The 114,309-nt window shown below is 73.2% G+C and carries 99 protein-coding genes (1 of these 99 cut by a window edge); 49 read left to right on the forward strand and 50 right to left on the reverse strand.

Going from position 1 to position 114,309, the window contains the following annotated elements; translation table 11 throughout:
* Positions 1-70: 70 nt before the first annotated feature.
* The 7 genes from BLW57_RS09495 to BLW57_RS09525 form a co-directional block, all read right to left on the reverse strand.
* A complete protein-coding gene (locus tag BLW57_RS09495) occupies positions 71-985 on the reverse strand; it encodes a HipA family kinase (protein ID WP_093480621.1) in 915 nt (304 codons plus the stop codon).
* Between the two features lie 147 nt (positions 986-1,132).
* Complete coding sequence (locus BLW57_RS09500) at positions 1,133-2,116, reverse strand: carbohydrate kinase family protein (protein ID WP_093473656.1); 984 nt, start codon at positions 2,114-2,116, stop codon at positions 1,133-1,135.
* Between the two features lie 129 nt (positions 2,117-2,245).
* Positions 2,246-3,469 carry a methionine adenosyltransferase gene (gene metK / locus BLW57_RS09505; protein ID WP_093473658.1) on the reverse strand — a complete coding sequence of 408 codons (1,224 nt, stop codon included), beginning with the start codon at positions 3,467-3,469 and terminating at the stop codon, positions 2,246-2,248.
* Between the two features lie 234 nt (positions 3,470-3,703).
* A complete protein-coding gene (locus tag BLW57_RS09510; protein WP_093473660.1) occupies positions 3,704-4,351 on the reverse strand; it encodes a class I SAM-dependent DNA methyltransferase in 648 nt (215 codons plus the stop codon).
* 45 nt (positions 4,352-4,396) lie between these two features.
* Positions 4,397-5,395, reverse strand: coding sequence for a DMT family transporter (locus BLW57_RS09515; protein ID WP_093473662.1), 999 nt, complete (start codon positions 5,393-5,395; stop codon positions 4,397-4,399).
* On the reverse strand, positions 5,395-6,393 hold the full coding sequence (locus BLW57_RS09520; RefSeq protein WP_093473664.1) for a PLP-dependent cysteine synthase family protein: 999 nt from the start codon (positions 6,391-6,393) through the stop codon (positions 5,395-5,397). Before BLW57_RS09520 ends, BLW57_RS09515 begins: the two co-directional genes overlap by 1 nt.
* A gap of 280 nt (positions 6,394-6,673) precedes the next feature.
* Complete coding sequence (locus BLW57_RS09525; RefSeq protein ID WP_093473666.1) at positions 6,674-7,660, reverse strand: class I SAM-dependent methyltransferase; 987 nt, start codon at positions 7,658-7,660, stop codon at positions 6,674-6,676.
* A gap of 785 nt (positions 7,661-8,445) precedes the next feature.
* Between BLW57_RS09525 and BLW57_RS09530 the strand changes: the two genes are divergently transcribed.
* From BLW57_RS09530 to BLW57_RS09540, 3 genes are all read left to right on the forward strand, one after another.
* Entirely contained in the window at positions 8,446-9,105 is a 660-nt protein-coding gene (locus tag BLW57_RS09530; protein WP_176985524.1) for a class II aldolase/adducin family protein, read from the forward strand.
* Positions 9,102-9,701, forward strand: coding sequence for a cupin (locus BLW57_RS09535; protein WP_143051593.1), 600 nt, complete (start codon positions 9,102-9,104; stop codon positions 9,699-9,701). Before BLW57_RS09530 ends, BLW57_RS09535 begins: the two co-directional genes overlap by 4 nt.
* Positions 9,702-10,072: 371 nt before the next feature.
* A complete protein-coding gene (locus tag BLW57_RS09540; protein ID WP_093473672.1) occupies positions 10,073-11,449 on the forward strand; it encodes a helix-turn-helix domain-containing protein in 1,377 nt (458 codons plus the stop codon).
* 43 nt (positions 11,450-11,492) lie between these two features.
* On the opposite strand, the gene BLW57_RS09545 is transcribed toward BLW57_RS09540, so the two are convergent.
* A complete protein-coding gene (locus BLW57_RS09545; protein WP_256339448.1) occupies positions 11,493-12,125 on the reverse strand; it encodes a TetR/AcrR family transcriptional regulator in 633 nt (210 codons plus the stop codon).
* 227 nt (positions 12,126-12,352) lie between these two features.
* Here BLW57_RS09545 and BLW57_RS09550 point away from each other — a divergent pair, with 227 nt between their 5' ends.
* Positions 12,353-13,057: a haloacid dehalogenase type II gene (locus tag BLW57_RS09550; RefSeq protein ID WP_093473676.1), complete on the forward strand. Its 705-nt coding sequence runs from the start codon at positions 12,353-12,355 to the stop codon at positions 13,055-13,057.
* Positions 13,058-13,106: 49 nt separating this feature from the next.
* Here BLW57_RS09550 and BLW57_RS09555 read toward each other — a convergent pair whose 3' ends face one another.
* Positions 13,107-14,606 carry an IucA/IucC family protein gene (locus BLW57_RS09555; protein WP_093473678.1) on the reverse strand — a complete coding sequence of 500 codons (1,500 nt, stop codon included), beginning with the start codon at positions 14,604-14,606 and terminating at the stop codon, positions 13,107-13,109.
* Positions 14,607-14,779: 173 nt separating this feature from the next.
* Here BLW57_RS09555 and BLW57_RS09560 point away from each other — a divergent pair, with 173 nt between their 5' ends.
* The 3 genes from BLW57_RS09560 to BLW57_RS09570 are packed head-to-tail and all read left to right on the forward strand — an operon-like array spanning position 14,780 to position 18,393.
* Positions 14,780-16,321, forward strand: coding sequence for an IucA/IucC family protein (locus BLW57_RS09560; protein WP_093473680.1), 1,542 nt, complete (start codon positions 14,780-14,782; stop codon positions 16,319-16,321).
* Positions 16,322-16,330: 9 nt separating this feature from the next.
* A complete protein-coding gene (locus BLW57_RS09565; RefSeq protein WP_093473681.1) occupies positions 16,331-17,593 on the forward strand; it encodes a VWA domain-containing protein in 1,263 nt (420 codons plus the stop codon).
* Positions 17,593-18,393 (forward strand): hypothetical protein, encoded by an 801-nt coding sequence (locus BLW57_RS09570; protein ID WP_093480622.1) that lies wholly within the window; start codon positions 17,593-17,595, stop codon positions 18,391-18,393. The genes BLW57_RS09565 and BLW57_RS09570 overlap by 1 nt, the downstream gene beginning before the upstream one ends.
* A gap of 59 nt (positions 18,394-18,452) precedes the next feature.
* On the opposite strand, the gene BLW57_RS09575 is transcribed toward BLW57_RS09570, so the two are convergent.
* Complete coding sequence (locus BLW57_RS09575) at positions 18,453-19,079, reverse strand: winged helix-turn-helix transcriptional regulator (RefSeq protein WP_093473682.1); 627 nt, start codon at positions 19,077-19,079, stop codon at positions 18,453-18,455.
* Between the two features lie 87 nt (positions 19,080-19,166).
* Here BLW57_RS09575 and BLW57_RS09580 point away from each other — a divergent pair, with 87 nt between their 5' ends.
* The 5 genes from BLW57_RS09580 (at position 19,167) to BLW57_RS09600 (ending at position 24,300) form a co-directional block, all read left to right on the forward strand.
* On the forward strand, positions 19,167-20,375 hold the full coding sequence (locus tag BLW57_RS09580) for a pyridoxal phosphate-dependent aminotransferase (RefSeq protein ID WP_093473683.1): 1,209 nt from the start codon (positions 19,167-19,169) through the stop codon (positions 20,373-20,375).
* Positions 20,376-20,585: 210 nt separating this feature from the next.
* Positions 20,586-22,391, forward strand: coding sequence for a trypsin-like serine peptidase (locus BLW57_RS09585; protein ID WP_256339449.1), 1,806 nt, complete (start codon positions 20,586-20,588; stop codon positions 22,389-22,391).
* A gap of 113 nt (positions 22,392-22,504) precedes the next feature.
* Positions 22,505-23,104 (forward strand): histidine phosphatase family protein, encoded by a 600-nt coding sequence (locus tag BLW57_RS09590; RefSeq protein ID WP_093473684.1) that lies wholly within the window; start codon positions 22,505-22,507, stop codon positions 23,102-23,104.
* An 87-nt stretch (positions 23,105-23,191) separates the two neighbouring features.
* Positions 23,192-23,824, forward strand: a complete 633-nt coding sequence (locus tag BLW57_RS09595) for a hypothetical protein (RefSeq protein WP_093473686.1) — start codon at positions 23,192-23,194, stop codon at positions 23,822-23,824.
* 53 nt (positions 23,825-23,877) lie between these two features.
* Complete coding sequence (locus tag BLW57_RS09600) at positions 23,878-24,300, forward strand: acyl-CoA thioesterase (RefSeq protein ID WP_093473688.1); 423 nt, start codon at positions 23,878-23,880, stop codon at positions 24,298-24,300.
* Positions 24,301-24,356: 56 nt separating this feature from the next.
* Here the strand turns inward: BLW57_RS09600 and BLW57_RS09605 are convergent, their stop codons facing one another.
* Positions 24,357-25,211, reverse strand: coding sequence for an SDR family oxidoreductase (locus BLW57_RS09605; protein ID WP_371127781.1), 855 nt, complete (start codon positions 25,209-25,211; stop codon positions 24,357-24,359).
* A gap of 95 nt (positions 25,212-25,306) precedes the next feature.
* Between BLW57_RS09605 and BLW57_RS09610 the strand changes: the two genes are divergently transcribed.
* Complete coding sequence (locus BLW57_RS09610; protein WP_371127782.1) at positions 25,307-26,104, forward strand: AraC family transcriptional regulator; 798 nt, start codon at positions 25,307-25,309, stop codon at positions 26,102-26,104.
* A 73-nt stretch (positions 26,105-26,177) separates the two neighbouring features.
* Here the strand turns inward: BLW57_RS09610 and BLW57_RS09615 are convergent, their stop codons facing one another.
* The 8 genes from BLW57_RS09615 to BLW57_RS09650 all read right to left on the reverse strand — a co-directional run bounded on the left by BLW57_RS09615 (position 26,178) and on the right by BLW57_RS09650 (position 33,342).
* The gene (locus BLW57_RS09615) at positions 26,178-27,545 is read right to left on the reverse strand and encodes a nucleobase:cation symporter-2 family protein (protein ID WP_093473692.1); all 1,368 of its coding nucleotides are present in this window, start codon (positions 27,543-27,545) and stop codon (positions 26,178-26,180) included.
* Between the two features lie 270 nt (positions 27,546-27,815).
* Positions 27,816-29,201, reverse strand: coding sequence for an 8-oxoguanine deaminase (locus BLW57_RS09620; protein ID WP_093473694.1), 1,386 nt, complete (start codon positions 29,199-29,201; stop codon positions 27,816-27,818).
* A 74-nt stretch (positions 29,202-29,275) separates the two neighbouring features.
* Positions 29,276-30,688, reverse strand: coding sequence for a nucleobase:cation symporter-2 family protein (locus BLW57_RS09625; protein WP_093473696.1), 1,413 nt, complete (start codon positions 30,686-30,688; stop codon positions 29,276-29,278).
* A gap of 63 nt (positions 30,689-30,751) precedes the next feature.
* Positions 30,752-31,675 carry a factor-independent urate hydroxylase gene (pucL, locus tag BLW57_RS09630; protein ID WP_093473698.1) on the reverse strand — a complete coding sequence of 308 codons (924 nt, stop codon included), beginning with the start codon at positions 31,673-31,675 and terminating at the stop codon, positions 30,752-30,754.
* A gap of 4 nt (positions 31,676-31,679) precedes the next feature.
* Positions 31,680-32,075 (reverse strand): hydroxyisourate hydrolase, encoded by a 396-nt coding sequence (gene uraH, locus BLW57_RS09635; RefSeq protein ID WP_093473700.1) that lies wholly within the window; start codon positions 32,073-32,075, stop codon positions 31,680-31,682.
* A 4-nt stretch (positions 32,076-32,079) separates the two neighbouring features.
* Entirely contained in the window at positions 32,080-32,592 is a 513-nt protein-coding gene (gene uraD / locus BLW57_RS09640; protein ID WP_093473701.1) for a 2-oxo-4-hydroxy-4-carboxy-5-ureidoimidazoline decarboxylase, read from the reverse strand.
* Between the two features lie 127 nt (positions 32,593-32,719).
* Positions 32,720-33,031 (reverse strand): helix-turn-helix domain-containing protein, encoded by a 312-nt coding sequence (locus tag BLW57_RS09645; protein WP_371127852.1) that lies wholly within the window; start codon positions 33,029-33,031, stop codon positions 32,720-32,722.
* Positions 33,032-33,078: 47 nt separating this feature from the next.
* Positions 33,079-33,342, reverse strand: a complete 264-nt coding sequence (locus BLW57_RS09650; protein ID WP_093473705.1) for a YkoF family thiamine-binding protein — start codon at positions 33,340-33,342, stop codon at positions 33,079-33,081.
* A 160-nt stretch (positions 33,343-33,502) separates the two neighbouring features.
* Here BLW57_RS09650 and BLW57_RS09655 point away from each other — a divergent pair, with 160 nt between their 5' ends.
* The 5 genes from BLW57_RS09655 to BLW57_RS09675 all read left to right on the forward strand — a co-directional run bounded on the left by BLW57_RS09655 (position 33,503) and on the right by BLW57_RS09675 (position 38,463).
* A complete protein-coding gene (locus BLW57_RS09655; RefSeq protein WP_093473707.1) occupies positions 33,503-34,333 on the forward strand; it encodes a TIM barrel protein in 831 nt (276 codons plus the stop codon).
* A 41-nt stretch (positions 34,334-34,374) separates the two neighbouring features.
* Positions 34,375-35,265 (forward strand): 2-hydroxy-3-oxopropionate reductase, encoded by an 891-nt coding sequence (locus BLW57_RS09660; protein ID WP_093473708.1) that lies wholly within the window; start codon positions 34,375-34,377, stop codon positions 35,263-35,265.
* 223 nt (positions 35,266-35,488) lie between these two features.
* Positions 35,489-36,952, forward strand: coding sequence for a catalase (locus BLW57_RS09665; RefSeq protein WP_093473710.1), 1,464 nt, complete (start codon positions 35,489-35,491; stop codon positions 36,950-36,952).
* Between the two features lie 403 nt (positions 36,953-37,355).
* A complete protein-coding gene (locus BLW57_RS09670) occupies positions 37,356-37,589 on the forward strand; it encodes a hypothetical protein (RefSeq protein ID WP_073897192.1) in 234 nt (77 codons plus the stop codon).
* 160 nt (positions 37,590-37,749) lie between these two features.
* Positions 37,750-38,463 (forward strand): TIGR04222 domain-containing membrane protein, encoded by a 714-nt coding sequence (locus tag BLW57_RS09675; RefSeq protein WP_093473712.1) that lies wholly within the window; start codon positions 37,750-37,752, stop codon positions 38,461-38,463.
* A 194-nt stretch (positions 38,464-38,657) separates the two neighbouring features.
* Here the strand turns inward: BLW57_RS09675 and gcl are convergent, their stop codons facing one another.
* Positions 38,658-40,445, reverse strand: a complete 1,788-nt coding sequence (gene gcl / locus BLW57_RS09680; protein WP_093473714.1) for a glyoxylate carboligase — start codon at positions 40,443-40,445, stop codon at positions 38,658-38,660.
* A 249-nt stretch (positions 40,446-40,694) separates the two neighbouring features.
* On the opposite strand from gcl, the gene BLW57_RS09685 reads away from it, so the two are divergent.
* The gene (locus BLW57_RS09685) at positions 40,695-41,477 is read left to right on the forward strand and encodes a hypothetical protein (RefSeq protein ID WP_093480625.1); all 783 of its coding nucleotides are present in this window, start codon (positions 40,695-40,697) and stop codon (positions 41,475-41,477) included.
* A 150-nt stretch (positions 41,478-41,627) separates the two neighbouring features.
* Here the strand turns inward: BLW57_RS09685 and BLW57_RS09690 are convergent, their stop codons facing one another.
* Complete coding sequence (locus BLW57_RS09690) at positions 41,628-43,238, reverse strand: AMP-binding protein (RefSeq protein ID WP_093473716.1); 1,611 nt, start codon at positions 43,236-43,238, stop codon at positions 41,628-41,630.
* Complete coding sequence (locus tag BLW57_RS09695; protein ID WP_093473718.1) at positions 43,235-44,908, reverse strand: AMP-binding protein; 1,674 nt, start codon at positions 44,906-44,908, stop codon at positions 43,235-43,237. The genes BLW57_RS09690 and BLW57_RS09695 overlap by 4 nt, the downstream gene beginning before the upstream one ends.
* A 110-nt stretch (positions 44,909-45,018) precedes the next feature.
* On the opposite strand from BLW57_RS09695, the gene BLW57_RS09700 reads away from it, so the two are divergent.
* The 3 genes from BLW57_RS09700 to BLW57_RS09710 all read left to right on the forward strand — a co-directional run bounded on the left by BLW57_RS09700 (position 45,019) and on the right by BLW57_RS09710 (position 49,879).
* Positions 45,019-45,903 (forward strand): response regulator transcription factor, encoded by an 885-nt coding sequence (locus BLW57_RS09700; RefSeq protein ID WP_371127853.1) that lies wholly within the window; start codon positions 45,019-45,021, stop codon positions 45,901-45,903.
* Between the two features lie 160 nt (positions 45,904-46,063).
* Positions 46,064-48,883 carry an ATP-binding protein gene (locus BLW57_RS09705; protein ID WP_176985525.1) on the forward strand — a complete coding sequence of 940 codons (2,820 nt, stop codon included), beginning with the start codon at positions 46,064-46,066 and terminating at the stop codon, positions 48,881-48,883.
* A gap of 204 nt (positions 48,884-49,087) precedes the next feature.
* Complete coding sequence (locus BLW57_RS09710) at positions 49,088-49,879, forward strand: S1 family peptidase (protein WP_093473722.1); 792 nt, start codon at positions 49,088-49,090, stop codon at positions 49,877-49,879.
* A 119-nt stretch (positions 49,880-49,998) separates the two neighbouring features.
* Here the strand turns inward: BLW57_RS09710 and BLW57_RS09715 are convergent, their stop codons facing one another.
* Positions 49,999-51,165: a winged helix DNA-binding domain-containing protein gene (locus tag BLW57_RS09715; RefSeq protein WP_093473723.1), complete on the reverse strand. Its 1,167-nt coding sequence runs from the start codon at positions 51,163-51,165 to the stop codon at positions 49,999-50,001.
* A 157-nt stretch (positions 51,166-51,322) separates the two neighbouring features.
* Between BLW57_RS09715 and BLW57_RS09720 the strand changes: the two genes are divergently transcribed.
* Positions 51,323-52,462 (forward strand): magnesium and cobalt transport protein CorA, encoded by a 1,140-nt coding sequence (locus BLW57_RS09720; RefSeq protein WP_093473725.1) that lies wholly within the window; start codon positions 51,323-51,325, stop codon positions 52,460-52,462.
* Here the strand turns inward: BLW57_RS09720 and BLW57_RS09725 are convergent.
* Complete coding sequence (locus BLW57_RS09725) at positions 52,440-53,825, reverse strand: diacylglycerol/lipid kinase family protein (protein WP_093473727.1); 1,386 nt, start codon at positions 53,823-53,825, stop codon at positions 52,440-52,442. The genes BLW57_RS09720 and BLW57_RS09725 overlap by 23 nt on opposite strands.
* A gap of 197 nt (positions 53,826-54,022) precedes the next feature.
* On the opposite strand from BLW57_RS09725, the gene BLW57_RS09730 reads away from it, so the two are divergent.
* Positions 54,023-54,865, forward strand: coding sequence for a patatin-like phospholipase family protein (locus BLW57_RS09730; protein ID WP_093473729.1), 843 nt, complete (start codon positions 54,023-54,025; stop codon positions 54,863-54,865).
* 145 nt (positions 54,866-55,010) lie between these two features.
* Here BLW57_RS09730 and BLW57_RS09735 read toward each other — a convergent pair whose 3' ends face one another.
* A complete protein-coding gene (locus BLW57_RS09735; protein WP_093473731.1) occupies positions 55,011-55,652 on the reverse strand; it encodes a phosphoribosyltransferase in 642 nt (213 codons plus the stop codon).
* 189 nt (positions 55,653-55,841) lie between these two features.
* Between BLW57_RS09735 and BLW57_RS09740 the strand changes: the two genes are divergently transcribed.
* On the forward strand, positions 55,842-56,609 hold the full coding sequence (locus BLW57_RS09740; protein WP_256339809.1) for a polysaccharide deacetylase family protein: 768 nt from the start codon (positions 55,842-55,844) through the stop codon (positions 56,607-56,609).
* A gap of 912 nt (positions 56,610-57,521) precedes the next feature.
* Positions 57,522-57,962, forward strand: coding sequence for an SRPBCC family protein (locus tag BLW57_RS09745; RefSeq protein ID WP_093473734.1), 441 nt, complete (start codon positions 57,522-57,524; stop codon positions 57,960-57,962).
* Between the two features lie 10 nt (positions 57,963-57,972).
* Here the strand turns inward: BLW57_RS09745 and BLW57_RS09750 are convergent, their stop codons facing one another.
* The 5 genes from BLW57_RS09750 to BLW57_RS09770 all read right to left on the reverse strand — a co-directional run bounded on the left by BLW57_RS09750 (position 57,973) and on the right by BLW57_RS09770 (position 64,706).
* Complete coding sequence (locus BLW57_RS09750) at positions 57,973-59,124, reverse strand: XdhC family protein (protein WP_093473736.1); 1,152 nt, start codon at positions 59,122-59,124, stop codon at positions 57,973-57,975.
* Between the two features lie 48 nt (positions 59,125-59,172).
* Complete coding sequence (locus BLW57_RS09755) at positions 59,173-60,630, reverse strand: NCS2 family permease (RefSeq protein ID WP_093473737.1); 1,458 nt, start codon at positions 60,628-60,630, stop codon at positions 59,173-59,175.
* A 208-nt stretch (positions 60,631-60,838) separates the two neighbouring features.
* Positions 60,839-63,223: a xanthine dehydrogenase family protein molybdopterin-binding subunit gene (locus BLW57_RS09760; RefSeq protein WP_093473739.1), complete on the reverse strand. Its 2,385-nt coding sequence runs from the start codon at positions 63,221-63,223 to the stop codon at positions 60,839-60,841.
* Positions 63,224-63,228: 5 nt separating this feature from the next.
* Positions 63,229-63,813, reverse strand: coding sequence for a (2Fe-2S)-binding protein (locus tag BLW57_RS09765; protein WP_093473740.1), 585 nt, complete (start codon positions 63,811-63,813; stop codon positions 63,229-63,231).
* Positions 63,813-64,706, reverse strand: coding sequence for an FAD binding domain-containing protein (locus BLW57_RS09770; RefSeq protein ID WP_093473742.1), 894 nt, complete (start codon positions 64,704-64,706; stop codon positions 63,813-63,815). The genes BLW57_RS09765 and BLW57_RS09770 overlap by 1 nt, the downstream gene beginning before the upstream one ends.
* Positions 64,707-65,049: 343 nt before the next feature.
* Here BLW57_RS09770 and BLW57_RS09775 point away from each other — a divergent pair, with 343 nt between their 5' ends.
* Both BLW57_RS09775 and BLW57_RS09780 read left to right on the forward strand, forming a co-directional pair.
* Entirely contained in the window at positions 65,050-66,723 is a 1,674-nt protein-coding gene (locus tag BLW57_RS09775) for a PucR family transcriptional regulator (RefSeq protein WP_093473743.1), read from the forward strand.
* A gap of 166 nt (positions 66,724-66,889) precedes the next feature.
* Complete coding sequence (locus BLW57_RS09780) at positions 66,890-67,657, forward strand: hypothetical protein (protein ID WP_176985526.1); 768 nt, start codon at positions 66,890-66,892, stop codon at positions 67,655-67,657.
* A gap of 228 nt (positions 67,658-67,885) precedes the next feature.
* Here BLW57_RS09780 and BLW57_RS09785 read toward each other — a convergent pair whose 3' ends face one another.
* Positions 67,886-68,677, reverse strand: a complete 792-nt coding sequence (locus BLW57_RS09785; RefSeq protein WP_256339450.1) for a GntR family transcriptional regulator — start codon at positions 68,675-68,677, stop codon at positions 67,886-67,888.
* Between the two features lie 168 nt (positions 68,678-68,845).
* Between BLW57_RS09785 and BLW57_RS09790 the strand changes: the two genes are divergently transcribed.
* Positions 68,846-69,688 carry a (2Fe-2S)-binding protein gene (locus BLW57_RS09790; protein ID WP_093473746.1) on the forward strand — a complete coding sequence of 281 codons (843 nt, stop codon included), beginning with the start codon at positions 68,846-68,848 and terminating at the stop codon, positions 69,686-69,688.
* 316 nt (positions 69,689-70,004) lie between these two features.
* Positions 70,005-71,045, forward strand: a complete 1,041-nt coding sequence (locus tag BLW57_RS09795) for a DUF2637 domain-containing protein (protein WP_093473748.1) — start codon at positions 70,005-70,007, stop codon at positions 71,043-71,045.
* Positions 71,046-71,161: 116 nt separating this feature from the next.
* Here the strand turns inward: BLW57_RS09795 and BLW57_RS09800 are convergent, their stop codons facing one another.
* The 3 genes from BLW57_RS09800 to BLW57_RS09810 all read right to left on the reverse strand — a co-directional run bounded on the left by BLW57_RS09800 (position 71,162) and on the right by BLW57_RS09810 (position 75,387).
* A complete protein-coding gene (locus tag BLW57_RS09800; protein WP_093473749.1) occupies positions 71,162-71,605 on the reverse strand; it encodes an ATP-binding protein in 444 nt (147 codons plus the stop codon).
* Between the two features lie 378 nt (positions 71,606-71,983).
* Positions 71,984-73,726 carry a pyruvate dehydrogenase gene (locus tag BLW57_RS09805; RefSeq protein WP_093473751.1) on the reverse strand — a complete coding sequence of 581 codons (1,743 nt, stop codon included), beginning with the start codon at positions 73,724-73,726 and terminating at the stop codon, positions 71,984-71,986.
* Between the two features lie 74 nt (positions 73,727-73,800).
* Positions 73,801-75,387 (reverse strand): protein phosphatase 2C domain-containing protein, encoded by a 1,587-nt coding sequence (locus tag BLW57_RS09810; RefSeq protein WP_093473752.1) that lies wholly within the window; start codon positions 75,385-75,387, stop codon positions 73,801-73,803.
* Positions 75,388-75,872: 485 nt separating this feature from the next.
* Between BLW57_RS09810 and BLW57_RS09815 the strand changes: the two genes are divergently transcribed.
* Together BLW57_RS09815 and BLW57_RS09820 are read left to right on the forward strand one after the other, a co-directional pair.
* Positions 75,873-76,856, forward strand: coding sequence for a TrmB family transcriptional regulator (locus BLW57_RS09815; RefSeq protein WP_093473754.1), 984 nt, complete (start codon positions 75,873-75,875; stop codon positions 76,854-76,856).
* Positions 76,857-76,901: 45 nt separating this feature from the next.
* The gene (locus tag BLW57_RS09820) at positions 76,902-77,384 is read left to right on the forward strand and encodes a DUF456 domain-containing protein (protein WP_093473755.1); all 483 of its coding nucleotides are present in this window, start codon (positions 76,902-76,904) and stop codon (positions 77,382-77,384) included.
* Here BLW57_RS09820 and BLW57_RS09825 read toward each other — a convergent pair.
* The 8 genes from BLW57_RS09825 to BLW57_RS09860 form a co-directional block, all read right to left on the reverse strand.
* Entirely contained in the window at positions 77,365-78,648 is a 1,284-nt protein-coding gene (locus BLW57_RS09825) for a GDSL-type esterase/lipase family protein (RefSeq protein ID WP_093473757.1), read from the reverse strand. The two genes, BLW57_RS09820 and BLW57_RS09825, sit on opposite strands and share 20 nt — an antisense overlap.
* A gap of 216 nt (positions 78,649-78,864) precedes the next feature.
* On the reverse strand, positions 78,865-79,359 hold the full coding sequence (locus tag BLW57_RS09830) for a methylated-DNA--[protein]-cysteine S-methyltransferase (RefSeq protein WP_093473758.1): 495 nt from the start codon (positions 79,357-79,359) through the stop codon (positions 78,865-78,867).
* Entirely contained in the window at positions 79,356-80,750 is a 1,395-nt protein-coding gene (locus tag BLW57_RS09835) for a DNA-3-methyladenine glycosylase 2 family protein (protein ID WP_093473760.1), read from the reverse strand. Before BLW57_RS09835 ends, BLW57_RS09830 begins: the two co-directional genes overlap by 4 nt.
* A 124-nt stretch (positions 80,751-80,874) precedes the next feature.
* The gene (gene rsgA, locus BLW57_RS09840; RefSeq protein WP_093473761.1) at positions 80,875-81,969 is read right to left on the reverse strand and encodes a ribosome small subunit-dependent GTPase A; all 1,095 of its coding nucleotides are present in this window, start codon (positions 81,967-81,969) and stop codon (positions 80,875-80,877) included.
* Between the two features lie 230 nt (positions 81,970-82,199).
* Complete coding sequence (locus BLW57_RS09845; protein WP_093473762.1) at positions 82,200-83,684, reverse strand: cellulose-binding domain-containing protein; 1,485 nt, start codon at positions 83,682-83,684, stop codon at positions 82,200-82,202.
* 235 nt (positions 83,685-83,919) lie between these two features.
* Complete coding sequence (locus tag BLW57_RS09850; protein ID WP_093473764.1) at positions 83,920-85,251, reverse strand: radical SAM protein; 1,332 nt, start codon at positions 85,249-85,251, stop codon at positions 83,920-83,922.
* 58 nt (positions 85,252-85,309) lie between these two features.
* Positions 85,310-85,984 carry a pyridoxamine 5'-phosphate oxidase family protein gene (locus tag BLW57_RS09855; RefSeq protein WP_093473765.1) on the reverse strand — a complete coding sequence of 225 codons (675 nt, stop codon included), beginning with the start codon at positions 85,982-85,984 and terminating at the stop codon, positions 85,310-85,312.
* Positions 85,985-86,090: 106 nt separating this feature from the next.
* On the reverse strand, positions 86,091-87,098 hold the full coding sequence (locus tag BLW57_RS09860; RefSeq protein WP_093473767.1) for a hydroxyacid dehydrogenase: 1,008 nt from the start codon (positions 87,096-87,098) through the stop codon (positions 86,091-86,093).
* A gap of 108 nt (positions 87,099-87,206) precedes the next feature.
* Here BLW57_RS09860 and BLW57_RS09865 point away from each other — a divergent pair, with 108 nt between their 5' ends.
* The 5 genes from BLW57_RS09865 to BLW57_RS09885 all read left to right on the forward strand — a co-directional run bounded on the left by BLW57_RS09865 (position 87,207) and on the right by BLW57_RS09885 (position 94,257).
* Positions 87,207-88,451, forward strand: a complete 1,245-nt coding sequence (locus BLW57_RS09865) for an FAD-binding protein (RefSeq protein WP_093473768.1) — start codon at positions 87,207-87,209, stop codon at positions 88,449-88,451.
* Between the two features lie 156 nt (positions 88,452-88,607).
* Positions 88,608-89,858, forward strand: coding sequence for an ROK family transcriptional regulator (locus BLW57_RS09870; RefSeq protein WP_093473770.1), 1,251 nt, complete (start codon positions 88,608-88,610; stop codon positions 89,856-89,858).
* A gap of 71 nt (positions 89,859-89,929) precedes the next feature.
* Positions 89,930-92,806: a glycoside hydrolase family 2 TIM barrel-domain containing protein gene (locus tag BLW57_RS09875; RefSeq protein WP_093473772.1), complete on the forward strand. Its 2,877-nt coding sequence runs from the start codon at positions 89,930-89,932 to the stop codon at positions 92,804-92,806.
* A gap of 129 nt (positions 92,807-92,935) precedes the next feature.
* On the forward strand, positions 92,936-93,538 hold the full coding sequence (locus tag BLW57_RS09880) for a TetR/AcrR family transcriptional regulator (RefSeq protein WP_093473774.1): 603 nt from the start codon (positions 92,936-92,938) through the stop codon (positions 93,536-93,538).
* Positions 93,535-94,257, forward strand: coding sequence for an alpha/beta fold hydrolase (locus BLW57_RS09885; RefSeq protein ID WP_093473775.1), 723 nt, complete (start codon positions 93,535-93,537; stop codon positions 94,255-94,257). Before BLW57_RS09880 ends, BLW57_RS09885 begins: the two co-directional genes overlap by 4 nt.
* Here the strand turns inward: BLW57_RS09885 and BLW57_RS09890 are convergent.
* Together BLW57_RS09890 and BLW57_RS09895 are read right to left on the reverse strand one after the other, a co-directional pair.
* Positions 94,191-95,000 carry an isocitrate lyase/PEP mutase family protein gene (locus BLW57_RS09890; RefSeq protein WP_093473777.1) on the reverse strand — a complete coding sequence of 270 codons (810 nt, stop codon included), beginning with the start codon at positions 94,998-95,000 and terminating at the stop codon, positions 94,191-94,193. The two genes, BLW57_RS09885 and BLW57_RS09890, sit on opposite strands and share 67 nt — an antisense overlap.
* Positions 95,001-95,149: 149 nt before the next feature.
* A complete protein-coding gene (locus BLW57_RS09895) occupies positions 95,150-96,841 on the reverse strand; it encodes a DUF2264 domain-containing protein (RefSeq protein ID WP_176985920.1) in 1,692 nt (563 codons plus the stop codon).
* A 144-nt stretch (positions 96,842-96,985) separates the two neighbouring features.
* On the opposite strand from BLW57_RS09895, the gene mmuM reads away from it, so the two are divergent.
* Positions 96,986-97,915, forward strand: coding sequence for a homocysteine S-methyltransferase (gene mmuM / locus BLW57_RS09900; RefSeq protein ID WP_093473781.1), 930 nt, complete (start codon positions 96,986-96,988; stop codon positions 97,913-97,915).
* A gap of 96 nt (positions 97,916-98,011) precedes the next feature.
* Here mmuM and BLW57_RS09905 read toward each other — a convergent pair whose 3' ends face one another.
* Positions 98,012-99,619: a carboxylesterase/lipase family protein gene (locus tag BLW57_RS09905; RefSeq protein ID WP_176985528.1), complete on the reverse strand. Its 1,608-nt coding sequence runs from the start codon at positions 99,617-99,619 to the stop codon at positions 98,012-98,014.
* 197 nt (positions 99,620-99,816) lie between these two features.
* Between BLW57_RS09905 and BLW57_RS09910 the strand changes: the two genes are divergently transcribed.
* Positions 99,817-100,011 carry a hypothetical protein gene (locus BLW57_RS09910; RefSeq protein ID WP_093473783.1) on the forward strand — a complete coding sequence of 65 codons (195 nt, stop codon included), beginning with the start codon at positions 99,817-99,819 and terminating at the stop codon, positions 100,009-100,011.
* Between the two features lie 87 nt (positions 100,012-100,098).
* On the opposite strand, the gene BLW57_RS09915 is transcribed toward BLW57_RS09910, so the two are convergent.
* Together BLW57_RS09915 and BLW57_RS09920 are read right to left on the reverse strand one after the other, a co-directional pair.
* The gene (locus BLW57_RS09915; protein WP_176985529.1) at positions 100,099-100,377 is read right to left on the reverse strand and encodes a hypothetical protein; all 279 of its coding nucleotides are present in this window, start codon (positions 100,375-100,377) and stop codon (positions 100,099-100,101) included.
* The gene (locus tag BLW57_RS09920) at positions 100,374-101,237 is read right to left on the reverse strand and encodes an isocitrate lyase/PEP mutase family protein (RefSeq protein WP_093473785.1); all 864 of its coding nucleotides are present in this window, start codon (positions 101,235-101,237) and stop codon (positions 100,374-100,376) included. The genes BLW57_RS09915 and BLW57_RS09920 overlap by 4 nt, the downstream gene beginning before the upstream one ends.
* Before the next feature lie 380 nt (positions 101,238-101,617).
* Between BLW57_RS09920 and BLW57_RS09925 the strand changes: the two genes are divergently transcribed.
* Positions 101,618-102,448 (forward strand): DUF817 domain-containing protein, encoded by an 831-nt coding sequence (locus tag BLW57_RS09925; protein WP_256339451.1) that lies wholly within the window; start codon positions 101,618-101,620, stop codon positions 102,446-102,448.
* 24 nt (positions 102,449-102,472) lie between these two features.
* Entirely contained in the window at positions 102,473-102,877 is a 405-nt protein-coding gene (locus BLW57_RS09930) for a VOC family protein (RefSeq protein ID WP_093473787.1), read from the forward strand.
* Here the strand turns inward: BLW57_RS09930 and BLW57_RS09935 are convergent.
* From BLW57_RS09935 to BLW57_RS09945, 3 genes are all read right to left on the reverse strand, one after another.
* A complete protein-coding gene (locus BLW57_RS09935) occupies positions 102,857-103,546 on the reverse strand; it encodes a helix-turn-helix domain-containing protein (protein ID WP_093473789.1) in 690 nt (229 codons plus the stop codon). The genes BLW57_RS09930 and BLW57_RS09935 overlap by 21 nt on opposite strands.
* A 318-nt stretch (positions 103,547-103,864) precedes the next feature.
* Positions 103,865-104,818, reverse strand: coding sequence for an AraC family transcriptional regulator (locus tag BLW57_RS09940; protein WP_093473790.1), 954 nt, complete (start codon positions 104,816-104,818; stop codon positions 103,865-103,867).
* 363 nt (positions 104,819-105,181) lie between these two features.
* Complete coding sequence (locus BLW57_RS09945; protein ID WP_176985530.1) at positions 105,182-106,345, reverse strand: YihY/virulence factor BrkB family protein; 1,164 nt, start codon at positions 106,343-106,345, stop codon at positions 105,182-105,184.
* Positions 106,346-106,475: 130 nt separating this feature from the next.
* Here BLW57_RS09945 and BLW57_RS09950 point away from each other — a divergent pair, with 130 nt between their 5' ends.
* The 8 genes from BLW57_RS09950 to BLW57_RS09980 all read left to right on the forward strand — a co-directional run.
* Positions 106,476-108,113: an acyl-CoA dehydrogenase family protein gene (locus BLW57_RS09950; RefSeq protein WP_093473792.1), complete on the forward strand. Its 1,638-nt coding sequence runs from the start codon at positions 106,476-106,478 to the stop codon at positions 108,111-108,113.
* Between the two features lie 316 nt (positions 108,114-108,429).
* Positions 108,430-109,719, forward strand: a complete 1,290-nt coding sequence (locus BLW57_RS09955; RefSeq protein ID WP_176985531.1) for a GAF domain-containing protein — start codon at positions 108,430-108,432, stop codon at positions 109,717-109,719.
* 160 nt (positions 109,720-109,879) lie between these two features.
* Positions 109,880-111,214 carry a hypothetical protein gene (locus tag BLW57_RS09960; protein WP_093473795.1) on the forward strand — a complete coding sequence of 445 codons (1,335 nt, stop codon included), beginning with the start codon at positions 109,880-109,882 and terminating at the stop codon, positions 111,212-111,214.
* A gap of 135 nt (positions 111,215-111,349) precedes the next feature.
* Entirely contained in the window at positions 111,350-111,922 is a 573-nt protein-coding gene (locus BLW57_RS09965; RefSeq protein WP_093473796.1) for a GNAT family N-acetyltransferase, read from the forward strand.
* Between the two features lie 127 nt (positions 111,923-112,049).
* Positions 112,050-112,133: a putative leader peptide gene (locus tag BLW57_RS43070; RefSeq protein ID WP_310739661.1), complete on the forward strand. Its 84-nt coding sequence runs from the start codon at positions 112,050-112,052 to the stop codon at positions 112,131-112,133.
* 129 nt (positions 112,134-112,262) lie between these two features.
* Positions 112,263-113,960, forward strand: a complete 1,698-nt coding sequence (locus BLW57_RS09970) for a nitrite/sulfite reductase (protein ID WP_093473798.1) — start codon at positions 112,263-112,265, stop codon at positions 113,958-113,960.
* On the forward strand, positions 113,957-114,139 hold the full coding sequence (locus BLW57_RS09975; protein WP_093473799.1) for a hypothetical protein: 183 nt from the start codon (positions 113,957-113,959) through the stop codon (positions 114,137-114,139). Before BLW57_RS09970 ends, BLW57_RS09975 begins: the two co-directional genes overlap by 4 nt.
* On the forward strand, positions 114,136-114,309 hold the beginning of the coding sequence (locus BLW57_RS09980; RefSeq protein WP_093473800.1) for a phosphoadenylyl-sulfate reductase. The gene runs 537 nt beyond the window's last position; 174 of the gene's 711 nt are visible here — the first part of the coding sequence; the start codon lies at positions 114,136-114,138; its stop codon lies off the right edge, out of view. Before BLW57_RS09975 ends, BLW57_RS09980 begins: the two co-directional genes overlap by 4 nt.

Here is a 114,309-nt window from a genome sequence, read left to right on the forward strand (position 1 = left end):
GGCCCTGGGGCTCCTCCGGGGCCACTCGGTCGCCCAGGAGTACCCGATCCGGACGCGAGAGTGCCGCGGGTCAGCCGAGGTGCGCCGACCAGTCCTGTTCCGCCGCCGGCTTGCCGTGCAGATCGGGCACCCGCTTCAGCCAGTCCGGGCGGCCCGCCTGCGTCTTCGCCGCGCGGGCGGCCTCCTCGGCCGCGAGCTCCTCGCGGCTCGGGAAGTCGGTGGGCAGCCACTGGGGCGAGAGCCGGACGCGGGCCAGCAGGTAATCGACGTAGGCGTCCCGGACGTCGTCGGCGGTGGCGAACCCGGCGTCCTCGGCCAGCCAGGCGTCCGGCACCTCGGCGGCGATCGCGCGCAGCAGCTCCTCCGTCACGCGTGGCGCCAGCTCCGCGTCGGCGGCGCGGACGTCGGGGCCGTAATGGCCGAGGGCGTGGTGGCGGAAGTCGTACTTCCGGCCGGGGGTCGTGGTGTCCCAGCGGTGGTGGAAGACCAGCGCGGCGCCGTGGTCGATGAGCCACAGGCGCGGGGGCACGGTGCCGAACGTGGGCCAGACCATCAGGTTGGAGCTGTGCACCGTGCGGTCCACGTTGGCCGTCAGCGCGTCCAGCCAGACGATCCGGCCCGCCTCCAGCGGATCCACCGGGAAGACCTTCGCGATGTCCGGGGTGAAGTCCCGGGCGCCCGGCAGATAGTCCATGCCGAGGTTGACCCCGGCGCTCGCGCTGTGCAGGTCCCGCACCTCCTGGTGCGGCTCGCCGGCGGCGATCGCCGGGTCGAAGTGCACCAGGACCAGCTCGGGGAAGCGCAGCCCGAGCGCGCGGGCGAGTTCACCGACGATCACCTCGGCGACCAGCGCCTTGTGGCCCTGTGCGGAGCCGGTGAACTTCACGACGTACGTGCCGAGGTCGTCGGCCTCAACGACACCGGGGACGGAGCCACCGGAGCGCAGAGGTTCGACGTAGCGGGTCGCGGTTACCGCTCGCATCATCTTCCAGGGCCCCACCGGTCGATTACCTTCTATTTCACGGCCAGCTTCGACGCGGTGCAATCCGGGGAGGCCTCCCGGAAGTGAGCATAGTGACCGGTGACCGGGCCCCGCTCCTCGGCGCCGCCCCGGGCCCGGCGGTCCCGGCGGTCATGACACGCGAACCAGCTGCGGTTCGGTGGCGCGGGCGGCGTGCGTGCCGTACGTCCGGTCGATGCGGGCGAGCAGGTCCGGGGCGGTCGGCTCGTACTCCTGGGTGCCGACCGATTCGAGGGCCGTGGTGGCCAGTGCGCAGCCCAGGCGGGCGGCCTGCTCCGACGGCCAGCCCCAGGCCACGCCGGCGAGGAATCCGGCGCGGAAGGCGTCCCCGGCGCCGGTGGGGTCGGCGATCCTGTCGGTGGGCACGGCGGGGATCCGCAGCGTCGCGCCGTCAGCTCCCCGCAGGCAGACTCCCGCCTCGCCCCGCGTGGTGATCCAGGTGCCGATACGGCCGAGGAGCTCCCGCTCCGTCCAGCCGGTGCGCTCGTGCAGCAACGCGGCCTCGTACTCGTTGGTGAACAACCAGCGTGCGCCGTCGACGAGTTCGCGGGCCTGCTCGCCGGTGAGACGGGCGAGCTGCTGGGACGGGTCGGCGGCGACCGGGACGCCGAGCCGGTGGGCCGTGGCGGTATGGCGCAGCATGGCGGTGGGGTCGTCGGCGCCGACCAGGACGAACGCGGGCGCGCCGTGCCGGCGGACCACGCCGGCCAGGTCGATCCGGGCCGCCTCGGCCATGGCACCGGCGTAGAAGGTGGCGATCTGGTTCTGGTCGTCGTCGGTGGTGCACACGAAGCGGGCGGTGTGCAGACGGCCGCTGACCCGGACCTCGGACGTGTCGACGCCGTTCGCCGCGAGCCGGGCGCCGTACTCGGCGAAGTCGACGCCCGCCGAACCGATCAGGAGGGGGGCGAGGCCGAGCCGTCCGAGTCCGAAGGCGATGTTCGCGCCGACTCCCCCTCTGCGCACTTCCAGCCGGTCGGCGAGGAACGACAGGGAGACCCGTTCCAGCTGCTCCGCGAGGAGCTGTTCCGCGAAGCGGCCGGGGAACACCATCAGGTGGTCGGTCGCGATCGAACCGGTCACGGCGATACGCATGGAGAGCACTCCTTGAAGCGGGGACCAGGGTGGTGACGGGACGGCTTCGGTGGCCGGCGCGTTCCGGGGGCGCGGTGCGCGGCCCGGGGAGAGGGACCGCGCACCGCGAGGTGCCGCCCGCGCCGGGTGTCAGGCGGCCTTCGCGGCCTTGCGCAGGGCGTCGGCGCGGTCGGTGCTCTCCCAGGTGAACTCCGCGAGTTCGCGGCCGAAGTGACCGTAGGCGGCCGTCAGGGAGTAGATGGGGCGGAGCAGGTCGAGGTCGCGGATGATCGCGGCCGGGCGGAGGTCGAAGACCTCGGTGACGGCCTGCTCGATCTTCTCGACGGCGATCGAGTGGGTACCGAAGGTCTCGACGAGCAGCCCGACCGGCTCGGCCTTCCCGATCGCGTACGCGACCTGCACCTCGCAGCGCTCCGCCAGCCCGGCGGCGACGACGTTCTTGGCGACCCACCGCATGGCGTAGGCGGCCGAACGGTCCACCTTGGACGGGTCCTTGCCGGAGAAGGCGCCGCCGCCGTGCCGGGCGTAGCCGCCGTACGTGTCGATGATGATCTTCCGGCCGGTCAGCCCCGCGTCGCCCATCGGCCCGCCCACCTCGAAGCGGCCGGTCGGGTTGACCAGCAGGCGGTGGTCGTCGGTGGCCAGCTCGATGCCGTCGTCCGCGAGCCGCGCGAGGACGTGTTCGACGACGTGGGTGCGGATGTCGGGGACGAGGAGGCCGTCCAGGTCGATGTCACCCGCGTGCTGCGAGGAGACGACGACGGTGTCCAGGCGGACCGGCCTGCTGCCCAGGTACTCGACGGTGACCTGGGTCTTGCCGTCCGGGCGCAGGTAGGGGACGGTGCCGTCCTTGCGGACCTCGGCCAGGCGGCGCGAGAGCCGGTGGGCCAGATCGATCGGCAGCGGCATCAGGGTGGGCGTCTCGGCCGTCGCGTAGCCGAACATCAGGCCCTGGTCCCCGGCGCCCTGCCGGTCCAGTTCGTCCGCGTCCTCTCGGGAGGCGCCCCGGACGCGCTGCTCGTACGCGGTGTCGACGCCCTGCGCGATGTCGGGAGACTGCGCGCCGATCGACACCGACACCCCGCAGGACGCCCCGTCGAAGCCCTTGGCGGAGGAGTCGTAGCCGATGTCGAGGATCTTCTGCCGCACCAGGGTCGCGATGTCGGCGTAGGCGGAGGTCGACACCTCGCCCGCGACATGGACCTGGCCGGTGGTGATCAGGGTCTCGACCGCGACGCGCGACGCGGGGTCCTGACGGAGCAGTTCGTCGAGGATGCTGTCGCTGATCTGGTCCGCCATCTTGTCGGGGTGTCCTTCGGTGACGGACTCGGAGGTGAACAGGCTGCGGGACATGACACTCCAGGACGGTGAGGGGTGGGCACGTGACGGCACGTCGCGTCGCGTGCGGGGTGCGGCCTTCGGGCCGGCGTCCCGTGAGCTGCCGGGCGCGCCGGGGCGGGCGGAGCGGACGGTCCGTGGCCCCGCCCCGCCGGTGGCGTCCGTCCGCCGTCGCGGGCGGGCGTCACCGGCCGGTGCAGTCCGTGACCGGCGGCGGCGCCGTTCTTTCGGGCGCCTTCCCGCCTCGCGTCACCGCGTGGCCGCGGCCTTGCGGAACACCCAGTAGTCGGCGCCCTCCTCCGCGATGTAGTTGGCGTTCCTGAGGGTCAGCTCCAGCGTTGCCCGGCCGGTCACCTCGGGCGACCGGGCGAAGTCCTCGAAGCCGGTCTCCGTGGCGTAGCTGCCGCGGGTGGACACCACGATCAGGGCGCCGGGGCGGGCGTACTCGAAGAGCGTGAGCAGTGCCGTCGGACGGACGTGGCCCAAGGTGAAGACGCCGCTGCTGACCACGATGTCGTACACGTCCAGGCGCTCGTCGCGGCGGCCGGAGGACAGGTCCACCCCGCCGTAGACCTTCCGGTAGGCGTGGGTCCTGGCGGCCTCGGCGGCCATCTGCTCGGAGAGGTCGACGCCGTCGACGACGTAGTCGCCGAGGGTGCGCAGGAAGCCGCCGACGAGGCCGGTGCCGCAGCCGGCGTCGAAGACGGTGGTCCGCGGCGATCCGTAGGCGGAGGCGAGCAGGTGGACGAGGTTCGCCGCGACGCGGGGGGCCACCCACTGCTGGTCGGCGAGGTCCTGGTCGTACCGGGTCGCCCAGTCCTCGTAGTAGTTCTTCAGTCCGGTGGCGTCGTCGAAGAACACATGCGAATTGGCTATGTTCGCGAAGGAGTTGCTCATGATTTTCCTCCCTTGAGGGTCAACTGGAGATGCGTGGCGCTCTTTTCACCGGCTCGCGCGCGTGGCCGCGGGAACGGCCTCCGCGTCGGATTCGTCGGGGGCGGAAAGTGCCTCTTTCGAGCGGACGTTCCTCACGTCGAAGACCATGTAGACGGAGATTCCGGCGAGAATGCAGAGGGCACCGGCGATTTCGGTCCAGGTGGGGGTCCGCTGTTCCACCGGAAGGCTGAGGATCGCCCCGAAGATGGTCTCCGTGGCGAGGAGCGGGCCGACCAGCGGCACCGGAATTCCCTGCGCCGCCTTGACCCAGATGTAGGTCCCCCACCAGGAGCCGATGACGCCCAGGAAGACGCACCACGTGATGATCTTGAAGAGCGGGTACGGGCTGAACGTCTCCTCCGGGGTGGAGGCGATCGCGTACGGCAGCAGCACCATCGACGCGCCGCCGGCCCCCATCGCCACGAGGGCGGCCCAGATCGTGGGGTCGGGCCTGGTCTCCCAGGTGCGCTGCGACTGGGCGTTGCGCACCACGAAGTACGACCACGTCAGCATCGCGCCGAGGGCGAGGGCGATCCCGAGGATGGAGTTCCCGGCACCGTCGCCCCCGCCCTGGACGAAGTCGGTGACGCTGAGCAGGTTGATGCCGGCGAGAATGAGGACGACCGGGGCGATCAGCTGGCTCCAGGACATCCGCTTCTCGGCGAAGTTCCCCGCGACCGCGATGGTGATGGGTGACGCCCCGACCACCACGGCGGTGATGAAGCCGCTGCCCGCGGTCGCCGAGTAGGACACGCAGATGTAGAAGACGAAGTAGCCGACGAATCCGATGTACAGCCCGAAGAGGATCCTGCGCAGCGGCATCAGCTTGAGCTGCTTTCGGCTCCTGATCAGCACGTAGAGACCGCACAGGCCGAACAGGGAGTACCGGCCGGTCACCAGCAGGAGCTCGCTCGCGGGTTTGACCGCGGCCGGGGCGACGAAGGCCGTGGCCCACAGCAGGGCCGCCGTCAGCGCGGCCATCACGTTCTTCTGTGTACTACCCATTACAGAGTCGGCTCCAGTGCACGGACCTCGCCGGTCTCGAACCCGTTCCGGGCGAGCCAGTCCGCGTTGTAGATCTTGGACAGGTACTTGGTGCCGCTGTCCGGGAGCACGGTGACGACCGCCGCCGGGCCGGACAGCGACCGGGCCACCTGCACGGCGCCCCACACGTTCGCGCCGGCGGTGCCGCCGCAGACGAGTCCTTCGCGGTGGGCCAGGTGCCGGCAGGTGGCGAAGGCGTCGGCGTCGCTGAACCGGAGCACCTCGTCGACCGTGGAGAAGTCCATGCACCGGGCGAGGTGGTCCTCGCCGGCGCCCTCGACGAAGTAGGGCGCGATCTGCCCCGGGTCGACGACGCCGTCGTGGAAGTAGCGGTGGTAGATGGAGCCGACGGGGTCCAGCAGGACCGACCTGACGTCCGGTTTCCGCTGCTTGAGGAAGCGCGAGGTGCCGGAGATGGTGCCGCCGGTGCTCCCCGACGCGACGAACGCCGTCACCGTGTCGCCGAGGGCGTCCCAGATCTCGGGGCCCGTGGAACGGAAGTGGGCCTCCGCGTTGAGGGGGTTGTCGTACTGGTTGAGCATGAAGGAGCCCGGCGTGGCGGCGTGGATGGCCCTCGCGCGCGTCACGTAGTGGTCCGGCGCGTCCGGGAGCGCGGACGTGGGGCAGACGATCACCTCCGCCCCCATGGCGCGCAGGGCGTCCCGCTTCTCCTTGCTCACCTTGTCGGGCATCGTCAGGACCGCGCGGTAGCCACGCGTGGCCGCGAGCATCGCGATGGCCGCCCCGGTGTTGCCGGACGTGTTCTCGACGATGGTCGCGCCCGGTGCGATCAGCCCGCGGCGCTCGGCGTCGTCGACGATGTACCGGACGATCCGGTCCTTGATGCTGCCGCCCGGATTCATGAACTCGGCCTTGGCGAAGATCCGCACGTCGGCCGGAACGTCGAAGGTCTTCAGCTCGACGAGGGGTGTCTCGCCGATGAACGACTGGATATCCATCCCGAATCCTTAGTGGTCACTTCCGAAGAGGGCGGCCCGGCGGAGAGGGCGGCGACCCGGCGCGAAGGCGGCGCCCGACTGGAACGGGTCTACGGAGCCCGCCCCCCATGGACCGGGCCCCAGGGGGGGCGGGCTCCGGCCGGGGACCCTGCTTGGTGGGGGGGCGGTGGTGCGGCCCCTGACTGGGGGGTGGGTGCGGGGGCGCGGCACGGTCCCGTTCGTGTCCGCCCGTGACGCGCACGCCGTCGCCCCGCCGCGCCGGTGGTTCGCCCGGTGCGGCTCAGAGGGCGGAGCCGGGGATCTTGACGGAGTCGAGGATCGCCACGGTGTGCCCGACCTTCTCCCCCTGTTCGACCAGGCGCAGGGCGTCCGCGGCCGTGATGGCGTGCGGCGCGAGCTCCTGTTCGATCCCCAGAGCTCGGGCACCGGCGCCGGCCGGGGACAGTCCTTCGAAGGCGTCCCGCAGCACGGGCACCGGATAGAAGTGGAACGGGCCGAGGCCCTCCCGCTCCCAGCGGGCGAAGCCGCCGACGACCTCGTCCGGTTCGGACTGGACCTTCCAGGTGTACGTCAGGATGCTGCCGTTGTAGCCGGCGGCACCGGAGAGGGCGAGGATCTCGGACAGCGGGATGCGGGCGCCGATCGACGACAGCACCCGGCCGCCGACCCGCAGTGCCGGGTGGGCCTGCTGGAGCGCCAGGTAGTGCAGGGTGACGAGGTTCTTCTCGGCGAAACCGGGGATCTCCTCGTCGCGCTCGGCGATGAACGTCGAGCTGGTCTGGCCGTCGTCGAGGTCGGCGCTGCGTGCCATCGGGATGTTGGGCAGGTTCTCGTAGACCACGTCGAGCTGCGACAGCTTCCCGGCCAGCGGGGCGAGCAGATCGCCGGCGCCCGCGACCAGTTCGACGTCGCGCGCCAGGAGGTTGGCCTCGATGTTGGCCCGCGCGTAGGCGACGACGTCCTCGTGGAGGTCGGTGAATCCGACGTGGCGCGCCTTCAGGATCTCCACGGCGGCCAGGACGTCCAGGCCCGCGCCCGTACCGATCGTGCAGAAGCGCGGGGCGAGGAAACCCATCTCGGCCAGGGTCTTGAAGGCGGGGACCGCGACGCTCGCGACCCAGTCGGCCCGCGGCTCGTCCGCCTTCGGAAGGTAGGAATGGTCCGAGAGCCTGAGCCCTATGGAAGACCTGATGCGCGCGGGATCCTCGATCTCGAAGAACTCACCCGGCGACAGCACCAGTTCGGCATGGGCGATCTGCGTACTCATCTGGTTCTCCTTCGGTGTGACGGCAGCGCGAATTCTGCGAGAACTTCCGGGCTCGACCCGGACGGAAGGGGGCCGACGGCCGTACGAACCGGCCCGCACCGAGGAATGGGCGGCAACCGCGCCCTCCTGCCGAACCGTTCTTCCGGAACGGCATTCCCTCGATGGAAGTGAATTCACTATCGCCAGCCGTCACCGACGCTGTACAGGGTTGCCCTGTTGCCTCTCGACAGGCAACTCCGGTGCACCGGGCACGCATCCGGCCTGTTCCGTTTCCTCCGCCACCCGTGCGATGCCGCGGATTCGAGCCACACCGCCGCCCTTTCGGCCGTGACACCGCGCGGTACGAGTCATGCGGAGCGAGAGGCGGGCGCCCGTTCCGCGATCGCCCGCGCGGGCCCGGACCCCCCGGCCCCGCGCGCCTCCGGCCTCCCCGCACGGCGCTGCGGAGGGCGGGCACACGACACCGGAGGGGGTCGTTCCGTAGCAGTGCCGGCGACGTGCCGCAACCGAAGGAACCATTCAAGTCAGCTTCTCCGGGGCGTCGTTGACACCGCGAAGATCGAATCCATAGCATGTAGCTATACCGGTTGGTATACGCCTCACCTCCCCCCACCCGAAGGAGATGGGAACGTGTCGCTCCACAGGTCAGCCACGGCGACCACCGGGGCAGCGGAACCCCCCGCACCACGCGGCCGCGCACGCGCCGCCGATCCACCTCGGCACCCGCGGGAGGCGGGACGTCACACGACGGCCCTCCGGCCCGTATGCGCGGAGGGAGTTCACCCGTGAAGCCCCTCTACCTTCGCGAGGACACCGAGCGGCAGCGGGAACGGCTCGCCGCCACGGCCAGGCACCTGCACCGGAGCGGCTGGATGCCGGGAACGTCCGGCAGTGTGTCCCTGCGCTCCGGCGACGCGGTCCTCATCACGGCACACGACCTCGACAAGGGCCGGATGGACGCCCGGGACACGGTCCTGATCGACCCGTCCGAAGGGCTGCCGCTCCTCGGGGAGACCGAGTGGCCCTGCGCCGAGACACCGGTCCACCTCGCGCTCCACGGCTACCTGCCCGACTGCGAGACGGTGGTGCACGTGCGGGCGGCGGGCGTCACGACGCCGGCCGCGCTCGCCCGCGGCGCGGGCCACGCCGGCCCTCCCGCGGCTGAGCGCAACCTCCGCTCCGGCCCGGCCGGATCCACGCCGACGATGCTGCCGGCCCTCCCGGCACGGCCCGACCCCGGCCGCACGGCCGACGAGGTGCGGGCCGCCCTCGACGGCACGGCCGCAGGCGCACCGGCCGCTCTCCTCGTGGCGGACACGTGCGTGTTCACCTGGGGGCGCGACCTCGGCGAGGCGCTCGCCGCGCTGGACGGGATCGAGGAACGGAGCCGCTCGCCGCTGCGGCCGGGCGCCGACGCCCCGGACCCGGCCGGGTGGACCAGGTGACGCTGCTTCAGGTCATGCCCGCGGAAGCGCCGGGGGACGTGCGGCTGCGCTCCGACGACCAGGAGGTCATCCGCAGGGAACTGCTCTGGATCGGCGTGCGTTTCGGCAGATGGCACGCCGCGCACAGACTTCCCGCCGACGCCGACGACGCCGCCATCACCCGCGCGTACCGCTGCCACATCGACCATGTCCGCGCCGAGAGCGGCTACCGGGCCGTCGAGATCGCCCGTCTGCCGCAGGGACCGGACGGCCCGGCCCCGGCAGGGCACGTTCCCTCCCCGGCGGGTCCGGATCAGCCGTTCTGCGAGGACTGCTCCGGTGAGCACCTCCACGAGGAGGACCTGGTGCGGTTCGTCGTGGCGGGCTCGGCCTGCTTCTTCCTCCATGTCTCCGGTGCGGTGCACGCGGTGCTCTGCACGGCGGGAGACCTGCTGTCCGTACCCGGGCGTACGGCCCACTGGTTCGACGCCGGTGCGGATCCGCGGTACACGGCCGTCCGTTTCCGCCAGGACGCGGGCGGCGGCGGCACGCGGTCCCTGCCGAACGGCCTCGCCGCCCGGTTCCCCGGCTTCGACGCGCTGGCGGCATCACGATGACGGACGCCCGTGCCCGGTCCCGGACCGGCCGATGTCGCGCCTTCGGCAGATCGGGCGACGCCGTCACCGGCGCACGCTGACCTCGACGGCGTTCCGCCGCGGCGGCGCCAGGTCGCGGCAGCGACCTCGCGGGCCGACCTCGCGGGCCGACCTCGCGGACGGACTCCGCGCATGGACCCCGTAGCAAGGAACCGCGGACGGGCAGCCGCTTCGCGTTCCGGCGGTGGGCGGCCCCACCTGCCCGCGGACGGTCAGCCGTCCGGGAACCCGCCGACCCGGCCAACTCCCCTCCGGGACTGGCCACTCGCAACCGTCTTCACGATTCAGGGGGCTCGAAAGTGGTACGGGAACCGGTACAGGGCACCACACCGATGCGGGCGTCGCGCCAGGAGACCGGATGCCCACCGAGTGCCGGCGAGCCGGCGTCCTTCGGGCAGCTGCTCCGCTCCCTCCGTCAGCGACGCGGCCTCTCCCTGGCCCAGTTGGCGACCCGCGCGCACTTCAACCGGGGTCATGTCAGCAAGATCGAGAACGGCAAGCGGCCCCCGTCGGTGAGCTTCGCGAAGGCCTGCGACCGCGCGCTCGACGCGGGCACCACCTTCGCCGACATCGCCCTGGCCCTGGAGTCCGCATCCCGGCCGCAGCGGGGCTGGGTACGTCCCGGTCAACTACCGTCGGCCAAGCGCAACTTCGTCGGGCGGCAGGAGGAGATGCGCCATCTCGACGGACTGCTGCGAGGGGCCGAGCAGGCCCTCGCCGTGCCGGTCGCGGTCATCAGCGGGCTGCCGGGCGTCGGCAAGACCGCCGTCGCGGTCCAGTGGGCGCATCACGCCGTCAACAACGGTCACTTCCGCGACGGCCAGCTCTTCGTCAATCTGCAGGGTCCGGGACCGGGAACGGCGGCCACCCCGTCCGACGTCCTGGCGGACCTGCTCCGCACGCTGGGGGTCCCCGCCGACCGGATCCCGGCCGATCTGGACCAGCGGGCCGCGACGTTCCGCTCGTACCTGCACGGCCGCGAGATGCTGCTGGTGCTGGACAACGCCGCGGACGCCCAGCAGATCTACCCGCTGCTGCCCGGCTCCCCCGGGTGTGCGGTGGTCGTGACCAGCCGTTCACGCCTGCCGGGTCTGATGTCCGTGGCCGAGGCGGCCACGCTGCGGCTCACCGAGTTGTGCCAGCCGGAGGCCGCCCTGCTGATCCGGGCGATCATCGGGGACCCGCGGGCCGACGCCGACCCAGCGGCCGTCGACGTGCTGGCGGAACGCTGCGGCCGGCTCCCGCTGGCCCTGGTGCTGGCCGGCGAGCACATCGTGAGCCGTCAGCAGCGCAGCGCCGACGCCCTGGCCCGCGAACTCAAGCCCGAACGCGCCCGGCTGAATCTGGCCGAGGGTGATGTCGTGCTGCGCGACGCCTTCGCCACGTCGTACCGGGCACTGGACGAGCAGAGTGCCCGTCTGTTCCGCCTGCTGGGTCTGCTGCCCAGCCGTCTCATCGACGCCGACGCCACCGCGGCCACCGCGGGGGTCAGTCAGGACGAGGCGTCGCGCATGCTGCGCTGCCTCGACAGCGTGCACCTGATCCACCGCCAGGACGAACGCCACTACCTCATGCACCAGTTGCTGCGGACCTACGCGGCGGACCTGGCACGCCAGATGGACCAGGAGGCCGGGCACATCCAGGCGCTGCGCTCCACCCCGGACGGGGTCACCACGGGTTCGGCACCCCTGTCCTCGCTCGTCGCCTAGGAGGACGCGGGGCGGGGACTCCCCTGCCGGGCGCCGGCGTCCCTCACGAACGGGCGAGCGCCCCGGCGAGGGACTTCTCGACCAGGACGGCGGCCATGTGCGCCGCACGGTCGACGGCCTGGTCCACGGAGTGCATGGAGTCGGCGATGCAGGCACCCTCGTGGAGGATCAGCACCTGGGCGGCCAGTGCGGCCGGGTCGGCGGCGCGCGCCTGCCCCGCGAGGTCCTCCAGGTAGGTGAGGAGCCAGGTCTTCTGCTCGCGGGCCACCTTGCGCCCGGGGTGGTCCTCCGGCAGTTCCACGGCGGCGTTGATGAAGGCGCACCCGCGCGAGTTGCGCTCCCGCATCCAGGAGCGCAGGGCGTCGAAGGTGGCGAGGATCTTCTGCTCGGGCGGTCCGTCGTGTCCGTTGACGTGCTTCACCAGCGTGGAGCGCCACAGCCCGTCACGGGCGCGCAGATACGCCACGATGAGCTGTTCCTTCGAGCCGAAACGGTCGTAGATGGTCTTCTTGGTGACGCCCGCCTCCTCGGCGATCGCCTCCACGCCGACGGCACGGATCCCCTGCTCGTAGAAGAGCCGAGACGCGGTCTCGAGGATCTTCATGCCCGCAGGGGTCAGATGCTGCGTCCCGCGCCTCTTGCCGCCTCGGCCTGCGGTGCCGTTGCCAACAGTCACGGCCACACGGTACACCGGTCGGTATAGTTCCGACAGCCACCGAGCGCCCCGGGAACGCGGAGGCTTGCCGCGGCGCGCCGTCAACGCGCGCCAGCGGCAGGTCGCTTCCGGATCCCTCCCCGACATGCCGCCGATGGCGCAATCGGCATCCGCGGCACCGCGCCGAGGCACGCTGGGCCGCGCACACGCACCCGTGCCGCGTCCATACGCAGACCAGGGGGGAACGGATGCCACCCGACTCCGGCGTCGAGGCGGTCGTCCTCGACGTCCTCGGCACGATGGTCGACGAGCCCGGCGGGCTGCGCACGGCCCTGCGCGAGGCGGTGCCGGACGCCGGCGAGGAGGCGGTCGAGCGGCTGCGCACCCTGTGGCAGGAGCACGTCGAGAGCCAGCAGCGGCGGATCGCCGACGGCAGCCGCCCGTATGCCGACAGCGAGGTGATCGACCGCGAGGCGGCGGAACGCGTCGCCGACCACGCGGGGCTCACCGACCCCGGCGCCGTCGACCGGCTGGCCACCGCCGGTCAGCGGCTGGAGCCCTGGACCGACTCCGTCGCGGGGCTGGCGCGTCTCGCGGAGCGCTTTCCCCTGCTCGGACTCAGCAACGCGAGCCGGGCTGCGCTGCTCCGGCTGAACTGCCACGCGGGACTGCGGTGGCACCAGGCGCTGTCCGCGGAGGAGGCCCGCGCCTACAAACCGGCGCCGCAGGTCTACCGGCTCGCTCTCGACGTCGTGGGACGTCCGCCCGCGCACGTCCTGATGGTCGCCGCCCACGCCTGGGATCTGCGCGGGGCGCAGCGGCTGGGCATGCGCACCGCCTACGTGCGGCGCCCGGTCGGCGATCCCCCGCTGCCCTCCGACGACTTCGACTGGCGCGCCGGGAGCCTCGACGAACTGGCCGCCGTGCTGACGTCGGACCGCGGGAACGGCTGACCGGTCCGGCCGGGGCCGGCTTCCCTCCCCCTGAGGGGCGGCCGTCCCGTCAGCCGGCTCTCAGCGGGTTCGGCAGGGGCAGATAGCGGGCGTCGGCGCCGTCCGCTCCCGTCCAGCGCAGCAGCAGGTTGGTCTTGCCGGGCAGGGTGGGGGCGGTGAGCAGGGCGGGGATCTCGGGCAGGTCGTGCCGGGCCAGTTCACGGCGGGCGGCGGGCCAGGGGTCCAGGCCCGGGTGGTGTTCGGCTAGGGCGGCGGCGATCTCGCTGAGGTGGTTGACGACCAGGCAGTACACCAGGCGCTCCCAGCCGGCGGCGCGGGAGACGTCCGGCAGCAGCTTGGCGCCCTCGGCGTCCCGGAACAGTGCCTGTACGGGTGTACCGGCCGCGTCCACGGCGACGAGGGTGTTCTGCAGGTGGGCCTCCAGCACCACGCCGTGGTCGTGGAAGGCGGTGAGGGCGGGCGGGACGACCTGCCGCAGGTAGGCCTCCCACCAGGCCGCCGGGTCCGCGGCGGCCGCGGCGGGGCTGCCGTCGAAGCCCTCGGCGAGGCCCGCGGCGAGCAGCGGGGTGGCGCCGGACAGCAGATGGCCGCGCAGGCCGTCGCGGACGAGTACGGCGAGTTCCTCGAAGGCGAACGCGGCGGTGCGGTAGCCGCGATCGCTCAGCCAGGCCGCGGGCGGGCCGATCGCCGCGAAGGCGTGCCGTGCGGCGGTGTCCGTGCGGCGCAGCCGCCGCAGGTCGTGGCGCCACAGCCGGCGGATGTCGTTGGTGATGCGCACGTCCAGGCTGAACTTCAGGAACAGGTCGCGCAGGGGTGCGTACACCGTGCGGACCGCGGCCGTCGGCCAGGCGTCGAAGGCGGTCGTACCGAGGCGGAGCAGGCGGCCGTCGGCGAGCGCCGGTGCGAGTTCGCGGGCGACGAGGGCGAGCTGCCAGGGGTGGGCGGGCAGCAGCCGGTAGCCGGGCGGGGCGGTGCCGAGGGCGTCCAGGGCACGGGTGTCGCCCTCCTCGGCCACCTGGTCCTCGCGGACCCCGAGCAGCACCAGCGGGAAGCGCGCGTGGGCCTCGGGGGCGTACGGCAGCCAGGAGGCGACCGGGCCGCCGCCGCGCGCCTTGGGGGCGGGGTGGTGGGGGTGGCCGGTGAGCAGGGACTGCTCGGAGCGCAGGTACGGGTCGCCGGGTGGGGTAGCCCGCTCGCGGGCGGCGAGCAGCGCGGCGACCGCGTCCCGGCTGTCGATCATCTCGGCGGGCAGGTCGCCGCCGGTCAGGCCGGTGTGCCGGCGCAGTTCCTCGGCGACCAGCTTGACCAGTTCGGTGTGGCCGACCGGGTGCCAGGCACCGGCACGGTGGACCTCGGGGTCGGCGGGGCGCCGGCCGGCGCGCACGCGCAGCAGCCGCCCGCTGGGCAGCCGGTGGACACGGCGTGTCCCGGCGTCCGGGAGGTTCTCGGCCACCTCGCGCAGCAGGCAGTTGAGCAGCGGCGCGGCGGCGTAGGCGTCGGCGCGGGGGCCGACGGCGCCGGTGGGGGGTGTGTGGTCCACGCGATCCATTCGTTCTTCGTCCAGGTGCCGATCGCGGCGTTGCGTGTGTGGTGTCGTACGGCGCGGGACGGGTCCGTCGCACACCGCGTACGTCTCGCCCGTCGTCCGGGAGCCGGTGGTGATCAGTATGTCTGTCTTCCCTGACAATCGTGCCCGTTGCCCGTGTATCCGAGGAGCCGACCGTGCACCGACCCCCCACCCGTGAGGCCGAGGTCGCCGAGGAGCTGGCCGACGTACGGCCGGACCTGCTGTCCCGCTACGCGGCGGAGCTGCCGGGCGCCCGCGCCGCCGTGCTAACCAGGCTGTGGCGAGCGCTCGCGCACGAGCCGCTGCCGTGGTGCACGGGCCGGGTGCGGGGCGCCCACGGCCTCGCCCTGCGGCTCGCCGACGGCCGGACCCTGTACGGGCCGCACGCGGACCCGTACGCCACGAGCGCGTACGTCACCGGCGTCCGCCTCGGCCTGGAGCGGTACGAGGATCCGGCGGGTCTGATGACGGCGCTCGGGGTGCCGCACGGGTCCGCGTTCGCGGCGGAGCTGGCGGACAGCGTGGCGTCGCTGGCGCTGTCGCGGGCGGGCGCGGATCACCCGAAGGGGTGGCCGGTGGAGATCGCCCCGGCCGGCGGCCGGAGGAGGGACTGGGAGTGGGAGCAGCGGGTGGTCGACGGGCATCCCTTCCATCCCAGCTGCCGTTCCCGGCCGGGTTTCTCGGTGGCGGACCAGTTGGCGTACGGTCCGGAGCACCGGCCGGTGGTGCGGTTGTCGGCGGTGGCGGTGCCGGCCGCCGAGTGCCTGGCGACGGGTGAGTGGCCGGAGGAACTCCGGGAGGCTGAGCGGCTGTTGGTGCCGGTGCATCCGTGGCAGGCGGAGCACGTCCTGGGGCGGCCGTGCGCCCCGTGGCGGCCCGCCCATCCGCTGATGTCCCTGCGGACGCTCGCGGTGCCCGGCGGCCCGCACGTGAAGACCGCGCTGAGCGCCCGGCTGACCTCCTCGGTGCGGGACATCTCCACGTACTCGGTGCGGGCCGCGGCGCCCCTGTCCGACCTGGGCGAGGAGCTGGCCGCGCACACCGGCGGGCTGCTGCACGTCACCCGCACCCTGGGAGCGGTCACCGCCCACTCCGCCGACCTGGCCGCACTGCTGCGGGAGTCGCCCGAGGAGTACGCGGCACCGGACGAGCACGTCCTTCCGGTGGCCGCCCTCGCCACCACCTCGCTGCCCGAATCCCCGGACTGGCTGGCCGGGTTCGCGTGGCTGGCGCTCACGGTGGGCCTGCTCCTGCTGGAACTCGGCGTGGCCCTGGAGGCACACGGCCAGAACCTCCTGGTCGTCCTGTCGGCCGACGGCACCCCGCGGCGGCTGGTCTACCGCGATCTGGCCGACATCCGGATCAGCCCCGCCCGCCTGGCCGGCCACGGCATCACCCCGCCACCGCTCACCGGCCGGCTGGTCACGGACGACGAAACCGCCCTGCGGCGCAAGCTGTTCGGCTCGCTGGTGGCGGGCGCCCTGGCGGGTACGGCGGGCTCCGGCCCGGCACTCGGCGCGGCCCTCGCCGCCGCGCTGCCCGGTCTCCCGGACACCGCCGGTCTGCGGGCCCTGCGCGAAGGACCGGTACCGGCCAAGGCGCTGAGCCTGATGCGGCTGTCCCCCGGGACACCGGGCGACCAGTGGACGTCGCTGCCGAACCCGCTCGTTTTGGAGCACGGACCGTCTGATCAATAGGATCCGCCGATGATCAGAAGACAACGGCTGGCGGCGGGCGTCTGCGCTCTGCTCGCCGCCCTGACGGCCGGGCTCGCCTTCCCCGCCGGTGCGGTCGCCGACGAGACCGAGCAGGCCGCCCCCAAGGTCGAACTCGTCCTGGACGTCAGCGGTTCCATGCGCACCCGGGACATCGACGGCGGCACCCGGATGGCCGCGGCGAAGCAGGCGTTCAACGAGGTGCTGGACGCGACGCCGGAGGAGGTGCGGCTGGGCATCCGCACGCTCGGCGCCAACTACCGCGGCAACGACCGCAAGGAGGGCTGCAAGGACACCGAACAGCTCTACCCGGTCGGCCCGCTGGACCGGACCGACGCGAAGACGGCCGTGGCCACGCTGTCGCCGACCGGCTGGACGCCGATCGGGCCCGCGCTGCTGAAGGCGGCGGGCGACCTGAACGGCGGTGACGGCACCCGCCGTATCGTCCTGATCAGCGACGGCGAGGACACCTGCCAGCCCCTCGACCCGTGCGAGGTGGCCCGCGAGATAGCCGCCAAGGGCATCGGGCTGACCATCGACACCCTCGGCCTGGTGCCCGACGCGAAGACCCGTGATCAGCTCAGCTGCATCGCGGACGCGACCGGCGGCACCTACACCTCCGTGCAGCACAAGGAGGAACTGAGCGACCGGGTCGGCCAGTTGGTCGACCGTGCGGCCGATCCGGTGGTGACGCCGGTGGCGACGCAGGGCGCGGACCGGTGCGAGAAGGCACCGGCGCTGAAGTCCGGGCTGTACACCGACCGTGAGGAGTTCGGGCAGCAGCGCTGGTACAAGGTGGACGTCGAGCCCGGCCAGGAGCTGCGCGCCTCGGTGAGCGTGGCGGACGACCGGGCCGTGAACCCCCACTACGGGGTGCTGCTGCGGGCGGTGACCCTGCACGGGCGGGAGATCGTGCGCGGTGAGGCGGCGGGCACCGGCCGCACCGACGTGATCTCCACGGGTCTGCGCTACCCGAAGGCGGAGAGCGACGACGACACGGCGCCCGCCGAGACCGTGTGCCTCCAGGTCACCCAGTCGTTCTCGGCCGCGGCGGGCGTCAAGACGACGCCCGGTCTGCCGCTGGAGCTGACCGTCGACGTCGTGGACGGGCCCTCGGGTCACCGGGACGTTGCCGCCTTCGGGCTCGGGCGCGGCTGGTGGCTGCTGGGCGTGCTGGTGCTGATCGGCTTCCTCGCCGGTCTGCTGTGGGGCTGGCTGTCGCGCTGGCGGCTCGCGGTCTGGAGGACGAACTGATGCGTATCACACGGGTACTGGGCACCGCGCTGCTGGCGCTGGGGCTGGCCGCCGGGCCGGCCGCCGCCGACTCCTCGCCCTCGCCGAGCGCCTCCGGCGACGACAAGGCCCCCACCCAGGCGGGCACCTCCTTCCGTACGGCCACGGAGATCGAGCAGGGGCAGCGGGCCACCGCGTCCGGCTCCACCGGTGACTACCTGTACTGGTCGTTCCCGGCGGACACCGGGCAGCGGCCCACCGTCGAGGCGACGGTGAAGCTGCCCGACACGCACGGCTCGCAGACCTGGCAGCTGGACGTGTACGACGGACTGCGGCGCCGTCAGGCATGTCAGTACGGCGCACAGTCCCGCACCGCCGCACCGGGCACCTCCACGGTGGAGCTCGCCTGTGTGCTGCGCACGGTGCGCGGCTGGTCGGAGCCCTGGGCGAACGACCCGCTGCCGGGCACCTACTACGTCCGGCTGACCGTGCTGGACCTCGGCTCCTCCGACCTCGGCCTTCCGGTGGGCACCGAAGTCCGCGTGGACTCAAAGGACATCGGCGGCGCGGCGGCGGTCGACGGCTCGCTGGGCAAGCCGCTCGTGCCCGGTATCGCCGTCAAGTCCGGCGAGGAGAAGGACGGTTCGAAGGCGGCGGTGCTGTCCAGCTTCGGCTCGGACGACGGCTGGTCCTCCGGCTGGTGGTCCGACCGCTGGGTGTGGACCGGGATCGGCGCGGTGCTCGCCGCGCTGGCGGGCATCGGCGGCTACGCCCTGACCCGGGGCTCGGGCCGCCCCTCCCGGGTGCCCCCGGGCGCCTGACCGCACACCGCGCCCCGGAGAAGGCCCGCCCACCCGGCGGGCCTTCTGCCGTTCCCCCCTCATGCCTCCCGGAGCGCCTTGGCGAGGGTGCCGTCGCCCGTCACGGTCACCCGGCCGTCCCGTACCGCGTCCGGCAGCCGCGCTTCCCCCCGGGCGATGGCCTCAGCGGTGGCCGCGTCCAGGGCGAGCCGTGCGTCGGGCCCGGCCGGGGCGGCCCCGTCGCCGTACACCGGCCCCTCCTCGGCGCCCACGAACAGGTGGAAGTCACCTTCTTCCAGGTGCACTTCGACGACCCCCTCGCCCTCCAGCGCGCGCAGCAGCGGCAGGGCGAACCAGTGGGCACGTACCGCGTCCGTCGGGCGCCGCTCCCCCAGTTCGGCCTCGCCCCAGCTCCCCAGCGCCTGTAGTACCGGCAGCAACTCACGTCCTCGCGTGGTGAGTTCGTACACGTACGCCGCTCCGGGCGGGGGCAGCCTGCGGCGCGTGGTGAGGCCGTCGCGTTCCATGTCCTTCAGCCGGGAGGCGAGTACGTCCGTGCTCACGCCCGGCAGGTCCGCGTGCAGATCCGTGTAGCGGCGCGGGCCGGCGAGCAGCTCCCGGACGATCAGCAGCGTCCAGCGGTCGCCGACGAGGTCGAGGGCACGGGCTGCGGAACAGTACTGGTCGTAGCTTCGGCGAGGTGACATGCGGCGCAGTCTAGACGGGTTGTTGGACTTTCCAAGCTCACACTTGGTAAAACCAAGTAACACCAGATACCGGAGGGGAAGCGGCGCATGGAGTTCCGGCAGTCGAACAAGCTCAGCGAGGTCTGCTACGAGATCCGCGGCCCGGTGATCGAGCACGCCAACGCCCTGGAGGAGGCGGGGCACAGCGTGCTGCGCCTGAACACCGGCAACCCCGCGGCCTTCGGTTTCGAGGCGCCGGAGGAGATCCTCCAGGACATGATCCGGATGCTGCCCCGGGCCCACGGCTACACGGACTCGCGCGGTGTCCTCTCCGCCCGGCGCGCGGTCGCCCAGCGCTACCAGAACCTGGGCCTCGAAGTGGACGTGGACGACGTCTTCCTGGGCAACGGCGTCTCGGAGCTGGTCTCCATGGCCGTACAGGCGCTGGTCGAGGACGGCGACGAAATCCTCATCCCCGCACCGGACTTCCCCCTCTGGACCGCCGTCACGACCCTCGCGGGCGGCAAGGCGGTGCACTACCTGTGCGACGAACAGGCCGACTGGAACCCGGACCTGGCCGACATGGCGTCGAAGATCACGGACCGGACCAAGGCCGTGGTCATCATCAACCCGAACAACCCCACCGGTGCCGTGTACCCGAAGGAGGTCGTCGAGGGCATCCTGGACCTCGCCCGCCGGCACGGCCTGATGGTGTTCGCCGACGAGATCTACGACCAGATCCTGTACGACGACGCGGTCCACCACTCCGCCGCCGCGCTCGCCCCCGACCTGGTGGTCCTCACCTTCTGCGGCCTGTCGAAGACGTACCGCGTGGCCGGTTTCCGCTCCGGCTGGCTGGCCGTCACCGGGCCCAGGCAGCACGCCAAGGACTACCTGGAGGGCCTGACCATGCTGGCCTCCATGCGCCTGTGCGCCAACGCGCCCGCCCAGTACGCGATCCAGGCCGCGCTCGGCGGACGCCAGTCGATCAGCGAACTCACCGCGCCCGGCGGCCGGTTGCACGAACAGCGGAACGTGGCCTGGGAGCGGCTCAACGAGATCCCCGGCGTGTCCTGCGTGAAGCCGAAGGGCGCCCTGTACGCCTTCCCGCGCATCGACCCCAAGGTGCACGCGATCCACGACGACGAGAAGTTCGTCCTCGACCTGCTGCTGCGGGAGAAGATCCAGGTGGTGCAGGGCACGGGCTTCAACTGGCCCTCCCCCGACCACTTCCGCATCCTCACGCTGCCGCACGCGGACGACCTGGAGGCGGCGATCGGCCGGATCGGCCGGTTCCTCGGCGGATACCGGCAGTAGGGCGACCGGTACCGCGGGAGCCGTCACCTCGGTGGCACCTTTTCGCGCACGTGTGCGAAGATCGCTCCTCATGACCGGGGGAGCGCCTCCGCCCCGGGCGCCACGCGCCGCGGAGGACAGGTCACACGGACCGCCGGTGCGCGCCTGACCAGCGCCGCACCGCCGTTCCCCCTGGTCCGGTTCCAACGACCACGGGGAGCAGCCTTGTTCATGTATCACCGACGCCGCACGGCCCTCGCCGCCCTGTGCGCGGCGGCCCTCGGACTCGCGGCCCCGGCCGCCCAGGCCGCGCCGTCCTCACCGCCCCGGCCCGCGGACGGGCAGGAGGCCGAGGACGCCGCCCGGTACTGGACCGCCGAGCGCATGGCCGACGCGGCACCGCTGGACGCCGTACGCCAGGCGCCGCCGGGGCAGACGCGGCCCGGGAGCGCGGCGGCGCACCGGCCCCAGGGAACCCTCTACAAGGGGACCCGGCTCGTCGGGACGTTCTTCGGTTCCGACGGACCGCGCGGCACCACCTGGCACTGCACCGGCAGCGTGATCGACACGCCGGCGCGCAACATCGTGCTCACCGCGGCCCACTGCGCGATGAACATGAAGGGCGACTACATCTTCGTCCCCAAGTTCGTGAAGGGCGCCGGACCCGACCAGCAGCCCTACGGCATCTTCCCCGTCAAGCGCGTCTTCATCGACCCGCGGTACCAGCCCGACAAGGGCGGCACGACCACCAAGAAGGCCTCCTCCGACCTGGACACCGCGTTCGCCCGGGTCTCCGCCAACCAGCACGGCACCTCGCTGCAGGACGCCGTGGGCGGCGGGCTGACCTTCACCCGGGCCGGCGGGTACGACCACCGCGGCGTGACCGTCGTGGGCTACCCCTCGTACCGGCACAACGGCGCGGGGCGCGCGGTGAAGTGCACCGTGCCCACCAAGCAGCTGCGCGGCTACCGGCAGATGTCGATGACCTGCGGCGGCTACTACGGCGGGGTGTCCGGCAGCCCGTGGATCACCGACTACAAGGACGGCGCGCGCTCCGGGCACGTGATCGGCAACCTCGGCGGCTACAACGGCGGCGGCAACGACGCGAACGCCGACTACATCAGCTACGCGCCCGCGTTCGGCGCCGACGCCGAGAAGCTCCTCGACGCCGCCGTGGCCGACCGGACCCCGCCCGCCGACCAGCCGCCGTACCAGGGCCTGGGCGAGAAGCTGGCGGGAGGCGCCACGCGCTGGCGCAAGGCCGCGCTCATGGCCTCCGGCGACTACACCGGCGACCGGCAGGGCGACCTGGTCGTGGTCTGGTCCGACGGCGCAGTCACCCTGCATCCCGGCGACGGCGACGGCGGGTTCCGCACCGAACTGCGACTGCGGAAGGCCAACTCCACCTGGACGCACGCCCGGTCCCTCACCGGCGGGACCTTCGCCGGCGCCGGCCACGACGGCCTGCTGGTGCGCTGGTCCGACGGCGAGGCGACCCTGTACCCGGACCTCGGCGCGTCCGGCACGGGCCGCGAGATACGCATGGCCGCCCCCGGCTCCGGCTGGAAGAACGCCGCGCAGCTGACGGCCGGGCAGTTCCACGGCGGGGCGGGCGCGACCGACCTGCTGGTCCGCTGGTCGGACGGCCGGGTGAGCGTCTACACCGGGATCACGGCGGGCTCGTTCGGCACCGGCAGACAGCTCGTCGCCGTGAACGGCACCTGGACCAAGGCGGCCCTGCTCACCGGGGGGAACTTCGGCCGCACCGCCGACTGGGACCTGCTCGTGCGCCGGACGGACGGCACGCTCGACACCTACGCGGGCACCTCGGCCGCGGGGCTCGGCACGAGGTCCCGGCTGCGCGGCCCGAACGGCCTGTGGAAGCACGCCCAGGTCATGACGGCCGGCGACCTCACCGGCGACCACACGGCGAACGACCTGGTCGTCCGCTGGTCCGACGGCGAGACCACCCTGTACGCCGACACGCGCCCCAGGACGCTCGGCACCGAGCGGACGCTGGTCCACCCCGGCACCTGAGCGCGCGGCCGTCTGGCGCAGTCCGCCCTGCGTGCCGCGGCCGCCTTGTGGCACCGTGCTGGGAGTGCTGACAGTGCTGGGAGCGCTGGCAGGCGAGCGGGAAGGGCGCTGACGTGGGTGACCTGTTTCTCGTCCGGCACGGTGAGACCGAGTGGTCGCGCTCCGGACGGCACACCGGCTGGACCGACGTACCCCTCACCGAGCACGGGCGGCAGGAGGCGCGCCGGCTGGTGCCGCTGATCCGCTCGCACCGGATCGGGGCGGCGTTCGTCAGCCCCTCGCAGCGGGCCCGGGAGACCGCCGAGCTCATCGGCATCCATGACGCGCGGGTCGACGCCGACCTGCGCGAATGGGACTACGGCGGGTACGAGGGCGTGACCACCGTGGAGATCCAGCGGACCCGGCCCGACTGGTTCCTGTTCGACGACGGGGTCGCGCCCGGCCCGCCGGACCATCCGGGCGAGAGCCCGGAGCAGGTCGGGGAACGCGCCGACCGCATGCTGAGCAAGGTCGACGCCGCCCTCGCCAACACCGAGGGGGTCGTCGTGCTGGTCGCCCACGGTCACTTCCTGCGTGTCCTCACCGCCCGCCGCCTGGGCCTCCCCCCGCGGCACGGCGCCCTGTTCCAGCTGGCGACGGGGACACTGTGCCGCCTCGGCACGGAGCACGGCCGCCCGGTGGTGGCGGGGTGGAACATCCGGCCGCCGGAGTAGGGCGGGGCTGTCGGACCCGGGTCGTACGCTGCGAAGGGGCCGTCCACCGGGGCGGTCCGCGCGGGACGACATCGCAAGGAGCGCGCCGTGACACGACCGCCGACCGCCGCCCAGCGGCGGGTGATCGAGGCCGCCGACGCGGTCACCGGCCGGCTGCGCGGCACGGAGGCACAGCTCGCCGCGCTGGTGAAGCGGGGCCTCGCCTTCCGGCACTCGCGGCCGCCGCACGACCACTTCCTGACCCCGGCCGGGCACCGGATACGGGAGGCGGTGCCGGACGCGGCGCCCGAGGCGCCGCGGGAGGAGCGGCCGGCGGCGGGGGTGTTCGCGGCGCGGGTCGGCGGCGAGGAGGAGGCCCCGCCGTCCGGTCCGGCCCGGCGGCGCGAGGTGCACGGCGCCTGGCAGGGGCTGCTGGAACTGCGCCGGATGACCCATCCCGACGGTGCGACGGACCGGCCCTGCGGCTGGGAGCGCGCGCATCTGGTGCGGGCGGCCGCCCTGGCCCTGGAGGCGGCGGGCCACCACCCGGCGGGCGGGGACACGGACGGCTACCGGGTGCGGGCGACCCCGCAGCCGGAGGCGGTGGCCGTGTACGCGCCGGACGCGGAGACGCTGGCGGCCTGCGCGGCCACGCTGGAGGGGGCCGGCTGGCAGACCGGCGAGTACACCGAGCCGCGGAGCCGGGCGCGCTATCTGCTGGCCTCGCCGCGCCGGGCGTGACCCCCGTGCCATGATCGGTGCACCGGAGATCCTGACGTGAGAAGGGCAAGCAGGTGTCCGAACCGTTTTCCGTCCGTGTGACCGTCCGCGGGTACGAGACCGACGTACAGGGGCACCTCAACCAGGCGGTGTACCTCAACTACGCGGAGCACGCCCGCTGGTCGCTGCTCCAGGCGGCCGGGATCAGCCAGGCCCGGCTGGTCGGCCGGGGCGTGGGCCCGGTGGCGCTGGAGACGACGATCCGTTACCGGCGCGAGCTGCTCGCGGGCGACGAGGTCGACGTGTCCTGCGCGTTCGAGTGGGGCGGCGGCAAGACCTTCCGCATCCGTCAGGAGATCCGCAAGGCCGACGGCACTCTCGCGGCGGAGCTCACCGCGGTGGGCGGCATGCTGAACCTGGCGGAACGCAAGCTGCTCCCCGATCCGCGGGAGATCTTCCAGGAACTGGCCACCGACCTGGGCCTGTTCGGGCTGTAGCGGTCGCGCGGGTCGGCCCGGCCCCCCTTCGAGACCGGACGCGACCCTGAGCGTGGTCAACTACCGCCGAAAGCCGCCCGGTTGTCCTCGGCCCACTCCCGGTAGGACCGGGCCCTCCTGCCCAGTACCTCCGGCACGTCCGGTGTGACCAGCGCGTTGCCGCCGCGGCGGACATGGGCCGTTCCGGTCAGGACGCCCTCGGCCTGCGTCTCGTCGAAGCCCCAGACGGTGCGGAGGAATTCACGGGTTCCCTCCGGGGACAGGTCGCGGGTCCGGACCGGGCGGCCGAGGACCGAGGCGAGGACGACGGCCTGCTCCGGGACGCTGATCGCCTCGGGACCGGTCAGGGTGTACGTGCGTCCGGCGTGCCCGTCGTCGAGCAGGGCCCGCACGGCCACCGCGGCCACGTCCCTCGGGTCGATCACCCCGGACGCCCCGTCCCCGGTCATGTTGGGCACCGGCTCGCCGTCCCGGAGCGCCGGTGCCCAGCTCAGCGTGTTGGAGGCGAACGACGAGGGCCGCAGGACCGTCCACTCGGCCCCGCTCTCCCGCACGGCCCGCTCACCGTCCGCGTGCCACAGACCGAACGGGCCGGCCTCGGGATCCCCGGTGCCGATGGCGGAGAGCTTCACCAGCCGGCGTACCCCCGCCTTCGCCGCCGCGGCCACGAGCACCTTGTCGGCTTGCGCGGAGGGGCCCGGGACACCGACGAGGAACACGGCCGTCACCCCCTCCATCGGGCCGTCGAGGGAGCCCGGGTCGCCGTAGTCCCCGCGCACCACCTCCACGCCCCGTGGCGCCTTCGCCCTCGCCGGGTGGCGCGTCAGGGCGCGGACCTTGTCGCCGCGCTCCGCGAGCTGTCGTACGACTTCACTTCCGATGGTGCCCGTGGCACCCGTCACCAGGATCATGGGGTCCACGGTGGCCCGGACGGGGTCCGCCGCTCTTGGAAAAACCGGCACGCTTCGCCCGTCCCGGGAGCGTGCCGCGCGCCTAGGCTGGTGAGGTGCCGAACACGACCGCCGAACTGGCCTTGAACACAACGGAGATGTTGCACCCCTGGATCACCGGGGTGCGGAACGTGTCCCTCGCCGATCCCGGCGGGGCCGCCTTCGTCCATCTGCCCGACGCGGTCACCAAGGTGGTGCTGCGGGTGTCGGCGGGCGGGCACCACGACGTGATGGCCGTCGGACCGCGGGTACGTGCCTCGTACCACGAGGGCAAGGCCCATCTGTCCTGTCTGGAGCTGCGGCTCGCGCCCGGAACCGCCCTGCCTCTGCTGGGCGTCCCGGCCGCCGAACTGGTCGGCCGGGCCGTGCCGTTGGACCGACTGCCCGGCGGGACGGCGCGGCGGCTCGCGAGGGAGCTGCGCCGCCTGGAGCCCGAGGAGGTGGTGCCGTATCTGGCCGAGGCGCTCCCCGAGACGCTGCCGGCGGCCGCGGACCACGGCCGTACGGCCCTGGTGCGGGCCGGGGCCGACGCGCTGTCGGTCCGGGCGGACCGGGCCCCCGCCCAGGTCCGTGACGTCGCTCGTGAACTGGCGGTGAGTGAGCGCCAGTTGCGCAACCTGTTCACGGAGGGGGTGGGGGTCTCCCCCAAGCACTACGCGCGCATCGACCGGGTGCGCACGGTCGTCACCCGGGCCGCGACGGCTTCCTGGTCCGAACTCGCGGTCGCCACCGGGTACTACGACCAGTCGCACATGACGTCCGACTTCCGGTCCCTGATGGGTGTACCGCCCCGCTCGTACGTCACCGGCCGGCTGCCCTCGACGACCCCCTGCCGGGCGGCGGCGGGCGGCTGAAGCCTGGTCGTCCAGGGCTCCGGTCGTGACGGCGGGCGGGCCGCCGTGTTCTTCTCCGTGGCCCGCCGCGCTGTCAGTGCACGGCCGCGATCTCCTCGCCCGCCTCCATCGGGTGGGTGACGTCGTGGGCCTCTCGGTCCTTGCCGAGATGGTTGAAGAGCAGGTTGAGCACCACGGCCGTGATACAGCCGGTGGAGATGCCCGAGTCCAGGACGATCTTCGCGGTCTCGGGGAACGCGTGGTAGAACTCGGGCGCGGTGATCGGGATGATCCCCACGGCGAGGGAGACGGCGACGATCAGGACGTTGTTGTCCCGTTCGAGGCCGGCCCGCATCAGGGTCTGGATGCCGCTCGCGGCGACCGACCCGAACAGGACGATGCCGGCGCCGCCGAGGACCGGGCGGGGCACGACGGCGATGAGCGAGGCGGCCATCGGACACAGGCCCATCAGGACGAGGAAGCCGCCACCGGTCGCGACGACGTACCGGCTGCGGATCCGGGTCATCGCCACCAGGCCGATGTTCTGGGCGAAGGCGCTGCACATGAAGCCGTTGAACAGCGGGCTGAGCGCCGAGCCGAGGGTGTCGGCGCGCAGGCCGGCCGCGATGGTCCGCTCGTCGGCGGGTCGTTCGACGATCTCGCCGAGGGCCAGCATGTCGGCGGTCGACTCGGTCATGGAGACCACCATCACCACGCACAGCGAGAGGATGGCGGCGAGCTGGAACTGCGGGGCGCCGAAGTGGAACGGCGTCGGGAAGCCCACCACGTCGGCGTGGGCCACGGGGCTGAAGTCCGTGACACCGAACGGGATCGCGACGAGGGTGCCGACGATCAGACCCAGCAGCACGGCGATCTGCTTGACGAACCCGCGGGTGAAGCGGCGCAGCAGCAGGACGATGAGCAGGGTGATGCCGGCGAGGGCGAGGAAGGTGGTCGAGCCGTAGTCGTCGGCCTTCGGATCGGGGCCCTGGGCCCAGCCGAAGGCGACCGGCAGCAGGGACACACCGATCAGGGTGATGACCGAGCCGGTGACGACCGGCGGGAAGAAACGTATCGCTTTGCTGAAGAAGGGCGCGGCGACGAAACCGAGGAGGCCGGCGACGATGACCGCGCCGAAGATGATCGGCAGGGCGTCGGACTTGTCCTCGGTGGAGGCGACGACGGCGGTCATGGGGGCGACACCGGCGAAGGTGACGCCGTTGACGAAGGGCAGCCGGGCGCCGATCTTCCAGATGCCCAGCGTCTGCAGGAAGGTGGCGAGGCCCGCGGTGAACAGGCAGGCGCCGGTGAGGAACGTCAGATCGGTCGCGCTCAGGCCCACGGCCGCGCCGACGATCAGGGGTGGTGCGACTACTCCGGCGTACATGGCGGCCACGTGCTGCAGGCCGCTGGTCGCCATTTTCAGGGCGGGGAGTTTCTCGTCAACAGGATGGGCGGCCACGGCTGCTCCTCCGGGCGGGTAACACGTCGTCGTCGACGTGGGTTTCTGGGAGGTGGTGCGTGTGGTCGTGCGGGACCGTGACGGGGTGGCGCTCGAGCGGTGAGCGGTACAGCGGTGACCGTTCCGGGGCGCGCGCGTGCGCACGCGCCCCGGAGACGGCTTGCCGTGGATCCCGCTCGGATCCACGGCTCCGGCCGTGAGCCGTCCCTCCCGGCCGGAGTCCGCCGGCGCCTCGCCACGGGGGTGGGGCGCCGGAGTGTGGGGTGTGGATCAGCCCTGGGCGGCGATCCGGGCGAGGCGCTGGGCCTCCTCGCGGGTGGAGCGGGCGATGGCGTCCTCCTCGACGTGCAGCAGGCGGCCGTTCTCGACGATCTGCCGACCGTTGACGAAGGAGGCGGTGACCGGGGCCGCCGCGCCGAAGACGAGCGCGGTCACCGGGTCGGCGATGGAGGCGTGGGCGAGCGTGTCCATCTTCCAGAGCACCAGGTCGGCGAGCTTGCCGGGCTCCAGCGACCCGATCTGCTCGGCCCGGCCGAGCACCTGGGCGCCGCCGTACGTGCCGAGCCGCAGCGCCTGGCGGGCGTCGAGGGCGGCCTCGCGGTGGGCGCCGAGGCGGTTGATCAGCAGGGCGTTGCGCAGCTCGGTGTGGAGTTCACCGGACTCGTTGGAGGCGGTGCCGTCCACGCCGAGACCGACCGGGACACCGGCCCGGAGCATGTCGGGCACGCGGGCGATGCCGGCCGCGAGCCGGGCGTTGGACGAGGGACAGTGGGCGACACCGGTCTTCGTCCGGGCGAAGGCGGCGATGTCGGAGTCGTTCATGTGGACGCAGTGCGCCATCCACACGTCCTCACCGAGCCAGCCCGTGGACTCGAAGTAGTCCGTCGGACCCATGCCGAACAGCTCGTGGCAGAACTTCTCCTCCTCCACGGTCTCCGAGCCGTGGGTGTGCAGCCGTACTCCGAGCCGGCGGGCCAGCTCGGCGCCCTGCCGGAGGAGTTCGGTGGACACGGAGAACGGGGAGCAGGGGGCGACAGCCACCTGGGTCATGGCGTCGAAGGAGGCGTCGTGGTGCTTCTTGACGGTCTCCTCGGTGGCGGCGAGCGCACCCTCCAGCGTCTCGACGGCGAAGTCCGGCGGCAGGCCGCCGTCCTTCTCACTGCGGTCCATCGAGCCGCGGGCCAGCGTGAACCGTACGCCCATCTCCGCGGCGGCGCGGATGATCGAGCCGGACAGGTCGCCGGAGCCCCGCGGGAAGACGTAGTGGTGGTCCATCGCGGTGGTGACACCGCCGCGGGCCATCATGGCGAGGGAGCCCTGGGCGGCCGTGTACGTCATCTGCTCGTCGATGCGCGCCCATGTCGGGTAGAGCGCGACCAGCCAGTTGAACAGGTTGTGGTCGGTGGCCAGGCCCCGGGTGATCCACTGGTAGAAGTGGTGGTGGGTGTTGACCAGACCGGGCGTGACCAGATGGCCGGTCGCGTCGATCCGGCGCACCACGTCCTCGAGGCCATCGGGGGCCTTGCCCGCGCCGACCGCCTCGATCCGGTTGCCGGCCAGGACCAGGTACCCGGAGGCGTACTCCGTGTCGCCCGCGTCCACGGTCGCGATCGCGCAGTTCTCGATGACGATGCGCTGGCCTGCCGATGGTGCCATGGTGCTTCCTCTTCTTTCAGTGGCGGCCCGTGGACCGAAGGGGTGTCCACGGGGAGGGAGGGCACGGCAGGACCCTAGGAGGATTTGAGTGCCGGAGCGGGCCTGCCGCTCCGGGTGCCGAGGTGGTGGAAGAACAGATTGAGCAGGACGGCGACGAGCGCGCCCGCGCTGATGCCGGAGCCGAGCACGGTCTGCGCCCAGGCCGGGAAGTCCGCGTAGAAGGTCGGCGCGGCCAGCGGGATGATGCCGGCACCGAGCGCCACGGCCACCAGGATGATGTTGGAGCTGTCGTCCAGCCCCGCCTCGGACAGGGTACGGATGCCGCTGACGGCGATCGAGCCGAAGAGCACGATGCCCGCGCCGCCCAGGACCGGCATGGGGACCAGGGAGACGACGGCACCGAGGACCGGGAAGGCGCCGAGGACCAGCAGGGTGGCGCCGGCGACGGCGACGACGTAGCGGCTGCGCACCCGGGTGAGGGAGACGACGCCGACGTTCTGGGCGAAGGCGGAGGTGGGGAAGCCGCCGAAGACGGGACCGAGCAGGGTGGCGATGCCGTCGGTGCGCAGGCCGCGGGTGATGGTCCTCGCGTCGGCACGGCGGTCGCAGATCTCGCCGAGGGCGAGCATGCCGGCGGAACTCTCGGTCATCAGCACGAGCATCACGATGCACAGCGACAGCACGGCCGCGGGCTGGAACTCGGGGGTGCCGAAGGCGAACGGGGTGGGCAGCGCGGCGACCGGCGCGGACCGCAGCCCGCTGAAATCGGCCATGCCGAAGGGGATCGCCACCAGGGTGCCGATCAACAGCCCGAACAGCAGGCCCACTTGCTTGACGAATCCCCTGCCGAAGCGCTGGATCAGCAGGATGACGGCGAGGGTGAAGCCGGCGAGCGCGAGGTGCCGCATGGCGCCGAAGTCGGCGGCGGTCTTGTCGCCCCCCTGGGCCCAGCCGACCGGGACGGGCATGAGGGTGACCCCGATCAGGGTGATGACGACGCCGGTGACCAGGGGCGGGAAGTAGCGCAGCAGCCGCCCGAAGAACGGGCCGAGCGCCAGGCAGAAGGCCCCGGCGACCATCACCGCGCCGTAGATCGCGGGGAGTTGGTGCCCCTTGCCGCTGGTCTCGGCGATCGCGAGGATCGGGGCGATGCCGGCGGAGGAGGCGGCGTTGACGAAGGGCAGGCGGTTGCCGACGAGGCCCTTGACGCCGATGGTCTGGAGGATGGTCGCGACGCCCGCGATGAGCAGGCTCGCGGCGATGAGCCGGGTGCGGGCCGCGATGTCGAGTCCGCAGGCCTGGCCGATGATGAGCGGAGGAGTGACGACGCCCGCGTACATCGCGGCGATGTGCTGGAGCGCGGCCGGGACGAGCCGGGTGACGTGGAGCTTCTCGTCCACCGGATGCACGGACGTGACGGCGTCCTCGGTGTGCCCCGGCGGGGTGGGACCCAGGGCTGTGGCGGGCCCTTTCGCAGGCTGTGCCATTTCGTTCCCTCCGGTGTGGCGGGCCCCCGGCACGGGTGGTGGGCCGGGGGCGCGCGTCCCGCGTCAGAGGTTGGTCGTGTCGACCGGGATCAGGGCCTCACAGCCGTCCCGCAGGATGGTGGCCTCGATGAGGCCGTAGGGGCGGTCGGCGGCGAAGTAGACCTCGTTGTCGTTCTTCAGGCCGAACGGCTCCAGGTCCACCAGGAAGTGGTGCTTGTTCGGCAGCGAGAAGCGGACCTCGTCGATCTCGCCGCGGTTGTTGATGATGCGCGAGCCCATCTGGTACAGCGTCTGCTGCAGTGAGAGGGAGTAGGTCTCGGCGAAGGCCTGGAGCATGTGCTTCTTGACCTGCTCGTAGGACTTCTCCCAGTTGGGCATCTTCTGCTCGTCGTCGGTCCAGTTGAACCGCCAGCGGCCGGAGACCGAGGTCGCCAGGATGCGGTCGTACGCCTCCTGGAGGGTGGTGTACTTGTCCTTGACGTAGCCCCAGAACTCGGAGTTGGTCGAGTTCATCACCGTCAGGTCCTTGAGCCCGGAGACGACCTCCCACTTCCGGCCGTCGTAGGTGATCTGGGTGAGGCGGGTCTCCTGGCCCTTCTTCACGAAGGAGTGCTTGACCTCGTCCGAGCCGATGAACTTCGAGTTGGCGTCGGAGGTCTCGATCCGCTCCCAGGCGTACTCCTCGATGCGGATCCGGGCGCGGTGGATCGGCTCCTGCGAGGTGACGAAGTGGCGGGCGAGGTGGATGCCGAACTGCTCGGCGGACTCAATGCCGTGCTCCTTGGCGAACGCGAACACCGTGTTCTTGGTGGTGTCGGTCGGCAGGACGTTGGCGTTGGAGCCGGAGTAGTGGACCTCTTCCATATCGCCGCTCAGCGCCACGGATACGTTGAGGTCCTTGATGTGGTGGGTGGCGCCGTCCCGCGTGATCTTGACGACTCGGTTCTCGGCCTTGCCGTACTGGTTCTGTCCCAGAATCGTGGGCATTTAGCTAGCTCCCTCGGTAAACGGAGTAGCCGAACGGGTTGAGCAGCAGCGGCACGTGGTAGTGCTCGCCCGGTACGACGGCGAACGTGATCGCCACCTCCGGGAAGAACACACCGGTTCCGCTGTCCCGATTCGCGGGGGCGTCCTGCTGCGCATCGGCTTGCTTCTTCTCGAAATACGGCTCGACGGCGAAGTCGAGCCGTACGTGGGTGGTCCCCTCCGGCAGGGCCGGCAGGTCCTTGCACCGGCCGTCGGCGTCGGTCGCGGAGCCGCCGAGCGCCTGCCAGTTCGCGTCGCGCCCGCTGCGGGCGGCGAGCTGGACGGCGACGCCCTCGGCGGGGCGGCCGACGGAGGTGTCCAGGATGTGCGTGGACACGGAGGCGGTGGTGCTGGTGCTCATGGTGTCAGGCGTCCTCTTCGACGAGTCGGGCCAGTCGGATGCGGTTGATCTTGCCCAGCTCGGTGCGGACGATCTCCCGCTCCTGCTCGGGCGAGTTGCCGATCCGCTCCTTGACCGCGTCGCGCATCTGCTCGCCGGTACGGCCGGTGGCGCAGATGAGGAAGACATGGCCGAACTTCTCCTGGTAGGCCAGGTTGAGCTCGAGCATCTCCGCCTTGAGGTCCTCGGAGGCGCCGGCCATGCCGCGCTGCTCACGGGCGGAGGTCGGGTCGCCGGGCTTGGGACGCCCGATCGGCGGGTGCCCGGCCATCGCCTCGTCGAGGTCCTCGGCGGTCAGCTCGGCCGTGGCGGCGCCACCGGCCGCGTAGAGCGCTTCGGCGGTGGGATAGGGGCGGCCGGCGAGCAACCGCCGGGCCCACTCGGTGGAGGCGCACGCCTCGTGGAGGGCGGCGAGGGCCGCGTCCTCCTCCAGGTCGTTGAACCGGGCGAGGCCCGGGGGCGTGGAAGTCGACGTCACGGGAGCCTCCGTGGCCGCGATGGGCCTTCGTGCTGAACGGGCTGCCGATAGCTAACGCCCTCGGAAACATCACGTCAACACTTTGTTGAAAAATCCGCGTAACAAGCCGCGGCGGCGCCCGGGCCGCTCAGGCCCCCTTCTCCCGGTTCAGGTAGTTGTAGACGGTGAAGCGGCTGACACCCAGTGCACCCGCCACCGTCTCCACGCCGTGCCGCACGGCGAAGGCGCCCCGCGCCTCCAGTATGCGCACGACCTCCTGCTTGGCCTTGCGGTCCAGGTCGGCCAGCGGCCGGCCCTGTCTGCGCTCCATGGCGGCGAGGATGTGGTCGAGGGAGTCGGCGAGCTGGGGCAGGCGTACGGCGAGGACGTCGACGCCCTCCCAGGCGAGGACGACATCCTCCGGACCGGCCTCGTCCGGCGGAAGCATCTCCCCGCCCATGGCGTCGATCAGCGGCTTCACGGCCGCGATGAAGGGCTCGTCCCCGGTCAACTGTCGCCCTCCCCGCTCGCGTCCTCGATCACGTTGACCTGGAGCGAGACCCGGGTCGCACCGGCCTCCAGGGCCTTGCGCAGCAGCGCGTCGACGGCGGTGAGCACGCCGTCGGCGGCCCCTTCGGCCGTGTTGCCGAACGGGCCGACGTCCACGGCGTCCAACTCGGCCGCCTCGAGGACCTGCCGCGCCACGAGGGCGTGCGCGGGCGCCTCTTCCAGGTCGAAGGGTTCGGTCGTGAACTCCACTCTCAATCGCACGCGCACAACCTAACGCGCGCCGCGGGTTTTGGGGCGGCCCGGTGAGGACGGGCTGCCGGGCCCTCTTGACAAGCGCCGACACCCGACGGCAATCTTCCATTAAGCAGAAACGAACTTCCGCTATACGGAAACAAGAACCACGGAAGGGAGCGCGGCCCGAATGGGATTCGCAGACCAGCGCTTCAACGTCAACCTGTCGATCCTCTTCACGGAACTCCCGCTCCTGGAGCGTCCCGCGGCCGCCGCCGCGGCCGGCTTCTCCGCGGTCGAGCTGTGGTGGCCCTGGATCGACTCCCCCACCCCCGAGCGGTCCGAGCTCGACGCCCTGAAGAAGGCGATCGAGGACGCGGGCGTCCAGCTCACCGGGCTGAACTTCTACGCCGGGCAGCTGCCGGGCCCGGACCGCGGCGCCCTGTCGGTCCCGGGTGAGGAGTCGGCGAGGTTCCGCGCCAACATCGACGTGGCCGCGGGGTTCGCGCAGTCGCTCGGCTGCAAGGCCCTCAACGCCCTGTACGGCAACCGCGTCGACGGCGCGGACCCGGCCGCACAGGACGCGCTCGCCCTGGAGAACCTGGTGCTCGCCGCCCGGGCCGCCGACCGGATCGGCGCGATCCTGCTGATCGAGGCGCTCAACCGGCCCGAGTCGCCGCTGTACCCGCTGGTGTCGGCGCCGTCCGCGATCGACGTCGTCGACAAGGTCAACGCGGCCACGGGCCTCGGGAACGCGAAGTTCCTCATGGACCTGTACCACCTGTCGATGAACGGCGAGGACCTGCCCTCGGTGATCGACCGGTACGCGGCGAGGACCGGGCACGTGCAGATCGCCGACAACCCCGGCCGCGGCGCCCCCGGCACCGGCTCGCTCCCGCTGGAGGAGCTGCTGGACCGGCTGCGGAAGGCCGGTTACGACGGCTGGGTCGGCCTGGAGTACAAGCCGGGCGGCCGTCCCAGCGCCGAGGCCTTCGCGTGGCTCCCGCGCGAAGCGCGCTGAACCCCCCGACTTTGCAGAGCAGTCAGAGAGGCACCCCCGAGATGAGCAACCTTCCCAAGATCGCCTGGATCGGCCTCGGCATCATGGGCTCCCCCATGTCCGAGAACCTGGTCAAGGCGGGTTACAAGGTCACCGGCTACACCCTGGAGCAGGACAAGCTGGACCGCCTGGCCGCTGCCGGCGGCACCGCGGCCGGCTCGATCGCCGAGGCGGTCCGGGACGCCGACGTGGTGATCACCATGGTCCCCGCCTCCCCGCACGTCGAGGCCATCGCCTACGGCCCCGACGGCATCCTGGAGAACGCCAGGTCCGGCGCCCTGCTGATCGACATGTCCTCGATCACCCCGCAGACCTCCGTGGACCTGGCCGCCGCCGCGAAGGACAAGGGCATCCGGGTGCTGGACGCCCCCGTGTCCGGTGGCGAGGCCGGCGCCGTGGAGGCCGTGCTGTCGATCATGGTCGGCGGCGGCCAGGCCGACTTCGACGAGGCCAAGCCGATCTTCGACGCCCTCGGCAGGACCATCGTGCTGTGCGGCCCGCACGGCTCCGGCCAGACCGTGAAGGCGGCCAACCAGCTGATCGTCGCCGTGAACATCCAGGCGTGCGCCGAGGCCGTGGTCTTCCTGGAGAAGTCGGGCGTGGACCTCAAGGCCGCGCTGGACGTCCTCAACGGCGGCCTCGCCGGCTCCACCGTGCTGACGCGCAAGAAGGACAACTTCCTGGCCCGCGACTTCAAGCCCGGCTTCCGCATCGACCTGCACCACAAGGACATGGGCATCGTCACCGACGCCGCCCGCAACGTCGGCGCGGCCCTGCCCGTCGGCAGCGTGGTCGCCCAGCTGGTCGCCTCCCTGCGCGCCCAGGGCGACGGCGGCCTGGACCACTCGGCCCTGCTGCGGGCGGTGGAGCGCCTCTCCGGCGCCAAGGTCTGACGCACCCCGAGACTTCCGGGCGGCGCCGCCGCCGACACCTGTCCTGTCGCGCCCAGGCGTCGGCGCCGCCCGGAACCCACTTCAACAAACTGTTGACGCCCCGTCCACCCAAATCTAGGCTCACGCCAGCGGAAGCTCCATGAAGCGGAAGTCTGTTTCCGAAGATTCCGAAGCTTTAGCGGTTCCGCAGATTCCCGCTGCCCTCTCGCACGGAAGGTCCCCGATGTCGAAGCGCGTGCTGACGACAGAGTCCGGCGCCCCGGTCGCCGACAACCAGAACTCCGCCTCCGCCGGCGCAGGCGGCCCGCTCCTCCTCCAGGACCAGCACCTCCTGGAGAAGCTCGCGCGCTTCAACCGCGAGCGGATCCCGGAGCGCGTCGTGCACGCCCGCGGTTCCGGCGCGTACGGCCACTTCGAGGTGACGGACGACGTCACCGGCTTCACCCACGCCGACTTCCTGAGCGAGATCGGCAAGCGCACCGAGGTCTTCCTGCGCTTCTCGACGGTCGCCGACTCCCTCGGCGGCGCGGACGCCGTCCGCGACCCCCGCGGCTTCGCGGTGAAGTTCTACACCGAGGAGGGCAACTACGACCTCGTCGGCAACAACACCCCGGTGTTCTTCATCAAGGACCCGATCAAGTTCCCCGACTTCATCCACTCGCAGAAGCGGGACCCGTTCACGGGCAGGCAGGAGCCGGACAACGTCTGGGACTTCTGGGCGCACGCCCCCGAGGCCACGCACCAGGTGACCTGGCTGATGGGCGACCGCGGCATCCCGGCGTCGTACCGCCACATGAACGGCTACGGCTCGCACACCTACCAGTGGACGAACGCGCAGGGCGAGGCCTTCTTCGTCAAGTACCACTTCAAGACGAACCAGGGCATCCGCAGCCTGAGCAGCGAGCAGGCCGCGGAGACCGTGGGCCAGGACGCCAACTCCCACCAGACGGACCTGCTGCAGGCCATCGAGCGGGGCGTGCACCCGTCCTGGACCCTGTACGTGCAGCTCATGCCGGCGGCCGAGGCGGCCGACTACCGCTTCAACCCGTTCGACCTCACCAAGGTGTGGCCGCACAAGGACTACCCGCTCCAGCGGGTGGGCCGCCTGGTCCTCGACCGCAACCCGGACAACGTCTTCGCCGAGGTCGAGCAGGCCGCGTTCTCCCCGAACAACTTCGTGCCCGGTATCGGTCCGTCCCCGGACAAGATGCTCCAGGGCCGGCTGTTCGCCTACGCGGACGCCCACCGCTACCGCCTGGGCGTCAACCACACCCTGCTCGCCGTGAACGCCCCCAAGGCTGTCCCGGGCGGCGCCCGCAACTACGGCCGGGACGGCCTCATGGCGGTCAACGGCCAGGGTCGCGGCGCCAAGAACTACGAGCCGAACTCCTACGACGGCCCGGTCGAGACCGGCCGCCCGCTGTCGGCCCCCCTGCCGGTGTCGGGTCACACCGGCAACCACGAGGCTCCCCTCCACACCAAGGACGACGACTTCGTCCAGGCGGGCGACCTGTACCGCCTGATGTCCGAGGAGGAGAAGTCGCGTCTCGTCGCGAACATCGCCGGCAGCCTCTCGCAGGTCTCCCGCGACGACGTGATCGAGAAGAACCTGGCCCACTTCCACGCCGCCGACCCGGAGTACGGCAAGCGCGTGGAGGCGGCGGTCCGCGCCCTGCGCGAGGACTGATCCCAGGAACCCGCAAGCAGCGTACGGAATCTGACGGGAGGTCATGATTCCGTACGCGGCCCGCGCAGTACACCGGACGGCCCGGATGAGGGGTGGCCGTCGGTGGAGGCGCGGGCAGGGCGAGGACCGCGGCGGCGTGCGAGCCAGTGCGGTGGTGAAGGAACGGCCTGCCCTTCTCGACCTGAGGGAAGAGCACCCGGATCCGTCGCATCCGCCGCGGTCCCACCCAGCCCCCTTACCGGGGGCCGCCTGCCCCGTCCGGCGGCGCGAACGACCTGTCGCGCCCAGCCTCGCGCCGTCGGACGGCCATCACCGGACACCGAAGCGCCCCCTGCCCAGGGGGCGCTTCGCGTCGTCCCGGCCCCGGCGTGCGCGGGGGACCCTTCCGCAGGACGCTGATGCCATGGGCAATCCGACGCAGTACCCGCACATCGTGGTCCACTCGCCCGCCCTGGACGGCTCCCGCCGGGTCACCGAGGGAGAGGTGACCCTGGGCATCGCCTCCCACCTGGACGACGTCGTGGAGATCCTGCGGCTGGCCGATCTGGACCGGATCGAAGTGGAGGAGAGCGATCTGATCGAGTGGCAGGGCGGGGGCCCGGACGACTGGCCCGGACTCTCCGAGCACGAGTGGTAGCCGTGCCGCGTACGGCAGGGACCGTAGCGGCACTACGCCATCCTCAAATCAACCTCTGAACAGCGCGGACCATGCTTCGGCCACCCCCGCGCGCGGGCATGTCACCAGCAGACGGGGCCCGCCGGCACGGGGGCGGCGGGCCCCCTCGCGGGGGTGAGCCGTGGGCCGTACGACGTCGATTCCACCGGACGCCTGCGCGGTCGCCCTGCTGCGGGGCGGCGACCGCGCCGCGCTGACCGTCGCCGTGCTCGGACTGCATCTGCGCGGCGTGGTCGAGGCCGGCCGGCCCGGCACCCTGCGCAGGGCCGGCGGGCCCGGTGACGCCGGCCCCTTCCGCCACCCGCTGGAGAAGGCGGTCCGCACCGGTCTGTACCGGCCCGCCGGACCGCGGGAGCTGCCCGGCCGGGCGGTGGTACGCCGGGCCCTGGCCCGGATGCGCGCCGAGCTGAGGGCCGCCGGACTGCTGCGGTCGCTGCCGCCCGGGCCCACCCGTGCCGCCCGCCGTGAGCTGGCCGCGCTGCGTGCGCTGCATCCACTGCCGGACGGCCCCGACGGCCTGCCCGACGACCAGGTCCTGCTCACCGTCGCGCTGCACGGCGCGCGGGCTTTGACGGCGCTGGTGCCGGTGTTCGCCCGCGACTCCGGGCTCACCGGCCGCGGCGCCCTCGCCGACGAGGGGCTCTTCCCCTTCGGCCGGGGCGGCGGCCTGCGCGGCATCGCAGGCGACGGGGGGCACGAGGAGCCCCACGGTCCGGGCACCGGCGCCCCCACCCACGACACCGGCCACGGCGGGCACGCCCACGGCGGCGACTTCGGCGGGCACGGCGGCGGCCACGACTACGGCGGCGGCTGCGGAGGCGGCGGCTACGGCTGAGCCCCACCCCCGGCGCCTACGGCGGACACAAAGGCCCGGGCTCAACCTGGCCCGGCCCCCAGCCGCACCGGCGGCGGCCACGGCACGCACCCGCGTGCGGGCCGGAGGTCCGCTGAGCCCCGCGCACGCGGGAGCGGCACGACCAAGGGGCGGACCGTCCTTCCGGACGGTCCGCCCCTTCCGGGTCAGGTGGGTCAGATCTTCAGCGGCTTCACCGACGTCGGCGCGTGGCCGGGCTCGGTGGCCAGTTCCTCGAACTCGGAGATGTCGCTGATGTCCATCGTGCGGCTCATGGAGATGTTGGTGATCCGCTCCAGGATCGCCTCGACGACGACCGGCACCTGGTACTCGGCGGCCAGCTTCTTGGCCTGCTCGAAGGCCGCGCCCAGCTGGCCCGGCTCGGTGACCCGGATGGCCTTGCAGCCCAGCCCCTCGGCGACCTTGACGTGGTCCACGCCGTAGACGCCGATCTCCGGCGTGTTGATGTTCTCGAACTCCAGGTTCACCTGGAAGTTGATGTCGAGGCCGATCTGCGCCTGCCGGATCAGGCCCAGGTAGGCGTTGTTGACCAGCACGTGGACGTAGGGGATCCGGTGCTGCGCGGCGACCGCCAGCTCCTCGATCATGAACTGGAAGTCGTAGTCGCCGGAGAGCGCGACGACCGGGGCGTCCGGGTCGGCCTTGGCGACGCCGATCGCGGCCGGGATGGTCCAGCCGAGCGGGCCGGCCTGACCGCAGTTGATCCAGTGGCGCGGCTTGTAGACGTGCAGCATCTGCGCGCCGGCGATCTGGGACAGGCCGATCGTGGTGACGTACCGGGTGTCCGGGCCGAAGGCCTTGTTCATCTCCTCGTACACGCGCTGCGGTTTCATCGGCACGTTGTCGAAATGCGTACGGCGCAGCAGGGTGGCCTTGCGCTCCTGGGTGGAGGCGACCCACTCGGTACGGTCGGGCAGCCGGCCGTCGGCCTTCAGCTCCCTGGCGACCTCGACGAACAGCTCCAGCGCGGCCTTGGCGTCGGAGACGACCCCGTAGTCCGGCGGGAAGATCTTGCCGATCTGGGTGGGCTCGATGTCGACGTGGACGAACTTGCGGTCGCCGCGGTAGACGTCGAGCTTGTAGCCGGTGTGACGGTTGGCCCAGCGGTTGCCGATGCCGAGGACGCAGTCCGACTCCAGGAAGGTGGCGTTGCCGTACCGGTGCGAGGTCTGGACACCGACCATGCCCGCGTTCAGCTCGTGGTCGTCGGGCAGGGTGCCCCAGCCCATCAGGGTCGGGATCACCGGGGTCCGGGTCAGCTCGGCGAACTCGACCAGCAGATCGGCGGCGTCGGCGCCGATGACGCCGCCGCCGGCGACGATGACCGGGCGCTCGGAGGCCAGCAGGAAGGAGATCGCCTTCTCGATCTGGGCACGGGTCGCGGCCGGCTTGTAGACGGGCAGCGGCTCGTACGTCTCCGGGTCGAACTCGATCTCGGTGAGCTGCACGTCGATCGGCAGGTCGATCAGCACCGGTCCGGGGCGGCCGGAACGCATCAGGTGGAAGGCCTGCTGGAAGACGCCCGGGACCTGTGCGGCCTCCAGGACGGTCACCGCCATCTTGGTGACCGGCTTGGCGATCGAGGCGATGTCGACGGCCTGGAAGTCCTCCTTGTGGATCACGTGGGTGGGCGCCTGCCCCGTGATGCACAGGATCGGGATGGAGTCGCCGATGGCGGAGTAGAGGCCGGTGATCATGTCCGTGCCGGCCGGGCCGGACGTGCCGATGCAGACACCGATGTTGCCCGGCCGGGTCCGGGTGTAGCCCTCGGCCATGTGCGAGGCACCCTCGACGTGACGGGCGAGGGTGTGGTTGATGCCGCCGCCCTCCTCGAGGGCTTTGTAGAACGGGTTGATCGCCGCGCCCGGCACACCGAAGGCGTCGGAGACGCCCTCGCGCTTGAGGATCTCAACTGCCGCGCGGGCAGCGGTCATACGGGCCATCGAGTACTCCTGCTTCGGCTGTCGGATGCGTACTCCCGTCGCGCCCCGCGGTGAGCACAGTCTCCAGATTGGCAATCTTCCGCATTACGGAATTCAACTTCTACTATCTGGAAGCAATGTAAGGGGGTCGGCGAATCGCGTCAAGAGACGCCGGGACACGGCAAGCACCGGACAAGGGGGGTGCGGGAGGAGGACGATGGGTTCGCCGTCGCCCGACGGCCGTTCCGACGCGACGCCTTGGAGTGGGCCATGCCCGAGAGCGTGCCGGTGCGCTGTCCCGCCTGCCGGCGCGCGCACCTCTACACCGCGCCGGCCTACCCGTGTGCGTGCGGCGCGCCCACCGCCCCGCGGCTCGATCCGGCCACCGAACCGGCCGTCTCGGCGCACCGCGCCTGGGACGACGAGTGGCTCACCGTGCCGTGCGCCGTCTGCGGGCGCCGCAACCAGTGGCCCCGGCCGGAACTGGGCTGCCCGTGCGGCACGGTGCTGCGGGTCCCGGTGACGGCTGCGCCCGAGACGTCCGCCGGGCCCCTGACGGAGACGGCACCCGGGGCGCGGGGCGCGCCGGGGCAGGCCCCGGCCGGGCCGGATGCCGGGGAGGCCGCCGCCGCGCGGCGGCCCGCGTTCCAGCCCCGCGCCATTCGCACCGCCCGTGACGCCGTCACCGCCGCCGCGCTGTATCTGCGCTGGCTCGGCTACCGGGGCATCCGCCGCGCCGACCAGCGGCCGCCGAACGGCATCGGGCTCGCCGCCCGTGGCCTGCTCGCCCAGGTGGACCCGACCGTGCGGCCGGCCGCGCTGCGGGACGTGGAGTGCCTGTGGCTGACCGCGACGACGGAATCGGCGGACTGCGTCTACTTCTCCCTGGCCGTCTACACCGACGAGGCCCGGACCCGCGCCACCTCGCTCGGCGTCCCGCTGTTCGTCCTGGACCTCGCCGGAGACCCTCAGCCGATGAACGACCCGGCCGAGGCGCTGCACGGCGAAGGGGCCCCGGCCCCGGGGGGCGGAGCGCGGGACCGGCGCACCTGACACCGTGGGGCGGCGCACCACCGGATACCGTCCGCGGACGGCGCCCGTCCGGAACACCGACGGGTCCCGGGCCGAGTACGCCGCCGACAGCGCGCTCCGACGACCGGGACCCGTCCTCGAGCAATCAGCGCATGCTCGATTCCCGCTGGGTCACACCTGGAACTTCTCCCGCAGTTCGACCTTCCGCACCTTTCCGGACACCGTCATCGGGAAGGAGTCGAGGATCCGGAGCCTGCTCGGGATCTTGTAGTGGGCGAGCCGGCCCTCGCAGAAGGCGCGCACCTCCTCCAGCGTGGGCGGGTCGGCCGGGTCGTGCGGGATGACGCAGGCGAGCACCTCCTCGCCGTACCTCTCGTGCGGCACGCCGACGACCTGGACGTCCCTGATCTTGGCGTGCGCGTAGAGGAACTCCTCGATCTCGCGCGGGTAGATGTTCTCGCCGCCCCGGATGATCATGTCCTTGATGCGGCCGACGATCTCGACGTAGCCGTCCTCACGCATCGTCGCGAGGTCGCCCGTGTGCATCCAGCGGCCGGCGTCGACGGCCTCGGCGGTCTTCTCCGGCTCGTTCCAGTAGCCGAGCATCACGCTGTACCCGCGGGTGCACAGCTCGCCGGCCGTGCCCCGGGGCTGCGTCACGCCGGTGGCCGGGTCGACGACCTTGACCTCCAGGTGCGGCAGGACGCGGCCGACGGTCCCGGTGCGGTGTTCCAGGTCGTCGTCGATGCGCGTCTGGAGCGACACCGGTGAGGTCTCGGTCATGCCGTAGCAGATGGAGACCTCCTCCATGTGCATCTCGGCGACCACCCGCTTCATCACCTCCACCGGACAGGGCGAGCCCGCCATGATGCCGGTGCGCAGGGTGGAGAGGTCGTAGGAGGCGAAGTCCGCGAGGTTCAGTTCGGCGATGAACATCGTCGGGACGCCGTACAGGGACGTGCAGCGTTCCCGCTGCACCGCCTCCAGGGTGGCCCTCGGTTCGAAGGACGGGGCCGGGATCACCATGCAGGCGCCGTGCGAGGTGGCGGCCAGGTTCCCCATGACCATGCCGAAGCAGTGGTAGAAGGGCACCGGGATGCAGATCCGGTCCTGCTCGGAGTAGGAGATCGACTCTCCTACGAAGTAGCCGTTGTTGAGGATGTTGTGGTGGGAGAGGGTGGCGCCCTTCGGGAAGCCGGTCGTGCCCGAGGTGTACTGGATGTTGATGGGGTCGTCGCAGGACAACGACGCCTCGCGGTCCCGCACTTCGTCGCGCGGGGTGTCCGAACCGCGTGCGGTGAACGCCTCCCAGCCCGGGTCCCCGATGTAGACGGTCTCCGTCAGCCGGGGGCATCGGCCGCGGACCTCCTCGACCATCGCCCGGTAGTCGCTCGACTTGTGGCTGAGGGAGGCGAACAGCAGGGAGATCCCCGCCTGGTTGAGGACGAACTCCACCTCGTGGGTGCGGTAGGCCGGGTTGATGTTGACCATGACGGCGCCGACGCGTGCGGTGGCGTACTGCACGAGCACCCACTCGGCGCAGTTGACCGCCCAGATGCCCACCCGGTCGCCCTTGGCGATCCCGCTCGCGAGCAGCGCGCACGCCAGCCGGTCGACGTCGGCGGCGAACGCGGCGTACGTCCAGCGCCGGCCGGTGGGGACGTCGACCAGGGCCTCCCGGTCGGGCCACGCGGCCACCGCCCGGTCCAGGTTGGCACCGATGGTGTCGCCGAGCAGGGCGGTGGTTCCCGTCCCGTGGGTGTACGACAGCTGTGCGGTCACCGGAAGTCCTCCTCGCGGTACTCGTCGGCCGAGCCGGCGGCCGTGGCCTCGCGCAGCTCGATCCGGCGGATCTTGCCGGAGACGGTCTTCGGCAGCGCGCCGAACTCCAGCCGGCGGATGCGCTTGTAGGGGGCGAGGACCTGGCGGGAGTGCTCGAAGACGACCTTCGCGGTGTCGGGTCCGGGCTCCCAGCCCTCGGCGAGGACGACGTACGCCTTGGGGACGGCGAGCCGCAGGTCGTCCGGCGCGGGCACGACGGCCGCCTCGGCCACCGCCTCGTGCTCCAGCAGCACGCTCTCCAGCTCGAACGGGCTGATCTTGTAGTCGGAGGCCTTGAAGACGTCGTCGGCGCGGCCGATGTAGGTCAGGTAGCCGTCCTCGTCGCGGGAGGCGATGTCGCCGGTGCGGTAGTAGCCGCCCGCCATGGCCTCGGCCGTGCGGTCGGGGTCGCCGTGGTAGCCGGTCATCAGGCCGACCGGGCTCTCGGAGAGGTCCAGCGAGATCTCGCCCTCGGTGGCGCCGGGGGCGCCGGAGACCGGGTCGAGGAGCTCGACCCGGTAACCGGGGCTGGGCCGGCCCATCGAGCCGGTCTTGAGCACCTGGCCGGGGCTGTTGGAGACCTGGACGGCGGTCTCGGTCTGCCCGAAGCCGTCCCGGACGGTGAGGCCCCAGGCCCGCCTGACCTGCTCGATCACCTCGGGGTTCAGCGGCTCGCCGGCGGCCACCACCTCGCGGGGCGGGGTACGCAGCTGGCCGAGGTCCGCCTGGATGAGCATGCGCCACACCGTCGGCGGGGCGCAGAAGGTGGTCACCCCGGCCCGGTCCATCTCGGCCATCAGCCGGGCCGCGTCGAACCGGGTGTAGTTGTGGATGAAGACGGTCGCCTCCGCGTTCCACGGGGCGAACAGGTTGGACCAGGCGTGCTTGGCCCAGCCCGGCGAGGAGATGTTCAGGTGGACGTCGCCGGGCTTCAGGCCGATCCAGTACATGGTGGCCAGGTGCCCGACGGGGTACGAGGTGTGGGTGTGCTCGACCAGCTTGGGGCGGGCGGTGGTCCCCGAGGTGAAGTAGAGCATCAGCGGGTCGTCGGCCAGGGTGGGGCCGTCGGGGAGGAACTCGGCGGGTGCCGCGTAGGCGTCCTCGTACGGCTCCCAGCCCTCCTCCGGCAGGCCGCCGACGGAGATCCGCGTGTAGGCGCCGGGCACGTCGTCGAACTTGGCGGTGTCCCCGGCCCGCGCGATCACGTGCTTCACCCGGCCCCGCTCGACACGGTCGCGCAGGTCGGCCGGGCCGAGCAGCGGGGTGGCGGGGATGACGACGGCACGCAGCTTCATCGCGGCCAGCGCGGTCTCCCACAGCTCGGCCTGGTTGCCGAGCATGACGAGGATGCGGTCCTCGGCGGCGACGCCCCGCTCGCGCAGCCAGTGCGCGACCCGGTTGGAGCGCTCGGCCATCTCCGCGAAGGACAGCCGGGTCTCGGCGCCGTCCTCCTCGACGATGTGCAGGGCGGTCCGGTCGTTGCCCTCGGCGATCACGTCGAACCAGTCCAGCGCCCAGTTGAAATGCTCCGGCCGCGGCCAGGCGAACCCGTCGTAGGCGGCTGTGTAGTCCTCGCGGTGCTCCAGCAGGAAGTCCCGGGCGCCCCTGAAGGCCTCGGTCGCCGTCGTCATCTGCGTCCTCCATGCTTTCCGGTCGTTCACCCCCGGGCGCCGGTGCCCCGGGGGCCACTCCCCTGTTCCGGACCATTGCCGGGCGGCTCTCTGGCATCGTCTAATCCGTGATGCAGGTCTCACTACCCCCGAACGGGGGTGTGGGAAGCCGAAAGGGCGAACAGGTGACGGCGGAGGTGACGGGAGTGGTGGAGATCGGCGGCGCCCCGGCCCGGCTGCGGCGCGCGACCGGGCTCCCGGTGGCCTTCGGCGGGCTGGTCGAGCCCGGCCGGCCGCGGATACGCATCACCGAGCTCAGCGGTACGACCACGGCCGCCCTGCGCTCCCTCGCGGTGACCTCGGGCAACGGGCTCGGCGGCAAGGCGGTGGCGCTGGCCCGGCCGTGCGCGGTGACGGACTACTCCAGCTCCCGGCAGATCAGTCACGAGTACGACGCACCGGTGGCCGCCGAGGGCCTCCACTCGGTGCTGGCGGTGCCGGTCGTCGTACGGCGGCGGGTGCGCGGGGTGCTGTACGGCGCGCTGCGCTCGCCCCAGCCCCTGGGGGACCGGGTGCTGGGCGCGGCGATGGCGGTGGCCCGGGACATGGAGCAGGCGTTGGTGGTGCGGGACGAGGCGCGGGGGCTGCTGGCGGCGGTCCGGCCGGAGCCCGGCGGCACGGAGCGGGGCGCGGCCTGGGAGCAGGTGCGTGAGGCCCACGCGGCACTGCGGGCGCTGGCGCCGCGGATCGCCGACCCGGAGCTGCGGGCGGAACTGCTGGCGGCGTGCGGACTGCTGACCGCGTCGCGGCCGGCCGAAGGCGCGAGCCTGGCGCCACGCGAACTGGACGTGCTCTCCTGGGTGGCGGCGGGTGCCACCAACACGGCCGTGGCCGAGCGGCTCGGGTTGCGCCCGGAGACGGTCAAGGGCTACCTGCGCTCGGCGATGCGGAAGCTGGGCACGCACACCCGAGGGGAGGCGGTGACGGCGGCCCGCAGAGCGGGGCTGCTGCCGTAGACGAACCGGACGGGCCCGGTGAGGAAACCTTTTCATTCATGCGGTGACGCTTTGAATTTACCTATGCTTTGACCGTTTGTTATTTCCCTCACCACGGCTTCCGTCCGAATTTCAAGGATCGTTGCCTAGAATTTGGCCCGGACACGACACGAGGGGAGCGGTGACCGTGCGACGGGACTTCCAGGAGCCTGCCAGGTGCCGCCCCGACCTGGTCATCGGCCGCGACGAGCTGTTCACCGGCGCCCGGGACCAACTCGCCTCGGGCGGCAGCGTGCTGCTGCACGGCCCCGCCGGAATTGGCAAATCCACCGTCCTGCGGGCATTGGCCGAGGAATACGCCACCACCGCGCGCACCGTCCTTCGCTGCTCGGCGACCGAGTCCGAATCGCACCTGCCCTTCCTCGCCCTCGCCGACCTCCTCGGTCTGGTCCTGGACGACGTCGCCCCCCGGCTGCCCGCCGCCCAGCGCACCGCCCTGGAGTCGGCGCTCACCGGCCGCGGCGAGTCCAGCCTCCAGCGCGACGGGCTCGCCCTGCGCCTCGCGGTGCTCTCCGCGCTGCGCGCCCTGGCCGCCGAGGGCCCGGTGCTGCTCGTCGCCGACGATCTGCAGTGGCTCGACCCGGCCAGCGCCGAACTGCTCGGCTTCGCCGCGCGGCGCCTCGAGGGCACCCCGGTGCAACTGCTGTGCGCGGTGCGGACGGAGGGCCAGGAGAGCCAGGAGTACGACCGCCATCTGCGCGCCTGCCCGCCGGGCACGCTGGCCGTCCGGCTCGGCCCGCTCTCCCGCGCCCAGGTCGCGCAGCTGCTCGACCACCGCGGCCACGGCGGCCTGCCCCGCTCCACGGTCCGCGAGATCCACCGCACCAGCGGCGGCAACCCGCTGTTCGCCCTGGAACTCGGCCGCGCGCTCGCCGAGAGCAGCACCCCGCCGCGGCCGGGCGAACCGCTGCCCGTGCCCACCTCGCTGCGCGCCCTGGTGCTCAGCCGCCTGGACATGCTCTCCGTGGAGGCCCGCCGCACCCTGCTGGTGGCCAGCGCGGGTGCCCGCCCCACCCCGGCACTGCTGCACGCCGCCGGCCGGGAGAACGCCGAGGCCGAATGCGCCCAGGCCGCCGAACTCGGGCTGCTGGCCACCGAGCCGGACGCGCCCGCCGTACGGTTCGCGCACCCGCTGATATCCGCCGCGCTCTACGCGGAGGCGCCCGCCCACGAGCGGCGGGCCGCCCACGCGGCGCTGTCCACCGCCGCCTCCGACCCGATCGAGCGGGCCCGGCACCTGGCCCTGGCCACCACCGGCACCGATCCGCTGGTGGCCGCCCGGCTGGCCGAGGCCGCCGCGCTCGCCCGCGACCGGGGGGCGCCCTCGGTCGCCGCCCAGCTCGGGCTGCTGGCCGCCCGGCACACGCCCGCCGACGGCACGCCGACCCAGGAGGAGCGCCGGCTGCAGGCCGCCGAGGACGCGATCACCGCGGGCGAGGTGGACCTGGCCCGCGACATCGCCCGGGAGGTGCTGTCCCGGGCGAGCGTGCCCGCCGACCGGGTGCGGGCCTGGATGATCGTCATCGACACCGCCGGCCACACCATGGCGGAGGTCGACGCCGTCTTCCCGCAGGCCCTCGCCGACGCCGGCGACGACCCCCGGCTGCTGGCGCTGGTCCACTACCAGCTGGCCTGGCGGGCGCTGATCGTGGAGGGCGACTTCACCGAGGCACGGGAGGCGGCCGCGCACGCCGCCGAACTGGCCGCACGGGGCGCGGACCGGCGCACCGAACTGCTCTCCCTCGCCTTCCAGGCGCAGACCGAGACCCTGATGGGCCACCCGGAGGCGCCCCGCACCATCAAACGGGCCCTGACGGAGCCCCAGGACCCCCGGGTGGCCTGGCACCACAACGGCGCGGGCAGCGCCCGGTTCCGCTGGCTCGTCATGGGCGACCAGCTCGCCGAGGCCCGGACCACGGTCACCGCGCTGCTGCGGGAGGTGCGCCGGCGCGGCTCGGTGGAGAGCGAGGTGCACTTCCTGCGCGGGCTCGCCGAGACCGAGCTGCGCGCCGGGCACTGCGGCCGGGCGCTGGAGCTCGCCCGCGAGAGCCTGCGGCTCGCCCGGGACTCCGGGATCGGCGAGACCGCCTCGGCGATGCTCACCTCGCTGGCGGAGGCCTCCGGCGGGGACGTGGACCGGGCGCTGGCCCTCGCCCGGGAGGCGGTGGAGCACGCCGAGGAGGACGGCGACCAGATGTACCTCTCCCGTGCCCTGGGCGCCCTCGGGCACGCCCAGTTGGTGGCCGGGGACCCGGCGGGCACGGTCCGCTCGCTGCGCCGGGTGCGCAGCCTGGAACTGGGCCTCGGCATCACCGATCCGGCCCGCGGCCGCTGGCAGGGCGACCTCGCCGAGGCGCTGGTCCGCATCGGTGAGCCGGCCGAGGCGCAGAACGTCATCGACGTGAGCCGGGAGCACGCGCTGCGCCTCCACCGGGCGAGTGTCCTCGCGGTCCTCGACCGGGCCGAGGCCCTGGTGCGGGCCGCCCGGGGCGACTTGGAGGCCGCCGTGGCCCAGCTGACGTCCGCTCAGTCGCGGCTGGCCGAGCTCGGCTACGGTCTGGAGGAGGCGCGGGCCGCGTTCGCCCTGGCCCGGCTGCCGGGCCGGGGCCCGAAGACCGCGGCCTTCGAGGAGGCCACCCGGATGTTCCGCCGCTGCCGGGCGCTGCCCTGGTTGCGCCAGGTGGAGGAGTCCCTGACCGCCCCCGAGCCGGCGCCCGCGCTCGCCGTGCCGGACGCGCTGGACGCGCTGGACATCCTCGCGGCGATGGAGCGTCAGGTCGCCGCCCTGGTCATGGAGGGTGCCACCAACCGGGAGATCGCGGCGCGGCTGTTCATCAGCGTGAAGACGGTGGAGGCCACCCTGACCCGGGTGTACCGCAAGCTGGGGATCCGCTCGCGCGTCGACATCGTCCGATTGGCGGCAGGTCGACGGGCGCACTGAGCAGCGCTCTTGTTAACTGATCCGGACCGAGGGTTTTCCCTCACCCCACCCCCTAGGGGGTTCCCTCATTGGGAGCCGAGGGTCCGGGTCCTAGCGTAAAGGGCGTGCCGCTCGCCCGGGCATATGGGGGTCGGTCCCGCGACCCCCATGCACAACCCACACCCGCGCGACCCCCCACCGGTGCAACCCCCACTGAGGAGACTCATGTTCGGGCTCAGACGTGCGAGACAGACCGCCGCGGTCATCGCGGCCACCGCCGCCGCGGCGGCGACCGGGATGCTCGCCTCCCCCATCGCGAGCGCCGCCCCTCAGCCCATCGTCGGCGGCACGACCACCACGACGACCGCGTACCCGTTCATGATGCAGATCACGGACGCGTCCCAGAACCAGTTCTGCGGCGGCACCCTCGTGGCGCCCAAGAAGGTCGTGACGGCGGCGCACTGCATGGTCGGCGAGACCACCGGCAGCGTCCGCGTGGTCGGCGGCCGGACCTATCTGAGCGGCACCAACGGCACGGTGAGCCGTGTCAGCAAGATCTGGATCAACCCGGACTACACGGACGCCACCAACGGCGACGACGTGGCCGTGCTGACCCTCTCGACGTCGATGCCGTACACCGCGGCGAAGTACGTCAGCTCTTCCCAGACGAGCGTGTACGCGGCCGGCAGCACGGCCCGCATCCTCGGCTGGGGCACCACTTCGGAGAACGGCAGCTCCTCCAACCAGCTGCGGACCGCGACCGTCCCGATCGTGTCCGACTCCAGCTGCCGTTCCTCCTACGGCTCGGACTTCGTACAGTCCGACATGGTGTGCGCCGGATACACGTCCGGCGGCGTAGACACCTGCCAGGGCGACAGCGGCGGTCCCCTGCTCATCGGGGGCGCCCTGGCAGGGATCACTTCCTGGGGCGAGGGGTGCGCGGAGGCGGGTTACCCGGGTGTGTACACCCGGCTGACCACCTTCTCGGACCTGGTGACCACGCAGGTCAACTCGTGACCCGGAAGACTTCCCGAGCATCCCTCGGGTGATTGCCAGGGGGGCGTTGCGGGCCACCACGAGCGGCCCGCAACGCCCCCCTATCCATGTCCGGCTCCGTGTCCGGCCTCCCGGCCGGATCAGGACCGGGCGACCTCCCCGAACCGGACGTCGTGCGCGCCGCCCGGGTCGAGGACCCGCAGCATCCGCTCCCCCTCCGCGGCCACCGCCGCGCGCTGGGCCCTGGTCGGCTCGGTGAGGAACTCGACGACGAGGGCGTCGCCGTCCGGCTTCCACAGCCCGGCGAGGAAGCCGTCGACCAGAAGGGTCCGGTAGGCCTGGTTGCCCTGCCAGTTCCGGCCGTGCAGCGCGGGCGGTACGACGCGGGCGCGGTCGGCGTGGGACAGCAGGAGGTTGTCGAACTCGGGCAGGAAGCGCGGCGGTGCGGGGGTGTCCGGGTCCGGCCGCGGGGCGTCGGGCAGGTCGAAGAGCTCGACGCCGTTCTCGTCGCGGAAGGTGAGCAGCCGCGGGCGCAGCCGCTCGAAGGCGTCCCGCAGACGGGTGAGTCCGGCCCAGGTCTGCATGTCCTTGACGGAGGCCGGGCCGAAGGCCGCGAGGTAGCGCAGGACCACGGACTCCGTGGCCGGCGCGGGCCGGGCGGGGCGGCCCAGCCAGTGCTCGGCGGTGGTGAGGGCGACCTGGCCGCTCCCGCCCCACAGACCGCGCGGGGTGACCTGGACGAGCGGCAGCGTGCAGCGGGCGGCGACGGCCAGGGCCCGCGGGTCGGCGTCCGGCCACTCGGCGCCGAGCGCCCGCCGCAGCCCGGCCATGGTCCGCGGCTCCGCCTCCACCAGCTCACGGGCCAGCGCGGCCAGCCGGCCGAGGTCGACGCCGTCGAGTCCGGCGCGGAAGTGACCGAGTTCGCGGTCGCGGGCCGGCTGCACGAGGGGCCGCAGGTCGAGGCAGTCGTCGGCGGTGTGGGTGTGGATGGTGGAGCGCAGGGTGACGATCCGGGCCACCTCACGGCGGGCCATCAGGTCGGACAACAGCTCCGGTTCGAAGCCGTCGAGGCGGGCCGCGAGGGCGACGTAGGGGGGCTTGACGTTCTGCGCCTGGAGGCCGAGCAGATGCCGTACGGCGTCCTGGGCGGGCAGCGGGGAGCGGCGCAGCAGGAGCTGCCGGTCGAGGGTGGCACGGTTCAGGGCCCGGACGTCCAGCACGGGAGCGGCCGCCGCGCCGCCGCGCACCGCGCGCCTCCTCGTACCGCTCGTCGTCCCGCCGCCGGTCGTCCCGCCGCTGTTCGTCATGGACGCACGCTAACGCCCGTCGCGGACAACTTCTGTCCGCGATTTCCCTCGGACGGCACGGCCACGCGGGCACCCGGCCGGGGATCCCGGGGTGGCTATCCTTCTCGTACCCCGCCGCGTGATCACGCCGTACGCAGGTTCGACGGAGAGGCAGCCGATGGCCGACCGACCAGGTGGCAGGAACGGCGGCCGCAAGTCGGTCTGGCGCCGGGCCCAGACGCCGCCCGTGCCCGCCGCCGGGACACCCGCGCCCCATCCTGCGGAGCCGGCCGGCGCGACCGGCGTCGTCCAGGCGGCGCTCTACCGCGACGGCGTCCGCGTCTCCTCCCCCGCCACCCTCGCCGAGACCTACCGCGAGCTGCGCGAGGAGTCCCCGGGCATGGCGTGGATCGGCCTCGCCCGCCCGACGGCGACCCAACTGCACTCCCTGGCGGCCGAGTTCGGGCTGCATCCGCTGGCGGTCGAGGACGCCATGGAGGCACACCAGCGCCCCAAGCTGGAGCGGTACGGCGACACGCTCTTCGTGGTCCTGCGGGCCGCCCGTTACCTCGACGCGCCCGAAGAGGTCGACTTCGGCGAGCTGCACGTGTTCGTCGGCCCGGACTTCGTGCTGACGGTCCGGCACGGTGCGGCACCCGACCTGTCGGCGGTCCGCCGCCGTATGGAGGACTCCCCCGAGCTGCTGGGACTCGGCCCCGAGGCGGTGCTGTACGCGATCCTGGACGCGGTGGTCGACGGCTACGCGCCGGTGGTGGCCGGCGTCCAGAACGACATCGACGAGATCGAGACCGAGGTGTTCCGCGGCGACCCCGCGGTCTCCCGCCGCATCTACGAACTGTCGCGGGAGATGGTCGAGTTCCAGCGTGCCACGCGCCCGCTCGTGGGCATGCTGCACGGCCTGATGGCCGGCTTCGCCAAGTACGAGACCGACGAGGAGCTCCAGCGCTACCTGCGGGACGTCGCCGACCACGTCACCCACATCAGCGAGCGTGTCGACGGCTTCCGCCAGGCCCTCACCGAGATCCTGACGGTCAACGCGACCCTGGTCACCCAGCAGCAGAACGCGGAGATGCGGGCACTGGCGGAGGCGGGGTTCGAGCAGAACGAGGAGGTCAAGAAGATCTCCTCGTGGGCGGCCATCCTCTTCGCGCCCACGCTCGTCGGCACCATCTACGGCATGAACTTCACGCACATGCCCGAGCTGGGCTGGACCTTCGGGTATCCGTTCGCGATCGGGCTGATGGGGGTCGTCTGCGTCAGCCTGTACGTGATCTTCAAGCACCGGGACTGGCTGTAGGGGAGGACCCGGACCGGGACGGGCCGTCGTCGCGTCCTGCCGCCGCCCGCCCCATCGTCAGGGCCAGCCGTCGCACCCGGCGCCAGTCCATGCGGGGCGCGACCGGCGGCACCCCGGGACGGTGCCGCGGCACCCGTACGCGCAGCGCGCCGGGTACGAGACGGCAGTGCACCGGGGTGGGCAGCGACAGCGCCTCGCCGTCGACCCCGACCGGGACGGCCGGGGCGTCGGCCTCGATGACGACCTCCCGGGCGGTCATGGAGGTCAGACCGCGGCTGTGCTCACCCCGCAGCAGCAGATCCGTCGCCTCCGCCGCGCTGCCGACCTCGACGGCCAGCACCCCGAGCCGGCCGGAGTCCAGCCGGTCCCGGCGCCCGAGTCCCGCCGTGTCGTCCGTGCGGTAGGGGTTGTTGCTCACCAGCACGGCCTGCGGATCCGTCAGGGTCCGCCCCCCGACGCGGACGGTCAGCCGGGCGCCGCTGTGGTGGGTCAGCAGGTCCGGCAGCATCTCCAGGGTGGTGCGGGCCTTGTCCTCGCGGTAGGCGGGGCTCTGCACCACGGCCGCGTACACCCCGAACGAGGCGTTGTTGACGAAGACGCGCTCCTCCCCGGACCGCGCGGACCCGGCTCCCGCCCGGATCCGGCCGAGGTCGACGCGCAGTTCGACCCCGTCGGTCAGCGCGTCCAGGCAGGCCGACGGGTCCTGCCGGTCCAGGCCCAGGTCCATGGCGAAGTGGTTCCGGGTGCCGGCGCTGATCACCAGGAACGGGACGTCGTGCTCGGCGGCCACACCGGCCACCAGGGCCTGGGTGCCGTCGCCGCCCGCGACGCCGAGCAGGTCCGCTCCGTCGGCGACGGCCCGCCGCGCCAGCTCGGCCACGTCCTGGTGGTGCGCCGGGTCGAGTACGACGACCTCCGCGCCCAGGGCCCGGGCGCGCTCCACGAGGCGGAACTTCTCCACCTTCCCGCCCCCGGACCGCGGATTCATGATCAGGAAGGGCCGCCGGAGCCGGCCCGCCGGATGCTCCGCCATGTGCCGGGACGTGCCGTCGGCGAGTGCCGCCCGGCCCGCGGTGACGGCCAGCGCCCACAGGCCGAGCGAGACCAGTACCACCCACAGCAGCCCGGCGAGCGCGTACAGCGCGAGGACGGCGAGCGGCGCGCCGAGCGCGAGCAGCGCGCCCAGCGCCCGTACCCACCGGGTGCGGGTCACCACCCACCAGCCGCCGACCGCCGTGAGCACCAGGCCGGCCGCTCCCACCAGGACCAGGAACACGCTGCCGAACCCGGCGAAGACCAGCAGCACCGCCAGTGCCGCCGCGCCCGCCAGGAGGGCCAGACGCGCGGTCCAGCGCCTGTTCATGGCAGCACCTCCCGTCCCGGCCCGGCCCGGCCTCCCGGTTCCGAGGGCGTCGGGATCCCTCCCAGGCTACGAGGAGGCACCGCGCGGGGCACCTCCGGGGCGTCCGGCCGGTCCCCGGTGGTGTCCGGGAATGCCCACGCCGTCCGCGGTGTCGTTCCCGAGGGGATCAAGGACCTACGAGCAGTCAAGGAGCCGTGATGAGTGAGGCGTTGGTGCTGGGCGGCGGCGGGGTGGGCGGTATCGCCTGGATGACCGGGCTGCTGGCGGGGCTCGCCGATGCCGGGCGGGACGTGAGCGGGGCGGGCCTGCTCGTCGGGACCTCCGCCGGTTCCGCGGTGGCGGCGCAGCTGGGGAGCGGGCTGGGCCTGGAGGAGCTGTACGCCCGGCAGGTGGACCCCGCGCTGCAGTCCGCCGAGATCGCGGCGGAGATGGATCTGGAGAAGTTCGCCGCGGAGATCGGCGCCGCCGCCGAGTCGGCCGCCTCCACGGCGGATCTGCGGCGCGCGGTCGGCCGGGCGGCGCTCGCCGCGCCGACGGTCTCCGAGCGGGAGCGGCACGCGGTGATCGCGTCCCGGCTGCCGGCCCACGGATGGCCGGAGCGGGCGGTGAAGATCGTCGCGGTGGACGCCGGCAGCGGTGAGCCGCGCGTCTTCGACCGGGACTCCGGAGTGCCGCTGGTGGACGCCGTCGCGGCGAGCTGCGCCGTGCCGGGCGTGTGGCCCCCGGTGACGATCGGTGAACACCGGTACATGGACGGCGGGGTACGGTCCATCGCCAACGTCGACCTGGCCACCGGTGCCGACCGGGTGCTGGTGCTCGTGCCGCTCGGCACCACGGAGCCGTTCCCCAGCGACCAGCCGTTGGAGCGGTGCGTCGGAGAACTGCGCGCCCGGGGCGCCGAGGTGCGGCTCATCGCCCCCGACGAGGCATCACTGGCGGCGATCGGCGACAACGCCCTGGACCCCGCCACCCGCCGCCCGGCAGCGAAGGCGGGCCGCGCCCAGGGCCGGAGCCTGGAGCTGGGGTGGGGTCAGGACTGAACGAGCCGGCGCCCCGAGGCCCCACGGCGACCGGTGCGCCCATCCCTGACGGCCCCCGTGCCGACCGCCCATTAATGCCACCAGCCGGTGCCCGACCGATGCGCGCGGCGCCGGGAGGCGTGACCGGTCACGGAGGGGACCCGGGTCAATGCGCCGCCAGTGCCGCCAGTACCTCGTCGTCGGTGAGTTGGCCGAAGTCCTCGTACCACTGGCCGACGGCGGAGAAGCCCGTCGGGCGGTGCGGGCAGAGGATGGTGTCGGCCTCGGCGGCGAGCAGTTCGACGGAGTCGGGGGCGCCGACGGGCACCGCCAGGACGAGCCGGGCCGGCCGGCGGCGCCGGAGGTGGCGCAGGGCCGCGCGGGCGGTGGCACCGGTGGCCAGGCCGTCGTCGACGACGATCACCGTGCGGCCGGCCAGCTCGGGGACCGGCCGGTCACCCCGGTAACGCCGTTCGCGGCGGCGCAGTTCGCGCCGTTCGCGCTCGACCACGGGGGCCATCGACTTCTCGGTCAGGCCCAACTGGTCCAGGGTGTCCGCGTCGAAGAGCGGCGGGTCGTCACCGGCGAGCGCGCCGACGGCGAACTCCTCGTGGTGCGGGGCACCGATCTTGCGGACGACGAGTACGTCCAGCGGGGCGTCGAGAGCCCGGGCGACGGGCTCGGCCACGGCGATGCCCCCGCGCGGCAGGGCGAGCACCACGGGATCGGTCAGCTCTCCCCGCGCCTGCGCGTCGGCCAGCAGCCCGGCGAGTTCCCGGCCGGCTTCGGCGCGGTCCCGGAAGCGCATGTCGTCCTCCTCCGCGGAGCCCCTGCCTCCATGGTGCTACGGCGACGAGGTGTACCGCGGATCACACCCCGGAATTCGCACACATGCTCTATACACTGAGTGTATAGTCCCCGCATGCCTCTTTCGACCGACGGGATCCCGACCGGTGTCCCGACCACGTCCTCGACGCCCGCGCCTCCGCCCAGGAAGATGCGCGAACGGCGCCGCGGGTTGCGTCCGGCGGCGCTCCTTTCGGCCGCGGCCTGCCTCGCGCTGGCGCTGTCCGGCTGCGCCCAGGTCGACACCACCGCACCGAGCACCGCGCGCGCCGAGGCGGCCCACGGGGCGCCGGGCAGGCTCGGGACCGTCGACTGCCGCCAGGCCAAGTGCATCGCGCTCACCTTCGACGCGGGCCCCAGCGAGAACTCGCCGGCGCTGCTCGACATCCTCAAGGAGAAGAAGGTCCCGGCGACCTTCTTCCTGCTCGGCAAGCGGCACATCGAGAAGTACCCGGAGCTGGTCAAGCGGATGGCCGCCGAGGGCCACGAGGTCGCGAGCCACACCTGGGACCACAAGATCCTCACCCGGATATCCGACGCGCAGATACGGGCGGAGCTGAAGCGGCCCAACGACGAGATCGAGCGGCTCACCGGCCGCAAGCCGACGCTGATGCGCCCGCCTCAGGGCCGTACCGACGCCGACGTGCACGAGATCTGCAAGGAGCTGGGCCTGGCGGAGGTGCTGTGGAGCGTGACCGCCAAGGACTACACGACCGAGGACTCGGACCTCATCACCCAGCGGGTCCTCGACCAGGCGTCACGGGACGGGATCATCCTGCTGCACGACATCTACAAGGGCACCGTGCCCGCGGTGCCTGGCATCATCGACGCCCTCAAGGAGCGCGGCTACGTCTTCGTGACGGTCCCTCAGCTGCTCGCGCCCGGCAAGCCCGAGCCGGGCAAGGTGTACCGGCCCTGAGGCCGGGGGCGGGGGCGGCGGAGCGAGCGGATGCCTGCCGGGCAGCGCACGCCTGCCGTGCAGGGCCGGGCCACCTGGCCGAGCACCTCCGGGTCGCCCCGGTCCGGTCCGGGGTGAGGATCGGGCGCCCAGGCACCCTTCTTCGCCCGCCTGACGGCGTCTGCCCAGCGGCGGCGGTCCCGGGTGGCGGCGGCTGTCGCCCCACCACAGGATCCACGGCACCACGAGCACGGGGAGGTATCCGGCCAGGATCCCGTAGGAGCCGTCCAGCCAGGCGAGTGCGACGCCCGCCACGGTGAGCAGCCAGGAGACCGCGATCGCCGGCACGAGGTACGCGGAGGCGGTCAGGGCGGCGCCCGCACGCACGGGATCGTTCAAGAGGCCCTCGCCGACGAGCCGCTGCGGAAGGAGGTCGACACGCTCGTCGTCCGGCGCCTGCCAGGACAGCCCGTGGTCGCCGGCAGTGGCGCGGTGCGTACGACCGCGTCGGCGAACGCGGCCTCGACGTCGTCCTGCGGCCGGAGGGCAGCCGGGTCCAGGCCCGCAGGTAGGCGATCGCGTAGGCGCCGGCCACGGGCTCCGCCCGGCGCGCGACGGCGACGGCGGCCACCCGGCGGGCCGCACGGCCGCTGTCGAGGGCGCCCGAGACCAACAGGGCGGCGGTCACGGCCAGTACGACGAAGCCGATCCGCTCCACCGGTGGCCCCCTCGGAGATGTCCGACCGACGGGCGGCATGCCCGGACCCGCCCGCCGGAACGCCGATCTCCGTATGCCGGGCGCGTTCCCGGAGCCTTTCGGACACGCCGTTCGGCGGCGGGCCGGACGCTCCCGCGGCGGACGGCCGTTGGGCCGGTCAGGTGAGCCGGGGACGAACGCGCTGGTGGACGCCGCCGATTCCCTACGATCGTGCCGTGCCCACCTTTTCCTTCGAACGCACGCCCCCGCTCGCCCCCGAGGAGGCGTGGCGCAGGCTGACGGAATGGCCCCGCCACGCCGACGTGGTCCCGCTGACCAGCATCGAGGTGCTCACCGCGCCGCCGACCCACGAGGGCACGCGTTTCGTGGCCCGTTCGGGCGTCGGACCGGTGACCGTCGACGACGTCATGGAGGTGACGGTCTGGCGCCCCCCGGTGGGCGGCGAGCCCGGCCTGTGCCGGCTGGAGAAGCGCGGCCGGGTCGTCCTGGGCTGGGCGGAGATCGAGGTCCGGCCGGGGCCGGGAGGCCGCAGCCGGGTGGTGTGGCGGGAGGAAGTGCGCATCCGCCTCCTGCCCCGACTCTTCGACGGCGTCCTGGACCGGACGGCCCGCGTCATGTTCGGCCGCGCGGCGGACCAGCTGCTCGGGAAGGCCTGAACGACGCCTCTCAGGCGACCGAGCCGATGCGCCGCGCCGGCCGGGCCGCCGTGTCGTGGTGGATCGGGGTGTGCGCGCCCGTCAGGGACACCCCGCTGCCGCCCCGGCGGTGGGCGACGATCTCCGCGCCGATGGACAGGGCCGTCTCCTCGGGCGTACGGGCGCCGAGGTCGAGGCCGATCGGGGAGCGCAGGCGGGCCAGTTCCAGCTCGGTGACGCCGACTTCGCGCAGCCGCTCGTTGCGGTCGAGGTGGGTGCGGCGGGAGCCCATCGCACCGACGTAGGCGACGGGCAGCCGGAGGGCCAGTTCGAGCAGGGGGACGTCGAACTTGGCGTCGTGGGTGAGGACGCAGAGGACCGTACGGGCGTCGGTCTCGGTGCGCTCCAGGTACCGGTGCGGCCACTCGACGACGATCTCGTCGGCCTCCGGGAAGCGGACACGGGTGGCGAACACCGGTCGGGCGTCGCACACCGTGACGTGGTAGCCGAGGAACTTGCCGACCCGGACCAGCGCGGACGCGAAGTCGATCGCACCGAAGACGATCATGCGGGGCGCGGGCACGGAGGACTCGACCAGGACGGTGAGCGGGGACCCGCAGCGCGAGCCCTGCTCGCCGATCTCCAGGGTGCCGGTGCGCCCCGCGTCCAGGAAGGCGCCGGCCTCGGCCGCGACCGTGCGGTCCAGTTCGGGGTGGCCGCCGAAGCCGCCGTCCGTGGAGCCGCCGGGACGGACGAGGAGGGCCCGGCCCCGCAGCTGTGCCGGTCCCTCCACGATCCGCGCGACCGCCGCCGCCTCCCCACTCGCGGCGGCGGCCAGCGCGGCCGCGAGCACCGGCCGGGCGGGACCGTCCGCCCGGACCGGCACGACGAGGATGTCGATGATGCCGCCGCAGGTCAGGCCGACGGCAAAGGCGTCCTCGTCGCTGTAGCCGAAGCGCTCCAGGACGGTCTCCCCGTCCTCCAGCGCCTGCCGGCACAGCTCGTACACGGCGCCCTCCACGCACCCGCCGGAGACCGACCCGATCGCCGTGCCGTCGGCGTCCACCGCGAGGGCGGCGCCGGGCTGACGCGGGGCGCTGCCGCCGACGGCCACCACGGTGGCGACGGCGAAGTCACGGCCCTGCTCGACCCACCGGTTGAGCTCCTCGGCGATGTCCAGCATCTGTCGGTCTCCTAACGGGGTTGCGCGGAAGGGCTTTCGGCGCGGCGGCTAGTGCACGCCGAGCCAGCCCTCGATCGGATGAAGGGCGAAGTAGACCAGGAAGATCACGGCCAGCCCCCACATGAAGGCGCCGATCTCGCGGGCCTTGCCCTGGCCGGTCTTGATGGCGACGTAGGAGATGACGCCCGCGGCGACACCGGAGGTGATGGTGTACGTGAACGGCATCAGGACGACCGTCAGGAAGACCGGGACGGCGGTCGCGCGGTCGGCCCAGTCCACGTGCCGGGCGTTCATCAGCATCATGGCGCCGATGACCACCAGGGCCGCGGAGGCGACCTCCTGGGGGACGATCGCGGTCACGGGGGTGAAGAACAGACAGGCCGCGAAGAACAGGCCGGTGACGACGGAGGCCAGGCCCGTGCGGGCGCCCTCGCCGACGCCGGTCGCCGACTCGATGAACACCGTCTGGCCGGAGCCGCCCGCCACACCGCCGATCGCACCGCCGGCGCCGTCGATGAACAGCGCCTTGGACAGGCCGGGCATCCGGCCCTTGTCGTCGGCGAGCCCGGCCTCCGTGCCGACGCCGATGATGGTGGCCATCGCGTCGAAGAAGCCGGCCAGGACGAGGGTGAAGACGATCATGCCGATCGTCATCGCGCCGACCTTCTCCCAGCCGCCGAACTCCACGTGGCCGAAGAGCGAGAAGTCGGGCATCGAGACCGCGGTGCCGTGCAGTTCGGGGGCGCCGTTGGCCCACTGCTTCGGGTCGATGACGCCGAGACCGTTGAGCACGGCGGCGACGATCGTGCCGGAGACGATGCCGATGAGGATGGCGCCGGGGATGTTCCGGGCCTGGAGCATGAAGATCAGCAACAGCGTGCCGGCGAAGAGCAGCACCGGCCAGCCGGCGAGTTCACCGGCGGGGCCGAGGGTGACCGGGGTGGCCTTGCCCTGGTGCACGAAGCCGGACTTGTAGAAGCCGATGAGCGCGATGAACAGGCCGATGCCCATGGTGATGCCGTGCTTGAGCGCCAGCGGGATCGCGTTCATGATCATCTCGCGCAGGCCGGTGACGACCAGCAGCATGATGACCACGCCGTACATCACGCACATGCCCATGGCCTGCGGCCAGGTCATGTTGGGGGCCACCTGCGAGGAGAGCACGCCGGAGACGGACAGGCCGGCCGCGAGCGCGAGCGGCACCTTGCCGACGAAGCCCATCAGCAGCGTGGTGAAGGCCGCCGCGAACGCGGTCGCGGTGATCAGCGCCTTCTGGCCGAGCGTGTCCCCCGCCGCGTCCTTGCCGGACAGGATGAGGGGGTTGAGCAGGAGGATGTACGCCATCGCCATGAAGGTGGTGATGCCGCCGCGCACCTCACGCGCGACTGTGGATCCTCTTCCGGATATGTGGAAGTACCTGTCGAGCCAGGACCGTCCGGCCGGGATGCGACTGCCGTCGCCGGCGTCTTCGGACGCGGTCCTGGGCTCCACTGACTGCTGGGTCATGGTGCCATCTCCCAAGGTTCACAGGGGCACCCGTGCAACCGCCCTGACGGTCACGGGATTTGGGAATGGACGGCCCGGGGGACGGCCCGAGACGAACGAATTTCCTGGTGCTTCGAGGACCGCGAGCGGTGCGGAACTCAAAGGGGTTCCTCCGGGCGGCGCGGCGGAGTGTGTGACGTTCCCTCACACCGCCCGGAGAGTCTGGGTGTTACACGGTCCCCGTGAGGTGCTCGGGCCGCACCGGAGTGCGGTTGAGTTCCAGCCCGGTCGCGTTCCGGATCGCCGCGAGGACGGCCGGGGTGGACGACAGAGTCGGGGCTTCACCGATGCCGCGCAGCCCGTAGGGCGCGTGGTCGTCGGCGAGTTCGAGGACGTCGACCGGGATGGTCGGCGTGTCGAGGATGGTCGGGATCAGGTAGTCCGTGAAGGAGGGGTTCCTGACCTTCGCCGTCTTCGGGTCGACGATGATCTCCTCCATCACGGCCACGCCCAGGCCCTGGGTGGTGCCGCCCTGGATCTGGCCGATGACGGAGAGCGGGTTGAGCGCCTTGCCGACGTCCTGGGCGCAGGCCAGTTCGATGACCTTGACCAGGCCCAGTTCGGTGTCGACCTCGACCACCGCGCGGTGCGCGGCGAAGGAGTACTGGACGTGACCGTTGCCCTGGCCGGTGCGCAGGTCGAAGGGCTCGGTCGGCCGGTGCCGCCACTCCTCCTCCAGCTCCACGACCTCGCCCTCCAGGACGTCGACCAGGTCGCCGAGGACCTCGCCGCCGTCGGTGACCACCTTGCCGCCCTCCAGCAGGAGTTCGGCGGTCGCCCACGCGGGGTGGTAGGAGCCGAACTTGCGGCGCCCGATCTCCAGGACCCGCTCGCGGACCAGTTCGCAGGCGTTCTTCACGGCGCCGCCGGTGACGTAGGTCTGCCGGGAGGCCGAGGTCGAGCCGGCCGAGCCCACCTGTGTGTCGGCGGGGTGGATGGTCACCTGGGCGACGCCGAGTTCGGTGCGGGCGATCTGCGCGTGGACGGTGACCCCGCCCTGGCCGACCTCCGCCATCGCGGTGTGCACGGTGGCGACGGGCTCGCCGCCGATGACCTCCATGCGCACCTTGGCGGTGGAGTAGTCGTCGAAGCCCTCGGAGAAGCCGACGTTCTTGATGCCGACCGCGTAGCCGACCCCGCGGACGACGCCCTCGCCGTGCGTGGTGTTGGACAGTCCGCCGGGCAGCTGCCGTACGTCGGCGCCCTCGCTGGACTCCCACTGGCGCTCGGGCGGCAGCGGCATCGCCTTGATGCGGCGCAGGAGTTCGGCGACCGGGGCCGGGGAGTCGACCGGCTGCCCGGTCGGCATGAGCGTCCCCTGCTCCATCGCGTTCAGCTGGCGGAACTTCACCGGGTCCATGCCCAGCTTCGTCGCCAGCTTGTCCATCTGCGCCTCGTAGGCGAAGCACGCCTGGACCGCGCCGAAGCCGCGCATGGCGCCGCAGGGCGGGTTGTTGGTGTAGAGGGCGATGGCCTCGATGTCGACGTCGTCGACGACGTACGGGCCGACGGAGAGGGAGGAGGCGTTGCCGACGACCGCGGGGGAGGCGGAGGCGTAGGCGCCGCCGTCCAGGACGATCCGGCACTTCATGTGCGTGAGCTTGCCGTCCTTGGTGGCGCCGTGCTCGTAGTAGAGCTTCGCCGGGTGCCGGTGGACGTGCCCGAAGAAGGACTCGAACCGGTTGTAGACGATCTTCACCGGCTTGCCGGTGCGCAGCGCCAGCAGGCAGGCGTGGATCTGCATCGACAGGTCCTCGCGGCCGCCGAACGCGCCGCCGACGCCGGCCAGCGTCATGCGCACCTTGTCCTCGGGCAGGCCGAGGACCGGCGCGATCTGGCGCAGGTCGGAGTGGAGCCACTGGGTGGCGATGTAGAGGTGGACGCCGCCGTCCTCCTCGGGCACGGCCAGGCCGGACTCGGGGCCGAGGAAGGCCTGGTCCTGCATGCCGAAGGTGTACTCACCCTCGACGATCACGTCGGCCCGCTCACGGGCCCGCGCCACGTCGCCGCGGACGATCGGCTGGCGGTGCACGATGTTGGGGTGCGGGACGTGCCCGCTGTGGTGGTCGTCGCGGCCCTCGTGGACGAGGATCGCGTCCGGGGCGGTCGCCGAGGCCTCGTCGGTGATGACGGGCAGTTCCCGGTAGTCCACCTTGATCTTGGCGGCGGCGCGGCGGGCCGTCTCCGGGTGGTCGGCGGCGACGATCGCGACCGGCTCGCCGTGGTGGCGTACCTTGCCGTGCGCGAGGACCGGGGTGTCCTGGATCTCCAGGCCGTAGTTCTTCACCTCGGTGGGCAGGTCGTCGTACGTCATGACGGCGTAGACGCCCGGCATGGCGAGGGCCTCTGAGGTGTCGATCGACACGATCTCGGCGTGCGCGACGGTGGAGCGCAGGATCTGGCCCCACAGCATGTCCTCGTGCCACATGTCGGACGAGTACGCGAACTCGCCGGTGACCTTGAGGGTGCCGTCCGGGCGGAGCGTGGACTCCCCGATGCCGCCCTTGGTCTGCGAGCCCTGCGTGATCTTCGTAGGAGCGCCGTTGGTCGGCATGTCTGTCAGACCCCCTCGGACTGGCGGGCGGCGGCCAGGCGGACCGCGTCCATGATCTTCTCGTAGCCCGTGCAACGGCACAGGTTGCCCGACAGCGCCTCGCGGATGTCCGCGTCGCTCGGGTTCGGGTTGCTCTCCAGCATCTCGTCGGCGGCGACGAGCAGACCGGGGGTGCAGAAGCCGCACTGGACGGCGCCGGCGTCGATGAACGCCTGCTGGATCGGGGAGAGTTCGGCGCCCTCACCGGTCTGCGAGTCGGTGCCCTTGGCCTGCCACTGCTTGGCCTCGTCCAGCGAGGTGCCGCCGCAGGCGCCGGTCGCGCAGCCGCTCTCGGCGCGCTGCTTGGCGAAGTCCGCGAGTCCCTCGACGGTCACCACCTCGCGGCCCTCGACCTGGCCGGCCGCGACCAGGCAGGAGCAGACCGGGACGCCGTCCAGGCGGACGGTGCAGGAGCCGCACTCGCCCTGCTCGCAGGCGTTCTTGGAGCCGGGCAGCCCGAGGCGCTCGCGCAGGACGTACAGCAGGGACTCGCCCTCCCAGACGTCGTCGGCTTCCTGCGGGCGTCCGTTGACGGTGAAGTTGACGCGCATTACGCAGCTCCCTCGGTGGTGCGGCGGGCGCCGCGGTACGACTCCCAGGTCCAGGTCAGCGTCCGGCGGGCCATCACGCCGACCGCGTGGCGGCGGTAGCTCGCGGTGCCCCGGACGTCGTCGATCGGGTTGCAGGCGCCGGAGCACAGCTCCGCGAACTGCTTGGCGACCGAAGGGGTGATGATCTTGCCGTTGTCCCAGAAGCCGCCCTCTTCGAGCGCCGCGTTCAGGAACTCCTCGGCGGCCTTGGCCCGCACCGGGGTGGGGGCGGCCGAGCCGATGCCGGTGCGCACGGTGCGCGTCCCGGGGTGCAGGGCCAGGCCGAACGCGCACACGGCGATGACCATGGCGTTGCGGGTGCCGACCTTCGAGTACTGCTGCGGGCCGTCGGCCTTCTCGATGTGCACGGCGCGGATCAGCTCGTCGGGCTGGAGCGCGTTGCGCTTGACGCCCGTGTAGAACTCGTCGATGGGGATGAGCCGGGTGCCGCGGGCCGCCGACTCCGCCTCGACCTGCGCGCCGGCCGCCAGCAGGGCGGGGTGGGCGTCACCGGCGGGCGAGGCCGTGCCGAGGTTGCCGCCGACGCCGCCGCGGTTGCGGATCTGCGGGGAGGCGACCGTGTGCGACGCGAGCGCCAGGCCCGGCAGCTCGGCACGGAGGTTCTCCATGATCCGGGTGTACGGGACGGAGGCACCCAGCCGTACGGAGTCCTCGCCCACCTCCCACTCGGAGAGGTCGCCGATGCGGTTGAGGTCGAGGAGGTACTCGGGCCGGCGGTGGTCGAAGTTGATCTCGACCATCACATCGGTGCCACCCGCAATCGGCACAGCGGTGGGGTGCTCGGCCTTGGCGGCGAGCGCCTCCTCCCAGCTGGCGGGGCGAAGGAAGTCCATGACCGGCTCTCTTCTTCGTCTCGTGGGTCGTTCAGATTGAGCCAATCCGTGTGCGGCGGGCCCGGCTCGTTCATGTCCTGTTAACGCGGAGTGGACTCAGTACACCGCTCCGTACTCCGGCGGGGTCAGTCACCGAAACCATGAAGGAGTTCGCTGGCCAGGGCGAGCATCTTGTAGATTCGTATGAACGGAGGTCATCGGTAGCCTCTCGGTTTTCCCTGGGCAACGCGGGAAACGGCACCCGGACCCCGGGATACGCCCCCGAGCGTCCGGTTCCGGGTGACCCTCCCGTCACCCTCAAAGATCCATCGTAGGTTTCGAGACAGAGAACGGCGGCGACGAGATGCGGCTGCGCGCACTGCTGGACACCGACGCGCTGGGCCTGCGGCTGCTCGGCGGCGAGGACGAGCTGGACCGGTCGGTCCGCGGGGTCATGACGACCGACCTGCGCGACCCGTCCCGCTACCTCTCCGGCGGTGAGCTGGTCCTCACGGGCCTGGCCTGGCGCCGGGACGCCGACGACTCCGAGCCGTTCGTCCGCATCCTGGTGCAGGCCGGGGTGGCGGCCCTCGCCGCCGGCGAGGCCGAGCTGGGCGATGTGCCGGAGGACCTGGTGCTGGCCTGCGCCCGGCACCGGCTGCCGCTGTTCGCGGTGCACGAGTCGGTGGCGTTCGCGTCGATCACCGAGCACGTCGTACGGCAGGTCTCCGGAGAGCGTGCCGGGGACCTGGCGGCGGTCGTGGACCGGCACCGGCGGATGATGACCTCGGGCCCGGCGGGCGGCGGCCCGGACGTCGTCCTGGACCTGCTCGGCACCGACCTGGACCTGCGCGCCTGGGTGCTCTCCCCCACCGGCCGCCTGATCGCCGGCTCCAAGGAGACGGGCCCGGCGCTGCCCGTCGAGACCTGCGCGCGGCTCGCCGCCGAGCACCTGGCCGCCACCCGCACCGGACGGCGCGGACCGCACCGCTTCCTGCTGGACGGGGTGACGTACTCGCTCTTCCCGGTCCGTTCCTCCGGCCGCTCCCCGCAGGCCGCCCGGGACGTCCGCGAGACGGTCCTGTCGGACTGGCTGCTGGCCGTCGAGGCCGACGCCGGCGACTGGCCCGAGGAGCGCCTGGACCTGCTCCAGGGCGTCACGCAGCTGATCGCCGTGGAGCGGGACCGCCGGGACGCGGCCCGCACGGTCCGGCGCCGGTTGGCCCAGGAGGTGCTGGAACTGGTCCAGACGGGCGCCGCTCCCGCCGAGATCGCGGCCCGGCTGCGGGTGGCCGCGCCGGTGCTGCTGCCCGGGCTCGGCACGGCCCCTCACTGGCAGGTCGTCGTGGCCCGCGTCGAGTGGGAGGGCCAGGAGGCCGAGGGCGGTCCGGTCGCCCAGTCGCTCCTGGAGGAAGTGCTGGTCGACCCGCTGGCGACCGGCCCGGAGCCCTCGGACCGCATCGCCGTGGCCCACACCGGCGACGAGGCCATCGCCCTGGTCCCGCTGCCCGCGGTCTCCGCCGAGCACGACGGCTCCGAGACGGGGCTGCTGGCCGACTCCCTGCTGCAGTCGGTGCGGGAACCGCTGACGGCGGGTCTGAACGACGACGGACGGCTCACCCTCGGCGTGAGCGCGGCCGTGCACTCCGCGGAGGGGCTGCGCGGCGCCCTGGAGGAGGCCCGGCACGCCCGCCGGGTCGCCGCGGCCCGTCCCGGCCGGGTCTGCGCGGCCGGCCACCAGGAACTGGCCTCGCACGTCCTGCTGCTGCCGTTCGTCCCCGACGACGTCCGCCGCGCCTTCACGGCACGCCTCCTGGACCCCCTGAAGGACTACGACCGCCGCCACCGGGCGGAGCTGATCCCGACCCTCGAGGCGTTCCTCGACTGCGACGGCTCCTGGACCCGCTGCGCCACCCGTCTGCACCTGCACGTCAACACGCTGCGCTACCGGGTGGGCCGTATCGAGCAGTTGACGGGACGGGACCTCTCGCGCCTGGAGGACAAGCTGGACTTCTTCCTGGCCCTGCGCATGAGCTGAGGTCAGCGGGGGCGCGAGGGGCCGGATCCGGTCACGCTCGCGCCCCACGACTTTGTGAAATCTTTCACCCGACGTCTTGGCCCCGCCCCGCGACAGATGCTGGAATGCCGCCACCACTCAACAGCTCGATGGCGTGCTCGGGGAGGGCAACGTGGCGCATACCGCCATGTCTGGTAACGGAACGACCGCTGGTGACGATCCTCTCCAGACCGCGGTATGGCGGCTGCGCTCGCGGGCCTGCTGGGCCGACGCGGCGGCGCTGCTGCCACCCGGCACACCGGCGACGGCGCTGCAACGGGCCGCGCTGCTCGTCGAACGGTGCCTGTACACCGAGCGGGGCTGGCAGGAGGCCGAGGACGCGCTGCGCACGGCGGAGGCGCTCGCGCACGGCGACGAGGAGCGCGGCGCTGCGGCCTGCGAGCGGGGCCAACTCGCCTACGCGGCGACGCTGCACGGGGTGCGGGACCGGGCCGACGAGGCGCGGGCCGCGCTCGGCCGGGCGGCGGCGCTGATCGCTCCCGGGGCGGCCGGGCGGGCCCTGCTGGACTTCCGCCGGGGGCTGCTGGCGGAGAACCTGAGCCACTCGCCGCAGGCGGCCCGTGCCGCGTACCGGCGGGCCCACGCGGGTGCCGTCGCGCACGCCGACCCCCTGCTGCTGTCCTTCACCTGGCGCCATCTGGCCGGACTCGCGCTGCGGGACGGGGAGTTGGCCGAGGCGCGGCACGGCTTCGCCGAATCCCTGCGGATCCGGGAGGAGTTGGGCTACCTGGTGGGTACGGCGCCGGCGCTGGCGTCGCTGGCCGACGCGGAGTCCGAACCGGAGGCGTCCCGGCTGCGGGAGGAAGCGCGCCGCCTGTTCCGCCTCCTGGGCGGCGTCCCGACCTGGCTGGCGGCCCAACTGACACCTCCGGCACCGGGGGCGGCGACGGCGTAGCACCGGGCGGGAGAGGTTTCACCGCCGGGCGCGGCCCGGTGCCGGCTGATCGCGCAGTTCCCCGCGCCCCTCGGGACACCGCCCTTGGCGCACGCCGCGACGGCGCCGCCCGACTTGCCGGTGGCGACGGCTGCACCCCCCTCAGGGGCGCGGGGAACTACGCGACAAGCCACGACGGACCCGCGCCCGGCGACGGACCACGCACCCACGGCGCCGGCCCGCGACCGTTCAGCCCGCGCCCGCGAAGTGCTCGTTCACCAGCGCCGCCACCACGTCCAGGTCGCGCACGGTCAGCGCGTCCAGCAGGGCCGTGTGCTCCGCCGCGTCGGCCAGCAGCCCGGCCCGCCCGAGCGGTACCGGCGGCCACTGCGCACGCCGGTGCAGGTCCTCCGCGATCCGCACCAGCTGCCCGTTGCCGGACAGGGCGAGCAGGGCCCGGTGGAAGGCGCGGTCGGACTCCGCGTACGTCGCCGGACAGCCGGAGGCGGCCGCGCGTGCCGTCTCCTCGGCGAGGGGACGCAGCTCGGCCCACCGCTCGGCCGGCACCGTGCGGGCCAGCCGCAGCATCACCGGCACCTCGATGAGCGCCCGCACCTCCGCCAGCTCGGCCAACTCCCGCGCCCCGCGCTCGACCACCCGGAAGCCGCGGTTGGGCACGACCTCGACGGCACCCTCCAGCGCGAGCTGCTGCATGGCCTCCCGGACCGGGGTGGCCGAGACGCCGAAGCGGTCCCCGAGCACGGGCGCCGAGTAGACCTCGCCCGGCTTCAGCTCGCCCGCGACCAGTGCGGTGCGCAGCGCGTCCAGGATCTGCCCGCGCACCGATGACCGCTGGACCACGGGGCGCTGCCCGGGGACCGGCCGCTCGGCGTGGGTGTGCTCGCCCCGGACGCCGGGCAGGGCGGTGTCCCGCTCCCGACAGCCGTCGAGGGCGTCCGCCGCGCGCTGCTGCGCAGGCACCCGGGCCACGCCGCTCCGGGGTATGCCCGCCCCGGCGGGGGCCTGCACGCCCTGCTTCACGGGTCCTCCTGGCGGCTTGTCGGTACTTGGGGTCATTAACGACGGCTTGTCACTTGTCCGTCAAGCACCTTAGGCGCACCGAGGGCCAGTTCAAACTCCCGTACGAGCAGGTAAGGTAAGCCTTACCTGTTCCAGTCCCGCCCGCGATCAAGGATCGGTGGTCCCGCCATGCCCGCTGCGGCCTCGCCGTTCACCGCCGCCTTCGACCGTCTCGCCGCCGCCTTCCCCGGCCTGACCGTGGCGGAGCCGGACCCGGCCGGCCCGGCGCCCCGGGGGGACGGCTGGGTCACCGCTGCCGGGCTGGCGGCGGGCGGGGCGGAGCTGGACGCCTTCCTCGCCTGGGACGAGGACCAGGTGCTGCGGGACTACGGCACCCGGGCCCGCCCGGACGTCGTCGCGAGCTTCGGCCTGCACCGCTACGCCTGGCCGGCCTGCCTGCTGATCACCGTTCCCTGGTTCCTGCGGCGCCGGGTCCCCCGGCTGCCCGTGACGCATGTCTCGTACGACCGCACCGCCGGCCGCATGGCGATACACGGGCCCGTCTCCTTCGCCTGCCTGCCGGACGACCCCGCCGCCGCCCTGCCCGGCGCCGTCGTCGTACCGGACGAGGAGGCGCTGCGGGCCGAGGTGCGGGCGGCCGTGGCCGAGCACCTGGAGCCGGTGCTCGCCGCCTTCGGGCCGCGGATGCGGCGGCGCGGGCGGGCCCTGTGGGGCATGGCGACCGACGAGGTCGTGGAGGGGCTGTGGTACGTGGCCCGCCTGTTCGGACAGAACGAGGAGCGGCGGGCCGTGCGGGAGCTGGAGCTGCTGCTGCCGGGCGCGACCCGGCCGTATGTCGGCTCCGCCGCGTTCCGGGTGCTGACCGGCCCGGACGGCGAGCCGCTGCCGACCCGTGACCGGGCGAGCTGCTGCATGTTCTACACGGTGCGCCCGGAGGACACCTGCGCCACCTGCCCGCGCAGCTGCGACAGCGACCGGATCGCCAAGTTGGCCGTCTCTGACGCGGCTTGAGTGTCCATCAGGTCCGGAGCACGGTCCCGGGTCCATTAGGATCATCGCCGTCGGACCACCCCGCCCCCGGAGGACCCTCCAGGCGGGTGCTTCACCACTTCCTCACCCGTCGCGGGAACTTTCCGCGGAACCATCCGTACGGGTAGTCTTGTTCGAACTCAACTCCCGCCCTTCACACGGCAGTTCGAGCAGATGGCCGCCTTGGGCATCCCCTTGCGCCTTATTGGCGGCCTCTTGCCCCGAAACCCCCTGAGGGACGTCGGGAGTGGGCCACTATGGCGGGCGTTACGCCCTATCCCAATGCAAGGGACCCCTGATGAGACTGACCGACATATCGCTGAACTGGCTGCTTCCGGGCGCCGTGCTGCTCCTGGGCATGCTGGCGGCGGTGGCGGTACTCGCGCGCGGGAAGCGCACCTCCGGGGAGAACGCGAGTGCGGACGACTCGTGGGAGCGCAGCGAGGAGCGGCGCAGGCGCAAGGAGGCCGTCTACGGCACGGCCTCCTACGTACTGCTGTTCTGCTGTGCGGCGGTCGCGGCCGCCCTGTCCTTCCACGGCCTCGTCGGCTTCGGCGAACAGAACCTGGGGCTGACCGACGGATGGCAGTACCTGGTGCCCTTCGGCCTGGACGGCGCGGCGATGTTCTGCTCCGTGCTCGCCGTGCGGGAGGCCAGCCACGGCGACGCGGCCCTCGGCTCCCGGATACTCGTGTGGATGTTCGCCGCGGCGGCGGCCTGGTTCAACTGGGTGCACGCGCCCCGGGGCGTGGGGCACGCCGGTGCGCCGCAGTTCTTCTCCGGCATGTCGCTGTCGGCGGCCGTCCTGTTCGACCGGGCGCTGAAGCAGACCCGCCGGGCCGCGCTGCGTGAGCAGGGCCTGGTGCCGCGTCCGCTGCCGCAGATCCGGATCGTGCGCTGGGTGCGGGCGCCGCGCGAGACCTACGGGGCCTGGTCGCTGATGCTCCTGGAGGGTGTGCGCAGCCTCGACGAAGCGGTCGAGGAGGTGCGCGAGGACAAGCGGCAGAAGGAGGAGACCCGCCAGCGGCGGCGCGACCAGCAGCGCGTGGAGCGCGCCCGGCTGAAGGCCATAAGCCGGGGACACCGCGGCCTGATCGGCCGGGCGAACCGGGAGGTGGAGGTGCAGGCGGTCGAGCGCGGGCCCGCCCAGGCGACCGCGGAGCCTGCCATATCGACGGCGGAGCAGCTGCCCGTGCGCGCCCGGCCCTCCCTGCAGCCGGTCCGCAGCGGTTCTGAACCGGTGACCGTCGACCTCACCGCGGAGGACGACACCATGGCGCTGCCGCGCCTGGACTCCCTGGAGCGCAAGCTGAAGGACCTGGAGCAGCAGTTCGGCTGACGGCCGGCCCCGCGGTACGGACCGCGGTGACAGCAGTACGGGACGGGGGCGTGACCACGCGGGTCACGCCCCCGTCCCGTACTCGTGCCCACGCACGCTGCCGCGCCCGCCGTCCCTCAGGCCGCCTCGGCGCCGAGTTCGAACCACACCGACTTGCCCACCCCGTGCGGCAGTACCCCCCAGCTGTCCGCCAGGGACTGCACCAGCACCAGGCCCCGGCCGTTGGTGTCCTCGTCCCCGTCCGGGCCGCGCAGGTCGGGTCTGCGGCCCACGAAGTCCCGTACCTCCACCCGCAGTCCGTCCGCGTCCACGACCACGATCAGGACGGCGTCGTCGTCGGTGTGGACGAGCGCGTTGGTGACCAGTTCGCTGGTGAGCAGCTCGGCGATCTCGGAGCGGCCCGGCTTTCCCCAGTGCCGCAGCAGTTCGCGCACCTCACGGCGTGCCCGGGGCACTGCCCTGAGATCGGCCCGGCCCAGCCTGCGCCGGAGCCGGTGCGCGTGTTCCGTGATGGTGTCGGCCTGTTCCCCCGCGTCCGCCGAGGAGGCCCCGATGACCACGGGACCGCCCCCTCGCGCCTGCCTCTTCATGACCCCCGCCCGCACGCCGCCGGTCCCTGCCCCTCCTGGTCGAACACGTTCACGGGGGGATGCTTGCCCAGTGGGCTCACAGCCAGTCATCGCGGATGTCCGATGACCGGCGGTTCGGCCACCGCCGGACGCCGCCCCTCCCGGTCCGGGAAACCTCGGACCGGGGTGCCGAGCGCTCCCGGACCACCGCTGGGCGCCACTGACGCCCCGTTACGGCAGCGCAGCTGCGTCCGGCACCCGCCGTCGGCATACCGTCACGGGCGGTGAAACTGGCCGAAATCCGCTCCTCCGGCAGTGGTCCGGAGTCCGAGGTTCCGCTGTCCCGGCCCGCCGACTCGGCCCGCCGGGTCAAGGGCGCGGCACGTTCCGCAGGTTGGAGCGGGCCATCTGGACCATCCGGCCGACCCCGCCGTCGAGCACCATCTTCGACGCGGACAGGGCGAACCCCGTGACCATCTCGGCGCTGATCTTCGGCGGGATCGACAGGGCGTTGGGGTCGGTGACGACGTCCACCAGGGCCGGCCCCTTGTGCTTGAGGGCGTCCTTGAGCGCCCCCGCGAGCTGCTTCGGCTTCTCCACCCGCACCCCGTAGGCACCGCAGGCCCGGGCGACGGCGGCGAAGTCGGGGTTCACGTTGGTGGTGCCGTACGAGGGCAGTCCGGCGACCAGCATCTCCAGCTCCACCATGCTGAGGGAGGAGTTGTTGAACAGGACGACCTTCACGGGCAGGTCGTACTGGACGAGCGTCAGGAAGTCGCCCATCAGCATGGAGAACCCGCCGTCGCCGGACATGGAGATCACCTGCCGGCTCCGGTCGGTGAACTGCGCGCCGATCGCCATGGGCAGGGCGTTGGCCATCGACCCGTGCGAGAACGAACCGATGATCCGGCGGCGGCCGTTGGGCGAGATGTACCGGGCCGCCCAAACGTTGCACATGCCGGTGTCGACGGTGAAGACCGCCTGGTCGTCGGCGATTTCGTCAAGTACGGCTGCCACGTACTCGGGATGGATCGGGACGTGCTTCTCGACCTTCCGCGTGTACGCCTTGACCACGCCCTCCAGCGCGTCGGCGTGCTTCCGCAGCATCCGGTCGAGGAAGCGCCGGTCGGTCTTCTCCCGCACCCTCGGGAGCAGGCAGCGCAGCGTCTCGCGGACGTCGCCCCACACGGCGAGGTCGAGGCGGGAGCGGCGGCCGAGCACCTCGGGCCGCACGTCGACCTGGGCGATCTTGACGTCGTCTGGCAGGAAGGCGTTGTACGGGAAGTCGGTGCCGAGCAGGATCAGCAGATCGCACTCGTGGGTCGCCTCGTACGCGGCGCCGTAGCCGAGCAGTCCGCTCATCCCCACGTCGTACGGGTTGTCGTACTGGATGAACTCCTTGCCGCGCAGCGCGTGCCCCACCGGCGACTTGATCTTCTCCGCGAACCGCATGACCTCGGCGTGCGCGCCGGCCGTGCCGCTGCCGCAGAACAGGGTGACCTTGCGGGCCGCGTCGATCATCTCCACGAGCCGGTCGATCTCGGTGTCACCGGGCCGGACGGTGGGCCGGGAGGTCACGAGGGCGCTCTGCGCGGCCTTCTCCGGGGCGGGTTCGGCGGCGATGTCACCGGGCAGCGAGACCACGCTCACCCCGCTCTGCCCGACCGCGTGCTGGATGGCGGTCTGCAGCAGCCGGGGCATCTGCCGGGGGCTGGAGATCAACTCGCTGTAGTGGCTGCACTCCTGGAAGAGCCGGTCCGGGTGGGTCTCCTGGAAGTAGCCGAGGCCGATCTCGCTGGACGGGATCTGCGAGGCGAGGGCGAGCACCGGGGCCATGGAACGGTGCGCGTCGTACAGGCCGTTGATGAGGTGCAGGTTGCCCGGGCCGCAGGAGCCGGCACAGGCCGCCAGCTTCCCGGTGATCTGGGCCTCGGCGCCGGCCGCGAAGGCCGCGGTCTCCTCGTGGCGCACATGGATCCAGTCGATGGCGGAGTTACGGCGCACGGCGTCCACGACCGGGTTGAGGCTGTCGCCGACGACGCCGTACAGGCGGCGCACCCCGGCGCGGACAAGGATGTCGACGAACTGCTCGGCGACGTTCTGTTTGGCCATGGCTGGCGTCTGCCCCTTCGGTCGTCACGGATCCCTCCGCGGTCCTCAGGTCCATGAATTCACAGGCGCCGCGGTTACGCCTCCCACACGGCCGCCGCCGTACGGTCGTCGGCGTAGCCCTTCACCCGTACCTGCGCGTCGGCGAGGAACGCGGCGAGGCCGGGTGCGGCGCGGCCGGACCAGCGGCGGGCCAGGTAGGCGCAGAGGGCGGCCTCGCCGCGCAGCGGCCCGGCCAGGCCCTCGGTGCACATCACCAGCGCATCACCCGGCCGGGCTACCGAGGCGCGGAAGCGGAACGGTTCGCGGGGCGGCTGCGGTGCCGGCTCGTAGGGGCTGGGCGGGGTCGGGATGCCGAAGTCCAGGGTGAGGCGGTCGCCCTCGGGTGTCTCGGCGGGCGGGGAGCCGAAGCCGACGACGGGGGCGCCGGTGGTCTCGGCCGGCGACACGCGGGGTTCGATGTCCTGCCATTCGCCGTCCCGCAGCCGGAACAGCCCGCCGTGGCCGACGCCGAAGAACACGCGGGTACGGCAGTCCGGGTCGGCGGGCAGCAGCAGACAGCGCAGGGTCGCCGTGTACTCCTCGGGGTCGGCGCCCTGCTCGGCGGCGCTCGCGCGGAGCCGGCCGAGGCTGCGGTCGGTCAGCCGGTGCAGTCCGGACTTGAGGTCGCCGCGCCGGGCCGCCCGGAGGTCCTCGACCAGCCGCTGGTGGCTGCGGCCCACGGCCCGCCCGATCAACCGGCAGGCCTCGGCCGCCGCGAGGTGCGCGCCGGGCGTGGCCCGCGCACCGGTGGCCATCGCGACGAGGATCAGCGCCTGTTCGCCGCTGCCGAACCGGGCGGTGAGCAGCGCGTCCCGGCGGGGCTCGCCCCGGTACCGGGCGGAGTCCCCGCGCAGTGACACCGCCCGCAGGGTGCAGGCCCCGTACCGGGCGCCGTCGAGCACGGTGTCCGGCACGAGTTCGCCGAGCTCGTCCGGTTCCGCGGCGGGCAGCGCGGTGGGCTCGGGGTCGTAGGTGGGGGGCCCGGAGCCCACGTAGTCGACGGGGGCGGGTGCGGCGGAGTCCGGGGGCTGCGCGGGCGTCCGGGGCGCGGCCTTCGGCGGCTCGCCGGGGGGCGCGGGTGGTTCGCCGGGTGGCGCGGAGGCCACGGGCGGCTCGGCGGGGGGTGCGGGCCTCGCGAGGCCGGGTGCGGGCGGCGGCCCGGCCGGTGCCGGGGGTGTCACGGGTGCCGTCTCCGGCGGCTGGGAGGGCGGTGCCGGTACCCGCGGGCCGGCCGGGGCGGTCCTCGGCGGCTCGGCGGGTACCGGGGGCGTCACCGGTGCCGTTTCCGGCGGCTCGGTGGGCGGTGCGGGTGCCGCGGGGGCCGGACGGTCGGCCGACGGTCCGCCGGGGGGAGCGTGCGGGGCGCGCTGCCCCGGTACCGACGGCTCGTGTGGCGCCCGTCTCCTCCCGGCACCGCCGTCGTCGCCGCCCTCGGCACCCGGCTCCGCACCGCTTCCCAACTGCCCTCCCGGACGTCCCGCGACCGTGTTCCGGGCCGAGGCGAACCGGTCGTCCAGGGAATCCGGCGCGGCCGAGGGGCCCGTGTCCTCGATGGAGTCGTCGTACAGCTGTCGCCACCAGTCGTCGTCACGACGGGCGGGCCTTCCCCCCTGCTGGCTCATGCCCCCAATTGTCCACCGCGAGGGCCGGATGAAAACGGGGCATCGGGAAATTCGGCGGCCCCCGGTACCCCTCGAACGGCGTGTCGAGTGAACGGGCGAACAGCCGTACGAGAAAAGGGTGATGGCCGCCGGGCGGCCCCACCCCCCACGGGAGGACCGCCCGGCGACATCCTGGGTGGCCCGGCCCCGGATCCCCTTCGTGTGCGCGCACACGTGCGGGCCCGGGCCACGGTCCGTCACCGGGCCTCGGCGGGCACCGGTCGGATGGCCGGATCGCGGCGTGGATTCCCCGGCGACGCCTGTGGGCCGTGTGTGCGGCCGCGCGCCCCGCGGTCCTGCCACCTTGGCAGAGTCCCCACCGGTACCGCGATGATGTGCTGCGGCGGGTTTGCGCCGTGGCCGGTTTCCGCCACGACGTACCACCTCCACAGCTCGTTCACAGGGCTGGTTCACACAGTTCGTTCACCGGGGAGGGATGTAGGCCGATGCTGGCGGCGATAGGGCTGGACGAGACGCACGAGGCGGCGTACCGGGCGCTGGTGTCCGCGGGCGCGGCCGAGGTGGCCGACCTGGCCCGGCACCTGACGCTGGCCGAGCCGGACACCGAGCGGGCCCTGCGCCGGCTGGAGCTTCAGGGGCTCGCGGCCCGGTCCTCGGCCCGCCCGGGGCGCTGGGTGGCCGCCCCGCCCGGAGTGGCCCTGGGCGCGCTGCTCATCCAGCAGCGGCACGAGCTGGAGAAGGCGGAACTGGCGGCCGCGCTGCTCGCGGAGGAGTACCGGGCGACGGCGGCCGAGCCGGCGGTGCACGACCTGGTGGAGGTGGTGACCGGCGCGCCGGCGGTCGCCCAGCGCTTCCTGCAGTTGCAGCTGGGCGCCGCCGAGGAGGTGTGCGCGCTGGTCACCGGCAAGCCGACGGTCGTCTCCGGCATGGAGAACGACGCGGAGGAACAGGCCGCCGGACGCGGGGTGCGCTACCGGGTGGTGATGGAGCGGGCGGTGCTGGAGCTGCCGCACGGGATGACCGAGCTGGCGGCCGCGCTGGGCCGGGACGAGCAGGTGCGGGTGGTGGACCGGGTTCCGACGAAGCTGGTGATCGCCGACCGGTCGCTCGCGATGGTGCCGCTGACCTCGCGGACGGCGGAACCCGCCGCGCTGGTGGTGCACGCCAGCGGGCTGCTGGAGCTGCTGGCCGGGCTGTTCGAGTCGGTGTGGCGGGACGCGCTGCCCCTGCGTCTCGGCGCGTCCGGGGCGGCCGAGGAGCATCCGGACGGTCCGGACGCCACCGATCTGGAGGTGCTGTCGCTGCTGCTGGCCGGGCTGACCGACGTGAGTGTGGCCAAGCAGCTCGATCTGGGCCTGCGGACCGTGCAGCGCCGGGTGAAGCGGCTGATGGAGCTGGCCGGGGTGACGACCCGGCTCCAGCTGGGCTGGCACGCCTACGAGCGGGGCTGGGTGAGCAGGCCGTCCTGACCGGGTTGACCTGCGGTTTCTTCACCCGTCCGGCACTCTGGGCAGATGGGCGTGTGGGAGCTCGTGCTGGTCGGCGTGGTGATCGCGGTCGGCGTGTGCGGGGTGCTGGTGCCCGGGGTGCCTGGGTCCTGGCTGGTCTGGGCCGGGGTGCTGTGGTGGGCGCTGACGGACCCCCGGCCGGTGGCCTGGGCGGTCCTGGTGGGAGCCACCGCGGTGCTGCTGCTGTCGCTCGTGGTGCGCTGGGCGCTGCCGCCCCGCCGGCTGCGGGAGAGTGGCGCCACGCCCCGGATGGGGGTGTACGCCGGGGCCGGGGCGCTCCTCGGTTTCGTCCTGCTGCCGGTGGTGGGCGCGGTGCCCGGTTTCATGGCCGGGATCTATCTGCACGAGCGGCTGCGGCTGGGCGGCCGCGCCGAGGCCGTGGCCGCCCTGCGCACGACGATGCGCGCGGGTGGTTCCAGCGTGCTGGCGGAGCTCTTCGCGTGTCTGCTGACGGCCGCCGTGTGGCTGGTCACGGTGGTGTGGGCGTGACCGGGCGGGCCGGGCGGTGGGCCGGGGCCGGCGGGCGGTGGCCGGAGTGTGCGGGCCAGTAGTGCACGAGGTGTTTCGCCGGGCCGCCGGAGAGCGCCAGCCGGACGGTGTCGGCGACGGCCGTCATGCCCGCGTCGTTGAAGTGCAGGTGGTCGCCGGGGTCGTAGCCCGGCAGGATGCGGGTGGGGTCGGCCGGGTCGCGTACGGCGGCGTCCGCGTCGGCGACCGCGTCGAAGACGCCGCCGGTGCGGATGAAGGCGTTCACCCGCTGCCGTACGGCCTCGCCGGCGGCGGTGTGGGCGGGGTAGCTGCCGTACGGCGTGAGGGTGACGCCGACCACGAGGATGCCGCGGGCGTGGGCGCGGGCGACGAGGGTGCGGTAGGCGTCGGCGTACGCGGCGGCGTCGAACGCCTCGGGGGTGCCCTTGATGTCGTTGATGCCTTCGAACACGACCAGGGCGCGGACCCCGGCCCGGTCGAGGGCGTCGGGGTCGAGGCGGGCGAGGGCGCCGGGGCCGGTGCCGTCGCGCAGCAGGCGGTTGCCCGCGATGCCGGCGTTGAGCACGCCGAGCCGTTCCGGGCGCAGTTGCTCGGCCAGCCGGTCGGGCCAGCGGTGATTGGCGTTCGGAGTGGAGCCGTTACCGTCGGTGAGGGAGTCGCCGAACGCGACGACGCTGCCCCGGGTGGGCCCTTGGACGTCGACGCCGGTGACGTAGTACCAGGTGCTGATCTTCCTGGTGTAGGCGGCGCCGGACTCGTCGGCGGCCCGGCCCGCGCCCGTTTTGGCGACGTAGCTGGTCTGCAGGGCGGTGCGGTGCTGGGTGGCGGGTCCGCTGTCGCCGGGGGTGTACACGGTGACGAGGAGGTCGGCGCCGGGCGCGACGGTCAGCGGTACCGGGTCGGAGACGATGTCGCGGCCCACCGGGACGGTGACGCCGGTGGCGCCCCGGAAGGTGGCGGTGCGCATGGTGCCGGGTGCCGCGTCCGCGCCGGCCGTCCCACGCCGGGCGACGGTGACGGCGCCGAGGGTGAGCGGCGCGGTGCCGAGCCGGTTGCTCAGCCGGACGCGCACCGCGCTGCCCCCGACGCTGAGGTGGACGACGTTGCGGACCGCGGCGCCGGGCAGCGCGGGCGTGGTGCCCGAGGGCGCGGTCTCCCAACTGCCGGTCCACGGCGGGGTCGCCGGCCCGGCCGCCGCCGGGGCCGCCGTGCCCGGCAGCACCGTCAGCAGCAGGACCGTGAGGACCCGTCGGACCTTGGCCATGTGAGCGCCCGCCCTTCCCCGTCGGCTCGTCGGAGGAGACCGTCCCACACGCCGGGCCCGCGCCACCGGATCACCGGCGCCGGTCCACCCGCTCGGCGCAACCCGGCCGAGGACGGCGGCCCTGGGGCGCACCGCCGATGCGCGGGTCACGGAATCCGCTCATGACGGCGGCCGAGCGAGATCGCGCCTGGTGCACGGCCGGGGCCCGGAGGGCGGCTAGCGGCCGGTGACCGCGCCTTCCAGGGTCAGCAGCCACACCTTGCGCTCGAGTCCGCCCGCGTATCCGGTCATCGCCCCGTTCGCGCCGATGACCCGGTGGCAAGGGCGCACGATCAGCAGGGGGTTGGCGCCGATCGCGCCGCCGACGGCGCGAACGGCCATGCGCTGGGCGCCGATACGGGCCGCGATCCCGCCGTAGGTCACCGTGGCTCCGTAGGGCACCTCGTCCAGCGCGGCCCACACCCGCTGCCGGAACTCGGTGCCGTCCGCGCGCAACGGCAGCCGGAACTCCTTGAGTTCCCCGGCGAAGTAGGCGGCGAGCTGGTCGCCTGCCGCGCGGAACGGTCCGGGGTCGTGCCGCCAGCCGTCCTGGACGGTCCGGCCGCCCTTCTGCCCGGGTACGGACAGCGAGGTGAGCGTGCCGTCCGGGTCGGCGGTGAGCAGCAGCGGCCCGACGGGGGCGTCCAGCCGGGTGTAGTACACGGTCGTCATCGGATCGGCTCTCCCGCCACGCGCAGATGCTGGACGGCGTACGACCGCCACGGCCGCCACCCGTCGGGTACGGCGGCCCCGGGCGGGACCACGTCCGGATCGCCGAGGGCCCGGACGCGGACGGTGGCGACGGTGGCCGGGTCCATGCCGGGCAGGGCGAGCAGCGCCCGCTGGGCGTCGTCCCGGTCGGCGCCCGGGTCCAGCCGCACCGTGCCGTCCGCGAGGGCGGCGGCGAGCGCGCCCAGCGGGCCGTGGGGCTCGGCCTCGGCGAGGACGGCCGGCTCCGGGAAGAGGTGGGTGAGGCTGCCGCAGGGCGCGTCGAGCGCCTTGCCGTACCGGAGCACCAGCCGCTCGGCCCCCTCCGGACCGGCGAGGGCGCGTACGGCGGGTTCCAGCGGGTCGGCGGCGCCGGGCGAGCGCAGCCCGGGCCGGGCGGCGACGAGGGGGGCGAGCCGGGGGTCGGCGCCGAGCCGCTCGTCGACGGCGTAGGGGTCGGCGTCGAGGTCGAACAGGCGCCGCAGCCGTTGCACCGCGCTGCCGAGGTCCCTGGGGTCGGTCAGGTGCAGCCGTGCCTCCAGCCAGCCGCCCGGATGCGTGCCGCCGGTCGTCCTCGGCGCCCTGGTGCGCTCCGCGACGGCGACGAGCGCGGTGCCGTACGGCAGGCGCAGGGTGCGCCGGTAGGTACGGCCGCCCTGGGTGCCGGACACCTCCTCGACGCCCGGTACGGCCTCCCGTGCCAGCTGGTCGAAGACGGCGGCGGCCTGGTACGGGCCCCGATACGCCAGCCGCAGCGGTATGCCGGCGCCGGGGGTGGCCCGGCGGTTCGCGCGGCCCCGGGGTGCGGCGGCGCGCACCTCGGTGGGTGTCGCGTCGTACACCTCGCGGATGGTGTCGTTGAACTGCCGCACGCTGGCGAATCCGGACGCGAACGCGATCTCGGTGACCTGGAGGTCGGTGGTCTGCAGGAGCACCCGCGCGGAGTGCGCCCGCTGGGCCCGGGCGAGCGCCACGGGCCCGGCGCCCAGCTCGGCGGTGAGCTGCCGCTGCACCTGCCGGGCGCTGTAGCCGAGGCGTGCGGCGAGTCCGGCGACGCCCTCGCGGTCCACGACGCCGTCGGCGATCAGCCGTACGGCCCGGCCGACGACGTCCGCGCGGACGTTCCACTCCGCCGAGCCCGGCACGGCGTCCGGCCGGCACCGGCGGCAGGCCCGGAAGCCGGAGCCCTGCGCCGCGGCGGCGGTCGGGAAGAAGCGGACGTTGTGCCGCTTGGGCGTCACCGCCGGACAGCTCGGCCGGCAGTAGATCCCGGTCGTCTCGACGGCGAAGAAGAACGCGCCGTCGAACCGCCCGTCCCGGCTGCGCACCGCCTCGTACCTGCTGTCCTCGTCCATCACGGCTCCAGTGTGGAACGGCGGGCCGGGGGCGGGCCAGCGGAATTCGGACATGGAGCTGCGGCGTGCCGCGGCCGCGCCGATCAGCGGCCCGGCCGTACGGCGACGAGGCCCCGGGGGGCGGCTACGCGTGGCGGCCCCGCTTGGCCTCCATCGCCGCCTTGCCCTCGGCCCCCCTCCGCTTCCAGTCCTTCTTGATCTCGGCCCGGAGCCGGGCGTCGGTCTTGGCCACGATCCACTGGTTCTCCCGCTTGAGCTTGCGGTAGCTCTCCAGCCGCCGGACCGGGAGCGCGCCGTTCTCGACGGCCGAGCGGACCGCGCAGCCCGGCTCGGTCTCGTGGGCGCAGTCGTGGAAGCGGCAGTCCGCGGCGAGTTCCTCGATCTCGGCGAAGACCTGGCCGACGCCGGTCTCCGCGTCGAAGAGGCCGACGCCGCGCAGCCCGGGGGTGTCGATGAGCACACCGCCGGAGGGCAGCGCGAGCAGGTTGCGGGTGGTGGTGGTGTGGCGGCCCTTGCCGTCGACGTCCCGCGCGGCCCGGACGTCCATGACGTCGTCGCCGACGAGGGCGTTGGCCAGGGTGGACTTGCCCGCGCCGGACTGCCCGAGCAGCACGGTCGTGCCGGAGCCGACGAGCGAGACGAGGATGTCGAGCCCCTCGCCGTACAGGGCGCTGACGGTGAGGACGGGCACGCCGGGCGCGCTCGTCTCGACGTCCTGGACCAGGTGGGCCAGGGTGGCCGGGTCCGGCACGAGGTCGGCCTTGGTGAGGACGACCACGGGCTGGGCGCCGGACTCCCAGGCGAGGGCGAGGAAGCGTTCGACGCGGCCGAGGTCGAGTTCGACGGCGAGGGACACCGCGATGACCGCGTGGTCGACGTTCGCGGCGAGGATCTGCCCCTCGGACCGCTTGGAGGAGGTGGAGCGCACGAAGGCGGTGCGGCGCGGCAGGTACGCGCGCACGTAGCGGGGGTGGCCGCCGGGTTCGACGGCGACCCAGTCACCGGTGCACACGACCCGCAGCGGGTCGTGCGGGGTGACGAAGGCGGTGTCGGCGCGGACGACTCCGTCCGCGGTGACGACGTCGCACTGACCGCGGTCGACTCGGACGACCCGGCCGGGCAGCAGCCCTTCGGCGGCGTGGGGGGTGAACGCGTCGGCCCAGGCGTCGTCCCAGCCGTAGGGAGTCAGAGCGGTGGACCGAGCAGAGGTGGAAGTCAAGGGTGACCCTTCACAAGGGTGGCCCGGCAGGCGCTTCGGCGCGGTCGTGTCAGCCGGTGGCCACGGAGGTGGACTTGATGAGTTCCTGGATGAGGGCAGCGCTCAGCACAGTGACAGCCATCGGTCGACACCTCCTTGATTCCACTCGTACGTCCGCACACCATCTCGGCGTGCGGGGCAACTGTAGCCCGGGGGCGGGCTCTTGCGTCAACGTATTTGTTCGCGCGCGCTCAGCCGGCCGTGCAGGGGGCCCCGTCGAGGGTGAAGTCGTACGGCGCCCGGTTGCCGTTGCGCAGGGACCCGATGAAGCCGAAGGAGAGGGTGCCGTGCGCGGCGACCACCTTGTTGTAGTCGGCGGCGCTGGCGGTGACGCGGGAGCCGTCCTGCCGGCCGGTGGCGTCCCACATCTGGCCCACCTGCTGGCCGTCGCGGAAGCTCCAGGCGACCTGCCAGCCGGTGAGGGCCCGGTCGGTGGTGACGCTGACGGTGGCCTGGAAGCCGTCGGGCCACTGGTCCGTCACGTCGTACGCGACCCGGCAGGCGGCCGCCTCGGGGGTGGCCGGGGCGGTGCTGCGCCGGGGGTGGTGCGTGGCGGAGGAGGCGCCCCGGGGTTCGGGGTCGGGCTTCTTCCGCTCGGGTGTCACGCTCGTGGTGGCGGCGGACGGCATGACGGTGGGCGTGGCGGTGCGGGGCGAGGCGTGGGTGGTGTGCGGGACGGCGCTGGGGACGTCGGGACCGACGACGGGCCGGCGGTTCTGGTGGGCGGCGACCGTCTCGTCGCCGGAACCGCCGAACGGCATCAGCGACACGCCGAGGGCCAGCGCGGACAGCAGCACGGCGGCCGCGAGCAGGCCGCGTCGCAGCACCCTGCCGCCGCCCGCCTCGTCCGCCGGGTCGCCGGCGTCGGGATCGGAGGCGGGGGCACCGAGGCGGACCTCGGCGGCGCGGCGGCGGCGTTCCAGGTAGGCGAGGCCGCCCCAGCCGACCACCCCGCCCGCCAGCGCGGCGGGCAGTCCGCCGCCGTGCAGCCGCAGACAGGCGGCGGCCTCCGCGCAGCGCACACAGGTGGCGAGGTGCCGGGACAGGTCCTCGGGGGCGTCGGCGGCGGCCGAGCGGGTGACCGCGTCGAGCAGCCGGGCGTAACTGCGGCACTCCGGGTCCAGTGGGGTGTCCAGGTGGGCGCGGTGGCAGCGGTCCCGGAACAGGGTGCGGACCTGGTCGAGTTCGTCCGCGACGGTGGCCGGGTCCAGGCCGAGCCGGCGGGCCACGGTGGGCAGGGGCAGCGCCTCCACCTCGGCCAGCCACAGCAGGGAGGCGTCGTGCTCCTGCATGTCCCGCAGGCCGCGCAGGGCCACGGGGCGCTGCAGCGGGGGCCCGGAGAAGCGGGCGGCGTTACCGGAGTTGAGCCACAGCCTGAGATCGGGGTCGAGTCTGTGCCCCTGGCCGCCGGCCTCCCAGCCGGCCGCGGTGTCGCGCACGGCGGTGAGCAGCGCCGGTATCGTCGGCAGCCGTCCGGTGCGGCGGCCCGCGCCGCGCACGTGGGTGCTCGCGGCGGCGCGGACCTCGCGCATGCCGAGCGCGAACGCCTCGTTCGCCAGTTGATGGGCCGTCAGGGACCCGGAGGTGCACAGGTCCGCGTAGGACAGCACCGCGTCCCAGCCCTCCGAGAACAGCGCGGCCTCGGTGGCGTCCTGGGGGGTCGGCAGGTCGGGCATCTGACTCCTGCATCCACGTGCGAGGGCAACTCACCAAGGGCGACAGGGAGTTGCACGGAACCTCGCGGCAGGGCACTGAGCCTTTCACGTCCTCGACACAACTGACAAGCGGCCTGTTCACATCCGGTCACCGACAGTGGCGGCCTGGGGGCGCCCCGCGCCGGTCCCGCGACTCCGGCCTCCTGTACGGATGCCGGAGGCGTCGCGTTCACCGCCGCCGGGCCGGCCGCGGAAGTCACACCTCCGCCGGTTCCTCCGCCGGTTCCCGGGCGGGCAGGCTGTCCATGAAGGAGCTGACGGAGAACACCGCGCGGCCGGGTCCGGGCGGGCCGTAGCCGGGGGGCGAGGACAGCCCGAAGTCGTCCATGGTGGCCCGGTAGGCCTCCAGCAGCCGGATGTGGTACTCCAGCGGCGCGCCCTGCGGGTTGGCCTTGCCGAGCGGCGTCGTGGGCTCGGGGCACCAGGTGGTGAAGCGGGGGGTGATGCCGTGCGACATGAAGAAGCGCAGCCCCTCGGTGGTGGAGGCGATCGCCTCGTCCACCGTGGTGAAGCCGAACGGCTCCGCCATCTCCACGCCCGCGACGAAGTTGGGGATGACGTTGCGCGCGCCGAAGACGTCCGCGGAGTCGAGGATCCGCCTGTGCCACTCGTCCCGGCCGACGTAGCGCTCCTTGCCCGGGCAGTACAGCTCGAACAGCCGCCGGTCCCACACCTCGAAGTTGGGGTGGTAGATCTGTACGCCGTAGTCCTTGAACCGCTGCACGTCCGGCTTCGGCAGCGCCTGCGCCACGACCTTGCCGATCCAGCGGCCCGGGAAGCGCTCCTCGATGGCCTTGGCGTAGTGGCCGTAGAAGTCGGCCTCGTCGCGGCCGGAGACCGTCTTGGTGATGGCTCCGCCGGTCAGGGTGTAGGCGGTGGACGCCTTCTGGGTGTCATACCGGTCGATGATCTCCAGCGCCTCCAGGACCTCCTCCACGTCCTTGACGCCGGTGTACGGCCGGCCGGCCGCCTTGTGCTGACGCCAGTTGTGGTTGATGTCGCAGTACTGGCACTCCTCCTTGGCGCCGAAGTACTGGCAGACCCGGAAGACGGTCAGGTAGATCAGGTACCCCCACTGGATGGTGGGGGCGACCTCCATCACGGACTTCCCGTTGGAGAGCGTGTGCCGGTAGTACTCCGGCATCGGCGGCACCCCCACGTCGGCGATGCGCCTGCCGTCGAGGTAGAGCCCGAGGAGCCCTTCGCCGTCGGCGGCGACCCGGTAGGGCGAGGCGGGATTCACCCGTACGGAGACGACCGTACGGCGCAGGTCGTACGGCCCGCCGGTGAGGATGATCTCCTCCGGGGGCCGGCGCAGCGCGGCCTCGCCCAGTTCGGGCAGGGTGCCGTGGTCGAAGGAGAAGATGAAGTACGACTTCGGCTTGACCTCGCCGCTCTCGTTGTCGCTGAGGGCGGACGGGTCGAAGGCGACGCCGCCGCGGAGCAGGTCCTCCTTGAAGACGGCTTCCCGTGGCACGTGGGGAAAGCGCTCCATCAGATCCTCGACCAGCGCGGTGCGGCTGCCCATCCGTATGTCTCCTCCCGGCTCAGGCGTTCGTCTCTCACCGTATGCCCCCGCCTCCCGGTCAGCCGTGCCGGGTCCCCGCACGTCGCGCGATGTGTTCCGGTACGGCGGTGCCCGGCGGCAGCGCCGGGTCGGGTTCCGGAGTGCCCCAGGCGCTGGTGAGCGGCAGGACCCCGGCCCACAGGCCGAGCGCCGCGTCGGGGCCGTCGCCGTCGTCGGGGGCACCGGTGCGGATCTTGACGGAGGCCTCGTGGAGGGAGACGGCGAGGAGGGTGGTGGCGGCCAGCTCCCTGCGGTCGGGGCGGCGGGCGTACGACCACTGGCCCGGTGCCGAGTGCTCGGTCAGCCGGCGCAGGCCCGCCAGTCTCTCCTCGGGGTCGGTCACCCTGCGGGCGGTGCCGTGGATCATGGCGCTGCGGTAGTTCACCCCGTGCTCGAAGACGGACCGGGCGAGGACCAGTCCGTCGACGTGCGTGACCGTCACGCACACCGGGGTGTCCGCGGCGAGGCTGCGGCTCGCCACCGAGCCGTGCAGGTACAGCCACCGTTCGTCCCGCCCGTAGACAGTGGGCACCACCACCGGCCGTCCGTCGACCACCACCCCCAGGTGGCAGACGAACCCCGCGTCGAGGATCGCCTCCAGATCCGCCCGCTCGTGACTGCCCTGCTCGCGCAGCCTGCGGTGACGGGTGCGGTCGGTGACGGGCAGCGCGCTGGGGAGCGGTTCGGGAGTCATCCCCGCACGCTACCGATATCGCGGCCGATCAGCCAGACAAATGACGAATAAGTCCGCCTGGAAGTCTTCGGGCAACGAAATCCGCAGCCTCGTCCTCGCGTGTGCATCAGGCCGTGCGGTCCAGCTCCGCGGGGTCGACGGCGTGCAGAAGGGCCGCGCCCGACGACAGCCGCTCGGCCTCCTCCACCACCGTGCGGCCGAGCCGGGCCACCTCGTTGCCCTGGGAGCCCGCCAGGTGCGGGGTGACGAAGGCGCCCGGCAGGTCGAACAGCGGGGAGTCGGCGGGCAGCGGCTCGGGGTCGGTGACGTCCAGGACGGCGCCGAGCCGTCCGGCGCGCAGCTCCCGGATCAGCGCGTCGTGGTCGACGAGTGCGCCGCGCGCGGTGTTGATCAGCACCGATCCGTCGGGCATCAGGGCGAGTTCCCGGGCTCCGATGAGGTGGCGGGTCTCGGGGGTGTGCGGCGCGTGCAGGGTGACGGTGTCGGAGGTGCGCAGCAACTCGTCCAGCGGCAGCAGCGGTACCCCGAGCCGCGCCGCCTGCGCCGCGCCGGCGTACGGGTCGGCGAGCGTGACCGTGAGGTCGTAGGGGCGGAGCAGCTCGATCAGGCGGCGGCCGATGCGGGAGGCCCCGACGACACCCACCCGGCGGCCGTGGTTGCCGAGGCCGGGGAGGATGCCGCCGGAGGGGAAGGCACGCCGGGCGCGCAGGCGGTCGCGGGAGCCCAACACATCCTTGCCGGCGAGCAGGATCATGGCGAGCGTGTACTCGGCCACGGGCAGGGCGTTGGCCGCGGCGGCCGAGGAGACGGCGATGCCGCGTCGCCACACCTCCGGGGTGGTGAATCCCTTGACCGAGCCGGCCGCGTGCAGCACCGCGCGCAGCCCGGGGGCGGCGTCCAGGGCCGCGGCGTCCAGGCGCGGACAGCCCCAGCCGGTGATCAGGACCTCGGTGCGCGCGAGGGCCTCCCGCACCCGCGGCTCGGTGAAGTCCTGGGCCACCAGGGCGGGATCGAGGTCCACGCAGGCGCGCAGCCGGGCGAGGAGGTCCGGCGGGAAGACGTGCTCCACGTTCTCCGCGGTCATGGCGAGCAGGGCCTGCGGACGCTCGGGCAAGGACGTGACCCTCCGGCTCGACGACGCGTGCGGGGCAACCGCTCTCCACCGTAGGCGGCGGCGAATGAGAGGGTCAACGGACACGCACTCTCCGGGAGGGATGTCGGGATGACGGACACGGTGACCAATTGGGCCCGCACCATCACGTACACCGCCGAGGCGTACCGGCGTCCGCACACGCTGGACGCACTGCGGGCCCTGGTCGCCGGGAGTGCGAGGGTGCGGGTGCTGGGCAGCGGCCACTCCTTCAACGGCATCGCCGACCCCGGCCCGCACGGCGTCCTGCTGTCGACCGCCGCCCTGCCTCCGGTGATCGAGGTCGACGCGGCCGCGCGCACGGTCCGGGTGGGCGGCGGGGTCCGGTACGGCGAACTGGCCCGCGCGGTCCACGCGTACGGTCTCGCGCTCCCCAACATGGCCTCCCTGCCGCACATCTCGGTGGCGGGTTCGGTGGCGACCGGCACCCACGGTTCGGGCGTCGGCAACGCGCCGCTGGCCTCGGCCGTCCGGGAGGTGGAGCTGGTCGTGGCGGACGGATCGCCGCTGACGATCACGCGCGGTGACACGCGGTTCGACGGCGTCGTGACCTCGCTCGGCGCGCTCGGCGTCGTCACCGCTCTCACGCTCGACCTGGAACCCGCGTACGAGGTCTCGCAGCACGTCTACACCGGACTCCCGCTGCGCGAGCTGGACTTCGCGGCGGTCGCGGCCGCCGGGCACAGCGTCAGCCTGTTCACGGACTGGCGTGCACCGTCCTTCGGGCAGGTGTGGGTCAAGCGGCGCACCGACCGGCCGGCGGTGGACTTCCCGTGGGCGCCGCCGGCGGCCGGGCCGGTGCATCCGGTGCCGGGCATGCCCGCGGCCAACTGCACGGAGCAGTTGGGGATTCCGGGTCCCTGGCACGAGCGGCTGCCGCACTTCCGGGCCGAGTTCACCCCGAGCAGCGGGGAGGAGATCCAGTCGGAGTACCTGCTGCCGCGACCCGCGGCCGTGGACGCGCTGGAGGCGGTCGCCGGGATCGGGGAGGCGGTCGCCGCCGTCCTGCGGATCTGCGAGGTGCGGACGGTCGCCGCCGACGCGCAGTGGCTCAGCCCCGCCCACGGCCGCGACTCGGTCGCACTGCACTTCACCTGGGTGCGCGACGCCCCCGCGGTCCTCCCGGTGGTGCGCCGCCTGGAGGAGGCGCTTGCCCCCTTCGACCCACGCCCGCACTGGGGGAAGGTGTACGAGATCCCGCCGGCCGACCTTCGCCGGCGATACGTCCGCCTGGCCGACTTCCGCGCCCTCGCCCGCTCACTGGACCCCGCCGGGAAGTTCACCAACGCGTTCGTGGGGGACCTTCTCGCGGAGTGACCCGGCCGCCACCCCGCACCCGCCACCCTCCTTCCCCCTGCTTCTGCGAACCCCTTTCCTAACCCCTTGTCGAAAGGCCGTGCCGGCCCCTAGCCTGGCGCCGCCGGAGCCGATGCCGCTGCGGTCCGGTCCGGTCCGCACTGGAGGAGCAGCCGCGTGAAGCGCACGTCACGTGACATTCGCACCGCGAACCGCTACGAGGTGCTGCGCCGGCTCATCGCCGCGTCGCCCACCAGCAGGCAGGAGCTGGCGGCCGCCACCGGTCTGAGCCTGGCCACCGTCGCCACCCTGGTCGGTGAGCTGCTGGACCTCGGCCTGGTCACCGAGGTCGGGTTCGAGGACTCCGCCGGGGGCAGGCCCAGGGGGCTGATCGCCGTCGACGCGTCGGGAGGCGCGCTGATCGGCGTCGACATCGCGGAGACGTACGTCCATGTCGAGCTGTTCGACCTGGCGTTGAACGTGCTCGCCCGCGCCGAGGAGCAGCTGCGGCCCGGCGAGAGCCGGCCGGAGCAGGTGGTCGGCCGGGTCGCCGCCGCGGTCGCCGCGGTGGTGGACCGGGCCGGAACCCGGGCGGCCCGGGTGCTGGGCGTCGGAGTGAGCGTGCCGGGCCAGGTGGACCGGGACACCGGCGTCGTCGAGTACGCGGCCAACTGGCAGTGGCACGGTGTGCCGTTGCTGGACCTGCTGGCCGAACTCCTCCCCTACCCCCTCCACTTGGACAATCCGCTGCGCGCCTGCACGGTGGCCGAACTCTGGTTCGGGGCCGCGCGCGGACGCGACGACGCCGTGGTGGTCAATCTCGGCACCGGGGTCGGCGCCGGGCTGGCGCTCGGCGGCGGACTGCACCGGGGCGTGAGCAACAGCGCCGGCGAGTGGGGGCACACCACGCTGGTGCTGGACGGACGGCCGTGCCACTGCGGCGGCCACGGCTGCGTGGAGACGTACGTCGGCGCCCCCGGCATCATGCAGCATCTGCGCGAACTCGACCCGCACTCACCCTTGTCGCACCCGGACGACCAGACGGCCACCATCGACGCGCTGGCCCGTGCGGCCGCCGAGGGGGACCCGGTCGCGCTCGCGGTCGTCCGGGAGACCGCCCGTTACCTCGGCGCCGGTATCTCCGACCTGGTCAACCTCCTCAACCCCGAGGTGGTCGTCCTCAGCAGCTGGGTCGCCTCCCGGCTGGGCGAGCCGCTGCTGGTCGAGGTCCGCCGGGCCGTCGCCCGGCACGCCCTGCGCCGGCCGCTGGCCGCCACCGAGATCGTCCTCTCGCCGATCCCCACCGACCCGGTGTCCCTCGGTGCGGCCACGTTCGCGCTGGAAGGGGCGCTGCGGTCGGTACGGCAGAGGAGCGGCGCCACCGGACGCACCGTCTTCGCGGGGAGCCGTACCGCACCGTCCTCATGACGGCTCCGGGCGTGACCCGGACCCGTCGACCACCGCCCCTTCTCTTCTCATGAGCTGAGCCAGGGAGACCGATGCCTTTCCGCCCGTACTCCGTCACCGACTACGTGGAGGACGTCTCCCCGGGCCACGGGGCGCTGCCTCCCCGGGCCCGGTACGCCTCCTCCGACGCCGCGTCCCTCTCACTGAACGGCACCTGGCGGTTCCGGCTGTCCGGTACGGCCGACGCCGAGGACGACTCCTTCGCCGCGACGGAGTACGACGCCGGTGCCTGGGCGGAGGTCCAGGTGCCGGGCCACTGGGTCCTCCAGGGCCACGGCTCCCCGATCTACACCAACCACCTCTACCCGTTCCCGGTCGATCCGCCGCGCGTCCCCACCGAGAACCCGACGGGCGACCACCGGCTCGTCTTCGACCTTCCGGCAGACTGGCCCGGCCCGTCCGCCGGCGGCGCCGTCCTGCGTTTCGACGGGGTCGAGTCCTGTGCCCGGGTCTGGCTGAACGGCACGGACCTCGGCGAGTTCAAGGGCTCCCGGCTGCCGCACGAGTTCGCGGTCGGCGACCTGCTCAGGGCCACCGGCAACGTGCTGGCCGTCCGTGTCCACCAGTGGTCGGCCGGCTCCTACCTGGAGGACCAGGACCAGTGGTGGCTGCCCGGCATCTTCCGTGACGTCACCCTGCTGCACCGCCCGGCGGGCAGCGCGCTGGACTTCTTCGTGCACGCGTCCTACGACCACCGCTCCGGGACCGGGACCCTGCGCGTGGACTCCGACGTGGACGGCCGGGTCACCGTCCCGGACCTCGGCATCGACATCGGGACCGGCGACGAGGCGACCGTACCGGTGGAACCGTGGTCGGCCGAGATCCCCAGGCTGTACGACGCCGTCCTCGCCACCGAGGGCGAGCGGGTGCCGCTGCGCGTCGGTTTCCGCACGGTGGAGCTGTCGGACGGTCTGATCCGGGTCAACGGACGGGCCGTGCTCTTCAAGGGCGTCAACCGGCACGAATGGCACCCCGAGCGGGGCCGTGCGCTGGACCTGGAGACCATGCGCGAGGACGTGCTGCTGATGAAGCGGCACAACGTCAACGCCGTCCGCACCTCCCACTACCCGCCGCACCCCGCCTTCCTCGACCTCTGCGACGAGTACGGCCTCTGGGTGATCGACGAATGCGACCTGGAGACGCACGGCTTCACCGAGCAGGGCTGGCGGGGCAACCCCGTCGACGACGACCGGTGGACCCCGGCGCTGCTCGACCGGGCGGCCCGAATGGTCGAGCGCGACAAGAACCATCCCTGCGTCGTCGTCTGGTCCCTCGGCAACGAGGCGGGCACCGGCCGGGGCCTGACCGCGATGGCCGACTGGATCCACCACCGCGATCCGTCCCGTCCCGTGCACTACGAGGGCGACATCGACTGCCGCGACACCGACATGTACTCGCGGATGTACGCCGACCACGCCGAGGTCGAGCGGATCGGCCGCGGCCTGGACGGCGGGCCCGCGAAACGCCGCGAACTGCCCTTCATCCTCTGCGAGTACGCGCACGCCATGGGCAACGGCCCCGGTGGACTCGCCGACTACCAGCGGCTGTTCGAGCGGTACGACCGGCTCCAGGGCGGGTTCGTCTGGGAGTGGATCGACCACGGCATCGCCCACCCCGAACTGGGCTACGCCTACGGGGGGGACTTCGGCGAGGAACTGCACGACGGCAACTTCGTCTGCGACGGACTGGTCTTCCCGGACCGGCGTCCCTCCCCCGGCCTCGTCGAGTACAAGAAGGTGATCGAACCGGTCGCCGTCGCCGATGACGGCGCGGACGGCACGGTCCGCATCACCAACAAGTACGACTTCGCCGACCTGTCGGCACTGGCGTTCACGTGGTCGTACCAGGTCGACGGGGAGACGGTGGGCTCCGGCGGCCTGCCGGTGCCCGCGCTGGCGCCCGGCGAGTCGGCCGACGTGAAACTGCCCCAGCCGCCGCCCGGGGCACCGGCCGGCGAGGCCCTCTGGACGGTCCGGGCGGTCCTCGCGGCCGACGCTCCCTGGGCACCGCGGGACCACGTGGTCGCCTGGGGCCAGCTCCGGGTGACGGAGCGCGGGGTGCCGTACGTCGCCGCGACCGCCCGCCCGGTGCCCGGCGACGGAGTGATCACCCTCGGCCCCGGCACCTTCGACGCCCGCACCGGAGCCCTGACGGCGATCGGCGGCGTGGCCGTCTCCACGCCGCGGCTGGACGTGTGGCGGGCCACCACCGACAACGACGACGGCGCCGCCTGGCAGAGCGACATCAGGTACGGCCCGCTGTGGCGCAAGCTCGGCCTGCACCGCATGCGGCACCGCCTGGACGAGGTACGGGCCGACGAGGACGCGCTGTCGGTCCGCATCCGGGTGGCGCCGGCGGCCCGTGAGCTGGGCCTGGCGACGGTGTACCGGTGGACGTCCGACGGCGAGCGGCTGCGCCTGACCGTGTCCGTCGGCCCGGAGGGCGACTGGCGGGTGCCGCTCCCCCGGCTCGGCGTCCGCTTCGGGCTGGCCGCCGCCGACCGTGTCCGGTGGTTCGGCGGCGGCCCCGGCGAGGCGTACCCGGACACCCGTTCGGCGTCCGCGATCGGCCGGTGGCGGTCGACCGTGGACGACCTGCAGACCCCCTACGTCCGCCCGCAGGAGAACGGCGCCCGCGTCGACGTGCGCTGGGTGGAGCTGGGCGGGCTGCGCATCGAGGGCGACCCGGAGTTCCTCCTCACCGTCCGCCGCTGGACGACCGAGCGACTGGACTCCGCCACTCACCGCACCGACCTGACACCGGGCGACCAGGTCTGGGTCAACCTGGACCACGCCCACCACGGCATCGGCTCGCAGTCCTGCGGCCCCGGCCCCCTGCCCCAGTACCACCTGCACGCGGAACCGACGGAGTTCTCCTTCGTCTTCAGCCCGGCCCCCGACACCGCCTGACTCCACCCGCACCCGCGCCACCCGAGGCCGCCCGGCTCCACGCCGGGCGGCCGCTCGCCTTGCGTTCCTGGCCTCTCCAGGCACTAACCTAGGGGTCCTAGGAAACGGGACCGGCGAAAGGGGGTCTCCATGGCCCGTGCGGGGCTCAGCGGGGAGCGGGTGGTCGTGGCGGCGGCCGAGCTGGCCGACGAGGTGGGGTTCGAGCGGGTCACCCTGTCGGCGCTGGCCCGCCGGTTCGGGGTGAGGGACGCCAGCCTGTACTCGCACGTCCGGGGCATGGAGGACCTGCGCGCCCGGCTCGCGCTGCACGCGGGCGGCGAGTTGATCGACCGGATCGCGGTGGCCGTGGCCGGACGGGCGGGCAAGGAGGCGCTGGCCGCCTTCGCCGGCGCCTACCGCGCCTACGCCCTGCGGCACCCGGGCCGGTACGCCGCCACCCAGATCCGCGTCGACCAGTCCCTGGTCGCCGGCACCCCGGCCCTGCGCCGCACCGCCGAGATCACCTACGGCATGCTGCGCGGCTACGGGCTCGAAGAACCCGATCTGACCGACGCGGTGCGCCTGCTGCGCAGCACCTTCCACGGCTACTGCGCCCTGGAGTCCACCGGCGGCTTCGGCGCGGACCGTGACGTCCAGGCCTCCTGGGACAAGGCGGTCGACGCACTGCACCTGGCGCTCGAACACTGGCCGCGCGAGACCGGCCCCGGCCGGAAGAAGGCGGAAGACCGATGACCGAACCCCTTCCCGACGCCTACGACGTCCGGGGCAGCGGTCCCGTACTGCTGCTCGTGCCCGGCGGCGCCGGACACCCCATGGGGCTCGGTCCGCTGACCGAACGCCTGTCCGCGCGCTTCACCGTGGTGACGTACGACCCGCTCGGCCTCGCCCACGGCAGACTGGGCCTCCCGGTCGCCGACCAGCGGGTGGCGGACTGGAGCGAGGGAGCGCACCGGGTGCTGGAGACCGTGCTTCCGGCAGGCGGGTCCGCGTACGTGTGCGGCACCAGCTCCGGCGGCATCGCGGCCCTGGACCTCCTCGCCCGGCACCCGCACCGGCTGGCCCACGTGGTCGCGCACGAACCGCCCTGCGTCACCCTGCTGCCCGACGGGGCCGAGCGGCGCGCGGAGCTCGTCGGACAGCTGGACGGCCCCGGACGGCCGCCCGCCGAGGGCGAGTCGGCGACCCCGATGGGCGTGTTCCTCGCTCATGTCCTGCGCCCGTTCACCGCCCACGCGCCCGCCTTCACCGCTCCGCCGGGCCGGCTCACCGTGGCCGCCGGCACGACCTCACGCGGTCAGCTCCTGCACCGCACAGCAGAGTCCGCCGCCGGCCGGCTGGGCGGCGCCTTCGCGGAGTTCCCGGGCGGCCATCTCGGCATGCTCGATCACCCGCTGGAGTTCGCCGACCGGCTCGCCGACACGTTCCTCTCCAGCGCGCGGACGTCCGCGTAGGAGGGGGTCGGACCGGCCGGGGCACGCCCCGCGGCGATGTCGGCCACCGCGTCCAGCGCCGCGCCGAGCGCGCGCCGGTACAGCAGCGAGCCGAGGCTGACGCGGCGCACACCGAGGCCGGCGAGCCGGGGGACGGCGGGCCCGGTCGGCGAGTAGAGGATGTTGAGGGGTGCTTCGAGATGCCGGACGAGGGACGCGATCCCCCGCGGATCGGTCAGCCCCGGTACGAACACCCCGTCCGCACCCGCCTCCTGATACGCGTCGAGCCGCCGCAGGGTGTCCCGCGCGTCCCCGTCCCCCGACCAGTGGGTGTCGGTGCGGGCGTTGACGAACAGCTCCGGTACGGCCGCCTTCACCGCGGCGATCTTCGCGGCGTGCCGGCCGCTCGGCCCGAGACCGTCCTCCAGGTTGATCCCGGCCACCCCGGCGGCCCACAGTTCCCGGGCCAGCTCGGCCACTTCGTCCGGGTCGTCGCCGAAGCCGTTCTCGGCGTCGACCGAGAGCGGGTACGGCTCCGGACCGAGGGTCCGGGCGAGGCGCAGGGTGTGCTCGCGGGTCGCCGCCGCCCCGTCCGGCAGGCCGACGGCCGCCGCGACGGCCAGGCTCGTCGTGCCGATGGCGGGGAAGCCCCGGGCGGCGAGGGCGGCGGCCGAGGCGTGGTCCCACGCGTTGGGCAGCAGCAGCGGCTCACCAGGCCGGTGGTGCAGTGCCGCGAAGGACGTCGTGGTGGGTTCTGCGGTCATACGGCCACGCTAGGCGCCGGACGTTTCGGTCGCGGCCGAAGTGTGCGGTGCCGCCGGGCCGGCGGACCCGGCATGCGGGAGCGCCCGGCCCCATGGGAGGCCGACGGCCCCGGGCGGCGCGTCCCGGCCGGCCGTGTCCCCGGCGGCGCTCACCCGCACACGGTCACCGTCACCCCGGGCCCGTCCCACCGCACCCGCGCCCCCGCTCCCCCGGCCCACTCGACCTCCAGTTCCGCCGCACCGGCCGGCCGTACGGACACCAGCTCGCCCAGCGGCGGCGGGTCCGGCTCGGCGGTGAGGCGGGCCAGGGCGACGAACAGGGTGTCCCCCGCGCCGACGGACCCGGCGAGGTCGTCGGACAGGCCCACCGCCGGCAGGAGTTCGGCTCGTGCGCCCGCCCCCTCGGTCCACCCCGTGACCCGCACCGGCGTGCCGGGCTCGGCTCCGGAGACCAGGTGACACCGCACCTCCGCCGCACCCTCGGCGAGCACCACGCTGGTCACGGTGATCCCGTCGCCGACGGTGTGCCGGGAGGCGATCCACCCCTCGCCCGTGCCCAGCGGCTCGATGCCCGTACGGCCCGGATTCCCCCCGACGATCACGCTGTTGTCGTCCGACGCCGCCGGAACGGTGGCCGAGGAATAGGCGAGCCGCGTGTAGAACGGGTCGTAACGGACGTCCTCGCTGCCGTGGTTGTGCAGCCGGACCAGCCCGTCCGAACGGGTCGACTGCACCAGCCAGTTGGGGGCGGGCAGCGGCCTCACCGCATCCGCGCGCCCGGCCGGCCCCGGTTCCTCGGGCGCCGTCCACACCTCGTGCTCGGCCGGCAGCAGCAGCCCGAGGAAGCCCTTGCTCGCCCAGTACGGGGAGGCCGGACCCGAATAGCCCTGCACGAACGAGGTGTCGGGCCCGAGCCAGCCGAGCGGGAGCAGGCCCCGTCCGTCGACCGCGCCGCCGTCGAGGAAGTACCGCAGCGCCCCAGAGGCCAGGCGTCGCGTCTCCCCCGGTGACAGGGGTGTGTGACCGGTCAGCGCGCCCAGCCACAGCGGGGCCGCGGTGGCGAAACGGTAGGTCAGCGAACGCCCTTGGGGCACGGGGGCGCCGTCGCCGCCGAACAGGTGGGCGTAGTCGGCGAGGTACCGTGCCAGGCGCCGGCCGTACCGGGACAGCAGTTCGCGGTCGTCGGCCAGCCAGGCGTGCAGCACCGGGTACAGGTGCAGGGCCCAGCCGTTGTAGTGGTCGAACCTGCGGCCGTCGCCGTCGGTGTACCAGCCGTCGCCGACGTACCAGGTCTCGATCCGCTCCAGGCCGCGGTCGATCGCCTTGCGCGCCCCCTCCGGCCGGTGGCCGATCTCCGCCAGGAATCCGCCGACGGTGACCGGGAACAACTCCCAGTTGTTGGGCCAGGGTTCGGCGGTGAGGGCGTCCGCCAGCCAGTCGGCCGTCCGTTCGCGCACTTTGTCGTCCAGCCGGTCCCACAGCAGCGGCCGGGTCAGTCGCAGGGCGAGCGCGACCGATGCGGCCTCGACGAGCGGCTGGCTGCGGTCGGTGACGTCCGGCCAGACTCCGCCGGGCCCGGCCGCGAGTCCGTCGGCGTACCGGCCGAGCACGGTCCCGTCCTGCCGGAAGGCGGCGAGCAGCAGCGTGCGGGCGTATCCCTCCAGGCCGTCGGAGAGGCGGCCGGAGTGGCTCACGTGGTCGCCGGGGAGGTGGTAGAGGGCACGGTCGGCGGTGGCGTACGGCTCGACCGCGGCGAGGAGCGCGTCGGCGGCGGCCTCCCAGTGGGCACGGGTGAAACCGGTGTACGGGCTCGGCCCACGGTCGTCGGGGGGCAGTCGGATCACGGCGGTGGCGGTCCTTTCCCGGCGGAGGGTCCGTCGCTCGGGACGGACGGATCGCCGGGACCGTACCGCTCGGGAAAGCGCTTTCGAAAGGGGTTCCGCTCCCCGGCCCACGAACCGCACCCCGTCGACTAGCGTCGTGGCATGACCAGCGACACCTCCCCCGGCCTCGCCGAGGCCCTCGCCGACGGGACCGTGGTGCTCGACGGCGGCCTGTCCAACCAGCTGGAGTCCGCCGGACACGACCTGGGCGACGAGCTGTGGTCGGCGCGGCTGCTCGCCGAGCGGCCCGAGGCCATTGCCGAGACGCACCTGAGCTACTTCCTCGCGGGCGCGAGCGTGGCGATCACGGCCAGCTACCAGGCCACCTTCGAGGGCTTCGCGAAGCGCGGCACGGGCCGCGACGAGGCGGCGCGGCTGCTCACGCTGAGCGTGGACCTCGCCCGCGAGGCGGCCCGGCGGGCGGCGGAGGCGGGTGTGGACCGGCCGCTGTGGGTGGCGGCCTCGGTCGGGCCGTACGGGGCGATGCTCGCGGACGGCTCCGAGTACCGCGGCCGGTACGGCCTCGGCGTCGACGAGCTGGAGCGGTTCCACCGGCCGCGCATCGAGGTGCTGACCGCCGCCGAGCCGGACGTCCTGGCGCTGGAGACCGTGCCGGACGCCGACGAGGGCGCCGCGCTGCTCAGGGCGGTGCGGGGGCTGGGGGTGCCGGCGTGGCTGTCCTACTCGGTCGACGGTCGGTACACGCGTGCCGGGCAGCCCCTGGAGGAGGCCTTCGCAGCGGCCGCCGCCGTGGACGAGGTGATCGCGGTGGGGGTGAACTGCTGCGCGCCGCAGGACGTGACGCCCGCCGTGGAGATCGCGGCCAGGGTCACCGGGAAGCCGGTCGTGGTCTACCCCAACAGCGGCGAGACCTGGGACGCGCGGGCACGGGCCTGGACCGGGCGTACGACGTTCGGCCCCGAGCAGGTGCGGACGTGGCGGGAGGCCGGGGCGCGGTTGATCGGGGGCTGTTGCCGGGTGCGGCCGGAAGCGATCACCGCGATCGCCACGGCCGTGCGTGAGCTCCGCTGACACCCGCGAGCCGGGAGCGCCGGCCTGCCGCGAGCCGGCTGTGCGGCCCGCGCGACCACCGGGCGGCCGCGGCCGTGGACGGACGCGATCGCCGGCTCAGCGGCGTCGCACCCCCACGGTCCGCCGCAGACGCCGTACCGCGGCCGCGAGTTCGGCTCCGGGGGCGCGGACGTCGGCCGTGGGCGGGGTGTCCGGTCGGGGGTCCGGCGCCGGGACGAGGGGCACGGTCGACCACAGGGCGGTCTCGGCGTCCCGGGGTCCGTGGGCGGTGTACGCCACGGCGTCCGCGGCGTCCGGCTCGGGGTCGCCGAAGGTCCGCACGGGGTGCGAGGCGTCCCAGGCCTGCCAGCCGGGGTCCCCGGTCTTCGCGAAGCGCACCCACGCCCCGTGCATCGCGTCGCACAGCTCCTGCGCGGCGCCCTCACCGGCCAGCTTCTTCGACTCGGGCACGTCACCGGTGTCGAACACGAACCCCAGTTCCAGGGCGTGGCAGGCGCCGAGGCCGGTCAGTCCGGAGGGCCAGGCGAACTCGTAGAGCCAGGACTCGGCGGGGCGGGCGTCGGCGAGGCGCTGCAGCGGCAGGCGGAGCAGGTGGTCCGTGACCATCTGGCCGACGATCTCGGCGGCGCCGGCGCCGGGGCGCAGTGAACGGTAACCGCGGGGCACCTCGTGGCCGGTGTGGCAGCGGGCCATGGCCCCGGCCAGGGCGACCGGGCCGAGCCGGTCGACGTGGTCGAGCAGCCCGCCGGGCACCAGCCACAGCCGGTACTCGTCCCGGGTCCAGCCCATGAGGAGCTCGACGCCCGGCGCCGCGTCGCCGTCGAGCAGGGCCTGGAGCGGGTCGCGGGGTACGACGTCACCGTCGACGACGATGCCGAACGAGGGTCCGCCCAGCACCGGGCTGCTGAGCCGGCCGACCTCCGCCTGGGTGCGCAGCAGCAGGTCGCGGTCGACGGCGGCGAAGGCCTCGGCGGTGGCGGGGATCTTCAGCCGGGTGGCCATGCGGCGCACCATGCGGCGCACCTTGTCCCGGTCCGAGGCCTCCGGCGCGCCGCTCTGCAGAACGGCGCGCCGGATCAGTCCCTGGGACTGGGGGGCGGCGAGGAGGGCTCCGGCGCTGATCGCGCCGGCCGACTGGCCGCACAGGGTGATCCGGTCCGGGTCGCCGCCGAAGGCGGATATCGCCTCGTGCACCCAGGTCAGGGCGGCGAGCTGGTCGCGCAGGCCGGGGTTGGGGGGTGCGTCGGGGAAGAGTCCGTAGCCCTCGGTGCCCAGCCGGTAGTTGACCGACACGAAGACCACGCCGTCCCGGGCGAAGGTGCCGCCGTCGTACACGGGCACGGCCGACGAACCCCGGGTCAGGGCGCCGCCGTGCAGCCAGAGCAGGACCGGGAGCCGGGCGCCGGGGTCCGGGGCGGGCGTCCACACGTTGAGGTTGAGGCAGTCGTCGCCGGGGATCTCCGGGTCGGACAGGTAGTGGGCGAAGGCGTCGGAGTACGGCGGCTTGGGCGTGGTCGGCCCGAAGACGACGGCCTCACGCGTGCCGTCCCAGGGCTCGGGCGGCTCGGGCGGGCGGAACCGCCGGGGGCCGAAGGGCGGGGCGGCGTACGGGATGCCCCGGAAGACGGCGACACCCTTCTCGTACCGGCCGCGCACCCTCCCGTGAGGCGTTCCGACCACAGGGCCCGCCTGGTCTGCCGTCATCGCCCACCAGCCCTTCGCCGCGTCCGCGCACTCTCCTCAGTCACACCGGTGCACTGCCGCACCGTGCACAACAGAGCATCACAGGGCGCGCGGGTATTCCGGTGCACGGACGCCGTGCTGAGCCGTTCGAGGGACCTCGGCCCCTGCTGCGCGGACTTTCGAAGGTGACCCGCATCCCGCAAGATCGTTTGCCGGGCATGAACCGCACCACGCGCACCGCAGCGGCCCTCGCCGGGACCGCAGTCGCTCTGGTCACGGCGTACGGCACGGCGCAGGCCGCCGACCACGTCCTCGCCCCGGGACAGCACCGCGCCACCGTGGCCGCGCCCGTCGGCGGGCAGGACCGGGAGGACGCCGGGGTCGGCGAGAACGGCCGCCCCGGCCCCGGGTGAGGACTGACCGCGCGGACGGCCGGGCACCTCCCGCACGGGATGCCCGGCCGTCGTCGAACGCGCTGGTCTGTCACGGAGTGGCCGCGCTCAGTCCTCCTCGCCCCGGCCGGCCGCTCCCACCAGGGCCTCGACCACGTCCACAGCACTGCCGTCGTGGTCGCTGCCCGCGGTGCCACTGCCGGTCTGGGCGTTGCCCGCGCGGTCGATCTCCAGGATCGAGTCCTGCTCCGAGTTGTCGACCACGGTCCGCGAGTTGTCGATGACGGTGATCACGCCGCCGGACGCGGCGGCCGGCACCGCACCGGACGCGAGGAGCGCCGCCGTGCAGAGCGCGGCGGCCCCGATCCGGGGAACCGCACCCGTCACACGCCCACGCCCTCGGGGGCGAGCCGCTCGGGGGCGATGTTGCGTTCCAGCAGGCTGGTGGAGGCCTTCACCCCGATGCCGCTCGCGGGGTCCACCTCGGGCAGCCGGCCGTCGGCCGCCTTCAGACCGGAGAGCGCGGAGTCCATCGCCTCGTGCGCGGCGAACAGGCAGGGGGTGCTGTAGATCGCCACGTCCACGCCGAGGTCGGACAGTTCACCGAGGGAGAGGCGGGGGGACTTGCCGCCGGCGATCTGGTTGAACAGCAGCGGCTTGCCGCCGACCACCTCGCGGATGCGCTTGATCCACTCGACGCTGCGCACGCCGTCGACCAGGACCACGTCGGCGTCGGTCGCGGCCAGCCGCTCGGCGCGGTGCAGGATGTCGTGCTCGTCGGTGGCGTCCGTACGGGCGACGACGACCAGGTCCGTGCGCGTCCGGAGGACCTTGTCCAGCTTCTCCAGGTACTCCTCCAGCGGCAGCACCTGCTTGCCGTCGGCGTGCCCGCAGCGGCGCGGCCGCTTCTGGTCCTCCAGGATCACGCCGGAGGCGCCGATGCGCTCCAGGCCCTCGACGACGTGACAGGCGACCTCGGGGTCGACGTAGCCGTCGTCGATGTCGACCAGCAGGTGGTGGTGCGGGAACGCGCCGCGCAGCCGCTGGACGAAGGCGACCATGTCCGGCCAGGCGATGAATCCGATGTCCGGCAGGCCGTAGTACGAGGCCGCGAACCCGAAGCCCGAGACGAACATCCCGTCGTAGTGCTTGGCCGCGATCGACGCCGAGTACATGTCGTACACGCCGATCAGCGGTGTGGTCCCGGGCCCGGCGATGCGCTCGCGCAGCTTCTTACCGTGGGTCAAGGTCCGGCTCCTTCTGTGGGTGGGTGACGCGGGTCGGGGTCGACCGCCGCGTCTCGACGCCCTTTACCAAGACAAGAGCATCCCTAGATGGTCGCGTGACCATCCACGGACGCCGGCTTTACTCACTCCAATGGTGGAGGCGGTTCACCGCAGAAACGTCACTCGGCGAGCCGTCCCGCCCAGGCGGTGCCGCCTTCGGGGCGGGCGAGGACGTCCGGATCGCGGCGGGCGGCGGCCCGCGTGACCGAGTGCCGCGTAGAACGCACGTCCGCCGTCGCGTCGACAGCGCACCTCTCGCGCGCCCAGGTATTTGAACACGTTCAACAGGACCCCTAGGATCGGGGACCTCGCCGGCGCTCGAACAAGGGGGCATGCGTCGCATGATGAGGGAGCTCCGTCATGGCCTGGAGCAGTTGGCGCGGTTCGGACTGGTCCAGGCACGCTGCTGCGCCTTCGCCGTGGCACTGCTCGCGGGCATCGCCGGCTCCCGGCTCCTGCCCCAGCTGCCGGTGGCGCGCTACGACCTGGTGCTGGTCTACGGGGTGCTGCTCACCCTCGTCGCCCGCAAGGCGGGCTGGGAGACGGGCCGGGACACCGCGGTGATCGCCGTGTGCCACGTGCTGGGGCTGCTGTTCGAGCTGGTCAAGGTGCGCATGGGGTCGTGGAGTTACCCGGAGGACGCGCTCACCAAGGTCGCCGGGGTGCCGCTGTACGGCGGCTTCATGTACGCGGCGGTCGCCAGCTACGTGTGCCGGGCCCGACGGCTGATGCGGCTGCGTTTCACCCGTTACCGCGCCGCGGCCACGACCGTGGTGGCCGCCGCCGTCTACCTGAACTTCTTCACCCACCACTGGATGCCCGACCTGCGCTGGCCGCTCGCGCTGGCGATGGCCGCCGCGACCGCCGGGACCTGGGTCGGCTTCCGGGTGGGCGCCCACCGCTACCGTCTGCCGCTCGCCGTCTCCTTCGTCCTGATCGGCTTCTTCCTCTGGGTCGCCGAGAACGCCGCCACCTACGTCGGCGCCTGGAGCTATCCCCAGCAGCTCGCCGGCTGGCAGCCGGTACCGCTGACCAAGTTCGGCGCCTGGTCCCTCCTGATCAGCGTGACGTTCGTGCTGGTCGAACACCTCGCGGCCACCGGGCCCGGCCGTACCGCCGGCCACCCCGAGGACGGCCCGACCGCGGTGTCCGATTCCTTCAAGACCGGCTGACCCCCGCCCGCCTACGGTGGCCCCATGACTCCACGATTCGCCGTGATCGGCGTGGTCGCCTCCGACCTCGCCGCCTCGCTCGCCTTCTACCGCCGCCTCGGGCTGGTCTTCCCCGACGGAGCCGAGGACCAGCCGCACGTCGAGGCCGAGTTGCCCGGCGGCCTGGTGCTCGCCCTGGACACCGAGGACACCGTCCGCTCCTTCCACCCCGGCTGGCGGCCCCCCGCCGGCGGCGGCCGGGTCGGGCTCGCCTTCCGCTGCGGCTCACCGGCCGAGGTCGACGCGCTCTACGAGGACCTGGTGAGCGCAGGCCACCATGGGGAGCTGAAGCCGTGGGACGCCTTCTGGGGGCAGCGGTACGCCACCGTGCACGACCCCGACGGCAACGGCGTGGACCTGTTCGCCCCGCTACCGGCCCCCGCCGAGTAGCCGCCCGAGCGGGCGGCCCGCCAACTCCCTGACCTCACGCGCGAGGTGCGGCTGGTCCGCGTACCCGGCCCGGACGGCCGTCTCGGCGTACGACACCCCGGAGCGGGCCAGCGCGAGCGCGCGCTGCAGACGCAGGATACGGGCGAGCGTCTTGGGGCCGTAGCCGAAGGCGCCGAGACAGCGGCGGTACAACTGGCGGGCGCCCAGGTCCAGTTCGTCGGCCGTGCCGGCCACCGGGCGGCCCTCGCCCAGGCACTCCACCAGTCGGCGCAGCAGCGGGTCGGGCACGGCCGCCCACGCGCTCCGGTCCAGGGCGATGTCCTCCAGGGCCGTCGCCGGGTCGGGCGCCGCCTCGACCCGGTCGCGCAGCCGCCGCACCCGGGAGGCGGGCCAAAGGTCCGCCAACTCCACCCGACTGTCGCGCAGTTCGTGCGCCTGGACGCCGAGGAGGGCCGGCGCGGTACCGGGGAAGAAGCGGATGCCGGCCCAGGCGCGAGGCGGTCCGTCCGGGACGTGGGCCCGGGTGTCCGGGCCCGCCACCAGCAGCCGGCCCTCGGTCCACAGCAGGTCCATGCAGCCGTCGGGCAGCACGGGCCGGGCACCGGTCGCGGCCGGGGTGTTCGTCCACACGACCGCCCCGGTCAGCCGCGACGCACGTTCCGCGTACACGGCTGCCAGCCTACGTCGGCACGGCTGCCGATGCGGGTCCCGTGGGGCGGCCTCCACGGTCGCTCCGTTCCGCCATGGCTTCCCGTGGGTGACCGTCAGGAGCGGGCGGTCGCGGTCCGCACCGTCGATCCTGCGATGCCGCACCGCGCCGGAGAGCAGACGCAGTGCCGGTGGCGCCCCGCCCAGCGGAAGCGCCGGTCCCTGCGCCGCACCGAGTGCCCGGGCCGCCTCTCCCGGCCGGCGGCCTCCACCGGTGCTCCGCACCCAGGGGTGGAGAGGCTCGTGCCCCGGGCCGGGGACAAGCCCCCGGACCGCCGCTCAGGCCCGGCCGGCCGTGAGGGTGCCCGCGCGGTGGTCCTGGGGGCTGACGCCGTACACCCGCTTGAAAGCCGTGGAGAGGGCGAACGGGCTGCCGTAGCCGACCTGGCGGGCGATGGTGTCGAGGGTGAGGTCGGTGTCGCGGAGCCGGTCGGCGGCGAGGGCGAGCCGCCAGCCGGTCAGGTAGGACATCGGCGGCTCGCCCACGAGGCCGGTGAAGCGGCGGGCCAGCGCCGCCCGGGACACCCCGGCCTCGGCGGCGAGCGCGGCGACCGTCCAGGGATGCGCCGGATCGTCCTGGAGCAGGCGCAGCACGGGGCCGACGACCGGGTCCGCCAGGGCGCGGTACCAGGCGGGCGCCGCCGAGTCCGGGCGGGAGAACCACGCCCGCAGGGAGCTGATCAGGAGCAGGTCGAGCAGACGGTCCAGGACCACCTCCTGGCCGGGCTCGTCACGGACGATCTCCTGCGTCAGCAGCGGCGTGAGCGGGCAGGACCACAGCTCGTCCGTCAGGGTCAGCAGCGGCGGCAGCGCGTCGAGCAGGCGGCCGCTGATCTCGCCGCGCATCAGGTAGGTGCCGATCAGCATCACCGTGCCCGCGTCGGGGCGGTCACCCCAGGTGCGCACGCCGAGGTCCATGGAGCCGTTCAGGGAGCCGCCGTCGGGATACCGGCACTCGCCGCCGGGCAGGATCAGCGCCTGCGGGGCGGTGTCCGGGGTGTCGCCGCAGGTGTAGGGCCGCGGGCCGCGCGCGATCGCCAGGTCCCCCGGGCCGAGCCGCACCGGACCGCCGCCGGCGTCGTGGGTGATCCAGCAGCTGCCGCGCGCCATGAGCATCACCGTCAGCGGCGCCTCGTCCGCCACGCGCACGGCCCACGGCGGGTCGAAGCAGGCGCGGATCATGAAGGCGCCCCGCGCGCGTGGGCCGTCCAGCAGGCCGGCGAGTGCGTCCATGGGGGGCAGCGTAGACGCACGCTCCGGGCCGTGCGGACGCACGACGGCGGCCGCGTGGACGCACGCTTGTGGAGACGAGCCGCTCGGCCATGTCGGTGTGCCGCGCCCACCGGTCGACCGGCGGACATGACACGCAACGCCCAGAACAACCAGGGCACCGAGGTGTCGGCGGTCTCGGGGTCCGCCGAGGATGTGGAGTTCCTGGCCGGACTGTTCGCGTCGCTGCTCGACGGACGCGACGAGCGTCCGACGGACGGGGCACGGCGGGTGCTGGGCCGTGCGCCGCGCGACCTCACCGACGACGCGCGGGAGACCGCCGCGTCCGGCGCGTGGACGGACCGACCGGACCGGCGCGGGCGCGGGTCACCTCTCCGGATGCGTCGCGTCCCCGGTGCCGCCGCCGGACTTGTGGGAGTGGTGCGGGTTCTTGGCGTGGGTGCGCAGGCGGGCGGTCACGTCCGCCGGGGGCAGGAAGCGGGACCAGCGCTCGGGGAACTCGGAGGGCATGTCCGGGTCGTCCGGGTCGGTCTCGCGGCCGGCCGCCGTACGGGCCACGTACTCGGCGACCTGGGCCTCCAGGATCCGGTCGTTCGCCTCGCGGGCGGCGGCCGTGGCCGCGGCGGGCCAGACCCGGTCGATCGCGGCGTTCACGGCGGCGCCGACGAGGACCGCGAAGGCGGACACACCGATCCACAGGAGGACGGCGACCGCGGCGGCGAGGGAGCCGTAGATGGTGGCGCCCTCGATGGTGCTGGTGAGGTAGATGCGGAGCAGGAAGCTGCCGAGGACCCACATGGCCAGGGCGACCAGGGCACCGGGCACGTCCTCGATCCACGGGGAGCGGACCGGCACCGACACGTGGTACAGCGTGGTCAGGAAGACGATGGACAGGACCATCACGACCGGCCAGTACAGGACCTGGACGACCGACTCCGACCAGGGCACCACACGCACCACCGCGTCCGGTCCTGCGACCATCAGCGGCAGCGCCACCGAGCCGATCAGCAGCGCCACGATGAACAGCAGGAAGGCCATGATCCGGGTCTTGACGATGCCCCGGACGCCGTCGAGGCCGTACATGACCGTGATCGTGTCGATGAAGACGTTGACCGCGCGCGAGCCCGACCACAGGGCGAACAGGAAGCCGATGGAGATCACGTCGGGCCGGCCGCCCCGCATCACGTCGTGCAGGATCGGCTCGGCGATGTCCTTCACGCCCTTGTCGGAGAGCACCGTGTGCGAGGCGACCAGAAGGTTGGTCTCCAGACTGTGGATGGTGTCCGCGCCGGTCCAGTCGTCGACGTAGCCGAGCAGCCCGATGAGGCTCAGCAGCAGCGGCGGCACGGACAGCAGCGTGAAGAACGCCGCCTCCGCCGCCAGACCCAGGATGCGGTACTCCATGCAGGAGTTGACGGTGTCCTTGAGCAGCAGCCAGGCGGTCCTGCGCTTGGAGACGTTCCGGTAGAGGGCTCTGGCCCGGTGGAGCCGGCCGGCGGGCCGCTCTGGGGATTCACTTGCTGGCTGCACGTCCTAACGGTATCCGCCGTACCGGGCCGCCCTCACCTTCCGGGGGCGATCACCGGTCCGGGGCATCGGGTTCCGGGCGCTGTGCCACTCTGGGGTCATCACCGCCGCCGTCCCGGGTAGGTTCGCAGTCATGGCAGGCACCCCCACCCACACCGTGACGAACCAGCCGCCCCCGCTGGCCGGCTACGACGTCTTCGCGGCCGACCGGGCCCTCTTCGACGCGGTCGAGCGGTACACCGACCCGGGCGTGCTGGACGAGGTGCGCGCCGAGCTCTCCGCGCTCGGCCGGGCCTCCGGCTCCGCGCAGCTCCAGGAGTGGGCGGTGCAGGCGAACGAGCACCCGCCACGGCTGCGCACCCACGACCGGTACGGCCACCGGATCGACGAGGTCGACTTCCACCCGGCCTGGCACCGGCTTCTCGGCAAGGGCGTCTCGGCCGGTCTGACCGGTGCCTGGTCCCGGCCGGCCGGGCATGTGCGGCGGGCGGCGGGGTTCCTGGTGTGGACGCAGGTCGACGCGGGCAACTGCTGCCCGCTGTCGATGACGCACGCCGCCGTGCCCGCGCTGCGCGCGGACCCGGAGCTGGCCGCCGAGTGGGAGCCGCGGCTGGCGTCCACGATCTACGACCGTGAGCTGCGGCCCGCCGGACAGAAGCCCGGGGCCGTCTTCGGTATGGGCATGACCGAGAAGCAGGGCGGCAGCGACGTACGCGCGAACACCACCGAGGCGCGGCCCCTGGCCGAGGCCGGCACCTACCTGCTGACCGGGCACAAGTGGTTCTGCTCGGCCCCCATGTCGGACGCCTTCCTGGTGCTCGCGCAGGCCCCGGACGGGCTCACGTGCTTCCTCGTGCCGCGCGTGCTGGACGACGGCACCCGCAACGTCTTCCGTCTCCAGCGGCTGAAGGACAAGCTGGGCAACCGCTCCAACGCCTCCGCCGAGGTGGAGTTCGACGGCACCTGGGCGCGCCGGGTCGGCGAGGAGGGGCAGGGGGTGCGGACCATCATCGGGATGGTCGCCGCGACCCGGCTGGACTGCGCGCTCGGTTCCGCGGGCCTGATGCGGCAGGCGGTGGCGCAGGCGGTCCACCACAGTGCCCATCGCGAGGCGTTCGGCGGGCGGCTGATCGACAAGCCGCTGATGCGCAACGTGCTCGCCGACCTCGCGCTGGAGTCCGAGGCCGCGACGGCGCTCGCCCTCCGGCTCGCCGCCGCGTACGACGACGGCGGCGAGCGGGAGCGTGCGTTTCTGCGGCTCGCGGTGCCGGCCGCGAAGTACTGGATCACCAAGCGCTGCGCGCCGGTGGCCGTCGAGGCCGCCGAGTGCCTGGGCGGCAACGGCTACGTCGAGGAGTCGGGCCTGCCCCGGCTGGTGCGCGAGTCGCCGCTGAACTCCGTCTGGGAGGGCGCCGGGAACGTGCAGGCGCTGGACGTGCTCAGGGCGCTGCGGCGGGAGCCGGGCGCGCTCGACGCGTGCCTCACGGAGATCGGGCGGGCGCACGGCGCCGACCACCGTCTCGACCGGGCGGTGAAGGACCTGTTCACCGAGCTCGCCGACCTGGACGGCATAGAGGGCCGGGCCCGGCGGCTGGTGGAACGGCTCGCGCTGGTCCTCCAGGGTTCGCTGCTGGTGCGCCACGCGCCCCCGGAGGTCGCCGACGCGTTCTGCGCGTCCCGGCTGGGAGGTGACCACGGCGCGTCCTTCGGCACCCTGCCCGCGGGTCTGGACCTCGCGGCGGTAATGGAGCGGGCCCGGCCGGTCTCCTGAGCGGGCGCACCCACCCGCGTGTCCGCCGAACCCCCGGTGAGGGTGGTGCTGCGCCGACACGGCACCACCCCCACCACGTGGGCCCCTTGAAGCCCGCGGACGCACGAGGCGTCAGGTCAAGTCTCAGCCACCCCGCATCGGGGCACCAGGGTTGCAAGGGGTTGCAACTTGTGGGCGCACGTGCGCGGAGTGTGTGCCTCCGTCCTGCTCGCGACGGCAGTATGAGAGGCGGAGCCGGACCGGAAACCGCCGCCCGGACGGCTTGACAAGCGTGTTCGATGCGTCCCCCAGGAGGGCCCCAGTGGTGAACTCGCCCATGAACGTGGCGCGTCTGGCCGCCGTGGACGCGGCGCGGGCGGCGCGGGTGCTGAGCGAGGTGCGCGAGGCGACCCTCGCCGGGCAACGTGCGCGGATCGCGCCCCGGCCGGTGATCGAGCAGTCCTGGGAACGGATGCTGCGCAGCGGTGTCGATCCCGACCACGACTCCAGATCGGCGCCGCTGCCCTCCGAGGAAGTGCGGCGCAGGCGTGAGGAGTCACCGCTCAGGCACGTCCTGCCCGTGCTGCGCCAGGGGCTGCTTTCGGTCGCGGACGTCGCCCACCACATCATGGTGGTCGCGGACGCAGAGGGGCGCGTGCTGTGGCGGGAGGGCTCGCGTCCGGTGCTGCGCAAGGCGGACGGACTCGGTTTCGAACTCGGCGCGGACTGGCGGGAAGACGTCGTCGGCACCAACGGCGTGGGCACCCCGGTGGTCGTACGGCGGCCCGTCCAGGTCTTCGCCGGCGAGCACTTCGTCCGCTCGCACACCTCGTGGACGTGCACCGGCGCCCCGATCACCGATCCCAGGGACGGGACCCTGATCGGGGTCGTGGACGTCAGCGGTCCGCTGGAGACCATGCATCCGGCGACCCTGGCCTGGGTGGACTCGGTGGCCAAGCTGGCGGAGGCGCGGCTGCGCGAACTGCACGGCGCCTCGCTGGAGCGGCTGCGGGTCGTCGCGGCGCCCGTGCTGGCCCGGCTGGAGGGGCGGGCGCTGGTGGTGGACCGGGACGGCTGGGTCGCCGCGGTGACCGGGATGCCGTACGTGCGGCGGGTCGCGCTGCCCACGTCGTGCACGCCGGGCCGGCGGTGGCTGCCCGCACTGGGTTCGTGCGCGGTGGAGCCGCTGGCCGGGGGCTGGCTGCTGCGGGCGGACGACGAACCGCTCGCCACCGCCGCCACCCGGATCGTGCTGGACCTCGCCCGGCCGGGCCGCTGCACGCTGACCGTCGAGGCCGCCGCGGGTTCCTGGTCCCGCGAAGTGAGCCCGCGGCATGCCGAGTTGCTGTTCCTGCTCGCCGAACACCCGTCCGGGCGCGGCGCGGCGAGCCTGGCCGGAGATCTGTTCGGGGACACCTCCCGGACGGTGACCGTACGTGCGGAGATGTCGCGAATCCGGCGGTATCTCGGGGAACTTCTTCAGCATCGGCCCTACCGGTTCGGCGGCTCCGGAGAGGTCGTCGTCCTGCTCCCCGACGACCCGCGTGACCTGCTGCCCCGGTCGACGGCGCCCGCGGTGGTACGGCGGCGGACGGCCCCGGCACCGGTCCGGCGGGCGCTTCCCTGACGACCGGGGCAGGCGCTCCGTGCGTGTGTCTTCCGCATATTTGCGGGGTCTTCGCCCTGCGCGGCCCGTTACTGCCGTAGAGTCCCCTACGGGCCTCCCCACCTGCTCCTCGGTCAACGTACGGACCATCAGGCGCAGTTGGCCCGCCTCGGGAGGAGACATGAAGCATCGCGGCAGACACCGCCGACGCAGACGGGGCGCGGCGCTCCGCGCGGTCCTGACCGGGACCGCGCTGGCGCTCACCGCGGCCGCCACCATGATCAGCGTGTCCCAGGCCGACGTGACCGACGACCCGGGTGCGCTCAAGCCGCTCACCTCCGCCGCGGACACCGGCAGGCTCCAGCTCCGTGAGCACCTGGTCCCGGCCCGCACGCTCGACCGGCTCTCCGCCGCGATGGGCCGTCCGGTCGGCGTGGACGGGGTGCTCGGGAACGCGGAGCGCGCGATGCGGGAGGGCCCGGCCTGCTCCGCCGACGACCGCGCCTCCCTGCCCGTGGCCCCGGCCGCCACCCGCGCCTACTGCTGGGACGAGGCCGACGCCGCGTCCGCCGACTGGCGGCCGGCCTCGGTGACCGGCTCCGGGGACGCCGACGACGACGGCGTCTGGGGCACCCACCGCGCCCTGGTGGCCGGCTGGACCCACAGCACCGCCACCGGCCGTCCCGCGGAGCGGGGACTCGCCCGGGTCGCCCTCGTCGACGCCGACGACCCCGACCACCTCACCTACGACTGGGTGCTGCTGGTCGTCCCGGTCCAGGGCGGCCGGGACTACCGGGGCCTGGCCTCCGGCATCTCGGGCCTGGTCTGGTACCAGGACAAACTGCTGGTGACCACCAGGACCGGCAGCGCGGACGCGCTCTACGTCTACGACCTCGACCGCATCCAGCGCACCACGATCGACGCGACCGCGATCGGCCGGGTGCCCGGCGGCTGGTCCGCCGACGGCTACCGGTACGTACTGCCCGCGGTCGGCTCGTACCGCTTCACCGCCGGCCGCTGTACGGCGTCCGGGGCGCCCTGCCCCGGCGCGCTCGCCCTGGACCGCGGTACGGCCCCCGACAGCCTGGTCGCCGCGGAGTGGACCGCCCCCGGCGGCGACCGGCAGGCCCGGCTGTGGCGGTACGCGTTCAGCACCGATCCCGCCCGCGCCGGGCTGCTCGCGACGGACCCCGCGGGGCGGGCGGACGCGGTGGAGGCGTACCGGACCGGGACCTCCGGCATCCGGGGGGTGCTGTCGTACCGGCAGCCCGGGGCGAAGCTGCCGTCCTGGTATGTGGGACACCTGCCCGGTTCGCGGGACGGGCACGGCGGGCTGTGGCGGCAGGACACGAAGGATGCGCGGGCGGCGCACTGCGGCGCGGACTCCTCGCACCGCTGCTGGGCGCGGGAGGCCGGCTCCCTCTCCTACTGGCAGGAGACCGGCGAGGTGTGGTCGCTGTCGGACCGGATGCTCTTCTCCCTGCCCCTGGCGACCCTCGACCGCTCACTGCGGTGACACCCGTCCGGCCCGGGTGCCGTACGACCCGGGTGCCGGGCGGCCCGGGTGGGCGGTGCGCATCCGCGGTGACCTGCGCACCTGCGTGACCCGGTCGATCGACAGACGGGCCGACGGGATGATTCCCTGGCCCGCATGAGCAGCGTCCCTGTCACCACCTGGTCCCTGGAGCAGACGTCCCCGTCCGACCTCCTGCCCGCCGCCGCCCCCGAGGGCGACGTCAGGATCGTCCGTGCGGAGGTCCCCTCCCCCGAGTTCAGCCGCTTCCTGTACGCCTCGGTCGGCGGCGACATCCGGTGGACGGACCGGCTCGGCTGGAGCCACGCGCGGTGGCGGGAGTACCTGGAGCGGCCCGGCGTGGAGACCTGGGTGGCGTACGACCGGGGCACCCCGGCCGGTTACGTCGAACTGGAGGCACAGGGCGAGGGCGTCGTCGAGATCGTCTACTTCGGTCTGCTGCCCGCCTCCCGCGGCCGGCGCATCGGCGGCCATCTGCTGTCGTCCGGCACGGCCCGCGCCTGGGACCTGGCCGAGCGGTGGCCCGGGCGTACGCCGACCAAGCGGGTGTGGCTGCACACGTGCAGCAAGGACGGCGAGTACGCGATGGACAACTACCGGCGGCGCGGCTTCAAGTTGTTCGACACCAAGGTGGAGCTGGAGCCCGAGATCGCCACTCCCGGCCCGTGGCCGGGCGCATACCCCGCCTGATCTGCCGGGACAAGTCTCCCGACGGCACATGTGAGCGACGACACCCTTGTTCCACATTTCGGGACAAGGGTGTCCGTATCTTGGACGAAGCTGGACTGTGTCCAGATCGCCGTGACACGCTTCCGCCATGCCTGGAACTGGAATTGCCTTGGTGAGTCGGCGGCACGTCGACCTCGGCCGCATGTCCAGCGCCATCTGTCCGGCGAGCTGAGCCTCCAGCACCGCCGAGAACCCGGGATTCCCCCGCACTCCTGCCCGCGCAAGGACGCGCACGCGTGCCCGCATGCCCGTATACGCAGGTCAGAACCGCTTTCCGCCTGTCCCGAAGGACGTACGAACCATGGCCGCCACCCCACAGAACCCTGCCGCCTCCGCGCCCCGCCGCAAGGTGAGCCGTCACCGTGGCGAGGGTCAGTGGGCAGCGGGGCACTTCACCCCGCTCAACGGCAACGAGCAGGTCAAGAAGGACGACGACGGTCTCAATGTGCGGACACGCATTGAGACGATCTACTCCAAGCGCGGTTTCGACTCGATCGACCCGAGCGACCTGCGCGGCCGGATGCGCTGGTGGGGGCTGTACACCCAGCGCAAGCCCGGGATCGACGGCGGCAAGACCGCGATCCTGGAGCCGGAGGAGCTGGACGACGAGTACTTCATGCTCCGGGTCCGCATCGACGGCGGCGCGCTCACGACCCGGCAGCTGCGGGTGATCGGGGAGATCTCGCAGGAGTTCGCGCGCGGTACGGCGGACATCACCGACCGGCAGAACGTGCAGTACCACTGGATCCGGATCGAGGACGTGCCCGAGATCTGGGACCGGCTGGAGGGTGTGGGCCTGTCCACGGTCACCGCCTGCGGCGACACCCCGCGTGTGATGATCGGCTCGCCGGTCGCGGGCATCGCCGAGGACGAGATCATCGACGCCACGCCGGCACTGGAGGAGATGAAGCGCCGGGTCCTGAACAACCCGGCGTACTCGAACCTCCCGCGCAAGTTCAAGACGGCCATCTCGGGTTCACCGCTGCTCGACGTGGTGCACGAGATCAACGACGTGGCGTTCGTCGGCGTCCGGCACCCCGAGCACGGCCCGGGCTTCGACGTGTGGGTCGGCGGCGGTCTGTCCACCAACCCCAAGCTCGGTGTGCGGCTCGGCGCCTGGGTGCCGATCGACGAGGTCCCGGACGTCTACGAGGGCGTCATCTCGATCTTCCGCGACTACGGCTACCGCCGCCTGCGCAACCGCGCCCGGCTGAAGTTCCTCGTCGCCGACTGGGGCGCGGAGAAGTTCCGTCAGGTGCTGCAGGACGAGTACCTCCGGCGCGAGCTGGTCGACGGGCCCGCCCCCGAGCAGCCGAGCCGGCAGTGGCGCGACCACATCGGCGTGCACCGGCAGCAGGACGGCCGGTTCTACGTCGGCTTCGCGCCGCGCGTGGGCCGCGTCGACGGCGCCACCCTCACCAAGGTCGCCGACCTCGCCGAGGCGCACGGCTCCGGCCGGGTCCGCACCACCGTCGAGCAGAAGATGATCGTCCTCGACGTCGAGGAGGGGCAGGTCGAGTCGCTGGTCGAGGGCCTGGAGGCGCTGGACCTCACCGCCCGACCGTCCACCTTCCGGCGCGGCACCATGGCCTGCACCGGCATCGAGTTCTGCAAGCTCGCCATCGTCGAGACCAAGCAGCGCGGTGCGCAGCTCATCGACGAACTGGAACGCCGGCTCCCGGACTTCGAGGAGCCGATCACCATCAACCTCAACGGGTGCCCGAACGCCTGCGCCCGCATCCAGGTGGCGGACATCGGTCTCAAGGGCCAGCTCGTCCTCGACGAGCGGGGCGAGCAGGTCGAGGGCTACCAGGTGCATCTCGGCGGCGCGCTAGGCCTGGAGGCGGGCTTCGGCCGCAAGGTCCGCGGTCTGAAGGTCACTTCGGACGAGCTGCCCGACTACATCGAGCGGGTCCTGAAGCGCTTCCAGGCGGAGCGCGAGGACGGCGAGCGGTTCGCCACGTGGACCGCTCGCGCTTCCGAGGAGGCCTTGTCGTGAGTGAGCGGGCCGCGCCCTTCTTCTGCCCCTACTGCGGCGACGAGGACCTGCGTCCGAACGAGCAGGGTCACGGCGCCTGGGAATGCGGGGCGTGCAACCGCGCATTCCAGCTGAAGTTCCTCGGGCTGCTCGCCCGGGGCCTGCAGCGAGCCGACGACGGAGGGGACGAGCGCATATGACGACCGCTCAGGACCAGCGCACCGAAGACGAGTTGAAGCAGCTCGCCGCACAGGCGGGCCGCGACCTGGAGAACGCCTCCGCCCTGGAGATCCTGCAGTGGGCGGTGGACACCTTCGGCAGCGGATTCTGCGTCACCTCCTCGATGGAGGACGCCGTGGTCGCCCATCTC

It is taken from the genome of Streptomyces sp. 1222.5, assembly GCF_900105245.1.
Classification (GTDB): domain Bacteria; phylum Actinomycetota; class Actinomycetes; order Streptomycetales; family Streptomycetaceae; genus Streptomyces; species Streptomyces albidocamelliae.

Coding starts and splice junctions, on each gene's coding strand:
- BLW57_RS09495 (WP_093480621.1), bottom strand. CDS start 985: ATGATGCGAGCGGTAACCGCGACCCGCTACGTCGAACCTCTGCGCTCC.
- BLW57_RS09500 (WP_093473656.1), bottom strand. CDS start 2,116: ATGCGTATCGCCGTGACCGGTTCGATCGCGACCGACCACCTGATGGTG.
- metK (WP_093473658.1), bottom strand. CDS start 3,469: ATGTCCCGCAGCCTGTTCACCTCCGAGTCCGTCACCGAAGGACACCCC.
- BLW57_RS09510 (WP_093473660.1), bottom strand. CDS start 4,351: ATGAGCAACTCCTTCGCGAACATAGCCAATTCGCATGTGTTCTTCGAC.
- BLW57_RS09515 (WP_093473662.1), bottom strand. CDS start 5,395: ATGGGTAGTACACAGAAGAACGTGATGGCCGCGCTGACGGCGGCCCTG.
- BLW57_RS09520 (WP_093473664.1), bottom strand. CDS start 6,393: ATGGATATCCAGTCGTTCATCGGCGAGACACCCCTCGTCGAGCTGAAG.
- BLW57_RS09525 (WP_093473666.1), bottom strand. CDS start 7,660: ATGAGTACGCAGATCGCCCATGCCGAACTGGTGCTGTCGCCGGGTGAG.
- BLW57_RS09540 (WP_093473672.1), top strand. CDS start 10,073: ATGCGGGCGTCGCGCCAGGAGACCGGATGCCCACCGAGTGCCGGCGAG.
- BLW57_RS09550 (WP_093473676.1), top strand. CDS start 12,353: ATGCCACCCGACTCCGGCGTCGAGGCGGTCGTCCTCGACGTCCTCGGC.
- BLW57_RS09555 (WP_093473678.1), bottom strand. CDS start 14,606: ATGGATCGCGTGGACCACACACCCCCCACCGGCGCCGTCGGCCCCCGC.
- BLW57_RS09565 (WP_093473681.1), top strand. CDS start 16,331: ATGATCAGAAGACAACGGCTGGCGGCGGGCGTCTGCGCTCTGCTCGCC.
- BLW57_RS09570 (WP_093480622.1), top strand. CDS start 17,593: ATGCGTATCACACGGGTACTGGGCACCGCGCTGCTGGCGCTGGGGCTG.
- BLW57_RS09575 (WP_093473682.1), bottom strand. CDS start 19,079: ATGTCACCTCGCCGAAGCTACGACCAGTACTGTTCCGCAGCCCGTGCC.
- BLW57_RS09580 (WP_093473683.1), top strand. CDS start 19,167: ATGGAGTTCCGGCAGTCGAACAAGCTCAGCGAGGTCTGCTACGAGATC.
- BLW57_RS09585 (WP_256339449.1), top strand. CDS start 20,586: ATGTATCACCGACGCCGCACGGCCCTCGCCGCCCTGTGCGCGGCGGCC.
- BLW57_RS09605 (WP_371127781.1), bottom strand. CDS start 25,211: ATGATCCTGGTGACGGGTGCCACGGGCACCATCGGAAGTGAAGTCGTA.
- BLW57_RS09620 (WP_093473694.1), bottom strand. CDS start 29,201: ATGGCACCATCGGCAGGCCAGCGCATCGTCATCGAGAACTGCGCGATC.
- BLW57_RS09625 (WP_093473696.1), bottom strand. CDS start 30,688: ATGGCACAGCCTGCGAAAGGGCCCGCCACAGCCCTGGGTCCCACCCCG.
- pucL (WP_093473698.1), bottom strand. CDS start 31,675: ATGCCCACGATTCTGGGACAGAACCAGTACGGCAAGGCCGAGAACCGA.
- uraH (WP_093473700.1), bottom strand. CDS start 32,075: ATGAGCACCAGCACCACCGCCTCCGTGTCCACGCACATCCTGGACACC.
- BLW57_RS09645 (WP_371127852.1), bottom strand. CDS start 33,031: ATGGGCGGGGAGATGCTTCCGCCGGACGAGGCCGGTCCGGAGGATGTC.
- BLW57_RS09655 (WP_093473707.1), top strand. CDS start 33,503: ATGGGATTCGCAGACCAGCGCTTCAACGTCAACCTGTCGATCCTCTTC.
- BLW57_RS09660 (WP_093473708.1), top strand. CDS start 34,375: ATGAGCAACCTTCCCAAGATCGCCTGGATCGGCCTCGGCATCATGGGC.
- BLW57_RS09665 (WP_093473710.1), top strand. CDS start 35,489: ATGTCGAAGCGCGTGCTGACGACAGAGTCCGGCGCCCCGGTCGCCGAC.
- BLW57_RS09670 (WP_073897192.1), top strand. CDS start 37,356: ATGGGCAATCCGACGCAGTACCCGCACATCGTGGTCCACTCGCCCGCC.
- gcl (WP_093473714.1), bottom strand. CDS start 40,445: ATGGCCCGTATGACCGCTGCCCGCGCGGCAGTTGAGATCCTCAAGCGC.
- BLW57_RS09685 (WP_093480625.1), top strand. CDS start 40,695: ATGCCCGAGAGCGTGCCGGTGCGCTGTCCCGCCTGCCGGCGCGCGCAC.
- BLW57_RS09695 (WP_093473718.1), bottom strand. CDS start 44,908: ATGACGACGGCGACCGAGGCCTTCAGGGGCGCCCGGGACTTCCTGCTG.
- BLW57_RS09700 (WP_371127853.1), top strand. CDS start 45,019: ATGCAGGTCTCACTACCCCCGAACGGGGGTGTGGGAAGCCGAAAGGGC.
- BLW57_RS09710 (WP_093473722.1), top strand. CDS start 49,088: ATGTTCGGGCTCAGACGTGCGAGACAGACCGCCGCGGTCATCGCGGCC.
- BLW57_RS09715 (WP_093473723.1), bottom strand. CDS start 51,165: ATGACGAACAGCGGCGGGACGACCGGCGGCGGGACGACGAGCGGTACG.
- BLW57_RS09720 (WP_093473725.1), top strand. CDS start 51,323: ATGGCCGACCGACCAGGTGGCAGGAACGGCGGCCGCAAGTCGGTCTGG.
- BLW57_RS09725 (WP_093473727.1), bottom strand. CDS start 53,825: ATGAACAGGCGCTGGACCGCGCGTCTGGCCCTCCTGGCGGGCGCGGCG.
- BLW57_RS09730 (WP_093473729.1), top strand. CDS start 54,023: ATGAGTGAGGCGTTGGTGCTGGGCGGCGGCGGGGTGGGCGGTATCGCC.
- BLW57_RS09735 (WP_093473731.1), bottom strand. CDS start 55,652: ATGCGCTTCCGGGACCGCGCCGAAGCCGGCCGGGAACTCGCCGGGCTG.
- BLW57_RS09740 (WP_256339809.1), top strand. CDS start 55,842: ATGCGCGAACGGCGCCGCGGGTTGCGTCCGGCGGCGCTCCTTTCGGCC.
- BLW57_RS09750 (WP_093473736.1), bottom strand. CDS start 59,124: ATGCTGGACATCGCCGAGGAGCTCAACCGGTGGGTCGAGCAGGGCCGT.
- BLW57_RS09755 (WP_093473737.1), bottom strand. CDS start 60,630: ATGACCCAGCAGTCAGTGGAGCCCAGGACCGCGTCCGAAGACGCCGGC.
- BLW57_RS09760 (WP_093473739.1), bottom strand. CDS start 63,223: ATGCCGACCAACGGCGCTCCTACGAAGATCACGCAGGGCTCGCAGACC.
- BLW57_RS09765 (WP_093473740.1), bottom strand. CDS start 63,813: ATGCGCGTCAACTTCACCGTCAACGGACGCCCGCAGGAAGCCGACGAC.
- BLW57_RS09770 (WP_093473742.1), bottom strand. CDS start 64,706: ATGGACTTCCTTCGCCCCGCCAGCTGGGAGGAGGCGCTCGCCGCCAAG.
- BLW57_RS09775 (WP_093473743.1), top strand. CDS start 65,050: ATGCGGCTGCGCGCACTGCTGGACACCGACGCGCTGGGCCTGCGGCTG.
- BLW57_RS09780 (WP_176985526.1), top strand. CDS start 66,890: ATGTCTGGTAACGGAACGACCGCTGGTGACGATCCTCTCCAGACCGCG.
- BLW57_RS09790 (WP_093473746.1), top strand. CDS start 68,846: ATGCCCGCTGCGGCCTCGCCGTTCACCGCCGCCTTCGACCGTCTCGCC.
- BLW57_RS09795 (WP_093473748.1), top strand. CDS start 70,005: ATGAGACTGACCGACATATCGCTGAACTGGCTGCTTCCGGGCGCCGTG.
- BLW57_RS09805 (WP_093473751.1), bottom strand. CDS start 73,726: ATGGCCAAACAGAACGTCGCCGAGCAGTTCGTCGACATCCTTGTCCGC.
- BLW57_RS09810 (WP_093473752.1), bottom strand. CDS start 75,387: ATGAGCCAGCAGGGGGGAAGGCCCGCCCGTCGTGACGACGACTGGTGG.
- BLW57_RS09815 (WP_093473754.1), top strand. CDS start 75,873: ATGCTGGCGGCGATAGGGCTGGACGAGACGCACGAGGCGGCGTACCGG.
- BLW57_RS09820 (WP_093473755.1), top strand. CDS start 76,902: ATGGGCGTGTGGGAGCTCGTGCTGGTCGGCGTGGTGATCGCGGTCGGC.
- BLW57_RS09825 (WP_093473757.1), bottom strand. CDS start 78,648: ATGGCCAAGGTCCGACGGGTCCTCACGGTCCTGCTGCTGACGGTGCTG.
- BLW57_RS09830 (WP_093473758.1), bottom strand. CDS start 79,359: ATGACGACCGTGTACTACACCCGGCTGGACGCCCCCGTCGGGCCGCTG.
- BLW57_RS09835 (WP_093473760.1), bottom strand. CDS start 80,750: ATGGACGAGGACAGCAGGTACGAGGCGGTGCGCAGCCGGGACGGGCGG.
- BLW57_RS09845 (WP_093473762.1), bottom strand. CDS start 83,684: ATGCCCGACCTGCCGACCCCCCAGGACGCCACCGAGGCCGCGCTGTTC.
- BLW57_RS09850 (WP_093473764.1), bottom strand. CDS start 85,251: ATGGGCAGCCGCACCGCGCTGGTCGAGGATCTGATGGAGCGCTTTCCC.
- BLW57_RS09855 (WP_093473765.1), bottom strand. CDS start 85,984: ATGACTCCCGAACCGCTCCCCAGCGCGCTGCCCGTCACCGACCGCACC.
- BLW57_RS09865 (WP_093473768.1), top strand. CDS start 87,207: ATGACGGACACGGTGACCAATTGGGCCCGCACCATCACGTACACCGCC.
- BLW57_RS09875 (WP_093473772.1), top strand. CDS start 89,930: ATGCCTTTCCGCCCGTACTCCGTCACCGACTACGTGGAGGACGTCTCC.
- BLW57_RS09880 (WP_093473774.1), top strand. CDS start 92,936: ATGGCCCGTGCGGGGCTCAGCGGGGAGCGGGTGGTCGTGGCGGCGGCC.
- BLW57_RS09885 (WP_093473775.1), top strand. CDS start 93,535: ATGACCGAACCCCTTCCCGACGCCTACGACGTCCGGGGCAGCGGTCCC.
- BLW57_RS09890 (WP_093473777.1), bottom strand. CDS start 95,000: ATGACCGCAGAACCCACCACGACGTCCTTCGCGGCACTGCACCACCGG.
- mmuM (WP_093473781.1), top strand. CDS start 96,986: ATGACCAGCGACACCTCCCCCGGCCTCGCCGAGGCCCTCGCCGACGGG.
- BLW57_RS09905 (WP_176985528.1), bottom strand. CDS start 99,619: ATGACGGCAGACCAGGCGGGCCCTGTGGTCGGAACGCCTCACGGGAGG.
- BLW57_RS09910 (WP_093473783.1), top strand. CDS start 99,817: ATGAACCGCACCACGCGCACCGCAGCGGCCCTCGCCGGGACCGCAGTC.
- BLW57_RS09925 (WP_256339451.1), top strand. CDS start 101,618: ATGATGAGGGAGCTCCGTCATGGCCTGGAGCAGTTGGCGCGGTTCGGA.
- BLW57_RS09930 (WP_093473787.1), top strand. CDS start 102,473: ATGACTCCACGATTCGCCGTGATCGGCGTGGTCGCCTCCGACCTCGCC.
- BLW57_RS09940 (WP_093473790.1), bottom strand. CDS start 104,818: ATGGACGCACTCGCCGGCCTGCTGGACGGCCCACGCGCGCGGGGCGCC.
- BLW57_RS09950 (WP_093473792.1), top strand. CDS start 106,476: ATGGCAGGCACCCCCACCCACACCGTGACGAACCAGCCGCCCCCGCTG.
- BLW57_RS09955 (WP_176985531.1), top strand. CDS start 108,430: ATGAACGTGGCGCGTCTGGCCGCCGTGGACGCGGCGCGGGCGGCGCGG.
- BLW57_RS09960 (WP_093473795.1), top strand. CDS start 109,880: ATGAAGCATCGCGGCAGACACCGCCGACGCAGACGGGGCGCGGCGCTC.
- BLW57_RS09965 (WP_093473796.1), top strand. CDS start 111,350: ATGAGCAGCGTCCCTGTCACCACCTGGTCCCTGGAGCAGACGTCCCCG.
- BLW57_RS43070 (WP_310739661.1), top strand. CDS start 112,050: ATGCCTGGAACTGGAATTGCCTTGGTGAGTCGGCGGCACGTCGACCTC.
- BLW57_RS09970 (WP_093473798.1), top strand. CDS start 112,263: ATGGCCGCCACCCCACAGAACCCTGCCGCCTCCGCGCCCCGCCGCAAG.